Here is a 111,378-nt window from a genome sequence, read left to right on the forward strand (position 1 = left end):
GACATCCAGCCATTCGTCGATTTTCTGCCGGCGCGGTAGCCATTGCGCCTCGGGTAATTGGGCGACGGCTTCCTGTTGCAAGGCCTTGAGCAAGCTGTTGAGCTGCATGGGCGTCTGTTCCTGCCAATTGAGTTGCAGCAGGCCTTCGATCAGATCGTCCTGTTGTTCATCCAACAGGAAACGGTCGGCCAGACCCAGGTCAATGGCGTCCCGGGCATTCATATGGGCGCCCGTCAGGCCCAGGAACAGGCCAAGCTTGCCGGGCAGCCGCGACAGGAACCAACTGGCGCCGACATCCGGGTACAGGCCGATGCTGATTTCCGGCATCGCCAGGCGCGTGCTCGGTGTGACGATCCGAATATTCGCGCCTTGCAACAGCCCCATGCCGCCGCCAAGCACGTAGCCATGGCCCCAGCACACCAAGGGTTTGGGAAAAGTGTGCAGGTTGAAGTCCAGTCGGTACTCCGCGGCAAAAAATTGCGCCGCCAAGGGCGGTACTTCACCTGGTTGAGCGCGGCAGGCCTCTACCAGGCTGCGCACTTCGCCGCCGGCGCAAAACGCCTTGGCGCCGTTGCCGCGCAACAATACACAGACGATTTGCGGTTCTCTGGCCCAGGCGTCGAGACGATCGCGCAGGGCGTTGATCATCGGCAAGGAGAGGGCATTCAAGGATTTTTCAGCATCCAGGGTGGCGATGCCGATACGGGCGCCATTGATGCCAGTGAGTTCTTCGAAGTGCAGATTCATCGTGACCTCGATCAGAAATTTGAATGATCAGTATGACCGCTGCGTAGGAAAGTGCCGGTTCTGCGTCAGATCAATTGACAAGCCATGTAGGCTTTCCTAGGGTGCGCCCATTGTTTTTACCGGGTGCAACCATGACTGCTGACGACCGTATCAAACTCGAACCGAGCTGGAAGCAAGCCCTGCGTGCCGAGTTCGACCAGCCCTATATGGCAGAGTTGCGTGAATTTCTGCGTCGGGAGTACGCCGCCGGCAAGGAAATTTACCCACCGGCATCGTTGATTTTCAATGCCCTCAACTCCACGCCGCTGGACAAGGTCAAGGTCGTGATCCTCGGCCAGGACCCTTATCACGGCCCAGGCCAGGCTCATGGTTTGTGCTTTTCAGTGCAGCCGGGCGTGCCGGCGCCGCCCTCGCTGGTGAACATCTACAAGGAATTGAAACGCGATCTGAATATCGACATCCCGAATCACGGCTACCTGCAAAGTTGGGCCGACCAGGGGGTGTTGTTGCTCAACACCACCATGACCGTGGAGCGTGCCAATGCCAATTCCCACGCGGGCAAAGGATGGCAGCACTTTACTGATCGGGTCATTGAAGTGGTCAGTGAGCACCAGCCGCATTTGGTCTTTCTACTGTGGGGCGCCCATGCCCAGGGCAAGCAGAAGCTGATCGATGCCACCAAACACTTGGTGCTGACGTCCGTCCACCCGTCGCCGTTGTCGGCTTACCGCGGTTTCCTGGGGTGCGGGCATTTCAGTCGGGCCAACAAGTTTCTTGAGCAACAGGGCGAAGCGCCGATTGATTGGCGGTTGCCGCCGGTTTAATGCGCCCAGCTGACGGGCCCCATCGCGAGCAGGCTCGCTCCCACACTGATTTGTGTACGCCGCAATATTCTGTGGGAGCGAGCCTGCTCGCGATGAAGGCGCCGCGGACGATCAGACCGAACCCGGCTTGCGAATCCAATACCTGAACAACGGCTCCGCCAGAAACAGCACAAACAGCAGTCGCATCACCTGCAACGCCGTCACCAGCGGTACCGACAGTTGCAGCGTCTCCGCCGTCAGGCTCATTTCCGCAATACCGCCGGGCATCATGCCTAAGGTCAGTGACCGCAAGTCCAGGTGGGTCAGCGTGCTCAGGCCCAGAGCCGCGAGGGTTGCGATCAGCATCGTCAACACCGTGCCGATCAGCGTACGTCCCATGAACGACGGCGCGCGGCGGAAGAACTGCCGGTTGAAATGACAACCCAATCCGCTGCCGATCAGCCACTGGCCGATCTGGCTGCCGCCGTCGGGCAGGCCGATGTGCAGATCCCAGCCGATGCTCACCGCCGCACTCACCAGCAACGGTCCGAACAGCCACGGGTTGGGTTGGCGCAAACGCTCCCAGCCCCAGGCGAGCAGGGCGCCCGCCGGGAACAGCAGCGCCAGCCACAGCCAGTCCACCGTGGCAGCGTGCTGCACCGGGGCGCCTTCGCCGAGCAAGTATTTGAAAGCGGCCGGTACGCACAGCACCACCACCAGTACCCGCAGGCTCTGGCCGGCAGCGACGCGGCTCAGGTCGGCGCCATTGCGGGCACCGAGGTTGACCATCTCGCCGGAACCGCCCGGCATGCTGGAGAAAAAAGCGGTGGCGCGGTCTTCGCCGGTGCGGCGCATCAGCCACACACTCACCACGCTAGACACGCTGGTGATCAGCGCGCCGAAGAAGATCAGGCCAAAATGGCTCAGCACCTGCTCCATCACCACCGGGGTGAAGTGCAGGCCGATACCGATGCCGACCACCCACTGGCCGCATTTACGGCCGCCAGGGATTTCCATCAGTTGCCACGGTGTGAGGCAGCGCACCAGGATGATCGCCAGCAACGAGCCAACCATCCAGGGCAAAGGCCAGCCGATCAGGCTGGCCAGATAACCGCCGGCCAGACCGACCAGCGGTGTTCCCCACCATTGTCTGAGTGTAGCTTTAGACATTGGCCAGGGCGCGACGTTGAGCCGAGCGACGGCGCCAGATCCGCAACAATGGCATCAGCAGCATGATGACGGTCAATACCCAGCAACCCAGGGTGATCGGGCTCGACCAGAGGATTTCCAGCGCACCGTTGGAAATCGACAGCGCACGACGCAGGTTCTGTTCCATCAGGCCACCGAGGATGAAGCCCAACAGGACCGGCGACAACGGGAAGTCCAGCTTGCGCAGGATGTAACCGAAGATGCCGATACCGATCATCAGGAACAGGTCGAACGTGGTGGCGTGCACCGCGTAGACGCCGATCCCGGTGATGATCGCGATGACCGGTACCAATGCCCAGTTCGGCACGGCCAGGATACGGGTGAAGACGCGGATCATCGGGATGTTGAGGATCACCAGCATGATGTTGGCGACGAACAACGAAGCGATCAGGCCCCAGACGATGTCAGGTTGTTGCTGGAACAGCAGTGGACCTGGAGTGATGTTGTACAGCGACAGCGCGCCGATCATCACCGCCGTGGTGCCGGAACCCGGAACACCCAGGGTCAGCATCGGCACCAACGCACCGCAGGCGGCGCCGCCGATGGCGGTTTCCGGGGCGGCGAGGCCACGCTTGTCACCTTGGCCGAACGTACCGCTTGCACCGGCGATGCGTTTTTCCGTCATGTACGCCACGGCACTGGCCAGCGTCGCACCGGCACCTGGCAACACGCCCATGATGAAGCCAAGCACGCCGCATCGCATGTTCACCCAGAACACCGACGCCGCTTCCTTGACGTTGAACATCATCCGTCCGGTGGCTTTCACCGCTTCCTGGCCGCGATGGGTCTTTTCCAGCAGCAACAGAATTTCACTGATGGAGAACAGGCCCAGCACCAGCACGACGAACTGGATGCCGTCGGTCAAATGGATATTGTCCCCGGTGAAACGGTAGACGCCGCTGTTGGCGTCAATCCCGACGCAGGACAGGAACAGCCCGATCAGCGCCGCGATGAAGGTCTTGAGCGGGCGGTCTCCGGCCATGCCGCCGAGACAGACAATGGCGAACACCATCAGGACGAAGTATTCCGCCGGTCCGAAGGCAATCGCCCATTTGGCCAGCAGCGGGGCGAACAGCACCATCCCGCAAGTGGCAATGAATGCACCGAGGAACGAACTCCACGCCGACAGCGAAAGGGCGACGCCGGCCATGCCTTTGCGGGCCATCGGGTAACCGTCCAGGGTGGTCATGACGGTGGAGGCTTCACCCGGGATGTTGAGCAGGATCGAGCTGATTCGCCCGCCGTATTCGCAACCCAGGTATACGGCCGCCAGCAGGATCAGGGCCGACTCCGGTGGCAGACCGAGGGCGAATGCAATCGGGATCAGCAACGCCACGCCATTGATCGGGCCCAGGCCCGGCAGCAGGCCGACCACGGTGCCGATCAGGGTGCCGCTCAGGGCGGTAACGAGGTTGTAGGGGGTCAGTGCAACGCCAAAACCCTGGCCGAGATAATTCAGGGTATCCATATCAATTCTCCAGGACGTCGAGCAGGCCCAGGGGCAGCGGCACGTCCATCAGCTTGTCGAACAACAGATAGAGACCGATGGCCATCAGGCTGATGATCACCACGCTCGGCACCCAACGACCGCCATACAGGCGCGCCATCGGAACCCCGACCAAAATGCTGGCGAGGATGAAACCCAGGGGTTCGAAGGTCCCGGCGAATATCAGCAGCAGCACTACGCAGATGCCGATTTTCTGCAGGGTCTCGCGATCCAGTTGCGGATCTTCGTCGCTGTGCACGATGGGCGTCGGACGAAACACCATATAAAGCAGGGCCAGGCTCAGCAGCCCGATCATCAGCAAGGGGAAGGCGCGCGGCCCGACCGGTTCATAGGAAAAGGCTGCCTGGTAGGGCCAGGCCATCAGCGCGAGGCCGACGCAAACCAGCAGCAGCACTGAAGCGAAAATACGTTGGATGAGCATGACTAACTCCTGGGCGGCGCCGCAGTGATGCAGGCGCCGCCGCGAGAACAGAGGCGATTACTGGACCAGGCCAAACTCTTTGGCCAGCATCTTGTAGTCGGCCACTTGCTTCTTCACGTAGGTGTCCAGTTCCGGACCGGTCATGGCGAACGGGAACAGTTCGCGCTGGTCACGCAGCTTGGCGAAGTCTTCGGACGCCAGCAGCTTGTCGAATGCATTTTTCCACCAGGCGTAGTCTTCATCGCTGACCTTCGGCCCGAGGTAGAAGCCACGAACCACTGGCCAGACGATCTCGTAGCCTTGTTCACGGGCGGTCGGGATGTCTTTCATTTCCGGCTCATCCAGGCGCTTCTCGGCGAACACCGCCAGCAGGCGCATGTCGCCGCTCTGGATGTGTGGCATGGAGTCGGAGATGTCCGTACTGCCTACCTGAATATGGCCGCCCAGCAGGGCCGTTGCGATCTCGCCACCGCCTTCGAGCGCCACGTAGCGCAGTTTGCGCGGGTCGATACCGGCGGCCTTGGCGATCAGCGCGGTTTGCATCCAGTCCTGGCTGCCCACGGTGCCGCCGGAACCGATGACCACGGAGCCTGGATCTTTCTTCAGCGCCTGTACCAGATCATCGAGGTTCTTGTAGGGCGAATCGCTCTTGACCGCGATGGCGCCATAGCTGGTGCCAACGGCTGCCAACCAGCGAACGGCGTTTTCGTCGAAACGCCCGAATTTGCCTTGGGCCAGGTTCAGCAGCGAGCCACTGGACCAGGCCACCAGCGTGCCGGCGTCGGCCGGGCGCTGAGCGACCACTGCGTTGTAGGCCACTGCACCGACGCCGCCGGGCATGTAGGTCACACGCATCGGTTTGGTCAGCAGTTTTTCGTTCACCAGGGCGCTTTGGGCCAATTTGCACGTCAGGTCAAAACCGCCGCCAGGCGCGGCCGGGGCGATGCATTCCGGACGCTTGGGTTCGGCGAGCAACTGCCCGGCGAACATCAGGCAACCAGCGGCCAGGGCTACTTTACGCAGTGATAGGTTCATTTTTGTCTCCACAGGAGTTGTTGTTGTGTGTTGCACATTTGCCGTTGTCGGACCCTTCGGGAATCGACAGCGGGCCATCAGGAGCGATAGGTCACGTGGCGTAGACGCACAGAGACGACGGTGCAAGACCGGCGAAAGCGGCGGCGCAAGTGAAGGCGATCTGGTTGAGGCGGGAAGGGCGAGCAGGCGTCGGGGCCTGGGGCTGTATGGACAGCATGGTGAATACTCCGCTCTATTGTTCTTATTTGGCGAAAACGCTTCGGGGCGTTTTTCGTTCGCGAGGTGCCTCGCGACCGGCAGTCGAAACTTGCCGTTGGAGGACTGTAACCGGCCAACCTTTCGCTAACCTTTCAAAAGCTTTCACGATGTTTTTGGCTTCACAGAGGTGGATGCGGCTGTAAACTCCGCGCCACAGAATGGTGCCGACCATCCCTGAATCGAGGTGAAATCCAATGCGTGTCCTGCTCGTCGAAGACCATCTCCAGCTGGCCGAAAGTGTAGCCCAGGCGCTCAAGAGCACCGGTTTGACCGTGGATGTGCTGCACGACGGGGTGGCGGCTGACCTGGCTTTGAGCAGCGAGGAGTACGCGGTCGCGATTCTCGATGTGGGGCTGCCACGCATGGACGGTTTCGAGGTGCTGGCCCGGCTGCGGGCCCGCGGCAAGACCTTACCGGTGTTGATGCTGACTGCCCGTAGCGACGTCAAGGACCGGGTTCATGGCCTGAACCTGGGTGCTGACGATTACCTGGCCAAGCCGTTCGAGCTCACGGAGCTGGAGGCTCGGGTCAAGGCACTGTTGCGCCGTAGCGTATTGGGGGGCGAACGCCAGCAGCGCTGTGGTGGGTTGATTTATGACCTGGACACCCGCCGCTTCACCCTCGACGACGAATTGCTGACCCTGACTTCCCGCGAGCAGGCCGTGCTGGAGGCGTTGATCGCCCGGCCAGGGCGGGTGATGAGCAAGGAGCAGCTTGCGGCCCAGGTGTTCGGCCTGGACGAAGAGGCCAGCCCCGATGCCATCGAAATCTACGTCCACCGCCTGCGCAAGAAACTCGACGGCCATGCCGTGGCGATCGTGACATTCCGTGGCCTCGGCTACCTGCTGGAAACCCGCGATGCATAAGCCCGACAGTTTGCGTTGGCGACTGCTCTGGAACCTGGCACTGCTGTTGGTGGTACTGATGCTCGCCAGCGGCCTGAGTGCTTACTGGAACGGTCGCGAAGCCGCGGACACGGCCTACGACCGCACGCTGCTGGCCTCCGCCCGGACCATTGCCGCCGGCCTGTCGCAACGCGACGGCAGCCTCAGCGCGGATGTGCCTTACGTGGCCCTGGATACCTTTGCCTACGACAGCGCCGGGCGTATTTACTACCAGGTCAATGACATCCACCAGAAGCTGATTTCCGGCTACGAAAACCTCCCAGGTCCACCGCCCGGTACGCCGCGTACCGACGATTACCCGGCCCTGGCGCGCTTTTATAACGCCAGCTATCAGGGGCAGGATGTGCGGGTGGTGAGCCTGCTCAAGGCGGTGAGTGAACCGAACATGAACGGCATGGCGGAGATTCGCGTGGCGGAAACCGAAGAGGCGCGGATCAGCATGGCCCGCGGCTTGATGGCCGACACACTGTTGCGCCTGGGTATGCTGGCGGTGGGCGCGCTGCTGATGGTGTGGTTCGCCGTCAGTGCCGCCTTGCGCCCCCTGGAGCGCTTGCGCACGGCGGTGGAGGAGCGTCAGCCGGATGATTTGCGGCCATTGCCCCTGGTGGAGGTCCAGCATGAACTCTGGCCACTGGTGCGGGCCCTCAACCATTTCACCGAGCGTCTTCGCGGGCAATTCGAGCGTCAGGCGCAATTCATCGCCGACGCCGCCCATGAACTGCGCACGCCTTTGGCTGCGCTGAAGGCCCGGCTCGAGCTGGGGCTACGCGCCAGCGAGCCGGCAATCTGGCGTGAAACCCTGGAAACCGCGGCCCAAGGCACGGATCGGTTGACCCATCTGGCGAATCAGTTGCTGTCCCTGGCGCGTGTCGAAAATGGTGCCCGGGCCATCGCCGAGGGCGGCGCGCAGTTGCTTGATCTCAGCCAATTGGCACGGGAGCTGGGTATGGCCATGGCCCCGTTGGCCCATGCCCGTGGCGTGGCGTTGGCTTTGGAAGCCGACGAACCGGTATGGCTGCGAGGTGAGCCGACCTTGTTGAACGAGTTGTTGAGCAACCTGGTGGACAACGCCCTGGCCCATACCCCATCGGGCGGCAATGTGATCTTGCGGGTCACAGCGCCTGCGGTGCTTGAGGTCGAGGACGACGGGCCGGGCATCCCGCCGCATGAGCGAGACCGCGTGTTCGAGCGCTTCTATCGACGCAATCAGCAAGTGGCCGGTTCGGGTCTGGGGTTGGCTATCGTCGGTGAAATCTGCCGTGCGCACCTGGCGCAAATCACGCTGCATGATGGGCAGGAGGGTGGTTTGAAAGTTAGGGTGAGCTTTATCCCCGGTTCAGATTGATCCAGAGCCGAGCTCTATTGTGGCGAGGGGATTTATCCCCGCTGGGCTGCGAAGCAGCCCCAAACTGGCGATTTAGGTGTATCAGACAGAACGCCAAGGGCCGCTTCGCGCCCCAGCGGGGATAAATCCCCTCGGCACAGGTTCAGTGCCTGAGCTCAAGTTCGGGGGCTTGAGCCTGGTTGCTTAATAAAACATCGACCGCGCTTCTTCGATCTCCGCGCACCGGGCTTTGTTTTCCGGGTCGATGCCCAGCTTATTGAAGGCCGGTACCCCGAAGGCATCGATCCTGCCCAGGGGGTGGTCGGAGTCCTTGTAGCAATACAACGCAGCTACCTGCACCAGGTCGACGTAATCGAGTTGCTTCGAATCTCGGGTGAAGTCCAGATACAGCCCCGGCAGCTTCACCAGTCTTTCTGGAAACTCCCAAACACTGAGCAACTTGTCTCCCAGCACCGGGTGAATCGTCTCGATGACGTGATTGAGACTGACCGGGTCAGACAGCAATTCATTGTTGTCTTCGGCGTAGGTGAGAATCGGCAGTACGCCGATCTGATGCACCAGCCCACCCAGCGCGGCCTGATCGGGTTTGAGTTGCGTATAGATCCGGCACAACGCATAGCAGACACCGGCGATTTCCAGGCTTTTACGCCAGACTTCGCGCATCTTCTGTTCCACCACTTCGGAACGGGCATGGAAAATCTGCTCCATGACCAGGCCGATGGCCAGGTTGCTGCTGTAGTTGACTCCCAGCCGGGTGATGGCTGTGTGCAGGTCAGTGACTTCCTGGGTCGCACGCAGCAGTGGGCTGTTGACCACTTTTATCAGGCGCGCCGAAAGCGCCGTGTCACGACCAATCACCTTGCTCAGGTTGCTGACGCTGATTTCCGGGTCTTCGGCGGCCCGGCGAATCTGCAGGGCCACTTCCGGTAATGTTGGCAGAACCAGGTCATCGTTATCGATGGCCTCCACCAAATCCCGTTGGACCTTATCCGCCAAATCGCTCATTTCGTTTCTCTAGGGTATTACGACAAAATGCTGCGATCAGCGCTGGATTTCGCGGTCGCGGTCCAGTTCGTAAGGCAGGTCGAGCAATTGCATGCCCGGGCCTTCCAGCGCGCCGAGGTGCAAATTGTCATCTTCTGCAGCTTCGGTCTGTACCACCGCCAGCAGTTCAATGTTTCGTTCGGCGTGAGCGGCCATCACCACTTCACCGATAGAACTGCCGTGCGTGGGTGAAAATAAGGGGGTGCCAGGCTCGGGCAGTTCACCGGCATCCATTTGCAGCCGATACAGGCGCCGCTTGAGTTTGCCCAGGTACTGCATGCGGGCGACGATTTCCTGGCCGGTGTAGCAACCTTTCTTGAAACTCACGCCGCCAACGGCTTGCAGATTGAGCATCTGCGGAATGAACAGTTCGCGGGTAGCCGGCATGACCTGGCCGAGCCCGGCGCGGATCTGACCCAGCAGCCACTGGTTCAGCTCGCCCTCGGTCAACTGTTCGCGCAGCCGGGCTGACAGCGGGTCGGCCTGTTCGGCGGGCGCCCAAAGTTCGGCGCGGTTCGGAGAGACGCGAATGGCAATCAGGCAATCATGACGAACGACGCTGTCGGTCTCGGCCGGCAGCTCAAGGCCCAAGGCTGCGAGCGCCGTGTCGGCGTTCTCCAGGCCGAAGCGAGCCCAGGCGGTGCTTTCATCGGTCAGTCTGGATTTGGAGAACACGGCATACTTTTTCAGGTCCGCCAGTTGCGGTTCGAGCAATTCGCTGGCCATTGCCATCAGTACACCATCGCCTTCGAGCAGGATGCGGAAACTCGATTGCATCCGGCCCTTCTGGGTGCAGCGGGCACCGAGGCTGGCCCGGCTGTCGCTCAGGTAGTTGAGGTTGCAGGTCAATTGGCCTTGCAGGAATTTGCCAGCGTCCACGCCGCGGACCGCGAGAACGCCTTCGTGGGACAGGGTGCAGAAAAAAGCGGAATCAGCCATGGGTCATCGCAGGGTAAAAAGTCTGGTGGACATCATAAGGGGGCGCCCTTGAAATGGGTAGTTCACAAAGGATCGGTGGTGCCTGACCCGAGCCGTCTGTTCCATCGCGGCGGGGCCTGTATACTTGCGCTCTATTTGAGGAGCGCTCCATGGTCGAAGATGTTGAACTGAATCGCCTTTACTGGCACAGCCGCCGCGGCATGCTTGAGCTTGACGTGTTGCTGGTGCCGTTCGTGAAAGAAGTTTATCCCCACCTTAACGACGTCGACCGTGCGTGCTACGTGCGTCTGCTCGAGTGCGAGGATCAGGACATGTTCGGCTGGTTCATGGAACGCAGCGAATCCGAAGACCCGGAGCTGCAGCGCATGGTTCGGATGATTCTGGACCGTGTCCAGCCCAAGTAATCGCTTTGAATGCCGCTGGCAGGCTTCCGGGCAACTGCTGGCGGCCTATCTCCTGGCCCAGGCCTTTGCCTTGGGTTCGTTGTTGCTGTTGTCCGTCCCGTTCTGGTTAATCAGCCTCGGCGTGCTGCTGTGCCTGGCCCATGGTGCCTGGACGCTACCGCGGCATCTATTGTTGACCCACCGTCAGGCTTTTTGCCGGTTGCGTCGTGACGCCGATGGCTGGCAGCTGTGAAACAGGGCATCTGGCTGGCAGGCGGTGCAATTGCGCCCTGACAGCCTGGCATTGCCGATGATTATCGTGCTGCGTTTTCGCCTGCGGGGGGAGTGGCGGGTCCGCTCGCTGTGTGTGCCCCGCGATGCGCTGGCGCCGGATCTGCATCGGCGCCTGCGGGTTCGGCTCAAGTTCAGCCGGCGTAGGTGGGCGGCACCAGGATAGTGTCCAACGCTTCGGGCAGCAGGCCCGGGTAGTCGAGCGTGTAGTGCAGCCCGCGGCTTTCCTTGCGTTCCATGGCTGAGCGGATCATCAGTTCAGCGACCTGGGCCAGGTTGCGCAACTCGATCAGGTCGCGGCTGACCTTGTAGTTGCTGTAGAACTCATCGATTTCATCCAGCAACAGCCGCACCCGATGCTGCGCCCGTTGCAGGCGTTTGTTGGTGCGCACGATGCCGACGTAGTCCCACATGAAGCGCCGCAGTTCGTCCCAGTTGTGAGCGATGATCACATCTTCGTCCGAGTCGGTGACCTGGCTGGCGTCCCATGAGGGCAGGGCGGATGGGGCGGCGATCTGTGGCAATTGCTCAAGAATGTCCGCTGCCGCCGAGCGGGCGTAGACGAAACATTCCAGCAACGAGTTGCTGGCCATGCGGTTGGCGCCGTGCAGGCCGGTGAAGCTGGTTTCGCCAATGGCATACAGGCCCGGTACGTCAGTGCGCCCCTGTTGGTCGACCATCACCCCGCCGCAGGTGTAATGCGCCGCTGGCACCACCGGAATCGGTTGCTTGGTGATGTCGATGGAAAACTCCAGGCAACGCTCGTACACCGTGGGGAAATGGCTCTTGATGAATGCTTCGGGCTTGTGGCTGATGTCCAGGTAGACGCAGTCGATGCCCAGGCGCTTCATTTCGTGGTCGATGGCCCGGGCGACGATATCCCGGGGCGCCAGTTCGGCGCGGGAATCGAAGCGCTGCATGAAACGCTCGCCGTTAGGAAGTTTCAGGTGAGCACCTTCGCCGCGCAGGGCCTCGGTGATCAGGAAACTCTTGGCCAGCGGGTGGTAGAGGCATGTGGGGTGGAACTGATTGAATTCCAGGTTCGCCACCCGGCAGCCTGAACGCCAGGCCATGGCAATGCCGTCCCCGCATGCGCCGTCGGGGTTGCTGGTGTAAAGGTAGACTTTCGCGGCACCGCCGGAGGCCAGGATCACGAAGCGGGCGCCGTAGGTGTCGACCTCCCCGGTGCCACGGTTGAGCACGTAGGCACCCAGGCACCGATCACCGTCTAGGCCCAAGCGTTTTTCGGTAATCAGATCGACCGCGACGCGTTGCTCCAGAAGCTCGATATTGGGCCGCTGGCGGGCTTGGGCCAGCAACGTCTTGAAAATCGCCGCACCGGTGGCGTCGGCAGCGTGAATGATGCGCCGATGGCTGTGACCGCCCTCGCGGGTCAGGTGAAACTCGAAACCACCGTCTTCGGTACCGGATTGCTCGTCACGCGTGAAGGGGACGCCCTGGTCGATCAGCCACTGTATGGCTTCCCTGCTGTGCTCGACGGTGAAACGCACGGCTTCTGGATTGCACAGGCCACCCCCGGCATTGAGGGTGTCATCGACATGCGATTCAATAGTGTCGGTGTCATCCAGCACGGCCGCGACGCCACCCTGGGCCCAGAATGTCGAACCGTTGGCCAGGTCGCCTTTGCTCAGTACTGCGATGCGCAGATGCTCAGGCAGTGTCAACGCCAGGCTCAATCCGGCGGCGCCGCTGCCGATTACCAGAACATCGTGTTGGAACTGTTGGCTCATTCGAAAGGTTTCCGCTCAAAACGACCCGGGTCGGGGTTGGCGCAAGACATCCGTTTCAATGGGGTCAGGCAGCCATGCAGCCCACTAGTATATAGAGAGGGGGATCGGCACAATAGCGGCGTATTCATGGCAATGTGAAACCAGAATGACACAACCGTGACGCTTCGTCGGATCACGATTTTGGTGGATGGGCGACAAGGCGACCGTTTCGAGGATGAAAGGCTGTTTATCTCGTCAGGGTTGCTCGATGTTCCACACACAAGGCTATAAATAGTTGGAACTTTTGCCGAGCGACTGGGTTCAATAGACGGTTGTCTGCAAAAGGGAACAGCGTCGGGTTGGTGCAAGATTAGGATTTGAATCTTTGCCGACAGGCCCGGCGACAGATTATTCGCGCAGCCGGGGAATCTCGTGCTGCGTTTTTCGTGCGTGCCGGATCAGAGCGCGCCGGAAACTTGCTTGGAGGGGAGAACTTTTGCGAAAAGCCCGAGTCTATGGTTGCAAGCCCGGTCGATTAGTAATGCAAGCCTCCTTCGAGCTTATCGAGGAGTGTTCATGCTAACCCAGGAAGAGGATCAGCAACTGGTCGAGCGCGTTCAACGCGGCGACAAGCGAGCTTTCGATCTGCTAGTGCTGAAATACCAGCACAAAATTCTCGGGTTGATCGTGCGTTTTGTGCACGACACCCATGAAGCCCAGGATGTTGCTCAGGAAGCCTTCATCAAGGCTTACCGTGCGCTTGGTAATTTTCGCGGAGACAGCGCGTTTTACACGTGGCTTTACCGCATCGCCATTAACACGGCGAAAAACTATCTGGTTTCACGCGGCCGCCGGCCGCCGGATAGCGATGTGAGTTCTGAAGATGCAGAGTTCTATGATGGCGATCATGGCCTCAAGGATCTTGAATCACCGGAACGAGCGTTGCTGCGGGATGAGATCGAAGGCACTGTCCATCGGACCATCCAGCAACTGCCCGAAGATTTGCGTACGGCTCTAACTTTACGTGAATTCGACGGTCTGAGTTACGAGGACATTGCCAGCGTCATGCAGTGTCCGGTGGGTACCGTGCGCTCCCGGATTTTCCGCGCTCGGGAGGCCATCGATAAAGCCCTGCAACCTTTGTTGCAGGAAAACTGAGACAGCGGCGACAGCCAAGAGAGGAACGCCATGAGTCGTGAAGCCCTGCAGGAATCGCTGTCCGCAGTGATGGATAACGAAGCGGACGAATTGGAATTGCGTCGGGTACTCAATGCCTTCGACGATGTTGAAACCCGTGAGACCTGGGCTCGTTACCAGATCGCCCGGGCTGTCATGCACAAGGACCTGCTGCTTCCGCGTCTGGACATCGCTGCGGCTGTATCTGCTGCTCTGGCTGATGAAGCTGTTCCGGCCAAAGCCTCCCGCAGCCCTTGGCGCAGCCTGGGTCGTCTTGCGGTTGCCGCTTCGGTTACGGTGGCCGTGCTGGCCGGGGTTCGCCTCTACAACCAGGATGAGATCGCCGGTGTGCAAATGGCCCAGCAGTCCAATCAGCCTGGCTTGGCCGCTCCACAGGTCAAGGGCCCGGCAGTGTTGGCCGGTTATAGCGAAAGCTCGGAAGTCGCCGGTCCAATGGCCAACGGTGTGCTGCAAGGCCAACCAGGCTGGCATGATCAGCGTCTGCCCAACTACCTGCGTCAGCATGCCCAGGAAGCAGCCCTGAAAGGTACTGAAAGCGCGCTGCCTTACGCCCGTGCAGCCAGTCTGGAAAACCGCTAAGGAGGACCATTGCGCGCCATACCTCTATTCTCGCTTCTGTTGGGTGGCTGGTGCGTTATCCCAGCCTATGCCGGTGAGGCTCAGGACTGGCTTAATCGTTTGAGTCAGGCCGAGCAACAGCAAAGCTTCCAGGGCACTTTCGTTTACGAGCGTAATGGTAGTTTTTCTACCCATAGCATCTGGCATCGTGTCCAGGATGGCAAAGTCCGCGAGCGGTTACTCCAGCTCGATGGGTCGGCACAGGAAGTCCTGCGCATTGATGGACGTACTCAATGCGTAAGCGGCTCCTTGATCGCTGGGGTGGGGAATACGCCTGAAGGCACGGCACGTGCGCTCGATCCGCAAAAACTCAAGAATTGGTATGATCTTGCCGTCATTGGCAAGTCGCGCGTGGCCGGGCGCCCTGCGGTGATTGTGGCGCTGACGCCCAAGGACCAGCATCGTTATGGTTTCGAACTGCATCTGGACCGAGAGACCGGCCTGCCGCTCAAGTCTCTGTTGCTCAATGACAAGGGCCAGCTGCTCGAGCGTTTCCAGTTCACACGTTTGAATATCACGGCACCGTCCGACGCTGATCTGCAAGCCACTGCCGAATGCAAGGTAGTAGCGCAGACCCCAGCTAAAAGTGCCATGGCGAAAACTGCATGGCGTTCGGACTGGCTTCCACCGGGCTTCGAACTGACCAGCAGTGCGCTGAGAAAGGATCCGGAAACCAACGTTCAGGTCAATAGCCTGATGTACGATGATGGCTTGGCTCGTTTCTCGGTGTTTCTGGAGCCGTTGAACGGCGCGACCGTCACCGACACGCGTACGCAGCTCGGCCCGACAGCAGCTGTTTCGCGTCGACTCACGACGCCCCAGGGCGAAATGATGGTCACGGTGGTCGGCGAAATTCCCATCGGCACAGCGGAACGGATCGCGCTCTCCATGCGTTCCGATGCCACGGCGACTCAATAGCTGTCAGGGTGGTTCGATTGGGCAAGAGGCTTACAGCGCCGGGACTTGATCGAAATGCCGAAACTTTCTGTCAGCATTTTCATTTGCAAAACTTCAATTTTTTTTCTATAGGTCAGAGCCGCTCGGCTCTGGCCTTGCCTGTTTGCGGAACAAAAATACCGGCGTATCTTCCCCTGGTATTTCTTGCTCCATATCGCTTAACCACGCTCGTCGTAACGGGAGCCGTATGTCGATACCACGCTTGAAAACCTATCTTTCCATCTTTGCCACTGTGCTTGTGCTCGGTCAGGCCGTTCCCGCTATGGCGGTCGAATTGCCTGACTTCACTGAGCTGGTCGAGCAAGCCTCGCCTGCGGTGGTGAACATCAGTACCACCCAGAAACTGCCGGAACGCCGGGTGATGGATCAGCAGATGCCGGACCTGGAAGGTTTGCCGCCGATGTTGCGCGAGTTCTTCGAGCGCGGGATGCCGCAACCGCGTTCGCCCGGCGGTGGCCGTCAGCGTGAAGCGCAGTCCCTGGGCTCGGGTTTCATTATTTCGCCCGACGGTTACATCCTGACCAATAACCACGTGATTGCCGATGCCGACGAGATCCTGGTGCGCCTGGCAGACCGCAGTGAGCTCAAGGCCAAGCTGATCGGCACTGACCCGCGTTCTGACGTGGCGTTGCTGAAGATCGAAGGGAAAGATCTGCCCGTGCTCAAGCTGGGCAAATCCCAGAACCTGAAAGCCGGCCAGTGGGTCGTGGCCATCGGTTCGCCGTTTGGCTTCGACCATACCGTAACCCAGGGCATCGTCAGCGCCATCGGTCGCAGCCTGCCAAACGAAAACTACGTGCCGTTCATCCAGACCGACGTGCCGATCAACCCAGGCAACTCCGGTGGGCCGCTGTTCAACCTCGACGGTGAAGTCGTGGGGATCAACTCCCAGATATATACCCGTTCGGGCGGCTTCATGGGCGTGTCCTTCGCGATTCCGATCGACGTCGCCATGGACGTGTCCAATCAGCTGAAAACCGAAGGCAAGGTCAGCCGCGGCTGGTTGGGCGTGGTCATTCAGGAAGTGAACAAGGACCTGGCCGAGTCGTTCGGCCTGGAGAAACCTGCCGGTGCGCTGGTGGCGCAGATCCAGGAGGGTGGTCCGGCTGCCAAGGGTGGCCTGCAAGTGGGCGACGTGATCCTGAGCATGAATGGCCAGCCGATCGTCATGTCCGCTGACTTGCCACATCTGGTGGGCGCCCTCAAGGCCGGTTCCAAGGCTAATCTGGAAGTGATTCGCGAAGGCAAGCGCACAAACGTCGAATTGACCGTCGGCGCCATCCCTGAGGAAGGCAAGGAGCTGGACTCGCTGGCCAAGTCAGGCGTGGAACGTAGCAGCAATCGTCTGGGCGTGGCTGTGGCGGAGCTTACGCCAGAGCAAAAACGGACCCTGGAGCTGCAAGGTGGTGTAGTGATCAAGGAGGTGCAGGAGGGTCCTGCGGCCATGATCGGCTTGCAACCAGGCGACATCATCACTCACCTGAACAACCAGGCAATCGGTTCGGCCAAGGAGTTCACCGACATCGCCAAGGCGTTGCCGAAGAATCGTTCAGTCTCGATGCGGGTTCTGCGTCAGGGCCGTGCGAGTTTCATTACCTTCAAGCTGGCCGAGTGATCGCTTAGCTGTCCCCAAAAAAAACCGCCTCGAAAGAGGCGGTTTTTTTGTGTCCGAAAAGACTCAGCCCATCATGTCCTTGACCATGCGCTCCTGCTCCATGAGCTCGCGCTGCCTGGCGTCGATGCGTGACGACAGCGGGAAATTGCTGCCGGCGCGCCGTTTGGCGAAGTCCAGTTGCTGGATGGCCTGGCGGTAGTCGCCCACCAGGGCGAAGTATTCGGCGCGGGCCTGGTGCAGGCCGATGATGTTGCCCGACAGTCCGCGGGTCTCTGCCACCATGTACCAGACATCCGGATCGTCCGGACGAGTCTTGAGCAGGTTCTCCAGAGCCTTCTCGGCGTCGGCGGGGCGGTTCTGCTTGAGCAGCAAGTCGACGCGCACCTGATTCAGCGGATAGTTGCCCGGGTACTGGGTCAGCATCCGGTCGACGCGAGCCTGAGCGTCTGGCAGCTTGTTGCTGGTGATATCCAGATCGACCTGGGCCAGGTTATAGATGATCTCGTTGGGCGATTTGGCCAGGAGCTGCTTGAGGTTTTCCCGGGCCTCATTCAGCTGGCCACCCTTGATCTGCGCGATCGCCAAGCCATAGCGGGCCACGTCGTTCTTCGGATTTTCATCCAGCTGCGCCCGGAAGCGCTTGGCGCCCAGCCCCGGAGTTTCTTCGTAGATCAACTTGACCCGTGCGCGAATCAATTGATAACGCATGCTGTCTTCGATGCCACCTGGCCTTGCCTGTTCGGCACGGTTGCGGGTGTCGGCGATTCGGGACTCGGTCACTGGGTGAGTCAGCAGGAATTCAGGGGGCCTGGCGTCGAAACGGTACTGGCGCATCAGCCGTTCGAACATGGTCGGCATGGACCGCGGATCATAGCCGGCCTTTTCCAGGTTCTGGATGCCGATGCGGTCGGCTTCCTGTTCGTTCTGGCGAGAGAAACGTCGTTGTTCCTGGATGGCTGCTGCCTGGGTGCCGGCAATGGCCGCGATCCCGGCGTCACCCCCACCGGCGGCGGCGATCACAATGCCGGCCAGCAGCGCTGCCATCATCGGCACCTGCATGCGTTGTTGAGCTTCGACGCCCCGGGCAAAGTGGCGTTGTGACAAGTGCGCCAGTTCGTGGGCCATGACCGAGGCGTATTCACCTTCGGTCTGCGCATTGAGGAACAGTCCACCGTTGACCCCGACGATTCCGCCGGGTGCGGCGAAAGCGTTGAGCTGCGGGCTGTTGATCAGGATGAACTCCAGGCGTCGGTCGTTGACCTGGCTGGTCTCCACCAGTTTGTAAACGCTGGACTCGACGTAGTCCTTGAGCTGTGGATCGTTGAGCTGTGAAACCTGACTGCGCAGCAAGGCCAGCCAGGCGCGACCCAACTGGTGCTCCTGTTGCGGCGAGACGATGGCAGAACTGGCGTCGCCAAGTGACGGCAGGTCGTCGGCGAAGCCCGGTGAGGCAAGCAGGCAAGCGAGCGTCAGCAGGGTGGGGCGCAGAAATGTCATGCACGAAGCCTTAGTCGACAAAGACCCTACTGTAGCCGGACACCAGGCCCGGGACCAGATATTCTAAGTCGCTCAACGACCTGCTGCGGAGTGAACCGATGACCGATGCTGTAGCCCCCGATGCCGAACTGGACGCCAGCGGCCTGAATTGTCCGTTACCACTGCTCAAGGCCAAGCTGGAACTCAATCGCCTGGCCAGCGGCGCCGTGCTCAAGGTGACCGCAACGGATGCGGGCTCCCAGCGCGATTTCCGCACCTTTGCCCGACTGGCCGGTCATACGCTGCTGCGTGAAGAAGACGACAACGGCGTCTACCGTTATTGGCTGAAGAAAGCCTGAAAATCAACAGCGGCCCTTAAGGATTTTTAATGTTCAAAGTGTTACGCGACTGGATCCAGCGCTACTTCTCCGACGAAGAGGCGGTGGTGCTGGCAGTGTTGCTGTTCCTGGCCTTCACGGCAGTCCTCACGCTGGGCGGCATGCTCGCGCCGGTGCTGGCAGGGATGGTGCTGGCGTACCTGATGCAGGGGCTGGTCATGACGCTGGAACGGATGCGGCTGCCTGGCGCCATGGCGGTAGGGCTGGTGTTCGCCCTGTTCATGGGGGTGTTGGTGGTGTTCGTCGTCGTGATCATGCCGCTGCTCTGGCATCAGTTGGTGACCTTGTTCAACGAATTGCCCGGGATGCTCGTCAAATGGCAGTCGCTGTTGTTGCTGTTGCCGGAGCGCTATCCGCATCTGGTGTCCGATGAACAGGTACTGCAGGCCATAGAGGTGGTGCGCGGCCAGATCGGCAAGTTCGGCCAGTGGGCGCTGACGTTTTCTTTGTCCAGCCTGCCGCTTCTGGTGAACATCATGATCTACCTGGTGCTGGTGCCGATCCTGGTGTTTTTCTTTCTCAAGGATCGGGAAATGATCGGGCGCTGGGTCCGTGGCTATCTGCCTCGCGAGCGGGCGCTGATCACCCGGGTGGCCCAGGAAATGAATCGCCAGATCGCCAACTACATTCGCGGAAAAGTCATCGAGATTTTCATCTGCGGCGGCGTGACCTACATCGGCTTCGTGGCCCTGGGGCTCAATTACGCTGCATTGCTGGCGCTGCTGGTGGGCATTTCGGTGGTGGTGCCGTATGTCGGGACCGTGGTGGTGACCGTGCCCGTGGCGTTGATCGCGCTGTTCCAATGGGGGTGGAGCGATCAGTTCATTTATCTGATGGCCGTCTACGGGATCATCCAGGCGCTTGATGGCAACGTGCTGGTGCCGCTGCTGTTCTCCGAGGCGGTGAACCTGCATCCGGTGGTGATCATCTGCGCGGTATTGCTGTTTGGCGGGCTGTGGGGGTTTTGGGGGGTGTTCTTTGCCATTCCCCTGGCAACACTGTTCAAGGCTGTGCTGGATGCGTGGCCGAGCCGTGAGCCGGTGGTGGCGCCGTTGCTGTAGCTTGATTAATCAGGTGATGCTGATGGCCCCATCGCGAGCAAGCTCGCTCCCACAGGATTGATGAACACCATAAATCCCCTGTGGGAGCGAGCTTGCTCGCGATAGCGTCAGGACAGACAGAAAAAACTTCAGGCCTTGTTCAGAGCCTGCGCCGCCGCCAACACCGCATCCACATGCCCCGGCACCTTCACGCCGCGCCATTCCTGGCGTAGCACGCCATCCTTGTCGATCAGGAACGTGCTGCGATCAACGCCCAGGTATTCCTTGCCGTAGAGCTTTTTCAGCTTGATCACGTCGAACAGCTGGCAGACGGCTTCGTCCTTGTCGCTGATCAGCTCGAACGGAAACTCCTGCTTGCACTTGAAGTTCTCGTGGGACTTGAGGCTATCACGCGATACGCCGAACACTTCGGTGTTGGCAGCCTGGAACTGGGCGTACTGGTCACGAAAACCCTGGCCTTCGGTGGTACACCCCGGGGTGCTGTCCTTGGGATAGAAGTAAATCACCACCTGCTTGCCTTTAAGGGCCGCGAGGCTGACGGTGTGCCCGCTGGTGGCGGGCGCCTGGAAATCGGTAACCGGTTGATCGATGGCAACGGCCATGAACGCTTCCTTACATTGGGTTTTGGGGGCGCCACGGTTCGATCAGGGCATCGAGGTTCATCGCGTCGGCGAAATCCAGGAACTGATCGCGCAGCCAACTGATCTGGGTGCCGGCCGGCAGTGTCACGGTGAACGTGGCATTGAGCATGGTGCCGCCTGTCTGCGGGGCCTGGTAGGTGTCGCAGGTCAGGTTTTCCAGCTCGACATGGTGGTCCATGAAGAACTGGCACAGCTCGTTGATGATGTCCGGGCGATAGGCCGAACTCACATACGCCACGTAGGGCAGGGCCTGGGGGCGGTTCTCCAGGGCGGCGCTGCGCACCACATTGACGGTGAAGGCGTGTTTCTTGGCCAGCACCGGCAGGCTCGCTTCCAGGCGGGCCAGGGCGTCCCAGCTGCCGGAAATCTCAAGCACGAGCGCACTGCATTCGCCATGACGGGTCAGGCGTGAAGTTACGACGGCGCAGCGATTTTCATGGCTGGCGCGGCACAGGACGTTAGTCAGCTCCATGGGGTTGGCGCCAAGGGCACTGATAACAAGGAATTGTTCGCGGACTGTGGGGGTGGACATGCAGCATTCCTAAAGCGATGAGCGGTCGGCACTTTTGCAGCTCGGCACGGCGACAGACCGGGATAAACGAACGACTCAAGCCCTGTGCCTGGGGTTGCGCTGCATTCCGGGACGGCGGGAATGCGGCAGGACAAACGCAGGAATGGGGCTTGTGGCGACGAATAACGGAGGCTGGGAACCGGCGTATGAGCTTATCGGTACCGATCAAAGCCTGAAGGGTAGCGAAAACCATCGCCAAGGGGAATGGTAGTTCGCTTGTACAAGCATCTTGGCGCCAGTACCATTACCGCTCTCTTTTTCCGGCAGGAGCGGTTTCATGATTGCGGGCAGTATGGTGGCACTGGTCACACCCATGGATGCACAAGGGCGTCTTGACTGGGCCAGCCTCAGCAAACTCGTGGACTTCCACCTAGAAAACGGCACCCATGCCATTGTCGCCGTCGGTACCACTGGCGAATCGGCAACCCTCGATGTCAACGAGCACATCGAAGTCATCCGTGCCGTAGTCAAGCAGGTAGCCGGGAAGATTCCGGTGATCGCCGGTACCGGCGCCAATTCGACCCGCGAAGCCGTCGAGCTGACCCGCAACGCCAAGGAAGCCGGTGCCGACGCGTGCCTGCTGGTCGTGCCGTACTACAACAAGCCAACCCAGGAAGGCTTGTACCAGCACTTCAAGCACATTGCCGAAGCGGTCGACATCCCGCAGATCCTCTACAACGTTCCCGGCCGCACCTCCTGCGACATGCAGGCCGAGACCGTGATTCGCCTCTCCACCGTGCCGAACATCATCGGTATCAAGGAAGCCACCGGCGACCTGGACCGCGCCAAGGCCATCCTCGCTGGCGTGAGTGATGACTTCATCGTGCTGTCCGGCGATGATCCGACCGCGGTCGAGCTGATCCTGCTGGGTGGCAAGGGCAATATCTCCGTCACCGCCAACGTCGCTCCGCGCGAAATGGCCGACCTGTGCGAGGCTGCGCTCAAGGGCGACGCCGAGACCGCGCGGGCAATCAACGAAAAACTGATGCCGTTGCACAGGGACCTGTTCATCGAAGCCAACCCGATTCCGGTGAAGTGGGCTTTGGTTGAAATGGGCCTGATGCATCAAGGCATCCGCCTGCCGCTCACCTGGCTGAGCGAAGCCTGTCACGAACCGCTTCGGCAGGCCATGCGCCAGTCGGGCGTCCTGGTTTAATTGAGGAAGTACAACGCATGAAGCGAATGGCCGGACTTTCCGCACTTGCCTTGATTATCTCCAGCACCAGTGGCTGCGGATGGGTCTGGGGCCCGGAAGGTTACTTCCGCGACCGTGGTAGCGATTACCTGGAAGCGCAACAGACTGCACCGATGCAACTGCCTCCCGATGTCAATGTCGCCAAACGTCTGGATCCGCTGTTGCCGATCCCGCGTAATGTGGCCGACGACAGCGTCAAGGGTGAATACATCGTCCCCCGTCCACAGCCGCTCTCGGCCATGGCCGATGCCAGCGACTACACCCTGCAGAAGAGTGGCGATTCAAGCTGGGTCATGGCCCAGCATCCACCGGCCGAAGTCTGGCCCGTGGCGATCCAGTTCTTCCAGGACAACGGTTTTCGCCTGGATGAGCAGCGCCCGCAAACGGGCGAATTCACCACGACCTGGCAACGTGCCGATGAGCTGTCCGCCTCCATGGCCAAGCGCCTGAGCGCCGCCGGTGTCGGTGCCGACAGCGAAAGCCGCGTGCGGGTTCGCATCGAGCCGGGCGTGCAGCGCAACACCAGTGAAATCTACGTGGTCAGCGCTGAACGCCCTGCCGGCAGCACCGCTGATGTGGCCTTCACCAACCGTTCGGTCAACACAGGCCTGGACGCTGCGCTGGTGGACGACATGCTCGCCAGCATGAGCCGTACCGCAGAACAGGGCGGTTCGGTTTCGATGCTTGCATCCCGGGACTTCGACGTCCCGAGCCGCGTCAGCCTGAGCGAAGACGGCAGCGGCAACCCGGTGCTCAACGTCGGCTCCGACCTGGATCGCGCCTGGTCGAGCGTAGGTCGTGCGCTGGAACAAGGTGAGTGGCGGGTTGAAGACATCAACCGCAGCCTGGGCCTGTACTACATCAACCTCGCCGAAAAGGCCGAGAAGAAAGATGAGAAGCCTGGCTTCTTCAGCGGTCTGTTCGGCAGCGCGCCGGACAAGGAAGAAATTGAAGCCCGTGCCGAGCGTTATCAGGTTCGCCTGAGCAAGGTGGGTGACAACGTTCAGGTGACCGTCGAGAAAAACATCAACACCGTGGCGCCGGCCGATGTGGCCCGCAAGGTGTTGAGCGTGATTCAGGACAACCTGGGCTGATCCGATGCGTTTTGCCGTTCTCGGCAGCGGTAGCCAAGGGAACGGCACGCTGATAGCCAGCGCCGGCACGTATGTGCTGGTCGATTGTGGTTTCTCTTTGCGAGAAACCGAGAAACGCCTGTTGCGCCTGGGTGTGCACCCGGCGCAATTGAGCGCGATACTCGTAACCCACGAACATGCCGACCACGTGCATGGCGTGGGTTTGCTGTCTCGGCGCTACAATCTGCCGGTGTACCTGAGCCGTGGAACACTGGAGGGGCTGCGTAAGCCCATCGAACCTGCTGGCTTCGTCGCCGGTGGCGAGCAACTGCGCATTGGTGCTCTGGAAGTCAGTGTGGTCAGCGTGGCGCACGACGCCCGGGAGCCAACGCAGTATGTGTTCAGCGACGGTGAGCGGCGCTTTGGGTTGCTGACCGACCTGGGTTCGTATTGCGACAGGGTGATGGACAGCTACCGGGATCTCGATGCCTTGATGATCGAGTCCAACCATTGCCGTGACATGCTGGCGCGCGGGTACTACCCATACTTTCTCAAGCAGCGGGTAGGTGGGGAACACGGACATTTGAACAACCACCAGGCGGCGTTCCTGGTGGCCGAGTTGGGCTGGCAAGGCCTGCAACACCTGGTCCTGGCCCATCTGAGCAGCAAGAACAACCTGCCGCAGCTGGCCCGGCAATGTTTCGTCGACACCCTAGGGTGCGACCCGGACTGGCTGCAACTGGCCGATCAAGATTCAGGGCTCGACTGGCGACATATCGCCTAGCCCATCTACTTAGCAAGCGGAGCCCATCATGGAAAAACGTGAAGAACTCTACCGCGGCAAAGCCAAATCGGTTTACAAGACCGACGACGCAGACCGCTTGATCCTGCTGTTTCGCAACGACACCTCGGCGTTCGACGGCAAGCGCATCGAACAACTGGACCGCAAGGGCATGGTTAACAACAAGTTCAACGCCTTCATCATGCAGAAGCTCGAAGCCGCTGGCGTGCCGACTCAGTTCGACAAGTTGCTGGGCGACAACGAATGCCTGGTCAAGAAGCTGGACATGATCCCGGTCGAATGCGTCGTGCGTAACTACGCCGCCGGCAGCCTGGTCAAGCGCCTGGGCGTGGAAGAGGGCATGAAGCTCAACCCATATACCTTCGAGCTGTTCCTGAAGGACGACGCCAAGGGCGACCCGTTCATCAATGAATCCCACGTTGTGGCGTTCGGTTGGGGCACCGCCGAGCAACTGGCGCGCATGAAGGAGTTGTCCCTCAAGGTCAACGAGGTGCTGACCAAGCTGTTCGACGACGCCGGTCTGCTGCTGGTGGACTTCAAGCTTGAGTTCGGTGTGTTCAGCGATGGCTCCATCGTCCTGGGTGACGAATTCAGCCCGGACGGCTGCCGCCTCTGGGACAAGGACACCAAGAAAAAGATGGACAAGGACCGCTTCCGTCAGGGTCTGGGTGATGTCATCGAAGCCTACGAAGAAGTTGCCCAGCGTCTGGGCGTACCGCTGTAAACGACGCAAGCATCTGATAGCACGGAAAAAATTTCGCCCGGGGGTTCGCTTCCGGCGAATGTGCTGGTATGATGCGCGCCACTGGAGAGATGCCGGAGTGGCCGAACGGGACGGATTCGAAATCCGTTGTACTGGCGACAGTACCTAGGGTTCAAATCCCTATCTCTCCGCCATTATTGAATACGACTAAGCCCCTGAAATGGTTGAACATTTCAGGGGCTTTTTCGTTTCTGGGGGTAGGGCATTTTTAGGGCCAAAAGGCTCGCTATGATGTCGTCCGATGCTAAAGGTCCGAGGGCTGGTCAAATACTCATGGTGAGCCATTTTTGATTAGAGCTATGCGGCGTCACTCATCTAGGTCGGGAAAAATGATTTTTCCTACGATCCAAGGTTCCACAATGTCGCTATGAACCGTACGTAAAAACGATCCCCATTCCTTCCGATTGTGAGCATCTGGTCCAATGATCGTCAGCATTAGGTACGCATCTTTGAAATCATCATAGGCATAGATAAGCCAGAAGTCGTTGTCAGGGTCTTCTGTTAGGGCTGTGCGGTAGTACTGGCGGCCGATTTGAGTCCAACGAGCTTGTGTTTCTGCAGTGCTCGCCAAATGGATGTGACACATATCGCTCAGATCGAGCTGTTCATCTCTGCCAAAGATAGCCGGAAGCTCGCCGCACACCTTGTAGTTATAAAAGTGTGCGGCAATATTTTTCCAGTTCTGTGTTTGTTCAAAAAGTGCGGAAATTTTAACGGCTGGCATCCACGCCTACTTTGTAATAGGAAGCTTGCCAGTGATTACAAAATTATCGAACACTTTCTGACCATCACGTGCAGCTTGTCGAACGTCAAGAAATGTCAGCTCTTCGTGAGTGACTTTTCTGCGCGCTTTCTCGACTTTTTTTGTGGTAGCCATCGGAGCCTCCGAGGTGTGTGTATTCATGCTGATCAGCTTATGTGATTAATCGAGTCCGGGCAAACCGGAGGGTTTCAGTGTCATCGAACCATGCTCGTTTCGACGAAATGGGCCCCGTCAGGGGCCCTTTGAACTAGGCCGGCTCTGCATCCAATCGTCGGGCTATGACATCGAGCACGTCACAGCCATCTCTCAAGGGGATACAGCACAGCTGTGCAAAGTCCTGAAGGATTACCGAGTCGCTGGGAATGTCCCCGCGCATTGCGAGGTTCTCTAAAAGCTGGGTAACTGCGCGAATTCTATAGCCCGCCGTGTCAAGCAGTATGTGCAAAGGCGCGGAGGTATCGACGAAGAGGGGTTGATCGTCGGCATTACTGGTAAGAGCCATGTATCTATTCATTTTTTAAATTCCATTTGATTGAGGACCTTCTTAATCGTCGCCAAACGAATAAGGTGGTAGCTGTACGCGGGTTGGCGAACCGGACAAATAGAAAAACCGGCAGATCCAAAGATCTCCCACGCACAGCTACCGAAAAGCAGCATATTGCGCACGGTAGCGTTCCGCAATCCGCGAGAGGTTCCTGCATATTTGTCATGGGTCGCCAAACCCAAGCCGCTCCTACGAACGACGCTTGGACTATAGGGCCCTTCTGTAGAAATCATCAATCAGATGATGCGTAAGAAGATTCCCTGAATTATGTGGCCGGGAAATGTCAGAAAAATCCCCGCAGCAATTGCGTCTCCCCACCTTTTTCTATCCCAGCCAACCCCCTCCAAGACCTGCATAACCACAGTGTCTTCCAGGCCGAAAGCTTTGTGTCAATCAGACTAATGGTCTATAGCTCAAGGTATGCCTGCCGATAAGAAAGCTAACCCCCATAGAAGGAGTGCCCCCCATGATGCGGTTCTTTGCCGACCTGGGCTTTCGCTGGAAAATTACCCTGCCGATTGCTTTTCTGGCGCTGTTGTTGGTGTTGATGGGGTGGTCGGGCATGCGAGGCATCGACCAGGTGACGGCGTCCAGCACACAGCTGACCAAGCGTTACTTGCCGGCCATCAGCTTGCTGCTCAATGCCGATCGCGATCTTTACCAGGCTTTTGTTGCCGAGCGTAGTCTGCTCGATGGTCATGCGGACGAGCATCTGACAGCGCTGAGCGCCAGTCATGAGGAGAATGCGAAGCAGGCTTATGATCGCGTGCAGCAATATGCGGCGATGCAGCCCGGTGCCGAGGCGCTGGCGTTGGTCAGTCAGTTCAATGACGCTTTTGTAAAGTGGAAGCAGGTTTCGAGGCGCGTAATGGAGCTGTCCGTGGGGGATATGGAGGCGGCCAGCAAACTGAGTTTTGGTGACGGCGAACGCCTGTTCGAGGCCATGCGTGATCCCATCGACAAGCTTGGCGAGCTGGAAGACCAGGCGTCCCACCGCGAGGGAGATGCGGCGATAGAAAATGGCGAGAAAGTGGGGGTGTATCAGGGCGCCATTCTGTTGATCGGTCTGCTTGGCTGCATTCTGGTCGTTGTTGCCTTGCCAATGGTCGTGCTGCGTCCTATGCGTCGCTTGCTCAGCCGCGTCGAGCAGATTGCGGAGGGTGGCGGTGATTTGAAGGCGCGTCTTGAGGTTCGTTCGGCTGACGAGTTGGGCCAGCTCGGCAGCGCGTTCAACCGCTTTCTCGACAAACTGCAGCCGCTGATTGCCGAGGTGGGCCGGGTGACCGGGGAGGTCGATGCCGCAGCTCGCGCCATGGCCAGCATGGCCGCGACCAATGACCAACTGATCAGCAGCGAGCATGCGGCACTCGATCAGGTCAGCACCGCCGCGACCCAGATGAGCGCCGCCGTGCATGAAGTCGCCCACAACGCGCTGAATGCTTCGGATGCTGCACAACAGGCCACCAGTCAGTCCCGTGACGGTGCCGACGTTGTCAGCAGCACCATCGAATCGATCCGCCAACTGGCCCAGGAAGTGGAAAGCGCGTCGGGAACTATCGAAGCCTTGGCCCAGGAAACCTCCAGTATCGGCGCGGTCCTCGAGGTGATCCGTGGCATCGCTGAACAGACCAACCTGCTTGCACTGAACGCCGCCATTGAGGCTGCACGGGCCGGTGAGCAAGGCCGCGGTTTTGCCGTCGTGGCTGACGAAGTCAGGGCGCTGGCGGCGCGGACCCAGGATTCGACCAAGGATATCCAGGTCCGTATCGAGCGCTTGCAGTCGGGTGTCGCCAAGGCCGTTCAAGCGATGCACGTCGGTAGCACCAAGGCCCGTGACAGCGTCGAGCGGGCAGCGAGTGTCGATCAGGTGCTCAGCGGCACGGGTGGTTCCATACAGCGGATCAACGATATGGCCGCGCAGATCGCCAACGCTTGCGAAGAGCAGAGCAGTGTCACTGAGGAAATCGCCCGCAACATCTCCGACATTCGCGACCTGTCCAACGAAGCGGCGCAGAACTCTGCCCAGAGCATGCATGCCAGCCAGCAGCTTTCCGGGCTGTCGAGGACATTGGCGGATTTGATCGGCCGTTTTCGCACCTGAGTCCAGGCGCGATGGTGGCCACCCTCCCAGCCTTGGCGGCGCTCACCAGCGAGCGCTTGCGAGCCCTGCATCAGGACGGTTTCGTCCTGATGCCTGCAGTGTTGAGCGTCGCGCAAATCACCGACCTGCGCCATGCAATCGATCGCCTCAAACCTCAGCACTGGGACTACAGCGGCGTGATCGATCACTACAAATGCGTGTTCAATCGCGATCCGTTCTGGTTGCCGTTTCTCGATATGGACGGGGTGATCGAGCTGGCCGAGGCGGCCCTGGGGGATGATTGCCACATCATTGGGCAGACTGCCTGGCGGTGCCATCCCGGTTTTGTCGGCGCCCCGTTGCACCTGGATTACCTGGCAATGGCATTGCCACCACAGCTTCTGGCCGATCCAGCTTTCGAGTTGCCGATGCAGATTTGCACCGCGCAATTTTACCTCGACGACATCAATGCCGACCTGAGCCCGACCCGCGTCATTCCCGGCAGTCATCGGGCGGGGCGGGCGCCCGTGGCGGGCGAAACGCAATGGCAAGGGCGCGTCGCGCAACCGGTATTGTGCCGGGCGGGCGACGTGCTGGTGCTGCGCAGCGAGTTGTGGCATGCCGGCAGCGAGAACCGCAGCGTCGACCGTTCACGTTATATGCTGCAGGTTCACTATGGCCGGCGGATGATCGCGCAGAAGTTCTCGCCTTATCTGTACTGGCAATTCAACCCCGCTGTACTGGCTGCCGCGACACCTCGCCAGCGGCGCCTGTTGGGCGATCATCAGGAGGCTGAGTACGATTGACCTCCTGGCATCGGTTACGTCACGGCGCTACGTCAGATCCAGACATCATTCACCGCTGTTCGCTCATTGGTTTCATCGCCCGTGTTAATGACACCGCGAGGTTCGATCAACAGCAATTTCACTTCCAGTGCGGCGCTGGGCTTGTGCTCAACACCTTTTTTCACCACGTACATCTCGCCTGGGCCAATCGTCACCGCGCCGTCGCGAAAGTCAATGCGAAGCTCGCCTTCCAGCACGATGAAGGTTTCATCGGTATCGGCGTGGGTATGCCAGACGAAGTCACCTTCGAGCCGGACGATCTTGAACTGGTAGTCGTTCATTTCGGCCACGACTTTCGGGGCCCACTGTTCCTGGAAGAGTGTGTATTTCTGAGCGAAATTGATGGGGGAGTAGTGAGTGCTCATGGGGAATGCTCGTCTTGTGAAGGGGGTGAGCGCGACCTTACTGCCTGAGCCTGAGCAGGTATTGGATGATTGTGCAGCTTTTGTGGGGCCCGGCACCCGAAGTCAGCGCAGCATCTTCAGCCAGCGTGCTGGTGAAATGCCGAAAGCCTGGCTATGTAACCGGGTCATGTGGCTCTGATCGAAAAAACCGCACGCCAGGGCCGCTTCACTTAATGGCATGCTCTGGATAACCAGACGACGGGCTTTATTCAGGCGTCGCTGGTTGATATACCGATAGGGGCTGGTGCCGTACAGAGCGCGAAAGTCCCGGGACAGGCTCCATCGATCCCGGCCACTGGCCTGGACCAGATCATCCAGACTGATGGGCTGGTCAAGGGCATCATGAATGAACAGTCGTGCGCGCTCTGCCGCCGAGTAGTCGATCAATCGCCGCCCACGCCGGTTACCCGCTGCGCTGTCCAGTGCCTGGGCCACATCGTAGATGCCGTCCTCCTCTTCCAGCGGATCGAGTGGATGATCCATGCAGCGCAATAATCTGCGCGTAGCCACATTGAGGTGAGGATCGTTCGACAACCCCCCTTCGATGAAGGGCAAGGGTTTGCCGCCCAGCACTTGCTGGATCACGGAGGGCTCTACATAGAACATCCGGTAGCGAAAGCCGTCGCTCGTGCCTGCTTCGCCATCGTGAACTTCGTCCGGGTGCAGGACGATGGTTCCGCCGGGCTGGCTATGGCGTTTGCTATGGCGGTAGTTGAAGCTCTGAACACCGCAAAGCGTGACGCCGATGGCGTAGGTGTCATGCCGGTGGGTGGTGTAGCCATGGCCACTGAAATAGGCTTCGATGCGTTCCATTTTCCGCGATTCAGGAGCCCGCACCAGCCAGTCGCGATCACGATTTGATTGAGTCATTTAGACCGGCCTCTCGCTTTTGTCTGCACACGATACCTGTCTGATATGCCTTGGCGCAGGAAAAAGCGAGATCCGGATTCTTCGGAACGCAGAAAGCTGCTCGTTACGCAGGGCGGCTTACTGGTCGTACAGTGCGTCGCTGTTTCAGATTTCTTTCACGGGTGTCTCACCCTGGGCACTCTTGATCAGCCCGATGACGTGAAGGCAGTCAGCCTTGTTCACATAGGATTCGCCGCTGGCGATCGTTTCGTGGTTGCCGGCTCTCAAGCGCCACCGCCATTGGCCTTTTCCAGTGCTCTGGGTGCCTCGGGTCTGCCTGTAGATCTCAAAATACATCGGTTCGCTCCCTGCGATTAATTCATTCAAGACATGCTTTGCACATGTCGCTCCAAGCCTAGCCAAGCTGATAGTTTTGGCTATGGGAAATTCGTTTCCATTCGTTATCAAATATTGCCGATGTGGATGCGAGGGACCCGGGGACTACGAGGGTTTCAATTACCTGGGGTTGGGGGTGCTGATGCTGGCCATCTGCGCCGGCGTGGCACTGCTGCAAGGCAACACCGGTCTGGCGGGGGCCGTGCGTCGCAGACCTCTATTGCTGTTGGCGCTGATCGGGCTGACGCTTTTTTCACTGACCAACAAGCTCGGTATTGGCATGCTGGATGTGCATTACTGGTTGCCGAAAACCATCGAGCAGTTGGCGAACGTCTTTCGCGCAGCCGGTAGGATGTTCTGGCCGGTGTTCTACATTCTCGTGTTTACGCTGATCTTTTTGGTGGTCCGAGGCAATAAGCCACGAGCTGCGGTGTGTCTGCTGGCTGTCGCCCTGGTGGTGCAGGTTCTGGATACCCGCAGCGGGTGGGCAGGCCTGCGCAAGAGCCGGATGATGCCGACCGCCTCGAGCTGGCCGACGCCCCTGGCCGACCCGTTTTGGGCCCGCGCGGCAAATCACTACGCCAAGGTCCGGTCGTTGTTGCCGCAGAATCAGCCGGAAAACTGGCTGTTGATCAGCCAATACGCCCAGAACCATGGTCTGGAAACCGATAGCGTGTACTTGGGGCGGATGGGCACTCGGGAGATCGAACACGCTCAACGGCACGCTGGCCAAATGCTCGCCACCGGTCAGTATGAAGCGGATTCCCTCTACATTCTCGACAGCCGCACCGCGCTCGAAGCGATCAAAACCGTTAATCGTCAGACCGATCTGCTGACCCGTCTTGATGGCCTCGTGGTGCTGGCACCGGGATGGAAGACCTGTACCCAATGCCCACCGATAGCGCAGGAGACGCTGGACGTGCAGGTCAAGCCAGGTGAGCGCCAGGTGTTCAACCGAATAAACGCGATGTTGGTCAGCGGCTGGGGGCGCGTCGAAGATTGGGGCACCTGGTCGGAAGGTGCTCAGGCAGAGCTTGTATTGCGTGTACCCCCTGAGGCCCGCGCCCTCTCGATCGAAGCTGCGGCGTTCGTACAGCCCCTGCATACCAGGCAGAGAATCGAGGTCTCGATCAATGGCGTTGCGGCCCTGTCGACGCAACTGACCCGCATGCAGGAGAACACCCTGGAGCTGTCATTGAGCCCGGCCATCCGCGAAGCGATTGCCGCAGATGGGCAGGTGCGTGTGCAGTTTCATCTACCCGACGCGATCAGTCCCAAGGCGCTGGGGTTGGGGAGCGACGAGCGAGTCATGGCGTTGGGGCTGAAGTCTCTGACGGTGAATTAAGCCGGACGTCTTTATCGTGTGCTTAAAGGTTTTTTGCGCAGCGCTGAATGCACAATTTGAGGCTGTTTTTCGAAACGCTGATACGGCTGGAAGCGTTCATGCGTGAGCGCGCCGGCGCGGTGCAAATTCCGCTGCGCGAAACAAAAACCTGCGTCAGCCAAGTAAAGTCGAGGTATGGTTGCGACGGCTGAAACCACATCGTCATATTTTCGAACAGGAGTCGAACACATGCCTCACCTGCACATGGAGTACACCGCCAACCTGCCCAAGTTTGACGAGGGTGTCGTACTGCTGCGTCTGAATAATACGCTGGTGGCCTCCGGTCAGTTCGCTGCCGAGTCGGACATCAAAAGCCGGGCTGTGAAAATCGAGAATTTCCTGGTGGGCACCCTTTTCGAAAAGCGCGGTTTCGTGCACGTGAAGCTGGCCTTGTTGAGCGGCCGTTCGCCAGAGGTCAAGAAGCAGCTGGCCGAAAAACTGTTGGAGGTGATCCAGGAGGTGGGCGAATGGCCGGCTGACGTTTCCGTGCAACTGTGCGTGGAAATCCTCGACATCGACCGAGGCCCCTATGCCAAGGCTGTCGTCGGCGCCTGAGGGGCAGGTGCTATCAGTGGCCTGGCTGCACGGCGTTTCAAGGTGAATCCCGACAAGCCTTCAGGCGCTTGATGGTTTGCCGGGTGGGATCAACCGTGGCCGCACCGGCATGGCACAGGTTGATACTCTGCAAGATGGCGCGCACATGCTTGTACATGCCCTCGGCTTTATAAGTGGGGCGCATGCCAGTGCGGGTATTGATGAACAACTCGTCGTCGAAACAGGTCCGCAGTTTCTTGAGGCAGTAGCTGACCGTTGACTGGCTGACACACAACGCCTCGGATACACCGGTGACGCTGCTTTGCTCGTACACAGCGTTAAACACCATGAGGTCTTGCATATCGAGTTTTCTGAGGGAGTTACTGTTCAGCATCCGTTCTGTCTCTCTCTGTGCTCCTTGCGCGGATCTTGCGCAAACCAGACCTTGATCCTAACGGAACGATCGTCCCAGGAGAATGCCAGGCGAGCGGTTTCACGGTCGCGAGTGGGACAGATAATGTAATGAACACGACGGATCGTTCAGCATTCGATTCTCTGGCCGATTGTTTAGCTCATTGCGATCCAAGCTCCATCAAATCAAGGTTTAACCGGCTTTGGTGACGTGGGACTCTGCCAGGGTGTGTTTCCTGTGATGTCTTTTATGGACGGTTGGCCCGCAGCAATCCAATACCCTTCATTCGCCGCAATGGGGCCGGTGGGCAGGTTTATGTCCGGGGTCTCTCCCACGCTGTGCGCGCTGCCCTCTGAACTGGCTTTTTGGGCACTCTGGCATTGTCGCCACGCCCGTCCTCCAGATACTTGTATTTCCTGTTGATCCTAAACAGTGTTCGTTGATCGCGAGCACAGGTTGACGGTGCTTTGTCGCCCGTCCGACATGAAAATACGAGCGTTCTCATGAGTTCTGCCCACCTCTCTTTTGCCCCCCTGCATCAAGCCCAGGCGTTCCTGGAGCAAAATCCGGATATTGAGCTGTTCGAGCTGTTTATTCTCGACAGCAACGGTGTGCCTCGGGGCAAACTGCTGCACCGGGATGAGTTGCTGGCGCTTTACGAAAGTGGGCGGCCCTTGCCCAGTACCATTCTCGGGTTGACCATCAATGGCGACGACGTGGAAAACTCCGGGCTGGTGTGGGATGTTGGCGACATCGATTGCCGGGCTTATCCCATCAGCGGCAGCTTGCAGCGAATGCCCTGGCGGCTGATCCCCACTGCTGCAGTGCAGGTCAGCATGCATCCTCAGGAAGGCATGCCCGCGAGCATCGCCGATCCGCGTTACCTGCTCAGCCAAGTGATCGACGCTTTGCAGGCCGATGGCTATTACCCGGTGATGGCGGCGGAGCTGGAGTTTTATCTGTTGGACGCGCAGCGCGACAGCCAGGGCCGGCCGCAACCGGCGCGGGACGCTGATGGCGGCCGACCCGGTGCCACGCAGGTCTATGGCTTGCGCGAGCTGGAACAGATCGAACCGTTCCTGGCGGACCTCTATTCCGCCTGCAAGTCGCAGGGGATCCCGGCCCGAACGGCCATTTCCGAATACGCGCCGGGCCAGGTGGAAATCACCCTCGAACACCGCACCGATGCCTTGCAGGCCATGGATGAGGCGGTGCGCTACAAACGTCTGGTCAAAGGCGTGGCGCATAAACACGGCATGCAGGCGTGTTTCATGGCCAAGCCGTTCGCGGAACTGGCGGGTTCGGGCATGCACATGCACGTCAGCCTGGCGGATCGCGAGGGCCATAACCTGTTTGCCAGCGAAGCCGCCGATGGCACGCCGCTGCTGCGTCATGCGGTGGGCGGGATGCTCGACACGTTGCTCGACTCACTGCTGATGTTCTGTCCGAATGCCAATTCCTACCGGCGCTTCCAGAGCAACAGCTACGCGCCGCTGGCAGCAACCTGGGGCGTGGACAATCGCACCGTGAGCCTGAGGGTACCGGGCGGGCCGGCGTTTTCGCGGCATATCGAACATCGTATTTGTGGTGCCGACGCCAACCCGTACCTGGCCGCCGCAGCGATACTGGCCGGCATCCATCGTGGCATTCGTGAACAGTGCGATCCCGGTGCGCCAGTGGCGGGCAACGGCTATGCCCAGGCGAGCGAATTGCTGCCCACCGACTGGCTCACCACCTTGCGCACGCTTGAAGCCTCGACCTGGGCCAGGCAAGCCTTCGGCGATGAGTTCCTCAGGGTGTACCTGGCGGTCAAACGCGCCGAATACCGTCAGTTCATGGGCGAGGTCGGAGAGCAGGACTGGCGTTGGTATATCCATCAGGCCTGAACCGAGCGACAAGCTGCACGTCGGATCGGACGTGCGGCTTGCTACTTGAAAAATTATTTAATGGCAAGTTTTTCACGAAAAATTGATAGTGACCTGCCTAAAGTTTGTGTTGCCGTAGCACAGTAGTTTTTCAAACTTTCCTGCGGTATTTGCTTTCCATAGCGCAACTTCCAGGAAACTTTAAAACCTCATGCTGACCATTAAACCCGTGCGCCCCGAGTGGGTGACGCTGGTCGCCAGTGTCTTTTTATTAGTGGGCTTCAACGTTGTGCTCTGGCAGCACCTGCATACCATTACGGCAGGTGACGGCGGGGGCATGCTGATCGGCGTGGCGTTTGCGGTGCTGGTGTTGTTCGCCTTCAATCTGGTGCTGACACTGGTAGCGTTCCGTGGGCTGCTCAAGCCTGTGCTGATGTTGCTTTTTCTGATCAGCGCCGGTGTGGCGTACTTCATGGCTCAGTATGGCGTGCTGATCGATGCCGGGATGTTTCGTAACTTTGCTGAAACCAATGCCACAGAGGTGCGTGATTTACTGTCGTTAAAGTTGTTTGCTTACCTCGGTTTATTAGGCGTGTTGCCGTCCTGGTTGTTATTTAAAACGCCGATCAGCTATCGCCGCTGGCCCAAAGAATTGTTAAGCAAGTTAGTGGTGAGTGGGGTGTCGGCGGCGGTGATCGGCATGGTCGCCCTGGCCAATTACCAAGGGTTGTCTTCATTGTTTCGCAATCATCATGAATTGCATTTGATGGTGGTACCGAGCAACTACATCGGTGCGTCGATCGGGTACTTGCGTGAACAGGTCGCGTCGGCCAAACAGCCCTTCATCACCTTGGGTGAGGATGCGAGTCGTAATCCGGTCTGGCAAACCCATGCCCGCAAGTCCCTGACCGTACTGGTGGTGGGGGAGAGCGCCCGTGCCGAGAACTTCGGCATTCTGGGCTATAACCGCGATACCACGCCGCAACTCAATCAAGAAGCCGGCCTGATCGCCTTCACTGATGTGCACTCCTGCGGTACGGAAACCGCGGTATCGGTGCCGTGTATGTTTTCCAACATGGGCCGCAAGAACTACGACGCCAGCAAGGCCAGGAACGAAGAAGGCCTGCTCGATGTGCTCAAGCGCGCCGGGCTGGAGGTGATCTGGCGTGACAATCAGTCGGGCTGCAAAGGCACTTGCGACCGGGTCACTGTGCAGGATGTCAGCAATCTCAAAGACCCGGCCCTGTGCGCCAACAGTGAGTGTCGCGACGAAATTCTGCTTCAGGGCCTGCAGCATTTCATCGACACCCTCGACAAGGACACCGTACTGGTGCTCCACCAAATGGGCAGTCACGGGCCGGAGTATTTCAAGCGCTATCCCAAGCAATACGAACATTTCACCCCAGTGTGCCAAAGCAATGCGCTGAACAATTGCAGCCGCCAGAGCATCGTCAACGGCTACGACAACACGCTGGTGTACACCGACCATGTGTTATCGACCCTGATCGACCTGCTGCGGGCCAATCAGGACAAGGTCGACACAGCGATGCTGTACCTGTCCGACCACGGCGAGTCCCTGGGCGAGTACAACCTGTTTCTCCATGGCACGCCCTACATGCTCGCCCCGGAACAACAGAAACACGTGGCGATGCTGGCCTGGTTTTCCGACAGCTATCAGAAATCCTTCTCCGTCGACACCCATTGCCTGCAACTGAGCCGGGACAAGCCCTTGAGCCAGGACAATCTGTTTCATTCGATGCTCGGGCTGCTGGAAGTCAACAGCAGGGTCTACAACCGGGACCTGGACCTGTTTGCCGGTTGCCGTGGCGCGGTCATTGACGGGGTATTGGCCCGGCAGTGAGCGCCTCGACTTTTTTTTCACGTACGGGTGGTTAGCCTGTTCCTATTCATCTTTCCCAAGAGCGGTTGGTATGTCTGGGCAACCCCCATCCCCCGTAGAGATCGAGTTCGCCAGGCATCATGACCGGGAACACGCGCGCATTTGCCGTCAAGCGGCGCCCAGGCGACTGCGCCTGGCGTTCTGGCGTGACGAGCAATTGGTCCGCAATGCCTTGAAAGCCGCCGGTGAACCGGGGCTGGTGCTGGATGTGACCTGTGGCGCGGGCCGGTTCTGGCCGGTGCTGGCCGAACATGCCAACCGGGTGATCCTGGCGGCGGACCCCTCGCCAGACATGCTCGATCACGCCCGCACCCACCATGGCGGCGCGTTGCTGGAGCGGGTCACGACCTTTCCCAGTTCGGCATTCACCCTCGGCCTGTCGGCTAACGCTGTGGACTGTATTTTGTGTCTGCAACTGTTTCGGCACGTCAAGGCCAGTGAGCATCGGCTGGCGCTGTTGCGCGAATTTCATCGGGTCAGCCGTGACACGGTGATTGTGTCGGTGCAAATTGAAGGTCGCCTCAACATCGGACCTGCGCCGCACCGCGGCCTGGCGGACAAGGCTGAAGTTGAAGCCGAGTTCCGCCAGGCCGGTTTCACCCTGCTGTGGTACCAGGATTTTCTGCCCGGGTTTGCGCTGACGCGGGTTTATGCGTTGTGCAAGGCCGGTTAATTCCCGATGTAGGACTATTCTTGCCTTCGCGCAGGCGATTTCTCTCAGGCTCCCGCTCTATGGATGCTCGCAATCGCTGACGGCGATATATACTGCGCGCCATTCTTCAAGGGAGAGCCGTGTGGCCATCGATATTCACTGGATTCGCGACAACGATAGCCTCGGTCAGTTTTGCGCCCAATGGCAGCAGTTGCCATTCGTCGCCCTCGACACTGAATTCATGCGGGTCGACACGTTTTATCCCATTGCCGGTTTGTTGCAGATCGGCGACGGCGAGCGTGCCTATCTGATCGACCCCTTGACCATCGACAACTGGAAGCCCCTGGCCGCGTTGCTGGAAAACCCGGCAGTGCTCAAGGTGTTGCACGCCTGCAGCGAAGACCTTGAAGTGCTGCTGCGCTTGACCGGCAGCCTGCCTGCGCCGCTGTTCGACACTCAATTGGCCGCCGCCTACCTGAACCTGGGTTTTTCCATGGGTTATTCCCGGCTGGTACAGGACGTGTTGGGCATCGACTTGCCCAAGGGCGAAACCCGCTCTGATTGGTTGCAAAGACCCCTGTCGGAAACGCAGATCAGCTACGCCGCTGAAGATGCAGTGCATCTGGCGGAAGTTTTCGTACAGCTACGCCCGAAGCTTTCTGACGAAAAATACGCCTGGGTCCTGGAGGATGGCGCCGAGCTGGTGGCCAACCTGCGTCGCGAAGTCGACCCCTATGAGGTTTATCGCGAGGCCAAGCTGGCCTGGAAACTTTCCCGTGCCCAACTGGCCGTGCTGCGCGAGCTATGCGCCTGGCGCGAGCGGGAAGCGCGGGCTCGTGACCTGCCGCGTAACCGGGTCATTCGCGAGCATTCGCTGTGGCCCCTGGCCCGCACTCAGCCGGATAACCTCGGTGCGCTGGCGAAAATCGAAGACATGCACCCGCGTACCGTGCGCCAGGACGGCGAGTTCCTGCTGGAGCTGATCAAACGCGCCGCCAGCGTGCCGCCCGAACAATGGCCGCCAGCCGTGGCCGAGCCCTTGCCCATCGAGGCTTCGGCGCTGGTCAAGCGTCTGCGGGCACTGGGGCAGGTTGAGGCCGAGCGCCTGGGAATCGCCCCTGAACTGATGCTGCGCAAGAAAACCCTCGAGGCGCTGATCAAGAGCGGCTTTCCCGAGGGCCCTTACCAATTGCCCGATTCGCTGCGTGGCTGGCGCCGCGAATTGATGGGCCAGGCGCTGCTCGATAGCCTGGCCACCGCCGGAGAACAGCCTTGAAACGTATCTGCTCGATCTACCGAAGCTCGAAGAAAAACGAGATGTACCTGTATGTGCTCAAAAGCGATGCCCTGGAGCGTGTGCCCGAGCCCCTGATGGCTGCCTTTGGCAAGGCGATCCATGCCTTTGACCTGGTGCTGAGCCCCGAGCGCAAGCTGTCGCGGGAAGACATCAACCTGGTGCTGGAAAACCTCGATACCCAGGGTTATCACTTGCAGATGCCACCGGCTGAAGACGAATACATCGAGCATCTGCCGGAAGAGTTGCTGCGACGCAACGACCCGGTCTGACGGTACCCCGAGGCACCTTTCCCGGGCCTCTTGAAACACTGGAATGGTTTATTGGCGATGGCCGCAAGGATGGAGCGACACTCTGTCGGCGGTCGTCTGCATAGTTTTTGAAAGGTTTGATCCATGCGCGTTCTGATTGCCGAACACGATCACGCGGTGTACGCCCAGCTTCTGCGACAGGCTGCACCCGATATCCAAGTCCTGACCAGTGGCGACTCCGCCGAACTGTCGCGACTGGCCGCCGACTGCCCGGTCTGGCTGGGCCAGCCCGATCTGCTGGCCACCCTGTTGCGTCAAGGCCATCAGCCCCAGTGGCTGCAATCGACCTGGGCGGGCATCACGCCGCTGCTGGCCGAGGGCTTGACGCGTGATTATCGCCTGACCCGTGCGGTGGGCATTTTCGGCCAGGTGATGGCCGAGTACGTCCTTACCTATATGCTCGGTCATGAGCGCGAGGTGCTGGCGCGGCTGGTCAGCCAGGTCGAGCGCAAGTGGGACAACCGTCAGGGCCAGAGTCTGGCCGGGCGCAAGGCACTGATCGTCGGGACCGGCGATATCGGCCAGCGGGTAGCGCAGTTCCTGCTGCCGTTTGGTGTGCAGCTGTATGGCATTGCCAGCGAAGCCCGGGAGCTGGCGCCGTTCATCGAGGTCGGGGCGCTGAAGGATCTGCCGCGCATGGTGGGGGAGGTGGATTATGTGATCAACCTGCTGCCCAACACGCCGGACACCCACGATATATACGACGCGACGCTGTTCAGGCAATTCAAACCCACCGGGCTGTTCATCAATGTCGGGCGCGGCGTGGCCGTGGTCGATGCCGATCTGGTGCAAGCCTTGAAGGAAGGGCACCTGGCCGGCGCGGTCATTGACGTTTGCCGCCAAGAGCCGTTGCCACAGCGGCATCCTTTCTGGACGGCCTGGGGCCTGTTGCTGACCGGCCATAGCTCGGCACCGACGTCGCCGGCGATGATGGTGCAGTTGTTCCTGGAAAACCTGCGGGCCTACCAGGCCGGCGAAACCTTGCGCGGGGAAGTGGATTTCGATCGGGGATATTAGACCGAGCCAATCAACTTGTGAGAGCGAGCCTGCTCGCGATAGCGGTTTGCCAGTCGGCATCAATGCTGGCTGATCCGGCGCTATCGCGAGCAGGCTCGCTCCCACAGTGATCTTCAGCGGTCACCCCATCGGTGTTCTCGGCCAATCCATTTACGGACTTCGCCAACACAACGCCCTACCGACAGTCGCCCATGCTTGGCCTGAAGAGGCCCCGGCACTAGACTGACGGCCTTTTCACCATCTGATGCTGATTGCTTGAGCCATGGCCGCCAAAGTCGAACCGTTCTGGATACGTAAAACCCTCGATCAGCTTGATGCGCAGGAATGGGAATCGCTGTGTGACGGCTGTGGCCTGTGCTGCCTGCAAAAACTCGAAGACGAAGACGACAACAGCGTCTACTACACGCGCATCGCTTGCAAATTGCTGGACTTGAAAACCTGCCAGTGCACCGACTATTCCCGGCGCCGCGACTTTGTTCCCGATTGCATCCAGCTCACACCGGGCAAGGCCGATGAGTTCAAATGGTTGCCACCGACCTGCGGTTATCGTCTGGTCAGTGAGGGCAAGGATCTGCCGTTATGGCACCACCTGGTCTGTGGCGATCGCGATGCCGTGCACCACGAACGCATTTCCCAATCCGGGCGCATGCTGGCCGAAGGCAGCGTGCCCGAGGACGATTGGGAAGATCATCTGATTTTTCGCGCCGGCTGAATGCCGGGCATCGCACCATCAGGGAGAACCCATGGCAGCAGGATTGAAAAGGATGCTCGCAGCCGGGCTGTGGGCGGTGTGCGGGCCGCTGTGGGCGGCGCAGAAAGTCGATCTGGATTATCACGTGCACCTGTTGCCGCAAAGCGATCAGGCCGAAGTGCGCCTGACCCTGGCGCGGGGTTCGGCAGTGCGCAGCCTGGACTTCGACCTCGGCGATGGCAGCCGCTACAGCCACTTCAAGGCCGACGGTCAATGGCAGCTCATCCCGGGCAAGGACACACGCGGCGTTTGGCGTCCCAGTGCCGACAAGGCGAGCCTGAGCTATCGCGTGCGCATCAGTAATACTCGCAAGAACGGTACGTTTGAAACCCGTATGACCCCGGGATGGGGGCTTCTGCGCGGCGACGATCTTGTGCCGCCGGCCAAGTTGGATCAGCAGGATGGCACTGAGCTGGTGTCACGTTTGCAATTTGAACTGCCCGACGGCTGGAAAAGCATCGAAACGGCCTGGCCGCGCATCGGCAAGCAACGCTTTCGCATCGACAACCCCGCGCGGCTGTTCGATCGTCCCACCGGCTGGATGCTCGCCGGCAAACTCGGCAGCCGGCGCACACGCCTGGGAGAGACCGAGGTGACGGTGGCCTCACCCCAAGGCCAGGGCATGCGCCGGATGGATGTGCTGACGCTGCTGACGTTCGTCTGGCCGCAAGTGCAGGCGTTGGTGCCGCGTCATCCCGGCAAGCTGCTGATCATCGGCGCGTCAGACCCGATGTGGCGTGGCGCCCAGGCCGGGCATGAATCGATTTATCTGCACAGTCGTCCGCCGCTGGTCAGCGAACGCGGCAATAGCCCGATGTTGCGCGAGTTGGTGCAGATGCTGGCGCGGGTCAACGATCGTGAGCGCAGTGACTGGATCAGCGAAGGGCTGGCCGAGTATTACGCCATCGAATTGCTGCGTCGGGCTGGCGGCATGAGTGATGAGCGCTACCAGAGCCTGAACGACCGGTTGGCTCGGGACAGCAAAGGCGTCAGCACCTTGCGTGGCGAGCAGGTCCGCCCGGCGACGGTGGCCAAGGCGGTGTTGCTGTTGCAGGAGCTGGACCGCGAGATTCGTTTGAAAACCCGCAACAAGCGCTCGCTCGATGACGTGCTGCACGCCGCCATGCGTCTGGAGACGGTTGATACCCAGGAGTTTGTCCAGCTCAGCGAGAGCGTTCTGGGGGAGAGTTCTACTGTGCTGGATACTCGGTTACTTCAGTAATACCGCTATCGCGAGCAGGCTCGCTCCCACATTGACCAGCGTTACACTCAAAATGTGGGAGCAAGGCTTGCCCGCGATGGGGCCATCAGCCAGTAAAATCAAAGCCCAACCTTCGGCGAACTCAACGAGTCATTCCCCGTCACTGTAGCCGTGCTGGTCGCGGCCTCGGCGCTGGCTTTCATGCGGCTCAGCTCATCACCGGCCTGCTCGATGCGGGCACGGGCGTGGTGCAGGTTCTGACGATTCTTTTCCAGCAAGGTCTTGGCCGAGCAGTGCCCGGTGATGCCGCGCGCCAGGGCCATGCCGCCGATCGCCAGTTGGGCCAAACCGATCACGCCGCCACGGCGCAAGCCCTTGCCCATCATCAGGACTCCGCCGGCCAATGAGCCAATGCGTTCCCAGCCATGCACGTTTTGCGGCGGATGAGACTGGAAAGGGGTGGTCTCAATCGGCTCGAACGGGTTGTTATCGCTCATGATCTGTCTCCGGTGTGGGGTTGGTATAAAACTGACTGCCCGAGCGATTCCCTTGTTCAATCCAATTGCGCACCGATCAGCGGAATTGCGGCCCCGAACGGGTGTTATTGCCTTTGGCCATGCGGTCGTACAACACGACGTTGACCGTGGCCGCCAGGTTCATGCAACCGGTGGTGGGGATGTACACCACGTCTTCGCACCAGTCACGGATGTCTTTATCCAGCGAGCCATCTTCCGGGCCGAAGATATACAGCGCCCGGTCCGGGTGAGTGTATTCGGGCAAGGGACGAGCACCGTCCACCAGTTCCACGGCCACTGGCACACAGCCCAGGGGCAGGATTTTTTTCAGGTCATCGATGCCGATCAACGGGATGTCGTAGTGGACTTTCTTGGTGTCAGTGACGAAGTCGGCGGCGCGCTCATAGCGTTTGCCGGTGTAGAACACCGATGCCACGCCGTAGCAGCCGGCGGCGCGCATGACCGAACCGACGTTTTCCGGAGACTTGGGGTTGAACAGACCGATGCAGCTGTAGCGTTTGTTGGCCACGGGCGGGGTGCCTTTGGGGAAAAGGCGCGATTATACGGGGATTGGAAGAGGGGGGGCAGTTTGTAGATTGATGGTGATCGTTTGATTGCCATCGCGAGCAGGCTCGCTCCCACAGTGGATTCGTGTTGTTCGCAAAATCCTGTGGGAGCAAAGCTTGCTCGCGAAACAGCCGGCTCGGTTTCTGAAAGACCGCATCGGCTTCATCGCGGGCAAGCCTTGCTCCCACATAAATCCTCTCGCCACAAATGGCTGGCTACTCGTCCTTTTTCATCAACCCGGCCAGTGCGGCGAACGGGTTGTGGGTCGCCTTGGCGATTTTCGGGGTGCTCAGGGAGCCGTCGCCGAAATATTGCTGGTCGGTGTAACGCGAGTGTTCGTTGTCGTGGCAGTACAGGCACAGCAGTTCCCAGTTGGAACCGTCCTGCGGGTTGTTGTCATGGTTGTGGTCGCGGTGGTGAACGGTCAGTTCACTCAGGCGCTTGCCGGAAAACTCACGGGCGCAGCGGCCACAGACGTGGGGGTACATTTTCAGGGCTTTGTCGCGGTAACCCATTTCCCGGTCACGCTGGGCATCGGCGAGGATGCGATCCAGCTTGGCGGTGTTGGACGGTGGCGTTGACGAACTCATGGGTTCACCTTTGTAAAAAAGACTGATGACGGTTGAACAGAGTTTAGCTCAGCCCTTGAGCTTCTCGGCAATCCAGATGGTGTGGCGAGTGCCTTTGTTGCCGTGGGCGAAGACTTGCACCTCTTCGGCCTTGAAGCCGGCCTTTTTCAGTTTGTCGGAAAACTGCCGGTCGGCGCTGGCCGACCATACTGCCAGCACACCCTTGGACCGCAGGGCCTTGGCGCAGGCGGCCAGGCCGCCAGCTGAATACAGCCAGCTGTTGGCTTTCTGCGTCAGGCCTTCGGGGCCGTTGTCGACGTCCAGCATGATGGCGTCGAAGCCCTGGGGTTCGGCTTGCAGCACCTTGGCCACATCTTCCATGCGGATCACGGTACGCGGGTCCGACAGTGGGCGACCGGCCTTTTCGCCCAAAGGGCCACGGTTCCACTCCACCACGCCGGGCACCAGTTCGGCCACCACCACTTCGGCATTTTTGCCCAGGTGCTTGAGCGCCGAGGCCAGCGTGAACCCCATGCCGAGGCCACCGATCAGTACGCGCGAGCCGGGACGGCCGGCAACCTTGCGGCAAGGAATCTCGGCCAGGGCGTCTTCGGACCCGTGCATGCGCGTATTCATCAACTGCCCGCCGTCACCGCCCTGGATCTTGATGACGAAGTCGTCGCCGTACTCGAACAGGCACAGGGCGCCGCCGTTGTCAGGGATGGGGGTGGTGTCCAGTAGAACGAAACGTTTCATGGATGTCTCATGCAAAGGAAGGGCAAAGCGGCGCGGTAAGGACTAGCCTGAAGACAGACAATCGCCACGGAGCCATTGATGAAGCGCACCATTCTAACGGCCATTGCCCTGGCAGCGCTCTCGATAAGTTGGGTGCAGGCCCAGCAGCCCACGATTCCGGTGAGCCCACCGAGCATTCCCGGTTCGCCCGGCACCCCTACACCGATGCCATACCCGCCGGTCACGCCCAGCGGCGTACCCACGCCCGGCCCCGGAAGCGGACCGCCGTTGCTACCGCCAATCGAAATGCCCAAGCCGCCCAAGGACCAGCCGATACCGGGCATGGAGCCGAAACCACCGAAGGCCAAGTCGCCGGGGGGGTAGGCCCAATGCTTGTTAATGAGATCACTGAATGGCAAAAAACTTGTGGGAGCGAGCCTGCTCGCGATAGCGATAAACCGGTCAACATTGATGTTGGCTGATCCGACGCTATCGCGAGCAGGCTCGCTCCCACAGGTTCTGCATTTCAACTGACAGAGGAGAGCTAAACCTGCTGCGACAACAACTGCCCATCGGCCATGCGCAGGCGCTTGGACAGGGAAACGGCGAGGGCGCGGATGATCTTGGCGGCGATCTTCGGTGCATCGTTGAGCATTTTTTCCAGGGAATCCTTGCCCAGGTTCAGCAATTGGCAATCACTGGCGGCGATGCAACTGGCCGAGCGCCGTTCTCCGTCCAGCACCGCCATTTCCCCGAATGCCCGGCCGCTGCGCAGCGTGGCGATGGTGACGGGTTGACCGTCGGGGCCGGTTTTCTGCACGGCCACTTGCCCTGAATGGATGATGCACATGAAGCTGCCGGCATCGCCCTCGCGGAAAATCGCTTCCCCTTGGGCAATGGCGCTGATGCTGAAGTAGCCCGACGCCGCGGCGAAGTCGACAGGCTGCAACTGGTCGAACAGGCCGCAGTCCATCAGCCAGTCGCGGATTTCGTTGTTCAGTAAGGTCGGTTCTGACATGTCGTCACGGTCTTTTTCTTGTGTCTGGGGCGGTTGCAAGGGTTTGGATGTAAGGCGATTCCTTTGTGGGAGCAAGGCTTGCTCCCACATTGGGTGGTGGTATCAGAGCCCTGCGCATGGAGCTAAGACCCGGCCATCCCACGGAGTTCCTCAGACCAACCCCAAAACCTTCAAAACAAATGCATATTCGAGGGCTACGTCACGTAACCCCTGGTAGCGCCCGCTCATTCCGCCGTGGCCGGCGCCCAGTTCGGTCTTGAGCAGCAAGGGGTTGTCATCGGTCTTGGTGGCGCGCAATTTCGCCACCCATTTGGCTGCTTCCCAATACTGCACGCGGCTGTCGTTGTAACCGGCGATCACCAGCAGCGCCGGATACGCCTGGGCGCTGACGTTTTCGTACGGGGCATAGGCCCTGATCCGATCATAGACGGCGGGCTCCTCGGGATTACCCCACTCGTCGTATTCGGTGACGGTCAGCGGCAAGTCCGGGTCGAGCATGGTGTTAAGCACATCGACGAACGGCACTTCGGCAATCGCCACCTTGAACAGATCCGGGCGTTGATTGAGCACCGCACCGATCAACAAGCCACCGGCACTGCCGCCGCTGATCGCCAGTTGATCGGCGCGGGTGACGCCATTGGCGATCAAATGCTCGGCGCAGGCGATGAAGTCGCTGAAGGTGTTGTGTTTGTGCTCCTGCTTGCCGGCGCGATACCAGGCTTCCCCCAGCTCACCGCCACCACGCACATGGGCAATGGCAAACGCCACGCCGCGATCGAGCAGGCTCAGCCGCCCATGGGAAAACCATGGATCGAGGCTCTCGCCATAGGCGCCGTAGCCATACAGGTACAGCGGCACCGGCTGGCCGAGGGCCTGGCGCTTGACCACCAGGCTGATGGGCACCTGCGTGCCGTCTGGTGCCGTCGCCCACAGCCGCTGGCTCACGTAGTCATCGGCATCGAATGGACCCAGGACCGGGGTTTGCTTGAGTACGACCTGTTCGCCGCTGGCCAGGTCCAGTTGGCGAATCTGTGCCGGACGGTTCAGCGCCTCGTAGCGCAAGCGAATGCGGGGGCTGACGAACTCCAGGCTGTTCTGCACATGCAGGCTGTAGGCCGCGTCCGGCAGTTGCACCCGATACGCCGGCAAACCCTGTGGGTGAACTTCGATGATGGGCAGGCCGCCTTCACGCAGGCTCAGGGTCATGGCGCTGGCGTTCAGGCTCAGGCCGTCGATCATCACCGTGTCGCTGTGGGGGATCAGGTTCTGCCAGTCGGCCTCGGTCGGCGCCAGGCCCGTGTCGGCAGCTTGGTACAGCGCGAAGTTGATCCCGTCGCGGTTACTGCGGATCAACCAGCTCCACTGACCGTCGAGCAAACCATGGTCGACGTCGTATTCATGGTCTTCCACCCGTGGCGCCAGGCAGGTGAAAGGCTGGTCTGGCTGGGTGGCGTCCAGGACCCAGACTTCACTGGTGGTTTTGCTGCCCAGGGACAGGATCAACTGTTTTTCCGAGCTCGAACGGTAGCAATGCAGGAAAAAACGTCCGTCCGGCTCATGAAACACTTCTTCGGCCGCCGTTCCGTCCAGGCGATAGCGCCAAAGTTTGTGCGGGCGATGGGTGTCATCCAGCTCACCAAAGAACAGCGTCAGGCTGTCATTGGCCCAGGTCATGCTGCCGTCGCAATCCTCAAAGGACAGTTCACTGACTTTGTCATTGGCCAGCTCTTTGACGAACAGGGTGTAAATCTCGTCGCCAGTAGTGTCCAGGCTGTAAGCCAGACGCTGGTGGTCGGGGCTGATGCTGAAGGCACCCAGGGAAAAGAAACCGCCGCCAGCCAGCACGTTAGGGTCCAGCAACAATTGCTCGCGGCTTTCATCCACCGTTAGGCTGTCGTCCACCGGACGCGGGCAGCGGTAGTGACGTGGGTATTCGTCCCCGGCCGTGGTGCGGGTGTAGTACAGGTACGGACCCCAAGGCGAAGGCAGGGACAGATCCGTCTCCAGGATCCGGCCCTTGATTTCCTGGAACAGGGTTTCGCGCAGTTCGGCCTGGTCAGCCAGTTGCGCGTCCTGATAGCTGTTTTCAGCCTTGAGGTAGTCGAGCACGGCGTCGGTGTCGCGCTCCTGCAGCCAGGCGTAGGGATCAACACCGGGGTCCCTGCGGGCAATCGGGGCGTTGCAAACGTGGGCAGATAGGGGCATGAAAGGCTCTCGAACGTTGTACGAAATAGGGACTGATGGCCGGTGTGGTTAGTTCGGTCAGCCACCTGCGGCGGCAGAAATTAACCGACAGATACTGCGGCACAGACCACTCGACAGACGCCGGGGCAGCCTGACGAGCGAAAAGCCGTTACTATAAGCGCCTATTTGCCTGCCTTGCCATGGACACCATGACCGAGAACGACTATCTGATCGCCTGGGGCCTCTATGCCTTCGCCGCCCTGGGCTGCCTGCTGGTATGGATGCGCATGACCCGCTGGATCTGGCGCTGGTTGCGCGAGCCCCTGCGCCTGTTGATGGCGGTGTTGCTGTTCAGCCCCACTATCGTCGACCCCGTGAAGGAACAGGTTGCTCCGGCCCTGGCCATCGTTGCCCTGGACGTGCTGTTCAAGGTCGGCAACAACGCCTGGCGTGCGGTATCCGATCTGTTCATGTACGGCATGATCGTCTTTGGTCTTTATTTGATCTTCGTGCTGATCCGCTTCCCCATCGAGCGTGCAGCCAGCGCTCGCAAGGAAAAAGCCGCTGCCGCCAAAGCCGCCGCCGCTGCCGATGAACTACAGGATGAGCAGCCGTTCGGCGTGGCGGGTGATGACCGTTACGGTCGCCCGCCAGTACCGAGCAACCCTCAGCGTTCGCGCATCGAACCGCGGCTGTAGCCAGGCTTGTCCCATTGAAGCGAGGGTCCGAGCATGTGTGAGTTACTGGGCATGAGCGCCAACGTGCCGACCGATATCGTGTTCAGCTTCACCGGGCTGATGCAGCGTGGCGGCAAGACCGGACCGCACCGGGACGGCTGGGGCATTGCCTTCTATGAAGGTCGTGGCCTGCGCCTGTTCCAGGACCCGGCCGCCAGCAGCGAGTCGGAAGTGGCGAACCTGGTGCAGCGCTATCCCATCAAGAGCGAAGTGGTGATCGGGCACATTCGCCAGGCCAATGTCGGCAAGGTCTGCCTGTCCAACACCCACCCGTTCGTACGTGAGTTGTGGGGCCGCAACTGGTGCTTCGCTCACAATGGCCAACTCGCCGATTTCCAGCCGGGCGCAAGCTTCTATCGTCCGGTGGGCGATACCGACAGCGAGGCGGCGTTCTGCGATTTGCTCAATCGCGTGCGCCAGGCGTTCCCGGAACCGGTGGAGGTGGAGCAACTGTTGCCGTCGTTGATCCAGGCCTGCACCGAATACCGCAGCAAGGGCGTGTTCAATTGCATGCTCAGCGATGGTGACTGGCTGTTCTGCTTTTGCTCGACCAAACTGGTCCAGATCACCCGTCGCGCGCCGTTCGGCCCGGCGCGGCTCAAGGATGTGGACGTGATCGTGGATTTCCACGCCGAAACCACGCCCAATGACGTGGTCACGGTAATTGCCACCGAACCCTTGACTGAAAACGAAACCTGGACCCGCTACGAACCGGGCCAATGGAGCCTGTGGCGGCGCGGCGAATGCGTCAGCCATGGCCAGACCGAATAAGGACTTCACGATTATGTTGCTCAGTTATCTACGGCTGGTGTTGTTCGCGGTAGGCCTGTTGGTGGGGGTGCAGGTGCCTGGTTTCATCAGCGATTACGCCAAGCGGGTCGAGGCGCACCTGATCGAAGCGCAGACCGGACTGAAAGGCTTCCAGGGCACCGCCAACCAGTTTTTCAAGGGCGACATGCAAGCGCTGGTGGCTCACTACCGTGCCAGCGAAGACCCGATCTTTCGCAGTGATGCTGACAGCCTGAACACCTTGCTCGTCCGTCAGCAGGCGTTGGACAAGCAATTCCAGGCGATGCAGGGGCCGTGGTACATCCGTTTGCTGCAAGTGGCACTGGCCGCTGACCCGGAAATTCGCAAGGAAACCTGGAACGGCTACAGCTACCAGATTCTCCTGACCCCCGAAGCGATGATCTGGGGCCTCAGTGGCGCCATGTTGCTGTCGTTTGGCCTGGAGTGCCTGTTCCGCCTGATCGACTGGGTGGTACTGGGCGGCAGGCGTCTGCGCCAGAGCCGGCCGATTGAAGAGCGCGATTTGCGCGGGCTGTAACATCGCTCGGAGGCTGAAAGCATCGCGAGCAGGCTCGCTCCCACATTGGACTCGAGACCCTGTGGGAGCGAGCCTGCTCGCGATAAGGCCCTAAAGGGCAGAAAAAATCTTACTTGGAAAGAAACCGCATCCCTTCTTCCAGCCCTCGCAAGGTCAGCGGGAACATGCGGTCCTCCACCAGTTCGCGCACGATGTTGGTCGACGCGGTGTAGCCCCAGGTGTCCTTCGGGTATGGATTGATCCAGATGAGTTTCTTGTACTTCTCCATGAAGCGCTGCATCCAGACATACCCCGGTTCTTCGTTCCAGTGCTCGACGCTGCCGCCGGCCTGGGTGATTTCATACGGGGCCATGGCGGCGTCGCCGATGAAGATCACTTTGTAATCGGCGCCATACTTGTGCAGCAAGTCTTGGGTCGAGGTGCGTTCGGAAGTGCGGCGCAGGTTGTTTTTCCACACTGATTCATAGACGAAGTTGTGGAAGTAGAAATACTCCAGGTGCTTGAACTCGGTCTTGCAGGCCGAGAACAGTTCTTCGCAGATTTTTACGTGGGCATCCATCGAGCCGCCGATGTCGAACAATAACAGCAACTTGACGGTGTTGCGTCGCTCCGGGCGCATCTGGATATTCAGAAGGCCGGCGTCCCGGGCGGTGTGGTCGATAGTGCCATCGATGTCCAGTTCTTCGGCGGCCCCCTGGCGGGCAAACTTGCGCAGGCGGCGCAGGGCGACCTTGATATTACGGGTGCCCAGTTCCACCTGGTCGTCCAGATTCTTGTACTCGCGCTGGTCCCAGACCTTTACGGCTTTGCCCTGGCGCTTGCCGGCGTCACCGACGCGGATGCCTTCGGGGTTGAAACCGCCGGAGCCGAACGGGCTGGTGCCGCCGGTGCCGATCCATTTGTTGCCGCCGGCATGGCGTTCCTTCTGTTCTTCCAGGCGTTTCTTGAATTCCTCGATCAGCTTGTCCAGGCCGCCCAGGGACTGGATCTGCGCCCGCTCTTCGTCGGTCAGCGAGCGCTCGAACTCCTTGCGCAGCCAGTCTTCGGGAATCAGCGCCTGGAGATGATCATCGAGTTTCTCCAGGCCATTGAAGTAGGCGGCGAACGCCCGGTCGAACTTATCGAAATGCCGTTCATCCTTCACCAGGATCGCCCGGGACAGGTAATAGAACTCGTCCATGTCGGCGAAGATCACCCGCTGTTTCAGGGCGTTGATCAGGTCCAGCAGTTCACGCACCGACACCGGCACCTTGGCGGCGCGCATTTCATTGAACAGGTTAAGCAGCATGGCAATCGCCCTCGCTCTTGTTGAAACGAAGAGGGTTCAGCGGGTGCCACGGCGGCTCATGAACGCCAGGCGCTCGAGCAGTTGCACGTCCTGTTCGTTCTTGACCAGGGCACCGGCCAGAGGCGGAATGGCCTTGGTTGGGTCGCGCTCGCGCAGCACCGCTTCGCCGATGTTGTCGGCCATCAGCAGCTTGAGCCAGTCCACCAGTTCGGAGGTGGAAGGTTTTTTCTTCAGGCCCGGCACCTTGCGCACGTCGAAGAACACGTCCAGCGCTTCGCTGACCAGGTCTTTCTTGATATCCGGGTAATGCACGTCGACGATTTTCTGCAGGGTGACGCGGTCGGGGAAGGCGATGTAGTGGAAGAAGCAGCGGCGCAGGAAGGCGTCCGGCAGTTCCTTTTCGTTGTTGGAGGTAATGATGATGATCGGCCGCTGTTTGGCCTTGATGGTTTCATCGGTCTCGTAGACGTAGAACTCCATCTTGTCGAGTTCTTGCAGCAGGTCGTTGGGGAATTCAATGTCGGCCTTGTCGATCTCGTCGATCAGCAGAATCACCCGCTCTTCGGACTCGAACGCTTCCCAGAGCTTGCCCTTCTTCAGGTAGTTGCGCACGTCGTGCACCTTGTCCACGCCCAACTGCGAGTCCCGCAGGCGGCTGACCGCATCGTACTCGTAGAGGCCTTGATGGGCCTTGGTGGTGGACTTGATGTGCCAGGTGATCAGGCGCGCGCCGAAGGATTCAGCCAGTTGTTCGGCCAGCATGGTCTTGCCGGTGCCCGGTTCGCCCTTGACCAGCAAGGGACGTTCCAGGGTGATGGCGGCGTTGACGGCCAGCTTCAGGTCATCGGTGGCCACGTAGGCGCTGGTGCCTTCGAACTTCATCTGTAATTTCCTCGAACGTGACGCCGGCCTGACGAGGCGGGGCGCGCGAAATAAATGTCGTGCCCGACTATAACGCGGTGCCCCGCCGACTGTGAACGCAGACGCTGTATTCAGTCTCTGAATGGAGCGTCACATGTTGACTCAGTCGGCCGACGGCGGCGGCTGCTCATACCGGGCATTGAAGGCCTGGACGAAACCGTTGCGCAGGATCTGGAGGAAGGCTTCGAAGGCGCTGATGTCCTGCTGATGGACATTGCCGCTGAGTTCCACCCGGGTGGCAAACTGGTTCTTGCGCTGGTTCTTCAGGGCCGTTTCTCCCGCGCCCACCAAGGCCTCCCAGACCGAACGGAAGATGTTCTTTTTTTCGTTTTCCACATCCTGCTGCCAGTCGAACACGTCAACGTCGCGCAATAGCGGTTTGATGTAGCCGCTGAGCTGGGCGTTCTCGGCTTCTGCCTCCACCACCAGATCGCCATGGCCGGCATTGAAATCGAATTTGCCATAGGCCGCGGCGAAATCGTTGAGGCGCTTGAGTTCGATGTCCCTGGCGCGCAAGCGGAAGTCGAAATCCTCGAAGTCGCTCAACGGGTCGAAGGTCGCCTGCACTTCCAGCGGCGCATGTTCGGCCACCAGGGCCTTGCCCTCGAAACGGGCGTCGCGCTTGCCTTCGGTGTCGACCACGTTGGTCAGGTTATAGAAGCTGGCATTGACGTCGGTAGCCCGCAGGTTCACGGGCGGCTTGGAGTTGAAGTTGCGAAATGTCACCTTGCCATCCCGGATCCGCACTTCGTTGAAGGTAATGGGCAGCAGCTTGCTCAGTTGCTCGCGCCAGTTGGTGCCCCTACCGGTCTGGGAGTTCTGCCGGTCGGCTCCGCCGTCGACGAAATTCACTTCGGGACGGACGAACTCCGCCTCGGCCACCACCGCATGGTCGTACCACAGCGAATGCCAGCTGACCGACAGGTCTATCAGTGGCGCCTCGACAAATGGCACGGGAACCTTGCCGTCGACCTTGACGATCTCCAGGCCGTTGATCCGGTAGGCCCCGCGCCAGAGCGCCAGGTCCACATCGGTCACCTGGCCGCGGTAGTCACCCATGTCGGCCAGTTTGTCGTTCAGGTAGTCGCGCACCAGGAACGGCAAGGTGAAATGCAGGGCCACCAGCACCGCAACGATGGCGGCGAAAGTCCACAGTGGCCAGCTGTATCGACGCTTCATTTCAGTCAGTCTCCCGCGTTGTTAAAACATTGACTGTTGTAACAACTGGAACGTTCGGTGCAACTGGACGCCCATGGGCAACAGGCATACCTTTAAGCGCTAAATCCCCGCTGCATTAAGGACCCAGTCATGAGCCGCATATTTGCTGACAACGCCCATTCCATCGGCAATACGCCACTGGTGCAGATCAATCGCATTGCCCCGCGTGGCGTGACCATCCTGGCCAAGATCGAAGGGCGCAACCCAGGTTACTCGGTCAAGTGCCGGATCGGCGCCAGCATGATCTGGGACGCCGAAAGCTCGGGCAAGCTCAAGTCCGGCATGACCATCGTCGAGCCGACTTCCGGCAACACCGGGATCGGTCTGGCGTTCGTAGCCGCCGCCCGCGGCTATAAGCTGATGTTGACCATGCCGGCCTCCATGAGCATCGAGCGGCGCAAGGTACTCAAGGCCTTGGGCGCGGAGCTGGTGCTCACCGATCCGGCCAAGGGCATGAAGGGTGCCATCGAGAAAGCGGCCGAAATCCTCGCCAGCGACCCTGCCAAATACTTCATGCCGCAGCAGTTCGATAACCCGGCCAACCCGGCCATTCATGAAAAAACCACCGGCCCGGAAATCTGGAACGACACCGACGGCGCTGTGGATGTGCTGGTGGCGGGCGTCGGCACCGGCGGGACCATTACCGGGGTTTCGCGATACATCAAGAACACCTGCGGCAAACCGATTCTGTCGGTGGCGGTGGAGCCTGTGGTTTCGCCGGTGATCACCCAGGCGATGGCGGGGGACGAGATCAAGCCCAGCCCCCACAAGATCCAGGGGATCGGTGCCGGGTTCGTGCCGAAAAACCTCGATCTGTCGATCGTCGATCAGGTCGAGCGGGTTACGGATGAGGAGTCCAAGACCATGGCCCTGCGCCTGATGCAGGAGGAGGGAATCCTGTGCGGCATTTCCTGTGGCGCGGCGATGGCTGTAGCCGTGCGCCTGGCGGAAAAGCCGGAAATGCAAGGCAAGACCATTGTCGTGATCCTGCCGGATTCGGGTGAGCGCTACCTGTCGAGCATGTTGTTCAGTGATCTGTTCACTGAGCAGGAGACTCAGCAGTAATCGTGCCCCCCAGCGACTGGTGAGCGAAGGTTATTGTGGCGAGGGGATTTATCCCCGTTGGACTGCGCAGTAGTCCCCAGAACAGCTCAGTCACCTCGAGGTGTCAGTTATGGGGGCGCTTCGCAACCCAGCGGGGATAAATCCCCTCGCCACAAGGGTGGGGGGATGTTCAGTTGCGCTGGCCTGGGAGCGGCTCTTTGGTCGCGCTCGCCGCTGGTTTCAATACCAGCCACAGCGCCGCCGCAATCAGCACCCCGCCATACAGGTGCGCCATCCCCAACGGTTCGTCCAGTAGCAATGCCCCCCATAACACGCCGAACGGCGGGATCAGGAAGGTCACGGTCATGGATTTGACCGGGCCAATGGAACTGAGCAGGCGGAAATAAAGAATGTACGCCAGCGCTGTACACACCAGGCCCAACCCCAGCAGCGACAGCCAGACGCTCCAGCCACCCCAACTGGCCGGAGGGTGACTGATGACGCTGTAGCCAAACAATGGCAACAGCAACACCGTGGCGCCGAACATGCTGCCCAGGGCCGCGAGACGGCTGTCCAGCCCGCCTTGATGATCAAGCCAGCGGCGGGCAAGGAACCCGGCGAAACCGTAGCAGGTGGTGGCGAGCAGACAGGAGAGGGCGCCCATCAGCAATTGCAGATCGAAGGCCACCGGCCCCGCGCCGGTCAGGATGCCGACGCCGAACAATCCCAGGAACACACCGCTGACCTTGGTCATGGTGAGTTTTTCGCTGAAGAACAGCGCGCCGATCAACACCCCCATCAAGGGTGTGGTGGCGTTGAAGATTGCCGAGTAACCGGCCGGCAGCACCTGGGCCGCCAGCGAATAAAACGTCGCCGGAATGCCCGAGTTGATCAGGCCCAGCACCATCACGATTTTCAGCTTGCCGCGAAAATTCCAGTCGATACGCATCAACGCCAGGATCACCAGCAAGCCGACAAAAGCGATGGACACGCGAAAAAATGCAGTGGGGATTGTGCCAATGACAGGGGCGATAATGCGCATGAACAGGAAACTGGCTCCCCAGATGGCGGCCAATGACAGCAAACGCAGGATATCAACGGGGTTCACAGCGCATTCCTTCCTTGATCGGGTCGCAAGTGTCGCCTCGCTCAAGACCGATGGCAATGGTTGCGTTGCCGCGCGATTGGCCTCTAAGCTCAGTCGCCAATAACAAGCATGACCCGCCGAGGTTTACCCTATGCCGCAGCCATGGCCCGCCGCCGATATCGCCCGTTCGATCCTCGAAGGCTTTGACGATTACCGTGAGCATTTCCGGCAGATCACCGATGGCGCCCGCGCCCGGTTCGAGCAGGCCCGTTGGCAGGAGGCACAAGAGGCGTCTGCGGCGCGGATCAACTTGTATGAAGAAAAGGTCTTCGAAACCGTCGCCCGCTTGCGCAAGGCTTTCGCAGCCGAGGCGCTGATGGACGTCAGTTGCTGGCCGCTGGTCAAAAGCGCCTACATCAGCCTGATCGACCTGCGTTTCGACGATGAGCTGTCCGAGACCTGGTACAACTCGATCTTCTGCGGGCTGTTCAGCCATGACCTGATCAGCGACGGCACCATGTTCATCCATACCACCCGGCCCAGCCTGCGCCGCGCCCGAGCCGCCCAGACCCGTACCTACAAACCTGAGGGCCAGCTGGACCGGATGCTGGCGGCGATTTTCGCCGATTACCGTTTCAGCGAGGATTACGCCGACTTGCCGGGCGATTTGCAGCGCCTTGAAGCCCAATTGCGGGAGAACCTGCCCGACTGGGTCTGCAAGGACCCGCAACTGACGGTGGAATTGTTTTCGTCGGTGCTCTATCGCAACAAGGGCGCCTACCTGGTGGGCCGGATCTATACGCAGGACGACCAATGGCCGTTGGTGATCCCGCTGCTGCACCGCGAAGGCCGGGGCATCCAGATCGATGCGCTGATTACCGACGAGGCGCAGGTGTCGATCATTTTCTCGTTCACCCGTTCTTACTTCATGGTGGACGTGCCGGTCCCGGCGGAATTCATCGGCTTTCTCAAGCGCATCCTGCCGGGCAAGCACATCGCCGAGCTGTACACCTCCATCGGTTTCTACAAACACGGCAAATCCGAGTTCTACCGGGCGCTGATCAACCATCTGGCGAATACCGACGACCAGTTCATCATGGCCCCTGGTGTACGTGGCATGGTCATGAGCGTATTCACCCTGCCGGGCTTCAACACCGTATTCAAGATCATCAAGGATCGTTTCTCGCCGTCGAAGAACGTCGACCGCGCGACCGTGATCGAAAAGTACCGGCTGGTGAAAAGCGTCGACCGGGTCGGGCGCATGGCCGATACCCAGGAATTCGCCGATTTCCGCTTTCCCCTGAGCAAGTTCGAACCGGCATGCCTGGAGGAACTGCTGGACGTGGCGCCGTCCACGGTGTCGGTGGAAGGCGACACGGTATTGATTCGTCACTGCTGGACCGAACGGCGCATGACGCCACTGAACCTCTACCTGGAAAACGCCAACCAGGACCAGGTGCGCGAGGCGCTGGAAGACTACGGCCTGGCGATCAAACAACTGGCGGCGGCCAACATCTTCCCTGGCGACATGCTGCTCAAGAACTTCGGCGTGACCCGCCACGGCCGCGTGGTGTTCTACGACTACGACGAAATCTGCTTTCTCACCGAAGCCAACTTCCGTCACATTCCCCAGCCGCGGACCCCGGAAGACGAAATGGCCTCCGAGCCGTGGTATTCCATCGGGCCGCTGGACGTTTTTCCCGAAGAGTTCCCACCTTTCCTGTTCGCCGACGCGGGGCAACGCAAACTGTTCGATCAACTGCACGGCGAGTTGTACAACGCCGATTACTGGAAGGGCCTGCAAGAGGCGATTCGGGCGGGCAAGGTGATCGACGTGTTCCCCTATCGGCGTAAAGACCTGGACAGCGAATAACCCCGAAATCTGCGCAAAACCTCTGTGGGAGCGAGCCTGCTCGCGATAGCGATGGATCAGCCAGCATTAATGTCGACTGACACACCGCTATCGCGAGCAGGCTCGCTCCCACAAGGGAACAGCGGGCAGGCTGCCATGGGTCGGCGCAGCCTGCGCAAATCTGCGACAATCGGCCCCCTGCACAAACCGACGACCCTTGCGTACCTGATGACTGACCAAGCCCCCGCTATCGACAAACTGCTGAAAAACCTCGACCACGCCATGCTCGCCGACCGTCACCGGTTGCGGCGTCAGTTGCTCGAGCTGCGCAAGAAACCCGACGAGGCCAAGCTGGCCCAGTGGGTGACGCGCATGCAGGCGTCGTGTGATCAGGTGTTGGCGCGCAAGGCCAGCCTGCCGGTCATTCGTTACGACGACAGCTTGCCGATCGCCGCCAAGCGCGACGAAATCAAGGACGCGCTGCTCAAGCACCAGGTGCTGATCATCGCTGGCGAAACCGGCTCGGGCAAAACCACGCAACTGCCGAAAATCTGCCTGGAAATCGGTCGCGGCCAGCACGGTTTGATCGGCCATACCCAGCCGCGCCGGATCGCCGCGCGCAGCGTCGCCAGCCGGGTCGCCGAGGAGCTGGCCACGCCGCTGGGGGCGCTGGTGGGTTACCAGGTGCGGTTCGAAGACCAGAGCGACGCCAACACTCTGATCAAGTTGATGACCGACGGCATCCTGCTGGCCGAAACCCAGAACGACCGTTACCTGGAACGCTACGACACGATCATCGTCGACGAAGCCCACGAGCGCAGCCTGAACATCGATTTTTTGCTCGGCTACCTCAAGACCCTGCTGCCGCGTCGCCCGGACCTCAAAGTCATCATCACCTCGGCGACCATCGACCTGGAGCGTTTTTCCAAGCACTTCGATGACGCGCCGATCGTGGAAGTCTCGGGTCGCACCTTCCCGGTGGACACCTGGTATCGCCCGTTGACCCTGGAGCAGGACGAGGAAGGCAACCGGGTCGAGGACGACTTGACCGTCGACCAGGCGATCCTCGCCACCCTCGATGAAATCGCCGCCTATGAGCGTAGCGAACGCCGCAGCCCCGGTGACGTGCTGGTGTTCCTGCCGGGCGAGCGGGAGATTCGCGACGCGGCGGAAATGCTGCGCAAGGCCCAGCTCAAACACACCGAAATCCTGCCGTTGTATGCGCGGCTGTCGCCAGCCGAACAGCAGCGGATCTTCCAGTCCCACCCTGGCCGTCGCGTGGTGCTGGCGACCAACGTCGCTGAAACGTCGCTGACCGTGCCGGGCATCCGCTACGTGATCGACAGCGGCACCGCGCGCATCAGTCGCTACAGCTATCGCGCCAAGGTCCAGCGCCTGCCCATCGAAGCCATTTCCCAGGCCAGCGCCAATCAGCGCAAGGGCCGCTGCGGGCGGGTCGAGCCGGGGATCTGCGTGCGGTTGTACAGCGAGGAGGATTTCCTCGGCCGGCCGGAATTCACCGACCCCGAGATCCTGCGCACCAACCTGGCGGCGGTCATCCTGCAGATGTTGCACCTGCGCCTGGGGGAGATTACCGATTTCCCGTTCATCGAACCGCCGGACGGCAAGGCCATCAGCGACGGCTTCAACTTGCTGCAAGAGCTGTCGGCGGTGGACCGCAACAGTCAGTTGACCCCGCTGGGCCGCCAGTTGGCGCGCTTGCCGGTGGACCCGCGCATGGGCCGTATGCTGCTGGAAGCGGCGAAACTGGGCAGCTTGCAGGAAGTGCTGATCGTCGCCAGCGCCATGTCGATCCAGGACCCGCGCGAGCGTCCACCGGAGCGTCAGCAGGCGGCTGACCAGGCCCACGCCCAGTGGAAAGACCCCGACTCGGACTTCGCCGGGCTGGTCAATCTGTGGCGCGGTTTCGAAGAGCAGCGCCAGGCCCTGACCGCCAGCCCGCTGCGCAACTGGTGCCGCAAGAATTTCCTCAACTACCTGCGCCTGCGCGAGTGGCGCGATTCCCATCGCCAGTTGAGCCTGATCTGCCGCGACATGCAGTTGAGCCTCAATAAAGAGCCGGCCGATTTCCCGAAGCTGCACAAGGCGGTACTTTCCGGCCTGCTGAGCCAGATCGGTCAGAAAACCGAAGACGGCGACTACCTCGGTGCCCGTCAACGACGGTTCTGGGTTCACCCCTCGTCAGGCTTGGGCAAGAAGCGTCCGCAATGGCTGATGACCGCCGAACTGGTGGAAACCACCAAGCTGTACGCGCGCATGGTGGCCAAGATCGAACCGGACTGGATCGAACCGCTGGCCGGCCACCTGATCAAGAAAAACCACTTCGAACCCCATTGGGAGAAAAAGCGCGGGCAGGTGGTGGCGTATGAGCAGATCACCCTGTTCGGGCTGATCGTGGTCGGTCGCCGGCCGGTGCATTACGGGCCGGTGGACCCGGTGGTGTCGCGGGAACTGTTCATCCGCGAGGCGCTGGTGCGCGGCGAGATCCAGTCCCGGGCCAAGTGCCTGAGTGCCAATACCCAACTGCTGGAGCAACTCGACGAACTGGAAGCCAAGGCCCGCCGTCGCGACATCCTGGCGGACGAGGAAACCCTGTTCGCCTTCTACGATGCGCGCTTGCCGGCCGAGATCCACCAGACCGCGACCTTCGACAGCTGGTACCGGATCAACAGCCAGAAAGACCCGCAACTGCTGATCATGCGCGAAGAAGACGTGCTGGCCCGCGAGGCCAGTGAAGTCACTGCCGCGTACTACCCCGACACGTTGCGCGTCGGTGAGCTGACCTTGCCGCTGAGCTACCATTTTGAACCCAACCATCCCCGCGACGGCGTGACCTTGCGCGTGCCGGCACCGCTGCTGCCCATGTTGCCGCCGGAGCGTCTGGAATGGCTGGTGCCCGGGATGATCGAAGCCAAGTGCATCGCCCTGGTGCGCAACCTGCCCAAGGCCCTGCGCAAAAACTTCGTGCCCGTGCCGGATTTCGTCAAGGCCGCGCTGCAACGCATCACCTTTGCTGAGGGTTCGTTGCCGCAATCCCTGGGCCGCGAACTGCTGCGCATGACCGGCGCGCGGGTCAGCGACGAAGCCTGGGCGGAAGCTGCGCAGCAGGTGGAAAGCCATCTGCGCATGAATCTGGAAATCGTCGACGGCCAGGGCAAGTTTCTCGGCGAAGGCCGTGACCTGGCCGAGTTGACGGCGCGCTTTGCCGAAGCCAGCCAGGCCGCCTTGGCCGTGCCGCAGACGGCGAAAAGCCAGGCGCCGGTGGAAGCGAAAATCTTCGCCCCGGTGGCCGAGAAAACCCAACAGAAGATTGCCGGGCTGTCGATGACGGTGTACCCGGCGCTGGTGGAAGAGGGCGGTGTGGTCAAGGAAGGCCGCTTCCCGACCCCGGCTGAAGCCGAGTTCCAGCACCGTCGCGCCTTGCAGCGGTTGCTGATGCAGCAATTGGCAGAGTCGGCCAAGTTCCTGCGCGGCAAACTGCCCGGGTTGACGGAACTTGGCCTGCTGTACCGCGAACTGGGACGCATCGACAGCCTGGTGGAAGACATCCTGCTGGTCAGTCTCGACAGTTGCGTGCTGGAAGGCGAGGCGAGCCTGCCCCGTGATGGCGCCGCACTAGCATCCCTGGCCGAGCGCAAACGCGGCGGCTGGACCGAACACGCCGAACGCCTGGCGAAGCTGACCCTGGAGATCCTCAAACTCTGGCACGGCCTGCAAAAACGCTTCAAGGGCAAGATCGACCTGGCCCAGGCCGTGGCCCTGAACGACATCAAACAGCAACTCAGCCATCTGGTGTACCCGGGATTTGTGCGCGAAACCCCGCATCAGTGGCTCAAGGAGCTGCCACGCTACCTCAAGGCCATCGAGCAGCGCTTGGAGAAACTCGGCAGCCAGGTGCAGAAGGACCGGGTCTGGAGCGGTGAACTGTCGAACCTCTGGGCCCAGTACCAGACCCGCGCCAGCAAACACGCCCAGGAAGGCAAGCGCGACCCGCAACTGGAGCTGTACCGCTGGTGGCTGGAGGAGTACCGGGTGTCGCTGTTCGCCCAGCAACTGGGCACCAAGGTGCCGATTTCGGATAAGCGCTTGAGCAAGCAGTGGGGGCAGGTGGAGCCCTGACCCCGGCGCAAGACCTGTGGGAGCGAGCCTGCTCGCGATAGCGGTGGGTCAGTCAACATTGATGCTGGCTGATCCAGCGCTATCGCGAGCAGGCTCGCTCCCACAGGGTTTGGTTTTGTAATTCACTGAGAATGGGCCAAACGCCAGCGTTTATGGCAAACTTCGCGCCTATAAATGCCGGTCCCGTGGTTTTTAGCGTCGATGATCACGGGCGGATCGGAATAAAGCGCTGCCAGGTCTGCTTCCCCTGGATGGGAAAAGACCCCTTGTGTGTTGGTACGTCGGTGCCAACGCTTTCTGCCTGAACAGATCAGAGACACGACCATGCATAACGTCGTCATCAGCGGCACCGGCCTGTACACCCCGGCCAACAGCATCTCCAATGAAGAGCTGGTGCAGTCTTTCAATACCTACGTCGCGCAATTCAACGCCGACAATGCCCAAGCCATCGAGCGGGGAGAAGTCGAGGCGTTGACCGAATCCAGCGCGGCGTTCATCGAAAAAGCCTCCGGCATCAAGAGCCGCTTTGTCATGGACAAGGATGGCATCCTCGACCCGCAACGCATGACCCCGCGCCTGCCCGAGCGCTCCAACGACGAGTGGTCGGTGCTGTGTGAAATGGCTGTCGGCGCGGCGAAACAGGCGCTGGAGCGCGCCGGCCGCACCGCCGCCGACATCGATGGCGTGATCGTCGCCTGTTCCAACCTGCAGCGTCCGTACCCGGCCATCGCCATTGAAGTCCAGGAAGCGCTGGGCATCGAAGGTTTTGGTTACGACATCAACGTGGCCTGTTCCTCGGCGACGTTCGGCATCCAGGCCGCGGCCAACAGCGTACAACTGGGCCAGGCCCGGGCGATCCTGATGGTCAACCCTGAGGTGTGCACCGGCCACCTGAATTTCCGCGACCGCGACAGCCACTTCATCTTCGGCGACGCGGCCACCGCGGTGATCATCGAACGGGCGGACCTGGCGACCTCGCCGTATCAGTTCGACGTGGTCAGCACCAAGCTGCTCACCAAATTCTCCAACAACATCCGCAACAACTTCGGCTTCCTCAACCGCGCCGGGGAAGAGGGGATCGGCAGCCGTGACAAGTTGTTTGTCCAGGAAGGTCGTAAAGTCTTCCGCGATGTCTGCCCGATGGTGGCCGAACTGATTGGCGTGCACCTGGAAGAAAATCAGCTGAGCGTCGGTGAAGTGAAGCGTTTCTGGCTGCACCAGGCCAACCTGAGCATGAACCACCTGATCGTGCGCAAGCTGCTGGGTCGCGAAGCCACCGAAGAAGAAGCGCCGGTGATCCTCGACCGCTACGCCAACACCAGCTCGGCGGGTTCGGTGATTGCGTTCCACTCCTACCAGGATGATTTGCCCAGCGGTTCGGTCGCCGTACTCAGCTCGTTCGGCGCCGGCTATTCGATTGGCAGCGTGATTCTGCGTAAGCATTAATCCTCTGGCGGCGACGAATTTTTTGTGGGAGCAAGGTCATGTGGGAGCAAAGCTTGCTCACGAAACAGGCAGCGCGGTTTATGAAGGACCGCATCGCGGGCAAGCCTTGCTCCCACATCAGCCCCCTCGCCACAGCCGCGATCTATTCAGCAATGGGCGTTGAATGACCGTCACCGACGACACACAACTGCTCCAACGCCTCCTGGCCGGTGAGCAGCAGGCCTTCAAAGAGCTGGTCAGCACCTACCAGAGCCCGATGCGCGCCGTGGCCTACGCCATCGTGGGCAGTCGGCATGCCGATGAAGTGGTGCAGGACGCCTGGTTGTCAGTGGTGCGCAACCTCAATGGCTTCCAGGGCCGCTCCAGTCTCAAGACCTGGCTGCTGACCATCACCGCCAACGCCGCCAAGGGCCGCTACAAGCAGAACCGTCGGGAGGTGTTGCTCGATGATCTGCCGTCGCCCCACGGCACCCTGGGCGATGATCGTTTCGCCGCGGATGGCCATTGGCTGCTAGCACCGTTCGCCTGGCATCAGGACACACCGGAGGCGCTGCTCACGATGAGTGAGCTGCGCGAATGCCTCGAGCACACGCTGCTCAGTCTGTCGCAACTGCAAAGCAGTGTCTTGACCCTGCGCGAACGTCAGGGCCTGGAACTGGAAGACATCTGTAATCTTCTGGACATCTCGCTCTCCAACGTACGTGTGCTGTTGCATCGGGCACGGCTGAAGGTCTTTGCGACCGTAGAACATTTCGAGGAAACCGGCGAATGCTGACCTGCAAGGAACAAGTGGCGCGCTCCAGCGATTTTCTCGACGGCCAACTGAGTTTTCGTGAGCGCCTGATGATGCGCCATCATCTGATGTTCTGTGCCACGTGCCGGCGTTTCATTCGCCAGATGCGCCTGATGCAGGCCACGCTCAGAAAGCTGCCTGAATCGCCGGTTCCCAATCTGGATCAGTTGGCTGAAAAACTCGCGGCCGAGCGCCGTAAAAATATTCGCTGAGTCCCAGACACCCCTACGCCCCTGTGGGAGCGAGCCTGCTGGCGATGGCATTGTTTCATTCGACATCAATGCCGGCTGATTGACCGCTATCGCGAGCAGGCTCGCTCCCACTGGTATTGGTGCATCGGTTATTCCCTTTCGAAGTAAAAAGTTCCCCTGTCATAAAATCTTTATCTGACAGCAACTGCGCTGACACAACCCATCGCCAAGATCCCCTCCAACACCAGCGGGCTCAGTTCCGCGTGTTTTCTAACGGCATAGACTACCAACAGGGGAATTCTTCGATGATCCGTAAGCACTTCGCAGGTGTTGCCGCCAGCGCACTGGCAATGGCAGTAACCGCCCAGGCTTTCGCCGGCACCGTCACCACCGATGGCGCCGATATCGTGGTCAAAACCAAGGGCGGCCTTGAGGTCGCTACCACCGACAAAGAGTTCAGCTTCAAGCTTGGCGGTCGTTTGCAGGCTGACTACAGCCAATTCGACGGTCTCTACACCGATAATGGCAATTCGGCCGACGCCGCTTACTTTCGTCGCGCTTTCCTGGAACTGTCCGGCGTGCTGTACACGGACTGGGCCTACACCATCAGCTACGACTTCTCGCATAACGCCGGCAGTTCAGACGACGGTTACTTTGACGAAGCGTCCATGGCCTACAACGGCTTCAAGCCGGTCTCGATCAAATTCGGTCGTTTCGACCCGGATTTCGGCCTGGAAAAAGCCACCAGTTCCAAGTGGGTGACCGCGCCGGAGCGTAACGCCGCTTACGATCTGATCGACTGGGCCAACGGCCACCAGAACGGTCTGGGTCTGCAAGCGTCCAGCACCTTCGCCGATTCGTTCTATGCCTCCGCTGGCGTATTCGCCAAGGACAACAACGACACCGACGGCGACAGCGTCAAGCAGGTCAACGGTCGCTTCGTATTCGCGCCGATGCACGACTCCGGCAACGTTCTGCACTTCGGTGTGAACGTCGCCTCCCGTGACGTCTCCGACACCGTATTCGATGCACGTTATCGTTCCCGCCTGGGCATGCGTGGCGTCGAAACGCTGGGTGGCAACGATGCCGGCCCTAACGGCAACCGTCCGTTGCTGGGTGGCGCGAACAACTCGCCGGCCGGTTCGTACGACACCGACACGGCGTTCGGCCTGGAAGCCGCTTTCGCCATGGGTCCTGCGTCGATCCAGGGTGAGTACATCTCGCGTAAAACCAAGGCTGACAGCGATGCCTTCGAAGACATCAAAGGCCACGGCTTCTACGTCCAGGGTGCCTACACCCTCACCGGTGAATCCCGCGGCTATAAGATCGGCAAGTTCGACGCGATCAAGCCCGCCAACAAGTCCATCGGCGCCTGGGAAGTGTTCTATCGCTACGACAGCATGACCGTCGAAGACGACAACATCACCACTGCCTCCGCGACCCGTGACGTGGGCGATGCCGAAGCCAAGGTGCACAACCTGGGTGTGAACTGGTACGCCAACGAAGCGGTGAAAATCTCCGCTGCCTACGTCAAGGCCAAGGCCGACAACGTGACCAATGCCAACGGCGACGACGATGGTGACGGTTTTGTCATGCGCGCCCAGTACGTGTTCTAAGTCGTGCTGATTTGATTCAACGCTTCATGTTTCATCCGTTATAGCTCCTTTGAACCCCGCCTCTGGCGGGGTTTTTTTTTACGTCCGTCCGCTCAGGATCGGCGATACTCGCCCCATCCGCATTCTGGATATCGGGGAGCCGCATGCCGCTACACGTTCTGGACAGCCTGTCCGCCATCGCGCCGCAAGAGTGGGACGCGCTGGTGCCCGCCAATCAACCTTTCCTGCGCCACGCTTTCCTCACGGCCCTGCAAGACAGTGGCAGCCTGGGCCCGCAATCAGGCTGGCAGGCCGAGCATCTGCTGCATATTGAAGACGGTCGTGTGCTGGCGGCTCTGCCCAGTTATCGCAAGTGGCATTCCTACGGCGAATACGTGTTCGATCACGCCTGGGCCGACGCCTGCGCCCGGGCCGGGATCGACTATTACCCCAAGCTGTTGACGGCGGTGCCGTTCAGCCCGGTCAGTGGCCCACGACTGCTGGCGGCAAGTGGGGAAGACGGGTTGGAGTTGCTTGCCAGCCTGCCGGGTTATCTGGAAATCGAATCGCTCTCCAGTGCCCACATCAACTTCACCGATGCCTTTACCGACGCAGCGCTGGCCGGGCAGGAGGGCTGGCTGCAGCGGATTGGTTGCCAGTACCACTGGCGCAATCGCGGGTATCGGGACTTTCAGGATTTTCTCGACGCGCTCAGTTCCCGCAAACGCAAGCAGATGCGCAAGGAACGTGAGCAAGTGGCGGGGCAGGGCATCGATTTCCAATGGCTGGAAGGTCATCAACTGGACCAGGCCCAGTGGGATTTTGTCTACGCCTGTTACGCCAATACTTACGCGGTGCGTCGGCAAGCGCCGTACCTGACCCGGACGTTTTTCAGTCTGCTGGCCGAGCGCATGCCCGAGGCCATTCGCGTGGTGTTGGCCAAGCAAGGTTCACGGCCGGTGGCGATGGCGTTCAGCCTGGTGGGCGGTGACAGTTTTTATGGGCGTTACTGGGGGTGCCTGGCGGAATTCGACCGTTTGCACTTCGAGACCTGTTTTTATCAGGGCATGGATTACGCCATTGCCCACGGCTTGCAGCGTTTCGATGCCGGTGCCCAGGGCGAGCACAAACTGATTCGTGGTTTCGAGCCGGTGATCACCCGTTCCTGGCACTACTTGCGCCATCCTGGCCTGAAGGCGGCGGTTGCAGACTTTCTGGTCCGGGAGCAGGAGGGCGTGTTGGCGTATGCCGAAGAGGCGAAGACCGCGCTGCCTTATCGGCAATGCTGATCTTCGCCGGCGTGACTCAGCTGTTTTCCTTGCCCAGCCAGCGGTAAGCAACACCGCCGACGATGGCGCCCAGCAGCGGTGCCACCCAGAACAGCCACAATTGTTCGATGGCCCAACCGCCGACGATCAGTGCCGGACCGGTACTGCGGGCCGGGTTGACGGAGGTGTTGGTGACCGGAATCGAGATCAGGTGGATGAGCGTCAGGGCCAGGCCGATGGCAATCGGTGCCAGGCCGGCTGGCGCACGTTTGTCGGTGGCGCCGAGGATGATCAGGATGAACATTGCCGTCATGACCAGCTCAGTCACAAAGCCGGCCACCATGGAGTACTGACCGGGCGAATGTTCGCCGTAACCGTTCGCTGCCAGGCCGGAAGCGGCCAGGTCGAAGCCTTCCTTGCCGCTGGCGATGAAGTAGATCAATGCGGCGGCGAGCACCCCACCAATGACCTGGGCAATGATGTAGGCAGGCAGTTCCTTGGCCGGAAACCGCCCGCCCACGTACAAGCCCACCGAGACGGCCGGGTTCAGGTGGCAACCTGAGATATGGCCGATGGCGAACGCCATGGTCAACACCGTCAGGCCGAATGCCAGGGCAACCCCCAGCACGCCAATCCCGGAAGCGGCCAATACAGCGCTGCCACAGCCGCCCAACACCAGCCAGAACGTACCCAACAACTCAGTCGTTGATCGTTTGAGTAAAGACATAAGCATCCTTGATAGAACAGTCGTGATAATCGGTTATGCATCCAGCAGAGTTACGACAGGTTCATCTCCAGAACCTGGGCTGAGTACAGCAGAACGTTGCGACAAATCCAGCGGCATTAAAAAACCGCCAGAGTCATGGACTGTGGCGGTTTCAGCCTTGGACGGTGGGGAGTATGTGGTTGCGGTGTGGGCTAAATGGATCCTGGACAGAATTTTTCAGAATGGCGCTCGGGCGCTGGGCTGTGGGAGCAAAGCTTGCTCGCGAGGCAGGCGCCTCGGGCCATCCGGGAGACCGCGTCATCTTCATCGCGGGCAAGCCTTGCTCCCACACGACTCCCACGCCTCCTGTCTGTAGAAGCCAACCCGGTTCAGTCGATGCCCACAAACCCACCCGTCTGATGCTGCCACAGCCGCGCATACAACCCGCCATGGGCCAGCAGTTCGGCATGGCTGCCGGTCTCGGCGATGCGGCCGTTTTCCAGCACCACCAGCCGGTCCATTCGCGCGATGGTGGAGAGGCGGTGGGCGATGGCGATCACGGTCTTGCCTTGCATCAGGGTCTCGAGGCTTTCCTGGATCGCCGCTTCGACTTCCGAGTCCAGTGCTGACGTCGCTTCGTCCATGATCAGGATCGGCGCATCCTTGAGCAGCACCCGTGCGATGGCAATACGTTGACGCTGGCCGCCGGACAGCTTCACCCCGCGTTCACCCACATGGGCATCGAAACCGCTGCGGCCTTCAGCGTCCGAAAGCAGCGGGATGAACTCATCGGCCCGGGCCTTGTGCACCGCCGCCCAGAGTTGCGCATCGGTGGCGTCGGGTTTGCCGTAGAGCAGGTTGTCGCGAATGGAACGGTGCAGCAGCGACGTGTCCTGGGTGATCATGCCGATGCGCTCGCGCAGGCTTTCCTGGCCCACTTCTGCGATGTCCTGCCCGTCGATCAGAATGCGCCCGCCTTGCACGTCATACAGACGCAGCAGCAGGTTCACCAGCGTGGATTTGCCCGCACCGGACGGGCCGATCAGGCCGATCTTTTCCCCCGGCTTGATCACCAGGTTCAAGTCGCCGATCACCCCGCTTTTCTTGCCATAGTGGAAATCCACATGCTCGAAGCGCACTTCGCCACGGGCCACCGCCAAAGGCTTGGCCTGGTCGCGGTCGGTAACGCTGACGGGCTGGGCGATGGTCTGCAAACCGTCCTGGACCATGCCGATGTTTTCGAAGATGCCATTGACCACCCACATGATCCAGCCGGACATGTTGACGATACGGATCACCAACCCGGTCGCCAGGGCAATCGCGCCCACGCTGATCAGCGACTGGGTCCAGAGCCACAGGGCCAGCGCCGTGGTGCCGACAATCAGCAGCCCGTTCATGCTGGTGATGACCACGTCCATGCTGGTGACCACGCGGCCGGCCAACTGGGCTTTCTCGGTCTGCTCCTGGATGGCTTCGCGGGCGTATTGCTGTTCGAAGTTGGTGTGGGCGAACAGCTTCAGCGTGGTGATGTTGGTGTAGCCGTCGACGATCCGGCCCATGAGTTTGGAGCGGGCATCGGACGATACGACGGAGCGCTCCTTGACCCGCGGCACGAAGTAGCAGAGTGCACCGATGTAGGCGGCGATCCAGATCAGCAGCGGGATCATCAGGCGCCAGTCGGCTTCGGCAAACAGCACCAGTGAGCTGATGGCGTAGATCAGCACGTGCCACAGCGCGTCCACGGCCTGCACCGCTGAGTCGCGCAAGGAGTTGCCGGTCTGCATGATGCGCTGGGCGATGCGTCCGGCGAAGTCGTTCTGGAAAAAGTTCAGGCTCTGCTTGAGCACGTAGCTATGGTTTTGCCAGCGGATCAGGCTGGTCATGCCGGGGCTCAAGGTCTGGTGCACCAGCAGGTCATGCAAGGCCACGAAGATCGGCCGGAAAACCAGCGCCACCACCGCCATCCACGCCAGCTCCAGGCCGTGGAGCTTGAAGAAGTCCACGTTCGGCGTGCCCTGGGTCAGGTCGATGATGCGGCTCAGGTAGCTGAACAGCGCCACCTCGATCAGTGCGCCGATCAGGCCCACCACCAGCAGCACGGCGAAGCTGGGCCAGACTTGTTTCAGATAATAGGTGTAGAAGGGCAGGACGCGGTTCGGTGGTGCCGAGGTCGGGGCGTCGCGGAAAATGTCGATCAGTGTTTCGAAACGGCGATAAACCATGGGTACATAGCCCGGGCCGGGCTCTCCTTTTTTCCTGTGAGCGGCGCGGGATCGCCGCCGCCGCTCAGGCTTGCCCTGTGCTGTTTAGTCGATGCGCTTGGCCGACTTGATGATCACAGGATCGATCGGCACGTTTTGCATGCCTTGTTTGGTGGTGGTCTGGGAGTTGACGATGATGTCCACCACGTCCATGCCCTTGACCACTTTGGCGAACACTGCGTAACCGGCGTCACGGCCCGGGTCGAGGAACGCATTGTCGGCCACGTTGATGAAGAACTGGCTGGTGGCCGAGTTCGGGTTGGAAGTACGCGCCATCGACAAGGTGCCACGAACGTTATGCAGGCCATTGCTGGCTTCGTTCTTGATCGGTGCCTTGGTGTCTTTCTGTTGCATCTGTTGGGTGAAACCGCCGCCCTGGGCCATGAAGCCCGGGATCACGCGGTGGAAAATCGTGTTGTTGTAGAAGCCGCTGTCCACGTACTCAAGGAAGTTCTTGGTACTGATCGGCGCCTTGACCGGATCCAGCTCAATTTCGATCTGACCGTTGGTGGTGTCCAGCAATACGTGGGGCGCCGTGGTCGGCTGCGCGGCCATCAGGTTGGCGGCAAACAGGACGGAGCCGGCGGCGAGGGCGATTTTTTTCAGCATGGGTTCAGTGATCCTGAGTAGTTGAGTCGATTGCGGTCAAAAATTCGAGCAGGGTTTGGTTGAAGCGTTCGGGTTGATCCAGCGGGGTCGCGTGCCGTGAGTCGGCAATGACCACCAGCCGGGCATCGGGCAGCAGTTTCACATAGGCCTCTTTCAAGGCCACGGGGGTGTAGTCGTGGTCGGCGCAAATGACGAGGGTTGGACAGGCCACCTGCGACAGTCGTTCCTGAACCCCCCAACCCACAATGGCATCGAAGCTGGCGAGATAAGCACGTTTGTCGTTTTTTGCCCAGCGCCGGGCCATTTCCAGGCGTAACTCGGTCTGTTGCGGTTTGGGGAACAACTTGGCGCCCAGGGCCTTGCCAATGGTTTCAAGGCTCAGAAGGCGCATCAGGCTCCAGCGCTTGAACCATTGCCAGCAGTCATCAGGCGTGCGGACTTTGACTTGCGGGGCGCTGTTGACAATGCACAGGCTCCTGACCCGCCCTGGCTCATCCACGGCCAGTTGAAAACAAATCATGCCGCCCATGGACCAGCCCACCAGATGCACCGGGCCCAGGTTCAGGTGTTCGATCAGGGCGATCAGGTCGGCGCTGAAACCTTCGATGCTGTAAGGCCCGCGAGGTTTGTCGGAGCGTCCATGGCCGCGCACGTCCACCACGATCAAACGGTAGTGGGCGGACAATACCGGGATCTGTTTTTCCCAGTCGCGGGTGCTCGAGCCCAGCCCGTGGACCAGAATCAAGGGCGCGCCGTGGCCGTATTCCTCGTAGTGCAGGTTGCAATCTTCGTGGGCGAAATAGGCCATTGGCAAAATCCTTGTCAGGCTTGTTCGGGGGCGGCGAACGGTGCATCCAGCGGCGCGGTGTCGAAGGTGCGCAGCAGTTCGATGAGGATTTGCGTGGCCGGGCCCAAGGGTTTTTCCTTGTTGGAAAAAAGATAGAAGGTGGAGTTGCGAGTGCCGCCCTGTTCCAAGGGTAGACGCTTGAGCAAGCCCTCCTTGAGTTCCCGCTCGATCATGTGCCGCGGCAGCCAGGCGAAGCCCAGGCCGCTGCCGACGAACGTCGCGGCGGTGGCCAGGCTGCCGACGGTCCAGCGTTGCTCGGCACCCAGCCACCCGACGTCGCGGGGTTGCTGGCGACCGGAGTCGCGGATCACCACCTGCAGTTGGCTTTCCAGGTCCTGGAAGTTCAGTTCGCGGTTGAGGCGATGCAGGGCGTGTTCGGGATGGGCCACCGCGACGAATTCAACATCGCTCAGTTCGGCGCCCAAGTAACCGGGAATGCTGAAGCCGCTGATGGCCAGGTCCGCCACGCCTTCGAGCAGCACTTCCTCGACACCCGATAGCACTTCTTCGCGCAGGCGCACGCGACAGCCACGGCTTTGCGGCATGAACGCGGTCAAGGCACGTACGAGGCGGGCGTTGGGATAGGCGGCATCGACCACCAGCCGCACTTCCGCTTCCCAGCCTTGCTCCATGTGATGGGCCAAGTCTTCCAGTTGGCTGGCCTGTTTCACCAATTGACGGGAACGACGCAGCAATACGCCGCCGGCTTCGGTCAACACGGCCTTGCGCCCATCGATACGCAGCAACGGCACGCCGAGCTGGTCCTGCATGCGGGCCACGGTGTAACTCACCGACGACTGGGAGCGGTGCAGCACCTCGGCGGCCTGGGCGAAGCCGCCGTGGTCGACCACCGCTTGCAAGGTTCGCCATTGATCCAGGGTCACGCGGGGCGCTTTCATATTGAGCTCCTCTTGTCCTAAGCTGGCGGTCCCTTGGTGGAGACTGCCTAATGAAAAAAATCTGTTGTGTGGTGCTGGCCCTGTTGCCGCTGACTGCGTTCGCGTACCCGATCGATGTGGAAAAACACCTCAACGGCCTGAGCATCGACTACACCGCCTATGACACCGACGCCGACATCGGCTCCATTCAGGTCAACAACTACGGCGGCACCGACGCGGCCTGCACTGTGGTGTTTCGCAACGGCCCTGAAGCACCACGTACCCGCAAGATCGAAGTCGCCGCCGGCAAGTTCAAGAACGCCACCGCCAAGTTCAACCGCAACATCATCAAGCTGCGCATCACACTGACCTGCCAGCCGAAATAAGTCGGTGACACAGGAGCGAGCCAATCCTTGCTCCGCTTATAAACGAATTTATCGATGTTTTGCAGCAATTATTTGCGCTTTTTGATCGATGTAACCATGTTTAAGCTTCACTCCATCGACTGACAACATTCTCCGATGGAGGCTACATCCCATGTCCCGCGTTCTGATCATCGAAAGCAGTGCCCGCCAGCAAGACTCGGTTTCCCGTCAACTGACCCAGACCTTCATCAACCAATGGAAAGCTGCGCACCCGGCCGATGAAATCAGTGTTCGTGACCTGGCCATCCATCCGGTACCGCACCTGGACGCCAATCTGCTGGGGGGCTGGATGAAGCCCGTCGAGCAGCGCAACGACATCGAAAACGCTTCCCTGGAACGCTCCAACCAGTTGACCGATGAGTTGCTGGCCGCTGACGTGCTGGTGATGGCCGCGCCGATGTACAACTTCGCCATCCCGAGTACCTTGAAAGCCTGGCTGGACCACGTACTGCGTGCCGGTGTGACCTTCAAGTACACCCCCACCGGTCCCCAGGGCCTGCTGACCGGCAAACGTGCCTTCGTCCTGACCGCTCGCGGCGGCATTCATGCTGGCGCCAGCTCCGACCATCAGGAACCCTACCTGCGTCAGGTCATGGCCTTCATCGGCATCCACGACGTGACCTTCATCCATGCCGAGGGCATGAACCTGGGCGGTGATTTCCAGGAGAAGGGCTTGAATCAGGCCAACGCCAAGCTGTCCCAGGTCGCCTGATCCGTTAATCCTCAGGTAATCGCCAGGTGGTCTAGTGGCCTGGCGCTCCCTTCAAGCTGTTTTGCGCATCGAACCTCCCTTGGCACTTGTTGCTCCTGAGTGCAGTCGCCCGATTGAACGCTTTAGCGAGATCGGGCTTTTTTTTGCCTGCAATTCCAGGCCAGCCACACAACCCTGTGGGAGCGAGCCTGCTCGCGATTGCAGTGTGACTGTGTAAGAGAAATCACCTGACACTCCGCCATCGCGAGCAGGCTCGCTCCCACAGGGTTCAGTGCCTGGGTTGGCTACTGCGGTTAGCGACAACCGGCAAAAACCGCTATCTTCGCCGCCATCCGAAACGAGGGGCGTATGGGCTATCTACTTTTTGTCACGCTGATTCAGGCGTTTTCCTTCAGTCTGATTGGCGAATACCTGGCCGGGCATGTCGACAGTTACTTCGCGGTGCTGGTGCGGGTTGTGCTGGCGGGGCTGGTGTTCATTCCGCTGACCCGCTGGCGTCAGGTGGAACCGTCGTTCATGCGCGGCATGCTGTTGATCGGCGCCTTGCAGTTCGGCGTGACCTACGTGTGCCTGTACTTGAGCTTTCGTGTGCTGACGGTGCCTGAGGTCCTGCTTTTCACCATCCTGACGCCGCTGCACGTGACCCTGATCGAAGACGCGCTCAATCGTCGCTTCAATCCCTGGGCCTTGATCGCGGCGCTGGTGGCGGTGGCTGGCGCGGCGGTGATTCGTTACGACCGGATCAACCCGGATTTCTTCATGGGCTTTTTGCTGCTGCAACTGGCCAACTTCACCTATGCGGCCGGGCAGGTGCTGTACAAACATCTCGTCGCTCGCCATCCCAGCGACCTGCCGCACTACCGGCGTTTCGGCTACTTCTACCTCGGCGCACTGGCGGTGGCGTTGCCGGCCTTCCTGATGTTCGGCAAGGCGGATTTCTGGCCAGAAGCACCGCTGCAATGGGGCGTACTGATATTCCTCGGCCTGGTCTCCACCGCTTTGGGGCTTTACTGGTGGAACAAAGGCGCGTGCATGGTCAACGGCGGCACGCTGGCGGTGATGAACAACCTGCATGTGCCGGTGGGGTTGCTGGTCAACCTGCTGATCTGGAACCAGCACGAGGAACTGGGGCGGTTGCTGCTGGGCGGGTCGGTGATATTAGCGGCGGTGTGGATCAGTCGGTTGGGGGTACGCCAGCCGCTGCCTGCACACTGAACCCCTGTGGGAGCGAGCCTGCTCGCGAAGGCGTCGTATCAGTCGCTGTATCTGTTGTCTGACACTGCGCTTTCGCGAGCAGGCTCGCTCCCACCGGGGATCTCTGCGACTTGAAGGTCAAACCACCTGCTTCTGCGGCTCCGGCAGAGGACTGGCCCCCAATGCCGCCGGCAACAGCCCCGAACGCAGATCCATGCCACTGGGCTGTTGATACAGGTTCAAGCCGAACTCCGGCATTACCGCCAGCAGGTAATCGAAAATATCCCCCTGGATACGCTCATAGTCGGCCCACGCAGTGGTGCGGGTGAAGCAGTAGATTTCCAGCGGGATGCCCTGGGCCGTGGTCTGCATCTGGCGGACCATGCAGGTCATGTTTGGCTGGATGTCCGGGTGGCTTTTCAGATACGCCAAGGCGTAGGCGCGGAAGGTGCCCAGGTTGGTCATGCGCCGGCGGTTGGCCGACATCGCCGCGACGTTGCCCTGGGCTTCGTTCCAGGCCTTGAGTTCGGCCTGTTTGCGGCTGATGTAATCGGTCAGCAGATGAACCTGGGTCAGGCGCTGTTCTTCCTCGTCCTGCAAAAACCGCACGCCGCCGGCGTCGATGAACAGGCTGCGCTTGATCCGCCGCCCGCCGGATTGCTGCATGCCGCGCCAGTTCTTGAACGACTCGGACATCAGGCGCCAGGTGGGGATCGAGACGATGGTCTTGTCGAAGAAGGGTACGTGTGAGCTCCACCCATAAATGGACATGTAAAACCTATACAAATTAGGAGCTTAAAAAATTTCGTCCATTGTCCATTTTTCTCTCAATAGATGGACATCTATGCCAACCCTCCTACTGCATAACGTCCTCAATTCCATTGCCCTCAGCCCTCAAGTGCCCCGCACGACCACCCAGTTAGCCCGCCAAATGCAACCAAGGGTGTTCTCACTGTCCAACTGTCCAGGGAGGGTGATCAACCCAGCCAGAGCAATCTCTGCGGCTCTATTTGTGCGAAGCTACGCGGAGCCAACACATATTCGAGCATGTGGGCAAACAACCGCTGATTGATGAGTTTGCCCGAATTCTTGTCATTGGCGAGCAAACCTTGGTTTGGCGGTACTTGACAAAAGGCACCCACGAACAAGCTAATCGGGTTGAATTCGACGCAGGCGTGGTTGAGGACGTCTTTCAACTGCTGGGGAGCATGAACACTTTACGCCAGCGGGGGTAGTCCAGCTCACTGTCTTGGCGGCCTGTTTCTGAGTTGCTTCTTGAGGGTATGGTTAATCTGAGACCGAATTTTGTGAGTTGGCAAACCACAAAAAATTTCCTGTAGCTATTGAGTAGTCGATTTGAAATTGAGCATTGATGGTCTGACGTTAAGTCGCTATGAGACAAGAATTGTTAGAGCGTGTTCGGGTTGTAGCAAGGAGTACAGCATCCATGATTATATGGGGATGAGCGAGCAGCATTTCTACAGGCCAGTCAACTATAAGAATGGTTGTGAACGGAACTGTCTGGAGTGCTGGCTGGGTGTCTCTGAACTGGAAGATTCACTCTTGTCAAAAAGTGAAAGCTTGGCTATCGAAGTTGAAGCCGCTCGTGACCATAGTCATTGGTACGATGTCTCAATTTATCAAACTATTGATCAGGGTGACCTCTGTGCGACTTATAGCCAATACTTCGATCAGGGCTGTCATTTGGCGATACTTCCGCTGTCGCGACTGGTGACTGATCGCTCAATTTTTCTACCCAACGGAGTCATGATCTACCCACAAGGCCGTTTGAATTTAAGTTCTATAAAATTCAGTAACAAACAATTGGCTAAGTCGGCTTCATCTCAGATTAGTGCTTCTGGAGTAAAACTTCAGGAATTAAATAAATACCCGCTTCTGGTGGTGCCATTAAGGTTTGCTTGGGATTCTCTTCTGCTGGGGGATCACCAAGGTCATATGGAGATGATCGTCACCATATCTGAAATCGTGGATTGCTTGTCCTTCGACTTGATCAATTACATGAGCTGCAAGTTGGAGCACCTGTCCTCAGAAACCAAACCGGCGTCCCCGGGTCAATTATCGTCCAAGTCAATGATGTCTGCGGCGGTGCTAGTTAAGTCTGGTGACTTGGATTCTGTACTCCTGGCAGGGGCGGCTTTCACGCATATCATTACAAAGGGGCTCGGGCTTGACCTGCGGCAACCCGAGTGGGATAGCTTCCCTGCGAGTGGAGGCGTTGGCATTACTGCAGCACATGCGTTGTCGTTGTACTCGCAAATGCTTCAGGTGCAATCAGCAACTTCGAAGTTTGTGCAAGCACTCAGCCTGATCGAATTTTTAGCCTACCCCAAAGAGTATCAGCAGTTCAAAAAGGTAAAAACAGTAGTGTCAAGGTACATGGCTGATGACCTTGGAGAACGTAAGCGAATACTCGACAGATTCGAGGCCTTGACCAGTAAAGTAGATGAGGTTACGAGCGAGCAAATAGGTCTTCGTACAAGGATCGTACACATAGGTTCGCGACTTGAGCAATTGGTTAAAAGTCGTCGTGAGCGAGAGGAGATATTTGCTGAGCTCGATAGTTATATCCGAAAAATGATTGACCACATGATCGAGCATTCTCATATGACCTGGGACGAATATGAGGCCCTTAAGGCGTCCATGTAAGGTTTTTATGTCAGCAGGGCATGGTGCTGTGCAGGAGGAGGGAGGATCGCGATCAAGTTGGCATCCAGCCGCACAGGTTTCCAGATCCGTAGAGATTTGAACCCTATCCAGGGGCAGGCCTGAGCGGCTTTAGATGATGCCAATCTTGTAGCCGCGTATGTCTGCCCAGTCGCTTATGGTAGTAGCGCGCACATCATTTGGAGAAGACGTTCTCGACGGAGTCGAACGCGGCGCGGCGTGATCTCATGATCTCAATTCAGTATCATCGGTACTCGTTAAGCGCCGTATTCGCTGATGACCCCTAAGAGGAGCTGCTCGTGCAGGAAGCTGAGAATCTACCACTGATGCCTAAGTCTGCGCTGGTTTATTACCTCGACGAGAAGCAATCTCCGATCTCTTACCAAAAGGTCGCGAGCATCCGTGTTAGCCGTTCTGGGGGCAGAAAGAGTTGTGTGGTGGCACATTGCAATTTTTGGCAGAGGGCTTAATCTCGGATTTTCTGTGTGCCACGGACAGCCCTTGTGATTGAGAATCTGCTCATACGCGGCGTATCAAGCTATTCGCCTAACGCCCCGACCCTCATCGGCCCTCTCAAGCGTGTGAGCATGCTTTACGGGCAAAATGGCACTGGTAAGAGCACGATTGGCAACTATCTGCAAACGCCAGGCGAGGCGTGCTACCAGAGTTGTAGCATGGCGCCTGCTGACCCAGAACGCGAAATTTTGGTCTACAACCATGCCTTCATGGAGATGAACTTCCACGAAGACGTAGCACAACCTGGGGTGTTTACACTCAACGCCGGCAACATCGAGGCCGAGAATGCTCTGAATGCAGCGCAGGCCGAAATCAAGTCGCTGTCGACCCAGCAAGAGGAGGAGATGGCCAAGGGTAAGGCGAGTAAGGCGGCCCGGGACACTGAAAAGCAGGCATTGAAAGATGGCCTGTGGAAGCTCAAAACACCATTCGATGGCTCACCCTTGGCCTACTGCTTTCAAGGTGCGAACACCAAAGAGCGTCTGCTGGAGAGGATCCAGGCCACCTCTGAAGTGCCGGATACTGTTACCGCTGCCGAATTGATGGCAGAGGCCACTGAGCTTCAGACGGCAACGGACGCGCAGTTGCCCTCTATTTCGCTTGTCGGTTTCCCAAGCTCCGAGCTTGAGCCCAACCCTGTTTTTAGTGAGATCATCACGGGCACAGACAACTCCTACTTGGCAGGTCTCATCCACGCGCTTGGCCATTCGGACTGGGTTCAGCATGCGCTGACATTTCCCCCCATCGATGGCGATTTATGCCCCTTCTGTCAGCAGCCGGTACCGGAAGGTTTTCATGGCGAGATTGCCAAGATCTTCGATAAGACCTACGAGCAGCGCATACGTGACCTAACGAACCTGCAACGCCGTTACGTCGGAGCTGTTGAGCAAACGCTGCAGCGCCTGCGTAGTCCGAGCTATCAGCAACCTTCGTTTCAACTGGCCATCTCAAACCTAACTGCAGCGCTTCAGCGCAACGTTCAGACTATCGAGAAAAAGATAGCCAGCCCGTCGATCGTGGTTGAGCTTGAGTCCAGCGCAGGGTTGGTTGAGTCCTTGAATGAGTGCATTGCAGTCGAACAGGAAAAAATCGACTCCTTCAACCTCAAAGTCAAAAACAAGCAGGTTCATCTGGCCCAGATCAAGGATCGATTCTGGGGCGTGCTCAGGACTTCAGCTGGTGCATTGCTGGATCATTACGCTCAAGTGGATCAAGAGCTGGCCGAGGCTCAGCAAAAAGCCAGGGACACCATTGAGGCGCTTCGGGTCAAGGCCAGGGCTGAACGCGAAATCATCGCCCAGTCCAGGGCAGCCATCACGAATATCGACCAGTCGATTGACAGCATCAACCACTGGTTGCGCATCCTCGGCCTCAAAGGTTTTGAGTTGACCAAGGAGGAAGGAGATGCTCCTCAATACAGGTTGCAGCGCCCCGAGCAGCGCGCGGGTGTGTTCAAAACGCTGAGTGAGGGCGAGAAAACACTCATCTCGTTTTTGTATTTTCTGGAAGTCTGCAATGGAGAACTGAACGCGACTGCAGGAAGGTTGATCAGCGACCGCATCATCGTGATTGATGATCCTATTTCAAGCTTGTCCCACAATTACGTGTATGACATTGCCTCCCTGATCAAGCGCCGTGTAATCAGTCCGAACACCCGCTTCCAGCAGGTGATTATCCTAACCCACAACCTGTTCTTCTTTCACGAGATGGTCAAGCTCATGAATGAGGACGGAGGACGTGGCCGGGGTAACGGGGGGCAGCTGGAAGGCCAGTTGGCCCTATTCCGGATCACCAAGTCCGATTACAGCGCAGTGGTTGCGATGCAGCCCAAGGAGATCCAGAACGACTATCAATCTTTCTGGCAGGCCATCAAGGACGCCTTGAGTGGACGCACCTCGGCCACCGTCATCCCGAACATGATGCGAAATATCCTGGAGTATTACTTCACGTTCGTGCACCGCCAGGACAGGCTCGCCAAGGCGCTCGAAGACCTGAGCGACGAAGACCCCCAGTTCCGCTCGTTGTACCGCTACATCAACCGCGAGTCCCATGCTGATGCTGTGAACATCACCGATTTTGGTGAGATCGACCCGGCGGTGTATGTCGAGCGCTTCCGCCAGGTGTTTGTCAGAACGGACTTTCAGGAGCATTACGACAAGATGATGGGGTAGCGCTCGCTCATCGCTTGAGTCAGGGCATGGGGACGACGTGCGTGGCCGCTTGCAGCGGGCTCCTCAGATCGACGGCTACTCCAAGGACTGATTTGCTGAGAATGCGCCAGAAGTGAATCGTTTTACCCGTTCGCTGGGCTTTCCAGGCTCTGGCTGCGCTGATAGCATTGCGCCTGCAGCTACCACCCAAGGACTCTCCTTCCCGCCTGTCATTCATCTGCTCGCTTTGCACGTGGTGTAAAGGCTATCAGCGGCCCGCTGAGATCAGATGGAGAATACGCCATGAACAATCATGGAAAAGTTGTCCTGGTTCGCCAGTACAACCGATTCCGGTTCGGGCAGTGGGAGACCGTGTGCATGCACATGCGCTCTCTTCCGCGCCGTTAATTTGAACGTACCTAGGTGGTAGCTGCACCTCCCCTCAGTTTTGACTCTCATCTCTTCGTTGCCAGGTTACGTCAGTCCATACCTACCGCTGCAGTAGGTAGGGCGCGCGGGGCGGGTTATGGCAGCTGTTTGCATTCCCGAGCGACCTTAGTTCTGCTGTATTCGGTGATCAGTCGCCGAGCTCCGGCTTCACAATACCGCGGATGTCGTAGAGCTTGAGGCTCACCTCATGAAGCTTGCTGATGAACTCGTCCAACAGTTCATTGGTGACGTCGAAGTCTCGATTTTTCTTGTCCAGTCGACGGTGCAGTATTTGCTGGTTGGCCTCGTCGGTGATCGGGTAGGCATGCACAATATCTGATCGCCTGGTGTTCAGCGCCTGGAACATGTCGGCGGCTACCCTGCCAATGGGCCCCACCGCCGGCAGTGTTTTCTTGGCTTTTTTAAGGCTAGCGCGGAAACCGTCTAATATTTCGCCGCCGGTTTTCGCTTGAAGCTCCGTACGATCTACGCGCGGATCCATATGGTGGGCGACCTCGGCCATAAAGCTGCTCAGCGAAGCAAAGCCATACAGCGCGACGCCTAGTCGGTAAATGTATCCATCGTCAGCAGGCAGTGCGAGACGGGTGAGTCGTCTGATGTCGGGAGTGTTTAGCTCGGTTGTCATGGTCGTATTTAAGCTGCCTGATCAGGTACGGTAGAAACCGGGTTCAGTGCTGCGAACCCGGACTGTGTTTTGCCGGCGGAAGACTTGAGTTATTTGAGCTTGCTGCGCAGCCAGCTCATCACATCGATCAAGATTCTCAGCTTGCGATAGAAGTTTTCCGCGTCGATCAGGAAACCCAGTTCCTTGCGAAGCTGCGCTATCTCGCTCATCACAGCCTTGTGCGTATCGGTGCCAGCCTGGCCTGCGGCAACCATCTCCTGCTCAACCTCGCACAACCGGCGGTGCCAGGCAATATCGACTGCGTGGAGCACGAAATGGCGGCGGTTGAATATTCGGTGCTTGCCGAGCAAAAACAGGTAGGCCCCAAAGCCTGCCAGAAAGATCTGCAGCGAGCTGATCTCAAGCCCCAGAGCGTTCAGGAGCTGGGCGATCTGTGGCGTTTGCCAGCAGCCGACCGCGAAAAGCACCGGCCATATGGCAATGGCGAACAGGGCTTCGTTCGTGTGTGGATAGTGGGCCAGTTCATTGGGCGGGAAAAGCAGACGGGTCATGGCAACTCCTGGTGGAAGGCTGTCCTGGCCGAGGTGCCAGGGCTCACTCAAGCTTCCGGTTTTGCCGAGGTTCGATGCAACTCAAGTGGATGCATTTGGTATCCATCAGCAAGAAAAGCGACGCACTCAACAGCTCGTTAGAACGACACTTCCCCCTTGTGAGGCCAGCCCTCAGGCATCAGTACAGGAGGTTTGCTCCAGGTGGGCTGACCAAGAGCTTTTGAAACGAGTCATCTCGTAGATTTATGTACTCAATGAGAGGCAGTTCTGATCATCCAGCACGGCGGCCATGGCCCTAGCATCAGGAAGTAATCACAGGCAGCAGCGCCTTCAACAAGCACTTTGCCGCCAAAGGCCGGCTACTGCCCTCCAGGCTTACCACAGGAAGGCTCGAACTGGTGGGCTCGCTCACTCGTTAACCCCTTTAGCCGCGCGATCCGAGCCCGATAGAAACGTGACCTAGCGTTTCGGCGGCTACGAGCTGTCAAGAAAGTCGGGATCTGGAGTAAGGTTGCCTGATCTATGGATGCACCCATAGGATTATGGGTAAATCTCATTGAGACTCAGCGCCAAAACGCAATCGCCAAAAATACGCAAGGATGACACTATGATTGACCAAGATGGCTATCTCACCTTCCCTCTCTACCACGGAACGTCGACTCTGTATCGAGACTCGATCGAAAAATACGGGCTCGGGGCGCGACGAGACACCTCATTGTTTGACTTCGGCATTTTGGCGCAACTCGCAGAGCTCTTGGATGTGCCCAAGAATAAGACTGATTGGTGGTTAATGAACGATTTCGTGGTCAAGGCGATGATCGATCAAGGCGCCACTCGTGGGGGGCTCAATTTCAGATACGGCGGACTCTACCTTTCTTCCTCTCGGCAGACCGCTCAAATGTATGCGAGAACTCCAAAAGGATCTGAAATCATCTCGCAAATTTTCTTGGCACACGAAGCACTCAAATCAGTGGATCCTGATGCGGCTAACGAGCTACTCCCCAGCGAACACCCCCTGGCGAGGCTTTTCGAAAAACCGTCAAGGCCAATGCTAATAACCGTAAACAGAGTCCAAGCCCACGCACTCACAACTGAACACGGTAATCCTATCGACATGCAGTTGGCAGAGATGAAGAACCTTCGAGAAACGACAGAGGCACACCTCATCGACGTCAGCTGGCAGCAGCGAAACTTTGCCTACGATGGGACTTTGGAGCCGCAGACATTGATTTTTGAAGAGCTATGACCCGCGACTTGCTATCCAGTTTGATTTCAAACAACGAGTCATTTTTTTAAAAAATACCCGTGTCGGACAACTTCGTGCGAGTCAGTCCGCAGATCAACTGGAGAGAGCAAATGGAAAACGAGATTGAGTTTCAGGCCGTGGCGCACGGCGTAGCAGGCATGTAGCAAGGTGTCGATTGCGCGACTGCTTGAAGAGGCGGTCGCCAGTTTCAAGAGAGTCCCAGGGTTGATCCTGTCGTGAGGCTGCACGCGTCAGTGATCGGTGCTGAGAGCATCAGGGTGCTACGTGATGCTCTGAAACGTCATGATATCGATACGGGCCCATTTTTTTCGACTTGCAGAGAGTAGGGCCGGAGCCGGGGGTTAAGCTCAAAATACTTGGATACTTTCATCTGTTAGGAACTGCGATAATAAAAGGTAAGCTTTGCCAAGGTCATTAAGAGTCAGCTGTAACCTATAGAGTTCCGCCTCACCTGCCTCCTCTCCGTAAGGATAAAAATCGCGTGTTTCATAGTAGTCTGATTCCTCAGTCCACCGGCTTGTGACCCAGTCGCAACGGTCTTCGCTATGCTCCTCATAAAAATCTTCATCAATTTCTGCGTCAGCCCACGGAAATAAAGCTCCAATCAAATTGCTAATTGACCTTAGTCTTCCTGAATAGATGGCTGGGAATTTGGTGATAATTAACTGATCTCCACTCCTACGTATGCGCGATACTGTGAATTCACTTCGTCCGAGAGATTTATTAACCCAGTCTTCGAATTCTATAACGATCTTTTGGCCTTTAGCTAAGCGCTGCATGATCGGCTCATCTAAAGCAAGTCTTCGCAGTCTCTGTTCACGCTCGGAACCTTGGAAAAAACCTCTAATTTTATTTTTTGCACTTTTGTCTAATATGTTTTCTTTGGGTATAAGAATGCTCCACCCTTTTTGGGTTTTCTTGGCTGTTTTCTCTGAGACGTTCATCCAGAAGTTTTTGCCCACTCTCGGTATATGAGCGATCAGCAGTACAGGTAAACTATGGCTGAGCCAGTAGTCATAGTGAGCAAGAGAGCCGTAGTATCTATAGCCAGATTTTGTTTCGGTAAAATTGCCCTCACCTGATTTAATTTGTATTGCTATAAGCTTTCCAGTGACGTTGTCGTCATCAATAAGCTCTACTTGTGCATCTATGCCGATGTCCGAGGTGTGCTGTTCTCGAAATATCCATCCAAAGTCCAGGAAAGCACCTTCAACTGCGTTAACACCTTTGCGCTCAGTAGGTGTGTATCGAGAACTTTTTGGTTTCATATATGCGCTTCCTCAGAAGCATTACCTTGATCAATAAATCGGATTGAAATTTCCCTACAGGATGTCAGTGACACGTTGATTATTCAATGGGTACCTATGGGGCTAGCGTTAATTTTGCATTGGTTAACATAGCCTCCGTAGTGTCCATGTTCTCCCGCACCGGTATCAGCGCAACCGCCTATCCTGCATGTACCTCGTTGCTACTGCTGAGCCACGGGTCGTAAGGAAAACCCTTCCAACCGCTCGTCGCGCGTGTCTTTCCAGTATGCATGCTGCGTTGCCAGAGCTGCTAGCCCGGTCAGACATTTTCCATTACCAGATTACGAATCTAGGTGGGTTACGCAGGAAACCCAAGGTCGTCTCGGATGACCTTAATGCATACTGGGAAATTGAGAGTTTTCGCAACTAAGCTGACTACGCTTTCTCGGAAGAATTTTAGGAGAGATTGAACCAGTTGCTGACGCTTGCCGCGACCAAGCGCTGCGCCAAATCGATAACCAGCTGGCTCTTGGCCGGCGTAAATTTTGGTAGACCCTCCCAATCACCTTCATAAGACTTGTCTTTCTCGGTCTTCGTCCCGTGAGTGGGCGGCGAGCCAGAATGGCCAGGGAAAGTACAGTCGCTGTGTGAATCGCTCGCATGGTTCTTCTTCCTCGTGAACGTGTCGGCGTGTATTTTTTGGTGTGTTGGTTGTACTCGAACTGCTCCGGCCAAACAGCTGCTCAGATGGCAGGGAGCCATCAAAACCTATGTCTACTTTTTCCAGTTGTCCAATGCTGGGGGCGCCCAGGATGCACGTGGGGAAATGACTGATTGGCTTTTTGCGGTAGCCCAACCGCTGGGTTCGTTGCTTTGGCTTTCTTTACGCACTCGTAGGGTCGCTCATCTGTTGCGAAACTTTATGCTTCCACTACTACAATCTGGGCGTGTCGAGACGTAATACCTCTGTTTGATGATGCGTTGAGGTGAAGATGTGAATGCCTCTACCTCGCGGTTTCGAGGCCGGCTGATCGTTGCTTGGCAGTCGGATTGTCGCCAATATGGCCGATTGATTCAGTCGAGAATCGGCATGCGGACAGCACTACACCGTGACACCCTCGAAACCCTGGATGCCCAGGGCTATGAAGACGCATATGGCAAGCCCGTTGATAACAATGGCAAGGAGCGAGAACGACCTCCGGCCCTTTGCGATATCTGCCGACAAGACGTGTTCTTGAGAGCTGAGCACAGCAAGCTGCGCACTCCCAATTTCGTTCACTTCGAGGACAGCGCTCCCTGTCCGGTCAAGGCCTTCAACGCTCAAGCCTACCGCGCACTCAATCCTGGACAGGGCAATGCCGCTGACGCCCAGAGGCTTCGAGAGGGCTTCTTTGCGACCTGGCGGTATCACTGGCGAGAACTCGACCGGATCATCGGTTACGCCTCGGTCTTCGATTTCGTCTCCGTCCTCAAATACGCTGATCGCCACGGGATTTGGCGTTACCGGGACATGGGTGTTCAGGATGTGCTGCCTGTCCTACTGACGCTGATGGACTTCCCTCCGCTCCCAAAGGACAAGCGCCATCTGCGTGACTATGGCTTGCGCTTCCTCTATGTGGGCACCGTTGCCAGTACCAATGACTACTGGAACCTGCCGGCCCACGAGCGGCGTCTTCTCAAAGTGGTTTACGAATTCCCGGGGCAGGCTCGTACATTCCAATCAGAGCGAATTTCAGCGAAGCATCCCGTGGCTTTTGAGCCGGACTACGAGGCAGCTCGCTTCGATTTGGACGTCGACAATCAACCCACAGCCCACCCCTATGTCGTTAACACCATGGCCAGGGAGTTCAAGGTGTAGGTTTCGGCTGACTAGAATGTCGCTTGAGCGCTGCCATACCCGAAAAGCGATATGTGCCAAAATCCAACGAGTAAGGTCGCCAAGCAAAATCACCGATGGTGGGGGGGGGAGACGGGAAGTCCACCCTCCCATAGGAATCACGAACCTTGGAGCAGCAGGAATGAATCTCACGCACCGAAGTGAAGCCGAAGTTTTCAAGGAACTGATAAATCTGACGGCTCGACCAGGCTACGCTCACGCTATAGCCGGGATTTGTCATCGCGACAACTTTGTGTCGTTCCAAGGCGAGCACAAGCCCTCTGACCTTGATCATATATTTGACCGTAAAAGACTCAACCGCAATGAAATAAGCACGGTGTTGGGTCTGATGATGCGTCAGCCTCTCGATCTGTCTGAGGTCGATGAAGCCACACTTAGAGGCTATGCCTTCCGCACTGATCAGCTACTGGGTGAGCTTCACAGTGCTCTGAACGGTCAGGTGATCGGCGAGCTGGCCCCACAAGCCCAGAAGGGCGAAGTCGTGGAGGACTTTTGGCAAGGGCCGATGATGAAGGAGCCCATTTTCTATGCCACCGAATCAGCCTACAGCTTCCAGTATCGAGATTTTTTTGCAGAGAAACACGCTCCGGATGATGCCTGGTTAGAGCGGGTCATGGGGTTCAGCAGCGCCCAAGCTTTACGAGTGGCGAACACGATGTGTTCGTTGATGAACGAGCGAGCTAACAACGGAGCGCGACTGACTGGTGAACCCCAGCTAGGCCAGATGCCGACAGGCTCGGTGCTGGAGCTTTTCGAGTTCAGGGCGCATGAAGTAGCCCATTGTTCGGGCCAGGAACTGGATGTCGTTGAGGCAGTTTTCAAAGCGCTGATGTTCAGTGGTGATAATGGCCTGTTCAGGGAGGTTGGGGACTTCAACCAGGTAGCAGCTACGCCTCTGCTGCCAACAGGTCGGGACTCAGTAATTCTGTTTTCTCATCACATGATTTACGAAGCCCTGTACGAGTCGCCTTTCTTCTGGATGAATCAGGATAAGGATTACAAGCAACAGGCCTCCGACAATCGTGGTGCATTTACTGAACGGTTTTCTCTGCGCCGCTTGGCATCGGTCTTCGGAAGGTCGAACGTCCACACCAACGTCAACTTGTTCGAGGGGAAGCGGATTGTCGCTGAAGCGGACGTGTTGGTCATCTTCGGTGATCGGATCATCATCGTTCAGGCGAAAGCCAAAAAACTGACCTTAGCGGCCCGCAAAGGTAGTGATGGACACATCAAGGCTGATTTTGCTGCCGCCATTCAGAAGGCCTATGACCAAGGGGCTGAATGCGCGACAGCTATTAGATCTGGGAGCTGCCGCCTCGAAGACGATCAAGGCCAAGCGGTCGTGCTTCCGAAGCAAGTCAAAGAGATCTATCCGTTCTGCGTCGTGTCCGATCACTACCCGGCTTTAGCATTCCAAGCCAGCCAATACCTCAAATACTCAGCCGATGAGGTCGTTCGTCCACCTTTGGTGATGGACGTATTCCTGCTGGATGTCCTTGCGGAGATGCTTGATACGCCCCTGCGTTTTCTAAGCTATGTCCGAATGCGCTCAGAGTCATCATCAAAGCTGATGGCAGGGCACGAGCTCACAACCCTGGCCTATCATCTGCGGTGCAATCTCTGGCTCGACGATCAGTTCAATATGGTGATGCTGGAGGACTCGATCGCAGCAGATTTAGATACCGCCATGGTTGTCCGGCGGGAAGGGCTACCGGGCCAGCGAGTCCCTGAAGGCATTCTCACTAGGATGAAAGGGACGTACTACGAGCGCTTGATTGAGCAAATTGAGCGCCGACCTAACCCAGCAATTCTTGAACTGGGTTTCACTCTGCTTTCTATGAGCGGAGAAACGTGTGATGCGGTTCATCAGGCCATTGAACGCTTGACCAACATGACGAAAATCGATGGCAAGCGCCATGATTTTACGATTGGTATGACTGAGCATGGGGCGGGGATTTGTTTTCACTGTAACCCCACTCCTAGCGAGGAAGCCGTTCGAACGCTAGAGGTGCACTGTGCCAAACGCAAGTACACACATCAGACGCCGGAATGGTACGGGGTTTCGGTGGGGGTTAATGGTGAAATTCAGTTTGGCATAACGCTGAATTTCCCGTGGGAGAAGTCTACCCAGCTGGATGATCTAACAAGGGAAATGAAACCATCTTCATCGGTTAGACAGGGCCTGAAGGCCATGGAGAGATTGTTTGCCCCCCAAAAGCACGGCCGTAACGATGCGTGCCCCTGCGGAAGTGGACTCAAGTACAAAAAGTGCTGCCTGTGAGAAAGTTGAATAGACTCGCTAGAACTCTATGAGGGTTGGATGACTGCCAGCTAATTAAATTTACACGTCATCTTTGCGCTGGGTTTGCTGCTCGGGTACAAGTGCGGCCCATCCTGAGCTAGCGTTTCGTAGCCCCAGAGATCCTCTGACGACCTCTGATCCAGCTCTAAGCATCACCACTGCACGACGGCGACTTCCCGATTTGGAAGCGCCGTCGATGCATCTACAGGCAATATTCTAATATTGCTTGCTTTTTGAGGCGTATCCCGCCAGAAATAATCCTAGCAGGAACATTCCACTGAAAGCTTCGAGCGCTGAATAAATTTGGAGGAAATTGGTTTTTTGTGTAATGTCACCGTATCCCAGTGTAACGAATGTGACGATGCTGAAATATAATGACTTCCAAATATCTCCGGCTGTTTGAGATTGAGGTAGGCAGTAATATATCGCAGCCGAAAGAATAATAGTCATTCCGGAGGCAAGCACGCTCCTGGATGGACGTTCTCCGAATCCCCAAGCCAAGAAACTGATAATGTAAGTTATTAGCTTTAGCCAGCACATCGCAAAAATTTTAGCTTTTTCGAGCGCACTTGCGTTGTAGAGTTTTGAGTGGTAGGTTGTCATTGGATGAAGTTGAGCACATAACATATTTTTTTGTTCTTTGTAAAAATAGTTCCCAGCTTCTACGCTATTGCCTTGGCTTGAATAAAGCGATTTTATCTTGCGGAAGAATTCAGCTTTTCTAGAATAGTTGTTATAAATCAATTCTCCGGTGTCGAAGCTGACATCTTCGAAAGTAGAGTATTCCAGAAGGCACTCGAAATCTATGCCATTTATTTCACTCATTAAGAGTTTGCTTCGTACCATTCTTAGGTGCGGATTTGACTCGCTGAAATGGAAATCTTGAAACATTCCGTCTGCCAACACTGTTTCTTTTCTGTAGCCATGGTTCCCAGGAAGCCATAGCTTCACGTGGTGAAAATTCCAAAATGCCGAGCTGCCCACAAAGCTGAGTCCGATCGCACTAGAGTACCAAACGTATGTATGTTCACCATTAAAGCAATTATTCAGTGTGAGTCTGTCAAGGCAGCAGAAGTCAAGGTGCCTTCCAGATATGTCGGCGCGTTGTATTTCAATATGGCCCAGCTGGATTAGTGGCAGCTTCCCCGCGAAGTAAGGAGTATTTCCGCTCCATGTTGAAATGGTGAAGTCACGCTTGGCTGAGAAGTATTTCTCTTCGCCGTAGTTTCTTCGTAGCCAGTAGAAGTATGGTTCGATTGTTCGCTCTGCTGGCTCTGTTTCTATATTTTCTATTTCATTTGAGTTTTCCTGTGGCTCATTGTAGTGAGGTACTACTTGCATTTTTTGAGACAGAGTCAGAGGGCTCTTAGAGTCTAGGCATCGAGCAAGACCATTATCAAATAGTATGTCCGAATTCAGCTCCTCTTCTAGCAGCCATTTTTCAAAGTAAGGAAGCGTTTCAGAAAAATATTGAAAGAAACGTGGGTAGTCATTTTGTTTGCGCCATTCGTTAAACTCAGACGGAGACAGTTGCCATAATTTCGCTGCGTTCATTAAGCTTTTCACTGCTAATGTTGGTTGTGGAAATAATAGCTTATTGCCATATCCTTCGGCTATGGCAATTGTTTGGCTTTTGATCGGAAGTCATTGACTTGGCCAGTTTCCGTTGGTTGAGCGGCCTGATTCATATCAGCTGATTATAATTTACGGATGGCGGTGTGAGCTTGGCAGCTAGAGAGGCATAGCGTCTGTGAAGATTTAATGCCGTGCCGTGCGTGGGCAGGGAGAGGCAATGGTTTGATCGGCTGCTGGGTTGCGAGGGAGATCAGATAGGGGCGTTTGGCGTAGTGTGAGTATGGGGCTTCGGAGTGGCGCTACGTCACGTAGAGGATGTCAGGGTGGGATTGCGGCTGTGGCTGGTGATTATTAAGGCAGATGGGAAGGGGCGTTGTGAGAGGCTCCGACTTTGAATTAGTACAGTGGCACCTAGTACCTATACTAAGCGCTGACCCAATGGGATTGGAGGGCTTGCTCCGAATAGTATGTTTTCTGAGGGCGTCCGCTGAAGTTGCGGAACGACTCGCTCATCAGGCGCCAAGTGGGGATGGAGACGATGGTTTTATCGAGTTCTGTACGTGTGAGCTCATCCCCTAAATGGACATACCAAACCCATACAAATCAGCAGTTTGAGATTTTTTGTCCATTGTCCATTTTTTCCCAGATCGATGGACAGCCCGCCACCCCGCAATGCCCACAGCCCTATGAGTCTCCCTCCTGGCAGAACCTCACACGATCCTTCAGGCAGCCACAACCTGTCTATCGGGTTCCCCATCACAGCGCAATGACGATAGTATTGTGCCATCGCACAAGGACACTTGGTTGCCCTGCCACCCTGGCCTAGAGGGAGGAGGGTGGTAGGAGCTCGGCATGGATCAGCCACGCCACAGGAACGCAGACAGACAACCATCCTATCCCGAGGCTACTACTTGGGAGTCTTCGTCGTGCCTGCGATTTGCCGCGCGTCCGCATAAATGCCGGAAAGCACAACAACGAAGAATCCATACGAACAACATTTCAACAACCAAGGTACTCATGCATGAGTGAGCAGGAACAGGGACAGGAAAACGGACAGGAACAGAAGCAGGAATACGTTTTCCATCCCGCTGATCTAGTCCAATACGCCATGGACAAACCCATTGGCGCAGCCCGCGCTGCGCTGGCAATAGGACTGGAAGGCGCTGATGTTGACCCCGACATAATCATTGCTGAACTGGTGGGGAACATGGAGTTTAATCAGCGTTTCTTGAAGAAGCTTACGAGCGCCTTGCGGAAGAACCCAGGCAAAATTGTCGATGATATGCCGAGGCATATTCGGGCTCTTCAGGTGGAGCGCGTCCTCGGATTATGATTGTTTCCCACGATAGTTCAGCAAGCAAAGCACCTTGTCGCAGAGGTGTAGCCAATGGCCTTTGGTGAAAACACCATCAAGCTCCCTCCGCCACCAGAGTTTGAGCTCACGGCACTCGATGTGGAAAAAGGTGAGCCAGTCCATCCTCTAGATCGTCTGCAGATTATGTCACCAGATGCTTGGGAGGTATTTACGCTGGAGTTTGTTTCTTACCTAGGAAATGATTACGAGTCGGTAACTCGCTGCGCTGGTGCGGGAGACAAAGGCCGTGACGTTATCGCCAAGTTCTCATCAGGGTGGGATAATTATCAGTGTAAACACTACAAGGATAAGCTGAGCATTGCTGACGTAGTTGCGGAGTTGGGTAAGCTGGTTTACTACACGTGGAGGGGCGATTACACCCTGCCGCGTGAGTATCGCTTCGTATCGCCGAAAGGCTGCAGTTCTCATTGCATTGACATGCTGGCCAAGAAGGCTCGCATCAAGGCTGAGATCATCAAGCGCTGGGATAAGGTGTGTAAAGATAAGATCACGAAAACGGAGTCTATTCCTCTCCAGGGTGCTCTGTTGGATTATCTCAATGGTCTCGACTTCTCTTTCGTCGATGAAATGTCCTCCCAAGAGTTGATCGATAAGCATGCACGGACACCTTATCACACGACCCGGTTCGGGAGTTACCACCTGAAGCGACCACCAGCTCTAAAGCCAGAGCCTGGCCTTGCTGATAATGAGAAGGTTTATGTTGATGCTCTCTTGAGTGCGTTCTCTGATGCCGATGGGGCGGAGTATTCATTTAGTAGTGTGATGGATACTGAATACAAGGATGACATGGAGAGAGCTAGAATTAACTTCTACAGTGCCGAGTCGTTAGAGATGTTTTCTCGTGATGCATTTCCTAAGGATTGCTATGAGAAACTCAAGAGTGAGTGCCATGAAGGTGTGCATAGTGTTGTGCGTAAAAAATTCGACGATGGATACCAACGGTTTCTCGAAGTGAGCACGCAGTCCGTTAATATTCCATATGACTCGCATCCCCTCCGTCACTTCTTGCAGACTGCAGATCGTAAAGGGCTGTGCCACCAATTGGTGAATGACCTTAAGTTCGAATGGATCAAGAAATAAATGATGAGCTCAAAGGACTTGTACAACAGCCCTGTGGAAATTGGGGCGCGCATCATTCTGCTGCTTGCAGGGCTGGCTAGGGAGGTTGATCTGGATGAGCTTATCTTCCTTGACTATGCGGCTATTTATAGTAGTGATTTTCAAGGGGAAGCGAGCTTGCACCCAGTTCTGTTGAACCGACTTGCCGAACTGGTTCGAAGGCGGGAGATATTCCCTGGCGCGATCAAACTATTTACCGCGAAAGGGTTGATGACTTCCCGGGTTGATGAGCATGGTGTTCGATATTTTATCACCACGGCAGGCAGTGAATTTGCCGCCAACTTAACTACTGAGTATCACTCAGGTTTCAGGCGGCATGTGTCATGGGTTGAAGAGAATATTGATTATCTCACGATTCAACGTCGCACCATTTATAAAATTGAAAGGGCGATCTGATGTTTATTGAAAGTATTATCGTGAGTGGCCCTGACCTGAGAGATGCGGCTGTTTTTTTTGAAAAGGGCGCGAACGTTGTTCAGGGTGGCTCCAATACCGGTAAGTCATACATTGTACAGTGCTTGAAATTTGCCCTTGGTTCAAATACACCACCGAAGTCCATCAAGGAGTCGGTGGGCTACACCACGCTCAAGGTGAAGTTTGTGCACGATGATGGGCGCTCCTTCACCATCGAGAGGCACCTTTCAGAAAGCTCCAAACCTACATTTTATGATGAAGATGGTAAGGTTTTGATCTTGGGGGTTAAGCACAATCCTAAGAGGATGAACTCGATTTCCAACCAGTTTTTGCACAGGCTGGGGTTGAATGGAAAGCTTTTGTTGAAAGGAACAGAGTCGCTAAATAATGCCTCATTCTCTCTTCGTTATTTTGAGAATGTCTTGTTGATGGATGAGACGCGAATCGTGGCTGAGTACTCTCCTTTAGGTACGGGCCAGAAGGATGAGCGGTTTCTGGAAAAATCCATTCTGAAGCTTCTGTTAACGGGTAATGACGATACCGGGGTTAAACAGGCTAAAAAGGAGTTGGAATCAAAGGGGGCATTGAGACATAAGGCTACTGCTGTAGAAGGAATTATCAAGCAGTTTTATCCAGGAAATGATGCCGCTGAAAGCCTTGAACTCCAGAAGCTCAGCTCGTTTGTCGACGAGGTCGCGCTTCGGCTGACGCTGGCTGAGCAGGAGCTGGAAGGCGCGTTCCATTCGAGTGAAAACCTGTTCACCCAGAAGGCCAACCATATCACCGCACTGAAGTTGGTCGAAGGCAAAATTGCTGAAGACAAGGCTCTGCTTAGCCGATTTGACATGCTTGGCCAGAAGTACGATTCAGATCGCCAGCGCCTTCAGGGCATTGAACAGGCGGCAGTTCTACTTGATGGTGCGGACGCGGTGCTTTGTCCAACCTGTGGGAATCATTTCGACTCCGAGTCGTGTACGACGGACGTAGATGACATCAAGAAAGGTGTCTCCTTCGAGTTGGATCGAATTTCGAAGAATATCCACGAGCTCGCGGAAGCCCAGGGATCTCTGACGGCAGCGATTGAGCGGAACACTTTAAGCGCTGAGAGCACCAAGACGTCCATCGCGGCAGTGGAGAAGGTTATCACCTCGGAGCTCCAGGGGTTGGTTCAGGCAGTGAGTGACCTGAAGGAGCTCGCTGCGTGCCTTAAGCACGATCACTCGGTGCTGGATAGACTCGTGAAGGATAAGGCCAAGCTGAGGGAAGAGTTAAACCGACTGGGTGTTCTGCTGCTTGAGGAGCAAAACACTTATACCCCTGAAAGCTTTGAGGACTCTGCCAAGCCTCTGGTGAAAGAGATTCAGGATATCTTGCAGCGCTGGAGTTTCCCGAATCACTCCCCAGTGGAATTCGATTTCGGTGCGCGTGACATCACCATTGGTGGAAGTAAGAGAGGCAATTTCGGCAAAGGGTATCGGGCGATTGCTTCCTCTGCATTTGCTCTGGGGCTGATGAATCTGCTGAAGCTTTCTGGGCGCCACCCTGGGTTTGTAGTGCTTGATTCGCCACTGACCACATACAAGGAAGGGGATCCAGAGCCTGAGGAAGATGATGAGGAAGTAGCAGCGGACGTGATTTATGCGTTCTATCAGGATATCGCTGATAACTTCAAAGATTCTCAAGTCATTATATTTGAGAACAAGGAGCCTGATATGGCGCTCATCCCTCATATGAATTATCAGCATTTCACGAAAAGCAAAAAGATCGGGAGATATGGCTTCTTCCCACTAAGAGGCTGATTCGATCGTGTGAGTTGTCGGTCACCCGCCTATGGCGTGGTGATCGGCTTTCTCATCCTTTGGCCTGCAGCAGCGTAGTCTCAGGTCGGTTCGAACGGTATCGGTTGATGCCCATGTGCGCCAGGTCGCACGTCATCGCTTTACGTCATTCATAACCGTCAAACAGGACACCCATCGGGGCCCAGTAAGATCAAGCTGTAAACTCAAAAAATGCACTGGAAACCTCCATGCTTCACAGGTCATTTTTTTGGTTTACATCCCTCCCATCATGACTTATGCCTGTGCCTGACTAGCAGTCCAGACAAGCGTCTGATCGCGCCCGCGCTAGTGTGTGGCAAGCCCTGAGTCATGGGGCCGTGTACAACGAGTACCGCTCAAACAGCGAGCGATAGAATCCGATCAGCAACTCCTCGGCATTGGGCTCCAGGAGCTCGGAAGCCCCAAACCGGTAAACCTCATATCCCACCAGCCTCAGAGCCCTGTCAGCGGCCATCATCTCGGCGTAGAGGCGGGGGCTGGAGCGTCCGTCAGGGGCGGAATAATGGTGTTTGCCATCAACCTCTATGACAACGCGCACACCACCCGGAAGCAATAGAAGGAAGTCCATGCGCGACCTCAGCAAGGCCTCCTTGCCGCGTCGTGAGACCGTCAGGGGATCCCAGTGAAACCAGACTTCAGGCAGCAAGACCGGAAGCTCCGGAACCGCTGTCGTGAAGGCTTTGAAGAAGCTGGTGAAGGCAAGCGCTTGAGGGGGCGATGATTGTGGCAGGCAGGCTTTCAGGCGTTGATATAGGCGATTCTTGGCCTGGTCTTGATCGATGCCATAGGTCTGGGCATACCAAGCCTGGAGTTCGCGCCATAGGAGCCCGGAACTCCCGATAGGGCGGTCATAAATCAGGACGTCCTCGATGCCGGTGACGACTTCGATATCATTGTCCAGCGCATTGCCCAGGCGCAGGTCGGGCTTCGTCGTGGAAGCGAAGATGAGGTTCTTGGGGGATGACTGCTTTCCCGACCCCACGTAGGCCAAGCAGGCGGTCAGGAACGCATCCTCTCCCATACCTACGACAAGATGGACTCCACATGCTTTGAGGGTATCGTTGACAATCCCGATAAATTTTCGCTGAGCGGGTTCGCTCGGTAGCACCCGTGACGAAGCCAGCGCTTCGACGAATCGGCCAACCCGGGCGTGGGATGATTGAAATGCACCGAGTTTGTCGAAGAGCGTTACCGCGTCCCAATCGGGATTCTCGATGTAGTGACGGACAATCTCCTGGCGGAGTGTTGGGGTTGGTCGGAGCAAGTCCACGAACGAGATTGTGTCGATTCGCCAGAACTCGCTGAGTACCTGTTCGAACGCAGCCCTGTCCAAATACAGGTCGAGAGTGTTGAGCTTTTCTGCCAGCTCTCGACGGTAGCGACCAGGGATCACAGGTGCTGTGCCATCATCCCACACAAGCTCTTGAAGCTGGTCTCGCTCATGAACGTCAAAGCCCAATAGCTCTAGAGCGCTCTGTGCGGCGGCCACCATTTGAGCATCATCAGCGGCCTCTACTGCTTTCTCAAGGTGCCGCTTCTTGGAGTTGTACTCCGTGCAATCATCCAGGCCCAGCCTGAAGAGCAATTCAGGGATTCGTGAATCCGTGTAGTGGTCTTTTTGATTGCCGAGGATCTGGCTGAAGGTGTCTCTCAGGCTGATGAGGTTTTGCTGAGTACGAGGCATGCGCAAATCGTTCGTGCTGGTGTCGGTGCTCGGATGCTACCACCGCTACATGGGACATTTGAGCCGATTTTCAGTAGCTCAATCCGGTTCAGTAGCTCGTCGCGAAGGTCTCTAAGGCGGTGCCCTTTCGGCTGTCAGAAATGCACATGAGGCGCCTATTCCCAAGCCTGGGAGACGTCAGGTATGGTAATGGCCAGGTCTGACAGCAACCTCGTGTCCGCCTTAGCCAATGCATGTTGATACACCCAAATTGCCTAGCTATCCGCCTGGCACCTTGGGGGTGATCGCGGACAGCACCCCTCTGCCGGGCTTAGGACAATAGCCATGAGCAAAGAAACTCAACCCGCAACAACCCTGCAGGACATCAAGAAAAACGCAAGACATCTCTCCAAGGAACGGGGGGTGAAGTACATGGAATGCCTCAACCTGGCGGCACAGGCAGCTGGGTATCAAAACTGGAATCACGCCTTCAACGCTTCGCAGCTCAAAGAGCGTTCGGAAGCTGTGGTGGACGTGAAGTGCTCCTTCAAGTGGTACGCGGAGCGTAGTCGCTATTTCTGGGAGCGCGTTGGTCACCTCCAGATTCGAGTTACGCCGTTGCTCGGGATCTCTGAGGAGGTGCTTCAGCGCTTTGTGTTTGAGATTCCTGAATTCTGGATTGGCTCGGAAGCCGCTGGTGATCTGAACGAGCATTTCCGAATCGATTCGGCATATTTTCACCGCGTCACCAGTGCTGGCTACTTCCGCGAAAGTCAGAATACAAAACGTGGCGTCATGAGCTTCCACCTTGTGGACAACCAGTGGCACGCGACAATTTTTGACTACGGCACGAAGCTGACCCAGGAAGAGATGGAGGGCGAAATCCGAAATGCCCTTAGTGCTCATATCCAAAAAATCGTCAGAGACCATCACGACAATGCACTGGACGATTTCCGGGTATTGCCCGAAGACCTCCATGAAGAAATGGTAAGCGTCTGTGGCCCTGCGGCGCGGGATTACGCGGCGAGCTTCTCGCTCTAATCAGGGCGGTTTACCGACTGCTTGATAGAGGGGCCCCGATCACTCGGGGCTCTTTTTTCGTGAGCGTATTGCTAACACACCTTGCGCGAAGACTCGGGTTTTTTGGGCTTCGCTCAATGCACGGTGAACGCCTAAGCGAGCTGTGCGCGCCTGAGTCAACATCGCATCTGAGTCAAAAATCAGGCCTCTCCAGCTTGTTGGGGCACAAGGCCACTAGCAGCGACCGGTGATCACCGTTATCCTGAGTTCCATAATTTTCGCGCTACGGGACGGACGAGTTCGCCTCGCGCTAGCAGGGGTGGATTATGGAACTAAGGCTAGTATTCGCCGCTGCAATCTTCCTGGGCTCATACCTCCCACTCAGTATTATCCTGTTGGTTCAGGACTTGAAAACCGACCTCTTCAATAGGCCTTTCTGCTCAACGCTGTGGCGGATGTCGTCGGAGTGCGAGCTCCCATTCAACAATTCTGGCCTTTCGATTGGGTTTGCACTCTGCTGCCTGGTTTGCTTTCTGACCACCATCATTGTGATCTGGTGTAAGCAAGAGACTCAGAACATTACTGTCATTGAGTCAAAGCAAATTCCAACCGATCTGATCAACTACGTAGTTCCCTATATTGTCTCATTCATGAGTCTTGAGTACTCACAGTTGACCAAGGTTTTGGGCTTCGCGCTATTCATGATCTGGATCTTTTGGCTGTCCTATAAAACCGGTCAAGTCGTCCTTAATCCAATTTTGATTATTCTTGGCTGGAAACTGTACGAGATAAAATACAAGTATCAGAACAGCCCAACTGAGCGCGTAGATAAAGCCTTGGCTAAAACTGAGTTCAAGCCCGCCGTCAATGCGATCATCGACGTCGAATTCATTCAAGAAGTCATAGTGAAAAGGGACTAGCCATGGCAGTGCTGCAGGATCTACACGATTTTGATCTCGACCAAGCAACAGTCAATTTCTGGATATTCCGGCGATATACAAGAGGCACGCCACCGGAGCCAAGGTACACAGGTAAATGGGTAAGCCTAGATAATGAGCTCAAAGTGGCACTGAAGTCGACGGCAGCGGCCTTCAGGGCGGCGCTGACGGAAACGCTTGAGTACGGGTTGCTCGCTGAAAACAATCCAGCGAGCGCGCTCACAATTCCGCAGGACGAAACCCATGCAGCCAAGTTTATCGCTGAGTCGCATGACCAGACTCCAGCCAAGCGAATCTCCGAAATGGAAGAGCTGGCCAATGCCGAATTCTATGTGGTGAAACTCTCCAACGCTCAGGGAAATTTGTACTGCGTACGTAAGACTGACTCCACATGGAAGACCAAGAAACGCGCAGGTGCCATTCACACCTTTTTCAAATCCAAAACGCTGAAACTTGATGAGGCGCCCAGCTTTCACATCGCAAAAGATTTCGACATGGCGGTGCTAAACGACACTATATTCATCAAGCACAAACCCAGCTTCGAATCGATTTTGAGCCACAAGGCAGCCCACCAGGAAGATTTCACTCAGCTCCTGGCTCAGGCTGATTTTCAAGCGCTGTTCACCAATACTGACGTGGTGAGCGCCTATGTCGGGACAAATGCCATGCAGCTTCGCAGGGCGTCGGCTATCAAGATGAAAGGCCATTATCTCGACGCAAGATTCATGGGTAACCTGCGCCGCGAGTACGCTAATTTTGGCCTAAACATCCCCTTCCAAGCTGACGGAAAAATCGCGCCGACCCCAGAAAGCTGCCCTGATATTTTCAAGGCACTGCTGGATCACCGACTGAAGTCTCACTTTTCTGAGAGAATCTATGACGTTCAGAACACTGCTGATACAGGTATGTGAAGGTTGGTAAGGGAAACCATCAAGGCCACAGATGTTCGATAAGCTTCGAGAGTTGTCGCTGCATCAATCGTGCGGTTCCTTAAACAAAATTCTAGCGGTTTCACTGGTATGGGTAGGGATGATTGGTGGCCAGAGATGCACGATGATCGCGATCAGATCTATCCACGGAAAGAAATACTAAACGCCAGGCTTTAGCCTGGCGTTTTGGTTTAAATGTTTAGTGAATTCCACGCTGAGCGTTCACCCTAGGATTGCTCATGGAGGCACGTGAGGGCTACAGGCACCCGGTAGGCGCTTTCAGTTTGGCTTCCCTACAGCATCAGCAAATTTGATAACAACCGCTGAATCATCAACTACCCGTTAAGCCTTCTATAAATGTATCGGCATGATCGCTGCGGGCTCACGCCCATCAGTGTCTGCTCTGCCTAAATAGGTCGAAAGCTGCTCAAGGTGGTGGCAGCTTTCTATTTACATTCCTCAGCAGCCAATGTCTGGCGCGTCTTTGTCGGAAGCTGCAATGTTTCCACTGTTAGCTTCGTTTTTTGACTTGTCCCATTCGCGCTTCAGAAGCGCTTGCATGTTGCGCTCGAATTCCTCAAGTCTTGTATTCAGGGTCTCTTTGCTTTCGGTTCTTGTTTGAGTTGCTATGTCTGAAAGCGTGCGCAGTAGTGCTGCATCAAGCTTGTGCTTAGGGTCGGCATTAAGTCGGAGTCGAATTAAGATTCGTGTTCGTTCAAATTCATTTAGGTCTTCACCTTTTGGGCATGTTGTAGAAGTTAAGTATTTGGCCAGTGAAACATATGTCGCTGTAAGTTCTCGCATGTCCTTTCGCCACTGGGCTCGCTCATTTGTTACAACTTTCGTGCGGACATCAAGCTGAGTGTCTTTTGATTTGCCAAAGGTGCTAATAAGATTATTTACAAAACCCAAGATGGATCCGATGAAGGCGCCTATAAATCCAAAAATCGCATTTTCCATCCGCTACTTCCTGCTTCAGAGTACGTAATATAAAGGTGTTGCGCAGACTTTGAGCTTTTCATCTGTAGCGATAAAATTTCCACGTGGTAGCCCTTCGCACAAGCACAAGCACAAGCACAAGCACAAGCACAAGCACAAGCACAAGCACAAGCACAAGCACAAGCACAAGCACAAGGATAAGTCGTCCCGCTTGGCTGAGTGCCGTCAGCTTGAGCAGCAACTAGCAAGCCAGCTCGCAGAGCTGGAAACGCTGACGGGCAGCTCCGATTTGAGTTCTGAATTGAGGCCCATTGGTTAAGTTCAAACATCGGCGAGCGCTGATTTGACGCCTTTTAGGACTGACAGCAAGGTGTGAAGATGTCTTCGGTCACTTTCGACTCCAGTGAGAAACCCTTCAAAGTGATAGCGTTTGATTACGAAAAAATCATTGATAGCTTTAAGGAAGTCCAATATTTCTTTGTCTGTTTGAATTTTTGACGTTTCATTGGCTACTGCGTTTAGAATGCTGTTTTGTGTGTCCTGGCTCAATTTTCCATAGAGTTTCGCTAGCTTATGGGTTTTGCATCCGTCTTTAATCTGGAGGCGGCTGTGAAGAATTTTTATTTCGTTGGTTTGGGTGGTTGGGTTGAGGTGGTCTTCTTTTGCAAGGACTACCTCGCCATCTGGCGTTATTTCAACATGGGCTGGCTCGAATATTCTTTCAATTAGCTGGGACTTGAAGTAGAGCTCCAGTGCTAATGCCCCATTAGTGAAGATTACATTGAGCTTTGGATCGTCGTACGGGCTCAAGTTATTTGCCAGGCTAATCGCTACATCTCCATAGGCTGATGCACTTTCGATAATTTCTTTGTGGTCAATCAAGATTGTGGATTCAACGCCCGGATTTGCTGGCTTTCTGTCTTTGGATCTGGCCATAGAAACGTCCTTGAAAAGGCTGCGCAGGGATAGCCATATTAAATGATATCAATATGATGCTGTCGAGCGAGTAGAGCTATTTCTACGTGTATTAACCGACGTGAAATAGTCGGTTTTTTGAGCCAGAGCGCGCGCCCAGCCGTTCGCTATCATGCTGCATCGGCAGTCTTGCGGCAGTTGCATCCAGTAGGAGCATCCACCCATCGACTCAAGGCCAAAGGGGCGGATGCGAGGCTGCCCATGTGTCGCTGACGAACCGGCTCATCTCATGTCTCAAGCTAGGCACGTGCATTCGCCTTATCATTTGACTCGGTACTGCAGTGACAGACGCGTGCGTACCTATTCGGGTGAAAAAGAAATTCAAATAGGTACCGCCACCCCGAATTTTGACGGGTAGCCTTGGCACACGTTATCCAATAGGACTCACCGAGTGCACGCACCCACTGAAGCCGTACTTAAATGCGAAACCCTCCTGCACACCATGATGGAGGATCTGCAGGCCAGGCGTATCTGGCCGAATGTCTGCAGCATCATCGCCGGCATGCTTAAACGCCGCATCGAGCTCGCCGACGTTTACGATGAGGTTCATGCAGCACTGGCCTCCACCCCCAGGGCTTTTTACCTATTTTGGGATGCTTTCGTCCATGCTGCAGATGGGTGGAATCCGGAGAAAAACCGCGCTGCCAGGCAGGCACGTGATGAACTGGTTGAGATCAACAGCCGAATCAGCGATCTCGCTGATCAGATGGCAGCATTGCTCGATCGGCGTGAATACCTTCATAACCATTCGGGGTTCAGCTCGGATACCCAGTACCACATCATGGACATTGTGCACGAAGCTTCAGAGCACAATTACCACTACGAGAGCTACGTGAAGGAGGAGGTGGAACGTCTCCAATACCAATATGACCCAAAGTATTGGCCAACATTGAGTGAGGTTGTTCAGGCCATTGGTACCGATGCCGAGAGGGCGGAGGTTACTGCCTACGATGAGACCACGGCGGTTGCTACCGAAAGCCGCAAGTCTGGACGCTCGGATTTCGTAAGGGCACTCCTGGCTCGCATTGACGACAACCGGGTGAGCGCGTGTGGCTTCATACCCAACAGTTTTGTGCTTTCTGACAGTGGCTTGGCGTCGCTCGTCAACTGTGGATTGGACTTGAGCGTGGATGAGCTTGTCGACGCTGATTTTATTAAACGATTCCGGCAGCGGCAGCGGCAAGCAAAGAGAGCCTAATTACACTTGGGTTATGCTGAATTTTTAGAGAGAATCGGGTTAACCCAACTGTTTTGTTGCTAAGGAATACCATGTCTAAGCTTGCAGAATTCAGAAAACTTGAGCGCGACCTCGCCGAACAGCTTGCTGCCCTGGAGGCCATGAAGTCCGATAAAGGCCTTGAGCAAGAGATGGAGTTTGAAAACAAGCTGCGCTCGCTGCTTGGCGAGTACAACAAAAGCTTGAAAGACGTGGTAGCCATTCTCCATCCGCAGTCCGTATACACCTCAGTTAAAAGCAATGAGAAGCGCACTCGCAAAGCTCGCGCTGTGAAGGTCTATAAAAACCCCCATACGGGTGAGTTCATCGAGACCAAAGGCGGGAATCACAGAGGGCTGAAGGCCTGGAAAGAGCAGTATGGTGCGGAAACTGTCGATTCCTGGTTGAGCTGAGTCGCTGGCTGATGGAGATCCAGGTTGAAGCGTGAATACTTGATCTCCATGCGCCATGACCAGAAGGGGGAGGGCTGGCCTCCCCTTTGAATTTGCCTTGCACGAGAAGCTGTATCAACGTCGATCAGCATCCGACCTCAAATACACTGGCACCCGTTATCGATCATTGATCGCATTGCATGCCGGTCGACCACCTATCAGCATCGACTCATCTCAAGAGCCTGAATGCCAGTACTGACTCACTGTCGATTTCGAGAGCCCAAGCAGCCGCCGGATCTCGGCCTGAGTCTTTCCCTCAGCCTTTAATCGCAACACAGCGTCTTTGTTCTCCATGTTCGCCGGCTTGCCCTGTGATCGAGCAACGAGCTCGCCGTCCTGCATCTGCTCCTGCAGCAGCGCCAGGCCGCCCGAGGCTTTGAAGCGATCCAGTTCGTTCTGGGCTACGTCGATGGCGTCATCGGGTGTCTGCCCACGCTCTAGAGCTACACACAGAGCCATGAAGGCCAAGACATCGAAGTCCAGCGCCTTTGCCAGGGAGGATAGCTTTTCGACTGTGAGCTTGGATTTTCCGCGCTCGATGCAGCTTACCGAGGTGCGGAAGGTCGCCTCATTGAGCTCTTCGTAGCCCAGTCCGCGCTGCTGACGAACCGCCCTGAGCGCTGCACCTATCTCGTTTTTCAGCGTCATGATCGTCCGAAAAGTCAAGATAGAGCCATACGCTGACGGTTCCGATAAATAGCGTGGGTTGTGCTTATAAGAACTGCTCGGATATGATGGGTTCTTTGACGGCATGCTCCGGCGAAGACCTTCGGACACACGTGTTCCATCCTGGCGTCTCCGTTCGAGAGGAGGAGGACTGTCAATTTACGCTTAAATCGAATTAAGAGGCGGCAAAATGCGGGTGTACATACTCTCTGACCTGCACCTGGAATTCACCGATTTTCAGCCCCCGGTGTTCGCCCCAGGGAGTCTTGATTTGGTGGTGCTCGCCGGTGACATTCACAAGCTGGACAAAGGTGTGCGGTGGGCCAATGAGACATTCAAATGCGATGTCCTGTACGTCCTTGGCAATCACGAGTTTTACACTGGCCATTTTGATCGGACGATTGAGAAAGCACGTTCAGCCGCTCAGAGCCACGTCCATGTGCTCGAAAATGAGTCGTTCGTAGAAGGCGGAATTCGGTTCTTGGGAACAACCGCCTGGACAGATTTCGGCGCGACTGGCGACTTAAGCGCTGCGATGGCGATGGCGCGGTCGATGATGAACGACTACCAAATGATAAGGGCAGATCAGAACTATCGCCGGTTGCGCCCTGTCGACGTCGCTATTAGGAATCAACGAGCCAAGATATGGCTCGATGCTGAGCTACAAAAGCCATTCTCTGGCAAGACTGTTGTTATCACGCATCATGCGCCGATCCTCGAAGTGAGTGACAGCGAGCATGAGGGCCATCTGAACGCGGCTTACTGCAATTCATGGTACGACGTGGTCGACCGAGCTGACGGGTGGATTTTTGGTCATACCCATCATTCGATCGACACTGTGCTCTCGGGCTGCAGATTGATAAGCAATCAGAGAGGTTACCCAGGAGAGAGGTGCGGTTTCGATCCTGGGAAAGTAGTTGAATTTTGAAGATTACGGAGTGCGCTTTGTCTTACTGCTCTATGAATACAACCATGGCATCTGATCTGCCTCCGGAGGTCGAGGCTGCGAATTCGGTGGACTGGGGGGTCATGATCGACGCGTTTCTGATGCACGCTGCACAAGTAGGCTCCCGGTTCACAGGCTCCGTTTACTGCGATCGCTCAGGGGCATCGTTGAACGGGATGACAGTGATAACACCAGGGGTGGTTCGCCTGTCGCAGAAGCATGGCATGACGCTTCTTCGCAGCATTTCAGGTGCCGACCATTACGTGGTCGTCACTCCGTTCTCGGTTATGGCAACGGAAGCCCTGGACGCCTGAATGAGGGGGGCGGCTGGACTCGATTCGACGAATATGGTGTCTATTTGATATCAATGTCTCCTTGGGCTTTTCGTCTGCTCGGTCTAAGAACATCCAGACCAGAACGAGCCTAGGCTGAAAGAGCTCAAGCTCGACAATCCCAAATCACGTCAAATCGGAGCTCCAGGATGGGGGAAGTAAAAGCGAGGTTGGCTGGGCCAGCGCTGCATATGCCAGGTGTTCAGCTCGACGTTGAGGATGCAATTGCGCAGGTGAAGGAGCGTTATCCAGGCCGTAGTCACTGCGTTGTCAGTGATTGGGTTTGGCTCGATCTCGGTGCACCTGAGGAGGTGCTGCAAGGCATTCGGGAGCAGGGGAAGCAGCCAGTGATGATCCTTGCATTCAACGTGCTTTATGACAGCCTTGATCAAGATATCAGCGAGTCCTGGGTGCGCACCCAGCCCATGGTTGAATTCAGTGACTCGAAGTTTTTTGTTACGGCGCACACCGTCTACGTGCTGATTGGGGACGGGCAGCGTCGGCAGATGAAGCTGTCCACGGTGCTAATGGTGTTTTGAAAGATTCTCACCAAAGAGCTCGCTCCGTGTGCATCCATGCAACGCTCAGATGGCCTAGAGGAGGCATGAGGCTCAATCATGAATGATGCAAGGATTGTTGCCCCATGCACGTGCTCACGAATTGGGGGTTGGAGCGCTCAGCATCGGTGCTTTTTGGGTCGATACGAGGAAATTCTTTCGGTCGCGGAGAAAGTGTTTGGGGATCGCCACAAAGCACAACATTGGCTCAGAAAGCCGGTGTTCGGACTGGGGCACCAGGCACCCTGCGCAGTGCTGTCAACATCCTTAGGGTACTCAGATGCCCACGCTGTGCTCATGCGAATTGATCACGGCATAAGTTGTTAACCCGCGTAGCTCTATCGGGTGTGGCCCTTTGGGCTGCGTAGATTCGAGTCGAGTGAGTCCGGCAGTTACCCGGCAATGCCGAGGTATACAGCAATCGCTTTTGCGATGCCACTGGCCGCTGCTTCGATGCCTACCCCTGCAACGCCTGATGCGGCCTTACCGGCGAGCTGCCCAATCCAGCTGCCGGCAGTTTTCCTTTTTTCTTCCTCGCTGCCTGTAGCGAGTGCCCGCTCGATGTCCTCTTGAAGGCCTTGTGTATCTGCAGCAGTCAGCCCTAATTCGGAGAGTCGCGTCTGTAGCGTCTGCCAGTTGCCAGTCTCGATGACAGCGGCTGACGACTGACTGAAATTGGAGCTCGCGTTCGCAACATTGCCCACGTTACCCGTGATGTTTGTATTGAAGATCTGGGTCATTTTCTCAACGCTCAGTGGTGGCTGGCTACCGACTGGAAGCTCTCCAGCGTTCGGCGCCTCTCGCTCAAGGTCAATTACAAAGCCGAGCACTCGGGTTTTGACCGAGTCCATCAGCCGCACAATGGCTCCAATGGGAATCTCCTTCCACGCTTGGACACACTGCATGTCAGGGGTGAGCTGAGATGCGTACTTGAGGGCGAGTGCCAAGGGCCATGGTTCTTGGACACTGCCTGACGTACCGTCCGAAAGCAGCGCTGTGTAGGCACTGATGCTGCTGCCCATGTAGGCATGGCGGTACTGTTCTCGGAACTCCTCCGGCAGAATAGCAACAGAGATTTGTAGCTTGTTCGCTTGGTGGAAAGGCCCGGCGAATGACCCGTACGAATCGACCCGGACTATGCGGTAATCAGGTAGGTCACCAATGCTCGGGTAGCCGTTCAACTCATGGTCGACCCAATCCGCGAATGCTTGATGGGAGATGCGAGCCGCCAGTAGCTTGCACATCCGGAGCAGGGTGGGGACGTCATGATCCTTGGCTATTGAGGCGGCTTGAATGTCATGAATAAGGGACATCGGACGGTCTCGGGTTAAGGTTGCGTTAGATCTTCCGCAGGGCGGTCTTCAGACCGGTATTCGCGCCTGGCACTCGATGGAACAATCTCATTTATCCCACATTTCAGGAAGGGCCTCGGCGTATTCAGCTTCTGATTGCTGTTTCACCTTATGGTTGACGTAGTCGACCAGAAAGAACAAGGGGAACGGCAGGTGAGGCTCTGGGACATTCAGCGCCAAGCGTACCCACTGGGCAACGCCATATAGGTGCGCAATCATCGTGATCGCTACTTGCCCTTCAGGTTGCCTGGTTCTGTTGAGATAGAACACGTGATGATTGGCGGGGGCAGCATTGAGTAATTGTTTGATCCGATTATTCTCGACGAGCCCCCCAGTCACGAGAGGATTGCCCGTCAGTATGCTTGTTTTGATGTGCCGGAATCCGGGGTCGGTCACGTAATCTCGGCCTAGGTAATGGGCCAGCAGATTTATGCCGATCTTCGCAATTACCCGCTCCATTACTCCGATGGTCGCCGTCATCCCCACAGACACGATGGGGCCCTCGGTATCCCTTGTTACTTGGGACTCGTATGAAAATTGCTCGACTGCGCTGGCAAAGAAATCCAGGGCGTCCTCGACTGTCGTGCTTGAGGTCTTGAGCACGATCCCTCCATTCAGTTTCTGGAGGATCGTCGCGGCTGGGGTCACGTCCCCGGCGTCGGTTTCGTCGTAACGCTCCAGCCATAGGCCTGCGCGAGGAGGCTTGGCCTGGAAGCTTGATTCCGCATGGATGAAGGTATTGTCTGAGCGAAGCATGGTGATGGCTTCATATCTGAGTTCATGCTCCGGGCCCCGCTTGCGAATGCAGGTAATTTGATGATCTTGGAACAGGGTTGATAGGGTCGTGACAAAGCTGCGCAGCTCATCCGGGCCTGCGGCGGTAGAAGAAAAAGACTTCTCCCCGGTTATCTTCAACTGGGGGAGGACTATCGGCTTGGCGTGGGGCCCGAAGTCAACTTCATCTGGGTATCCCGACGCGTTGACCATCAGTTTGCGCCGAGCCTGGATGCCCGGCGCAGTGGTGTGCTTCCCACGGTCGCGGCCATGCGGTTGAAGAAAGGCGCGACTGATGGCAAGCGGCGAGCTCCGCAGCGCCGCCAGCTCCAACTTTCCAAAGACATCCGTGTTGCACCGCTTGCACACCATATCCACCAGCATGAAGCGTTTATCATCTCCGCCCAGCCCCGCACTGATGACATGCTCCTTAGAGAAAGGGCCTGGCTCTTCGCAATAGATGCACAATGATGATGAGGCTGTCGACTGGGTGGTCAAGGGGAGCTCCTGGTTGCCGCCAAAGGAAGGACGCTCTATGCACAGGGCTCAGAGCTAGTGCCATTGCTATTCAGTCGCGGTGTGCCCGCCAGTACTCGACCACCTGGTTGAACGCGTCCATGTAGAACGCCTCTTCGTTATGGACTTCCGCGCCGCATCGGCGGGCCATAGTGAAGAAGCCGGCACCTGGCATCCAGTCATCCTGGTGCACGACGAGTGCGGTTAAAAAGCCTCGACCCTCGGTGTACTCCTCGGTCGATATCTCATCGAACAGATCGCAGAGCCGATGATCGTCGTGTGAGATGGCTAGTGGAAGCTGGGCGACGAGCTCGCCATAAGTCACGAGCTCTCGGTTCTTAAGGCGTGCTCGTCTAACCAGCAGGTTTCGCGCAGCGGTTTTGGCTTGAGCCCAGTCGGAGTCTGCAAAGCCATGGGTATGACCAATCATGGATGCTTGCTCGGGTCGAGATCCAGGTACACGTCCTTTGCGTCCATTACCATGACCTGCGGGTTGAGGTCGCGCAGATGTTGGAGCCTGGCATGCTCTTCAAGCGTATGGACTACGGTTGCGTACACTGCTTTGTTAGTGATCTCCCGCGCAGTGCGTAGGTAAAACATCGCATGGGGTAGATCACGTCGAACGTTGTCTTGAGTCGTGATCGTCCGAGCAAACCCGGCCTCTTCCATCAGCGCGTGGATCTGGTTGTAGTGGTGCTCATGGCTGAGCTGTACCCGAACAAGGAACTCTTTCGAGTCCGGGCTTGGGAGGAGGGTGTGCGGGTTGCCATTACCCCTTTCAAGGGCGGCAAGCAGCCGTTGCGTGATGGTCTTTTGAACGATGTTATCAACCGACATCAGAAACATTCCTTGGAGGTGACGTGCGGCTACTCACGAGCCGGGTTGGGGCACACAAAACACCTGCTGGAATGTACCAACTTCCTTGGCGTTGTCTATCTCAGGGGCGCCGGGAACTGGGCTAGCCGTCGTTGTCCATTCCGAGGCCAGCAGGTCGATCAAGGGAAGCTGTTATGGCGCTTCCTTCACCCCGGCGAGTTTAGCGAGGTACCACGTTGGCAGTGGATGGCGGTGCAGCCTAGCCGAAATGGCCATCAGCACTTCCCAGGGTGCGTTGTGCCAATGGAAATCTTCAGGTGTAGCGGCGTGACTCGGCACTTTCAGCGAAGCTTCGACTTCCTCTGCCGGCGTCTGCCGGAAGCCGGTCAGGCTGCGTGACACACCAATGGCATTCCATAGACCCCGGAACTCGTCAGCGTCTGCAGTGCTTGCTGCGGGAGCCACCGCTCCGTGGTCACCCGCTCTGCTGTGTCAACCCCGAGCCTCATCGTGATGCGTTAGCCTCCCGCAGGGCTTCCTCCAAAGCCTCTAGCGCGTCTGCCAAGCGCTGATCCTCCCGAGGGTCGCCGCTGTCAGGCCTGAACGCTTCACAGTGCCGTAGAAGGGCTTCTAGATCGTTTTGGTTGAGATTGAGTTCCACGTGCATGATTGATCGTCCTTGGACTGGGAAAATGGCTGGGCTGTGGTTGAAAGCAGCATGGTGCGGTGACGAAGTGGTTGTGGGGTTTTGATTTGAACAGTGATGTCGAGAGGCGGATATGGGAAATGGCCTGGCAGGTCTACGGGGATTCTCTGGGCGAGATTCTGAGCCTGGCGTTGGCGGGCTACAAGGGCAGCTCTGGGTTGGACGATTTGACTCCCCTATATCCCAACACTGCTGGGCATCAGGTGCTGCCGATTTTGCGGCAAGCGCTGTTGGTGCGCTGGCCTGAGGTTGACTTTGGACAGTCGGAACTGTGCGTCGAACTGTGTCCTCGACTTCTATTACACTTGAATCATTACCTCTTGCGCCGTCTCGTCTTTGAGCATTCAGCGCCCCTGGTGCTGTGTGATGCGCTCTTCGGCGCGGATGTGGGCTGGTGAGTGGGGCAGTAAGTGAATCCGGCACGACCTACACCGGTCTCCATGGAGGTACCATGACAGAAGACCGCATAGACCTAGCTCTCGGTGATGATGAGTTCGCAGCGATGATGAAAGAGTTCGAATCATCAGGTGAATGGATGCGTGAGCAGCTGGCATTGAAGCGTGCAGCTTCGAGCTCCGACGCTTTGACGCAGTCCAGCGTGAATGCGGCAGGGCAGAGGGCAGCTCAGAATTGAAACGCCATCGATGACTACGGCAGTCATGTTCAAGCAGATGCGGCGCAGAAAAACGCACCGGAGGCCCCGGAACCCTCTTCCTCACCACGGAATTTAACCGTTATCTGCTCAACTACATGTTCGCCAGCTACGACCCGGACAACCTCACTGAAGGCACTGTCTCCAGGCACCTAGTGGGCCATGGTGATGCAGGCAGTGAGAGCTACACGCTCGTCAAGGCGCTCCAGGTCATCCTTACCTTGGATCAGCTGGCGTTCTACACGTGATGCAGGAAGCCTGGATCTTCAGTGCCAGTGCCGCTGAACCGTAGTTTTTGGAATTCCCAATTCTTTAGCGACATCGACTTGCCTCAGACCCTGACTCTTCAGTGCTTGGACTTGAGCGCGAGTCGCCGCAGCTCGAACGCTGGTCGGATGTTGCGTATCCATCGCCTGTGCAGAGGCAGACGGAATCTGATCAGCCAGCCCAAGGATTTCGAGTTCGCTGATTGCCCTAAGCAACACGTCCTTGGGGGTGGCATCCGAGTCAGCGGCCACGGCAACAGCCAATAAGGCAGAGGATGAGAGGCCGAGCGCCTGGGCCAGCTCTCCCGCTGCTTTGACTGTCGGACTGGTTTTGCCACTTTCCAGCTGACTGACGTGCGACCCAGTCACCGGGCCCGCCAGATCCTTTTGGGTCAGACCCTTAGTGGCACGAATCAGACGCAGCGCTGTGGCGAAGCCATCTTGAATCGACATTGCAGCATCTCAAAATGAGACGGTATGCCGTGTTTGCTTGAGTCCAAACAAATCTATATATTTAATCGTATGGGCTTTTTGCCATTATTGGTGCAGGAGAGCTCACCCCTCCGCGGAAGGTTCTGCATGGGTTGCCAGTGAAGCCTGGCGTCGGCGAGGCCTCATGAACGCCCCCTGCGGACGACCAGGTCGAGAAACATTGTGGCTGTACAGGATAGGTACTAAGGGAAGTCAGGATGTCAGAGATGAAGAAAGTCACTGTCACTGTTAAGAATTTTGAGTCCAGCTCAGGTGACGAATATGCACGCCTCTACAAAAAAGTTCGTATGGTAGATGAGGCTGGTAAGATTATTTATTATAAGAACCTAATCATTCCCAAATACCTTGAACGTCACGGTGCGTTTGCCCGAGACATTCCAAGAACTTGGTTTGTGAAAAGCGTTCATAGGTCGGCAGTGGTAGTTGTAGCGTTTGAAACCCCAAACGGTACAGTTGAGTATGATTTTGATGAAATTCGCAATGTATCGCGAGGGGGCTTTTGGGGTGGGGTTCTCATCGGTATTGCCGCAATTCCTGCCGGAGTCATTGTGGCAATTGCAACGTATGGGCTCGGATTGGCCTTGATTCCCTTTATGTTGTATCAAGCGTATTCGCAAGTATTCAGGATTCCGGCTCGGTTGAGCCGGAAGCAACTGCTGCAAGACTTTTCCCACCACGGGATCAGCGTCGGAGAGGGCTGGTCACGATAGCTGTGAAGCTCCATTATCTGCATCGGCATACATTGCCTGGGCAGGGCTACCCTAGCGATCTTTACGTGGCCTATGTGCTCGAAGAAAAGGGTTCGAACAGGAGTTTCGTCGCATGCCGATCGTAGCCACGATTTTCG

The 111,378-nt window shown here is 57.6% G+C and carries 109 protein-coding genes, 1 tRNA gene and 5 pseudogenes (2 of these 115 only partly in view); 67 read left to right on the forward strand and 48 right to left on the reverse strand.

What is annotated here, in order from left to right; translation table 11 throughout:
• A protein-coding gene (locus T3A99_RS23155) for an enoyl-CoA hydratase/isomerase family protein (RefSeq protein ID WP_047227984.1) crosses the window boundary here: on the reverse strand, window positions 1–747 show its 5' portion. 366 nt of this gene lie to the left of the window's left edge; 747 of the gene's 1,113 nt are visible here — the first part of the coding sequence; its start codon is at window positions 745–747; its stop codon lies beyond the left edge, outside the window.
• Between the two features lie 131 nt (window positions 748–878).
• On the opposite strand from T3A99_RS23155, the gene ung reads away from it, so the two are divergent.
• Complete coding sequence (gene ung / locus T3A99_RS23160) at window positions 879–1,571, forward strand: uracil-DNA glycosylase (protein WP_047227983.1); 693 nt, start codon at window positions 879–881, stop codon at window positions 1,569–1,571.
• A gap of 111 nt (window positions 1,572–1,682) precedes the next feature.
• Here the strand turns inward: ung and T3A99_RS23165 are convergent, their stop codons facing one another.
• The 5 genes from T3A99_RS23165 to T3A99_RS23185 all read right to left on the reverse strand — a co-directional run bounded on the left by T3A99_RS23165 (window position 1,683) and on the right by T3A99_RS23185 (window position 5,939).
• Window positions 1,683–2,720, reverse strand: a complete 1,038-nt coding sequence (locus T3A99_RS23165) for an AbrB family transcriptional regulator (RefSeq protein WP_047227982.1) — start codon at window positions 2,718–2,720, stop codon at window positions 1,683–1,685.
• Window positions 2,713–4,227, reverse strand: a complete 1,515-nt coding sequence (locus T3A99_RS23170) for a tripartite tricarboxylate transporter permease (RefSeq protein WP_047227981.1) — start codon at window positions 4,225–4,227, stop codon at window positions 2,713–2,715. The genes T3A99_RS23165 and T3A99_RS23170 overlap by 8 nt, the downstream gene beginning before the upstream one ends.
• Before the next feature lies 1 nt (window position 4,228).
• The gene (locus tag T3A99_RS23175; protein ID WP_047227980.1) at window positions 4,229–4,687 is read right to left on the reverse strand and encodes a tripartite tricarboxylate transporter TctB family protein; all 459 of its coding nucleotides are present in this window, start codon (window positions 4,685–4,687) and stop codon (window positions 4,229–4,231) included.
• A gap of 57 nt (window positions 4,688–4,744) precedes the next feature.
• Window positions 4,745–5,722 carry a Bug family tripartite tricarboxylate transporter substrate binding protein gene (locus T3A99_RS23180; RefSeq protein ID WP_047227979.1) on the reverse strand — a complete coding sequence of 326 codons (978 nt, stop codon included), beginning with the start codon at window positions 5,720–5,722 and terminating at the stop codon, window positions 4,745–4,747.
• Window positions 5,723–5,813: 91 nt separating this feature from the next.
• Window positions 5,814–5,939 (reverse strand): hypothetical protein, encoded by a 126-nt coding sequence (locus T3A99_RS23185; protein ID WP_256676726.1) that lies wholly within the window; start codon window positions 5,937–5,939, stop codon window positions 5,814–5,816.
• A 235-nt stretch (window positions 5,940–6,174) separates the two neighbouring features.
• On the opposite strand from T3A99_RS23185, the gene T3A99_RS23190 reads away from it, so the two are divergent.
• A complete protein-coding gene (locus T3A99_RS23190) occupies window positions 6,175–6,846 on the forward strand; it encodes a response regulator (protein WP_047227978.1) in 672 nt (223 codons plus the stop codon).
• Complete coding sequence (locus T3A99_RS23195; protein WP_047227977.1) at window positions 6,839–8,230, forward strand: sensor histidine kinase; 1,392 nt, start codon at window positions 6,839–6,841, stop codon at window positions 8,228–8,230. Before T3A99_RS23190 ends, T3A99_RS23195 begins: the two co-directional genes overlap by 8 nt.
• A 183-nt stretch (window positions 8,231–8,413) precedes the next feature.
• Here T3A99_RS23195 and T3A99_RS23200 read toward each other — a convergent pair whose 3' ends face one another.
• Together T3A99_RS23200 and T3A99_RS23205 are read right to left on the reverse strand one after the other, a co-directional pair.
• Window positions 8,414–9,235, reverse strand: a complete 822-nt coding sequence (locus T3A99_RS23200; RefSeq protein ID WP_047227976.1) for an HDOD domain-containing protein — start codon at window positions 9,233–9,235, stop codon at window positions 8,414–8,416.
• Window positions 9,236–9,271: 36 nt separating this feature from the next.
• Window positions 9,272–10,213 (reverse strand): folate-binding protein YgfZ, encoded by a 942-nt coding sequence (locus T3A99_RS23205; RefSeq protein ID WP_322834833.1) that lies wholly within the window; start codon window positions 10,211–10,213, stop codon window positions 9,272–9,274.
• A 149-nt stretch (window positions 10,214–10,362) separates the two neighbouring features.
• Here T3A99_RS23205 and T3A99_RS23210 point away from each other — a divergent pair, with 149 nt between their 5' ends.
• The gene (locus T3A99_RS23210) at window positions 10,363–10,617 is read left to right on the forward strand and encodes a succinate dehydrogenase assembly factor 2 (protein ID WP_007930227.1); all 255 of its coding nucleotides are present in this window, start codon (window positions 10,363–10,365) and stop codon (window positions 10,615–10,617) included.
• Window positions 10,601–11,053: pseudogene (locus T3A99_RS23215) on the forward strand (protein YgfX). Before T3A99_RS23210 ends, T3A99_RS23215 begins: the two are co-directional and overlap by 17 nt.
• Here the strand turns inward: T3A99_RS23215 and nadB are convergent.
• Window positions 11,022–12,638 carry an L-aspartate oxidase gene (nadB, locus tag T3A99_RS23220; protein WP_047227973.1) on the reverse strand — a complete coding sequence of 539 codons (1,617 nt, stop codon included), beginning with the start codon at window positions 12,636–12,638 and terminating at the stop codon, window positions 11,022–11,024. The pseudogene T3A99_RS23215 and the gene nadB overlap by 32 nt on opposite strands.
• Window positions 12,639–13,193: 555 nt before the next feature.
• Between nadB and rpoE the strand changes: the two genes are divergently transcribed.
• From rpoE to T3A99_RS23240, 4 genes are all read left to right on the forward strand, one after another.
• The gene (rpoE, locus tag T3A99_RS23225; RefSeq protein ID WP_003172477.1) at window positions 13,194–13,775 is read left to right on the forward strand and encodes an RNA polymerase sigma factor RpoE; all 582 of its coding nucleotides are present in this window, start codon (window positions 13,194–13,196) and stop codon (window positions 13,773–13,775) included.
• Window positions 13,776–13,805: 30 nt separating this feature from the next.
• Window positions 13,806–14,393 carry a sigma-E factor negative regulatory protein gene (locus tag T3A99_RS23230; RefSeq protein WP_047227972.1) on the forward strand — a complete coding sequence of 196 codons (588 nt, stop codon included), beginning with the start codon at window positions 13,806–13,808 and terminating at the stop codon, window positions 14,391–14,393.
• Between the two features lie 9 nt (window positions 14,394–14,402).
• Complete coding sequence (locus T3A99_RS23235) at window positions 14,403–15,350, forward strand: MucB/RseB C-terminal domain-containing protein (protein ID WP_274090343.1); 948 nt, start codon at window positions 14,403–14,405, stop codon at window positions 15,348–15,350.
• A 226-nt stretch (window positions 15,351–15,576) separates the two neighbouring features.
• Window positions 15,577–17,004, forward strand: coding sequence for a DegQ family serine endoprotease (locus tag T3A99_RS23240; RefSeq protein WP_047227970.1), 1,428 nt, complete (start codon window positions 15,577–15,579; stop codon window positions 17,002–17,004).
• A gap of 63 nt (window positions 17,005–17,067) precedes the next feature.
• On the opposite strand, the gene T3A99_RS23245 is transcribed toward T3A99_RS23240, so the two are convergent.
• On the reverse strand, window positions 17,068–18,501 hold the full coding sequence (locus tag T3A99_RS23245; RefSeq protein WP_076385958.1) for a M48 family metalloprotease: 1,434 nt from the start codon (window positions 18,499–18,501) through the stop codon (window positions 17,068–17,070).
• A 98-nt stretch (window positions 18,502–18,599) separates the two neighbouring features.
• Between T3A99_RS23245 and T3A99_RS23250 the strand changes: the two genes are divergently transcribed.
• Window positions 18,600–18,839, forward strand: a complete 240-nt coding sequence (locus T3A99_RS23250; protein WP_047227968.1) for a sulfurtransferase TusA family protein — start codon at window positions 18,600–18,602, stop codon at window positions 18,837–18,839.
• A 29-nt stretch (window positions 18,840–18,868) separates the two neighbouring features.
• The gene (locus tag T3A99_RS23255; RefSeq protein ID WP_274090342.1) at window positions 18,869–19,939 is read left to right on the forward strand and encodes an AI-2E family transporter; all 1,071 of its coding nucleotides are present in this window, start codon (window positions 18,869–18,871) and stop codon (window positions 19,937–19,939) included.
• 128 nt (window positions 19,940–20,067) lie between these two features.
• Here the strand turns inward: T3A99_RS23255 and T3A99_RS23260 are convergent, their stop codons facing one another.
• Both T3A99_RS23260 and T3A99_RS23265 read right to left on the reverse strand, forming a co-directional pair.
• Window positions 20,068–20,541: a peroxiredoxin gene (locus T3A99_RS23260; protein WP_047227966.1), complete on the reverse strand. Its 474-nt coding sequence runs from the start codon at window positions 20,539–20,541 to the stop codon at window positions 20,068–20,070.
• A 10-nt stretch (window positions 20,542–20,551) separates the two neighbouring features.
• Window positions 20,552–21,112 (reverse strand): glycine cleavage system protein R, encoded by a 561-nt coding sequence (locus tag T3A99_RS23265; protein WP_047227965.1) that lies wholly within the window; start codon window positions 21,110–21,112, stop codon window positions 20,552–20,554.
• 316 nt (window positions 21,113–21,428) lie between these two features.
• Here T3A99_RS23265 and dapA point away from each other — a divergent pair, with 316 nt between their 5' ends.
• From dapA to T3A99_RS23290, 5 genes are all read left to right on the forward strand, one after another.
• Complete coding sequence (gene dapA, locus T3A99_RS23270; RefSeq protein ID WP_322834834.1) at window positions 21,429–22,307, forward strand: 4-hydroxy-tetrahydrodipicolinate synthase; 879 nt, start codon at window positions 21,429–21,431, stop codon at window positions 22,305–22,307.
• A 17-nt stretch (window positions 22,308–22,324) separates the two neighbouring features.
• Window positions 22,325–23,440 (forward strand): outer membrane protein assembly factor BamC, encoded by a 1,116-nt coding sequence (bamC, locus tag T3A99_RS23275; RefSeq protein WP_305467700.1) that lies wholly within the window; start codon window positions 22,325–22,327, stop codon window positions 23,438–23,440.
• A 4-nt stretch (window positions 23,441–23,444) separates the two neighbouring features.
• A complete protein-coding gene (locus T3A99_RS23280) occupies window positions 23,445–24,203 on the forward strand; it encodes an MBL fold metallo-hydrolase (protein ID WP_047227962.1) in 759 nt (252 codons plus the stop codon).
• Window positions 24,204–24,231: 28 nt separating this feature from the next.
• Complete coding sequence (gene purC / locus T3A99_RS23285; RefSeq protein ID WP_025212375.1) at window positions 24,232–24,945, forward strand: phosphoribosylaminoimidazolesuccinocarboxamide synthase; 714 nt, start codon at window positions 24,232–24,234, stop codon at window positions 24,943–24,945.
• Window positions 24,946–25,028: 83 nt separating this feature from the next.
• Window positions 25,029–25,118 (forward strand) — tRNA-Ser (locus T3A99_RS23290).
• Between the two features lie 173 nt (window positions 25,119–25,291).
• Here the strand turns inward: T3A99_RS23290 and T3A99_RS23295 are convergent.
• Window positions 25,292–25,708 (reverse strand): type II toxin-antitoxin system YafO family toxin, encoded by a 417-nt coding sequence (locus T3A99_RS23295; RefSeq protein WP_047227961.1) that lies wholly within the window; start codon window positions 25,706–25,708, stop codon window positions 25,292–25,294.
• Window positions 25,709–25,994: 286 nt separating this feature from the next.
• The gene (locus T3A99_RS23300) at window positions 25,995–26,261 is read right to left on the reverse strand and encodes a hypothetical protein (protein ID WP_047227960.1); all 267 of its coding nucleotides are present in this window, start codon (window positions 26,259–26,261) and stop codon (window positions 25,995–25,997) included.
• A 499-nt stretch (window positions 26,262–26,760) separates the two neighbouring features.
• On the opposite strand from T3A99_RS23300, the pseudogene T3A99_RS27985 reads away from it, so the two are divergent.
• The 3 genes and pseudogenes from T3A99_RS27985 to T3A99_RS23310 form a co-directional block, all read left to right on the forward strand.
• Window positions 26,761–27,534, forward strand: a pseudogene (locus T3A99_RS27985) (MCP four helix bundle domain-containing protein); the annotation flags it as partial.
• Window positions 27,535–27,612: 78 nt separating this feature from the next.
• Window positions 27,613–28,392: a methyl-accepting chemotaxis protein gene (locus T3A99_RS27990; RefSeq protein ID WP_409078014.1), complete on the forward strand. Its 780-nt coding sequence runs from the start codon at window positions 27,613–27,615 to the stop codon at window positions 28,390–28,392.
• An 11-nt stretch (window positions 28,393–28,403) separates the two neighbouring features.
• Window positions 28,404–29,177, forward strand: coding sequence for a phytanoyl-CoA dioxygenase family protein (locus T3A99_RS23310; RefSeq protein WP_322834836.1), 774 nt, complete (start codon window positions 28,404–28,406; stop codon window positions 29,175–29,177).
• Between the two features lie 32 nt (window positions 29,178–29,209).
• On the opposite strand, the gene T3A99_RS23315 is transcribed toward T3A99_RS23310, so the two are convergent.
• The 3 genes from T3A99_RS23315 to T3A99_RS23325 form a co-directional block, all read right to left on the reverse strand.
• The gene (locus T3A99_RS23315) at window positions 29,210–29,581 is read right to left on the reverse strand and encodes a cupin domain-containing protein (protein ID WP_076385948.1); all 372 of its coding nucleotides are present in this window, start codon (window positions 29,579–29,581) and stop codon (window positions 29,210–29,212) included.
• 102 nt (window positions 29,582–29,683) lie between these two features.
• Window positions 29,684–30,490, reverse strand: coding sequence for an AraC family transcriptional regulator (locus tag T3A99_RS23320; RefSeq protein ID WP_322834837.1), 807 nt, complete (start codon window positions 30,488–30,490; stop codon window positions 29,684–29,686).
• A gap of 144 nt (window positions 30,491–30,634) precedes the next feature.
• The gene (locus T3A99_RS23325) at window positions 30,635–30,826 is read right to left on the reverse strand and encodes a YegP family protein (protein ID WP_047227955.1); all 192 of its coding nucleotides are present in this window, start codon (window positions 30,824–30,826) and stop codon (window positions 30,635–30,637) included.
• Between the two features lie 181 nt (window positions 30,827–31,007).
• On the opposite strand from T3A99_RS23325, the gene T3A99_RS23330 reads away from it, so the two are divergent.
• The gene (locus T3A99_RS23330; RefSeq protein ID WP_322834838.1) at window positions 31,008–32,210 is read left to right on the forward strand and encodes a hypothetical protein; all 1,203 of its coding nucleotides are present in this window, start codon (window positions 31,008–31,010) and stop codon (window positions 32,208–32,210) included.
• Between the two features lie 228 nt (window positions 32,211–32,438).
• Complete coding sequence (locus T3A99_RS23335; protein WP_047227950.1) at window positions 32,439–32,804, forward strand: 5-carboxymethyl-2-hydroxymuconate Delta-isomerase; 366 nt, start codon at window positions 32,439–32,441, stop codon at window positions 32,802–32,804.
• A gap of 70 nt (window positions 32,805–32,874) precedes the next feature.
• Here the strand turns inward: T3A99_RS23335 and T3A99_RS23340 are convergent.
• A pseudogene (locus T3A99_RS23340) lies at window positions 32,875–33,177 on the reverse strand (LysR family transcriptional regulator); the annotation flags it as partial.
• Between the two features lie 521 nt (window positions 33,178–33,698).
• Here T3A99_RS23340 and T3A99_RS23345 point away from each other — a divergent pair.
• The 8 genes from T3A99_RS23345 (at window position 33,699) to T3A99_RS23380 (ending at window position 42,207) form a co-directional block, all read left to right on the forward strand.
• Window positions 33,699–35,081 carry a glutamine synthetase family protein gene (locus tag T3A99_RS23345; RefSeq protein ID WP_274090338.1) on the forward strand — a complete coding sequence of 461 codons (1,383 nt, stop codon included), beginning with the start codon at window positions 33,699–33,701 and terminating at the stop codon, window positions 35,079–35,081.
• 190 nt (window positions 35,082–35,271) lie between these two features.
• A complete protein-coding gene (locus T3A99_RS23350) occupies window positions 35,272–36,921 on the forward strand; it encodes a phosphoethanolamine--lipid A transferase (RefSeq protein WP_322834839.1) in 1,650 nt (549 codons plus the stop codon).
• Between the two features lie 70 nt (window positions 36,922–36,991).
• Window positions 36,992–37,633: a class I SAM-dependent methyltransferase gene (locus T3A99_RS23355; RefSeq protein WP_047227946.1), complete on the forward strand. Its 642-nt coding sequence runs from the start codon at window positions 36,992–36,994 to the stop codon at window positions 37,631–37,633.
• A 121-nt stretch (window positions 37,634–37,754) separates the two neighbouring features.
• On the forward strand, window positions 37,755–38,888 hold the full coding sequence (gene rnd, locus T3A99_RS23360; protein WP_139050906.1) for a ribonuclease D: 1,134 nt from the start codon (window positions 37,755–37,757) through the stop codon (window positions 38,886–38,888).
• Window positions 38,885–39,178 carry a YcgL domain-containing protein gene (locus T3A99_RS23365; protein ID WP_047227944.1) on the forward strand — a complete coding sequence of 98 codons (294 nt, stop codon included), beginning with the start codon at window positions 38,885–38,887 and terminating at the stop codon, window positions 39,176–39,178. Before rnd ends, T3A99_RS23365 begins: the two co-directional genes overlap by 4 nt.
• Window positions 39,179–39,301: 123 nt before the next feature.
• The gene (locus tag T3A99_RS23370) at window positions 39,302–40,234 is read left to right on the forward strand and encodes a D-2-hydroxyacid dehydrogenase (protein WP_047227943.1); all 933 of its coding nucleotides are present in this window, start codon (window positions 39,302–39,304) and stop codon (window positions 40,232–40,234) included.
• A gap of 262 nt (window positions 40,235–40,496) precedes the next feature.
• A complete protein-coding gene (locus T3A99_RS23375) occupies window positions 40,497–40,946 on the forward strand; it encodes a YcgN family cysteine cluster protein (RefSeq protein WP_047227942.1) in 450 nt (149 codons plus the stop codon).
• A 31-nt stretch (window positions 40,947–40,977) separates the two neighbouring features.
• The gene (locus T3A99_RS23380; RefSeq protein ID WP_274090336.1) at window positions 40,978–42,207 is read left to right on the forward strand and encodes a hypothetical protein; all 1,230 of its coding nucleotides are present in this window, start codon (window positions 40,978–40,980) and stop codon (window positions 42,205–42,207) included.
• A 98-nt stretch (window positions 42,208–42,305) separates the two neighbouring features.
• Here T3A99_RS23380 and T3A99_RS23385 read toward each other — a convergent pair whose 3' ends face one another.
• The 4 genes from T3A99_RS23385 to T3A99_RS23400 all read right to left on the reverse strand — a co-directional run bounded on the left by T3A99_RS23385 (window position 42,306) and on the right by T3A99_RS23400 (window position 44,593).
• On the reverse strand, window positions 42,306–42,683 hold the full coding sequence (locus T3A99_RS23385; protein ID WP_047227940.1) for a DUF2892 domain-containing protein: 378 nt from the start codon (window positions 42,681–42,683) through the stop codon (window positions 42,306–42,308).
• A gap of 76 nt (window positions 42,684–42,759) precedes the next feature.
• Entirely contained in the window at window positions 42,760–43,230 is a 471-nt protein-coding gene (locus T3A99_RS23390; protein ID WP_003184248.1) for an RNA methyltransferase, read from the reverse strand.
• Between the two features lie 253 nt (window positions 43,231–43,483).
• Window positions 43,484–43,858 carry a YajD family HNH nuclease gene (locus T3A99_RS23395; protein WP_003184246.1) on the reverse strand — a complete coding sequence of 125 codons (375 nt, stop codon included), beginning with the start codon at window positions 43,856–43,858 and terminating at the stop codon, window positions 43,484–43,486.
• A 48-nt stretch (window positions 43,859–43,906) separates the two neighbouring features.
• Window positions 43,907–44,593 carry a spermidine synthase gene (locus tag T3A99_RS23400; protein WP_047227938.1) on the reverse strand — a complete coding sequence of 229 codons (687 nt, stop codon included), beginning with the start codon at window positions 44,591–44,593 and terminating at the stop codon, window positions 43,907–43,909.
• A 78-nt stretch (window positions 44,594–44,671) separates the two neighbouring features.
• Between T3A99_RS23400 and T3A99_RS23405 the strand changes: the two genes are divergently transcribed.
• Window positions 44,672–44,956 carry a hypothetical protein gene (locus tag T3A99_RS23405; RefSeq protein ID WP_092458208.1) on the forward strand — a complete coding sequence of 95 codons (285 nt, stop codon included), beginning with the start codon at window positions 44,672–44,674 and terminating at the stop codon, window positions 44,954–44,956.
• A 160-nt stretch (window positions 44,957–45,116) separates the two neighbouring features.
• Here the strand turns inward: T3A99_RS23405 and T3A99_RS23410 are convergent, their stop codons facing one another.
• Window positions 45,117–45,590, reverse strand: coding sequence for a cyclic nucleotide-binding domain-containing protein (locus T3A99_RS23410; RefSeq protein WP_047228036.1), 474 nt, complete (start codon window positions 45,588–45,590; stop codon window positions 45,117–45,119).
• A 150-nt stretch (window positions 45,591–45,740) separates the two neighbouring features.
• Window positions 45,741–47,795, reverse strand: coding sequence for a S9 family peptidase (locus T3A99_RS23415; RefSeq protein ID WP_047227936.1), 2,055 nt, complete (start codon window positions 47,793–47,795; stop codon window positions 45,741–45,743).
• 179 nt (window positions 47,796–47,974) lie between these two features.
• On the opposite strand from T3A99_RS23415, the gene T3A99_RS23420 reads away from it, so the two are divergent.
• Genes T3A99_RS23420 through T3A99_RS23430 form a run of 3 tightly spaced genes read left to right on the forward strand, consistent with a single transcriptional unit; the run spans window position 47,975 to window position 49,838 of the window.
• Window positions 47,975–48,472, forward strand: coding sequence for a hypothetical protein (locus T3A99_RS23420; RefSeq protein WP_047227934.1), 498 nt, complete (start codon window positions 47,975–47,977; stop codon window positions 48,470–48,472).
• A gap of 33 nt (window positions 48,473–48,505) precedes the next feature.
• Window positions 48,506–49,282 carry a class II glutamine amidotransferase gene (locus T3A99_RS23425; RefSeq protein WP_047227933.1) on the forward strand — a complete coding sequence of 259 codons (777 nt, stop codon included), beginning with the start codon at window positions 48,506–48,508 and terminating at the stop codon, window positions 49,280–49,282.
• A gap of 13 nt (window positions 49,283–49,295) precedes the next feature.
• Complete coding sequence (locus tag T3A99_RS23430; RefSeq protein WP_047227932.1) at window positions 49,296–49,838, forward strand: DUF2937 family protein; 543 nt, start codon at window positions 49,296–49,298, stop codon at window positions 49,836–49,838.
• A 109-nt stretch (window positions 49,839–49,947) separates the two neighbouring features.
• On the opposite strand, the gene T3A99_RS23435 is transcribed toward T3A99_RS23430, so the two are convergent.
• The 3 genes from T3A99_RS23435 to T3A99_RS23445 all read right to left on the reverse strand — a co-directional run bounded on the left by T3A99_RS23435 (window position 49,948) and on the right by T3A99_RS23445 (window position 53,226).
• Window positions 49,948–51,126, reverse strand: coding sequence for a vWA domain-containing protein (locus T3A99_RS23435; protein WP_076385924.1), 1,179 nt, complete (start codon window positions 51,124–51,126; stop codon window positions 49,948–49,950).
• Window positions 51,127–51,162: 36 nt separating this feature from the next.
• Window positions 51,163–52,008, reverse strand: a complete 846-nt coding sequence (locus T3A99_RS23440) for an AAA family ATPase (protein WP_003184225.1) — start codon at window positions 52,006–52,008, stop codon at window positions 51,163–51,165.
• A gap of 141 nt (window positions 52,009–52,149) precedes the next feature.
• The gene (locus T3A99_RS23445; protein WP_047227930.1) at window positions 52,150–53,226 is read right to left on the reverse strand and encodes a DUF748 domain-containing protein; all 1,077 of its coding nucleotides are present in this window, start codon (window positions 53,224–53,226) and stop codon (window positions 52,150–52,152) included.
• Between the two features lie 129 nt (window positions 53,227–53,355).
• On the opposite strand from T3A99_RS23445, the gene cysK reads away from it, so the two are divergent.
• Complete coding sequence (gene cysK / locus T3A99_RS23450) at window positions 53,356–54,330, forward strand: cysteine synthase A (protein ID WP_107322095.1); 975 nt, start codon at window positions 53,356–53,358, stop codon at window positions 54,328–54,330.
• A gap of 169 nt (window positions 54,331–54,499) precedes the next feature.
• On the opposite strand, the gene T3A99_RS23455 is transcribed toward cysK, so the two are convergent.
• The gene (locus T3A99_RS23455) at window positions 54,500–55,417 is read right to left on the reverse strand and encodes a DMT family transporter (protein ID WP_047227928.1); all 918 of its coding nucleotides are present in this window, start codon (window positions 55,415–55,417) and stop codon (window positions 54,500–54,502) included.
• Window positions 55,418–55,547: 130 nt separating this feature from the next.
• Here T3A99_RS23455 and aceK point away from each other — a divergent pair, with 130 nt between their 5' ends.
• From aceK to T3A99_RS23490, 7 genes are all read left to right on the forward strand, one after another.
• The gene (aceK, locus tag T3A99_RS23460) at window positions 55,548–57,269 is read left to right on the forward strand and encodes a bifunctional isocitrate dehydrogenase kinase/phosphatase (protein ID WP_047227927.1); all 1,722 of its coding nucleotides are present in this window, start codon (window positions 55,548–55,550) and stop codon (window positions 57,267–57,269) included.
• 207 nt (window positions 57,270–57,476) lie between these two features.
• Window positions 57,477–61,388, forward strand: coding sequence for an ATP-dependent RNA helicase HrpA (gene hrpA / locus T3A99_RS23465; protein ID WP_047228035.1), 3,912 nt, complete (start codon window positions 57,477–57,479; stop codon window positions 61,386–61,388).
• Between the two features lie 324 nt (window positions 61,389–61,712).
• Window positions 61,713–62,834 carry a beta-ketoacyl-ACP synthase III gene (locus T3A99_RS23470; RefSeq protein ID WP_047227926.1) on the forward strand — a complete coding sequence of 374 codons (1,122 nt, stop codon included), beginning with the start codon at window positions 61,713–61,715 and terminating at the stop codon, window positions 62,832–62,834.
• 163 nt (window positions 62,835–62,997) lie between these two features.
• Window positions 62,998–63,609: an RNA polymerase sigma factor gene (locus tag T3A99_RS23475; RefSeq protein ID WP_047227925.1), complete on the forward strand. Its 612-nt coding sequence runs from the start codon at window positions 62,998–63,000 to the stop codon at window positions 63,607–63,609.
• Window positions 63,603–63,839 carry an anti-sigma factor family protein gene (locus tag T3A99_RS23480; protein ID WP_047227924.1) on the forward strand — a complete coding sequence of 79 codons (237 nt, stop codon included), beginning with the start codon at window positions 63,603–63,605 and terminating at the stop codon, window positions 63,837–63,839. The genes T3A99_RS23475 and T3A99_RS23480 overlap by 7 nt, the downstream gene beginning before the upstream one ends.
• A 284-nt stretch (window positions 63,840–64,123) precedes the next feature.
• On the forward strand, window positions 64,124–65,434 hold the full coding sequence (locus tag T3A99_RS23485) for an OprO/OprP family phosphate-selective porin (RefSeq protein ID WP_139050900.1): 1,311 nt from the start codon (window positions 64,124–64,126) through the stop codon (window positions 65,432–65,434).
• Between the two features lie 143 nt (window positions 65,435–65,577).
• On the forward strand, window positions 65,578–66,702 hold the full coding sequence (locus tag T3A99_RS23490) for a GNAT family N-acetyltransferase (RefSeq protein WP_107322096.1): 1,125 nt from the start codon (window positions 65,578–65,580) through the stop codon (window positions 66,700–66,702).
• Between the two features lie 16 nt (window positions 66,703–66,718).
• On the opposite strand, the gene aqpZ is transcribed toward T3A99_RS23490, so the two are convergent.
• The 5 genes from aqpZ to T3A99_RS23515 form a co-directional block, all read right to left on the reverse strand.
• Window positions 66,719–67,408 (reverse strand): aquaporin Z, encoded by a 690-nt coding sequence (aqpZ, locus tag T3A99_RS23495; protein ID WP_173407238.1) that lies wholly within the window; start codon window positions 67,406–67,408, stop codon window positions 66,719–66,721.
• Window positions 67,409–67,776: 368 nt separating this feature from the next.
• The gene (locus T3A99_RS23500; RefSeq protein ID WP_076385916.1) at window positions 67,777–69,609 is read right to left on the reverse strand and encodes an ABC transporter ATP-binding protein; all 1,833 of its coding nucleotides are present in this window, start codon (window positions 69,607–69,609) and stop codon (window positions 67,777–67,779) included.
• Between the two features lie 84 nt (window positions 69,610–69,693).
• Window positions 69,694–70,257 carry a peptidylprolyl isomerase gene (locus T3A99_RS23505; protein WP_047227919.1) on the reverse strand — a complete coding sequence of 188 codons (564 nt, stop codon included), beginning with the start codon at window positions 70,255–70,257 and terminating at the stop codon, window positions 69,694–69,696.
• A 4-nt stretch (window positions 70,258–70,261) separates the two neighbouring features.
• Window positions 70,262–71,065, reverse strand: a complete 804-nt coding sequence (locus T3A99_RS23510) for an alpha/beta hydrolase (protein ID WP_322834840.1) — start codon at window positions 71,063–71,065, stop codon at window positions 70,262–70,264.
• Between the two features lie 14 nt (window positions 71,066–71,079).
• The gene (locus tag T3A99_RS23515) at window positions 71,080–72,003 is read right to left on the reverse strand and encodes a LysR family transcriptional regulator (RefSeq protein ID WP_107322098.1); all 924 of its coding nucleotides are present in this window, start codon (window positions 72,001–72,003) and stop codon (window positions 71,080–71,082) included.
• Window positions 72,004–72,053: 50 nt separating this feature from the next.
• Here T3A99_RS23515 and T3A99_RS23520 point away from each other — a divergent pair, with 50 nt between their 5' ends.
• The 3 genes from T3A99_RS23520 (at window position 72,054) to T3A99_RS23530 (ending at window position 74,334) form a co-directional block, all read left to right on the forward strand.
• Window positions 72,054–72,368 (forward strand): hypothetical protein, encoded by a 315-nt coding sequence (locus T3A99_RS23520; protein WP_047227916.1) that lies wholly within the window; start codon window positions 72,054–72,056, stop codon window positions 72,366–72,368.
• A 151-nt stretch (window positions 72,369–72,519) separates the two neighbouring features.
• The gene (locus T3A99_RS23525) at window positions 72,520–73,119 is read left to right on the forward strand and encodes an FMN-dependent NADH-azoreductase (protein ID WP_047227915.1); all 600 of its coding nucleotides are present in this window, start codon (window positions 72,520–72,522) and stop codon (window positions 73,117–73,119) included.
• 348 nt (window positions 73,120–73,467) lie between these two features.
• Entirely contained in the window at window positions 73,468–74,334 is an 867-nt protein-coding gene (locus tag T3A99_RS23530) for a carboxylate/amino acid/amine transporter (protein ID WP_047227914.1), read from the forward strand.
• A gap of 117 nt (window positions 74,335–74,451) precedes the next feature.
• On the opposite strand, the pseudogene T3A99_RS23535 reads toward T3A99_RS23530, so the two are convergent.
• Window positions 74,452–75,048, reverse strand: a pseudogene (locus T3A99_RS23535) (mechanosensitive ion channel family protein); the annotation flags it as partial.
• A gap of 621 nt (window positions 75,049–75,669) precedes the next feature.
• Between T3A99_RS23535 and T3A99_RS23540 the strand changes: the two are divergent.
• Both T3A99_RS23540 and T3A99_RS23545 read left to right on the forward strand, forming a co-directional pair.
• Window positions 75,670–76,980: a hypothetical protein gene (locus T3A99_RS23540; RefSeq protein ID WP_305379019.1), complete on the forward strand. Its 1,311-nt coding sequence runs from the start codon at window positions 75,670–75,672 to the stop codon at window positions 76,978–76,980.
• Between the two features lie 521 nt (window positions 76,981–77,501).
• Window positions 77,502–79,685 carry an AAA family ATPase gene (locus tag T3A99_RS23545; RefSeq protein ID WP_322834841.1) on the forward strand — a complete coding sequence of 728 codons (2,184 nt, stop codon included), beginning with the start codon at window positions 77,502–77,504 and terminating at the stop codon, window positions 79,683–79,685.
• A gap of 556 nt (window positions 79,686–80,241) precedes the next feature.
• Here T3A99_RS23545 and T3A99_RS23550 read toward each other — a convergent pair.
• Both T3A99_RS23550 and T3A99_RS23555 read right to left on the reverse strand, forming a co-directional pair.
• Window positions 80,242–80,616 (reverse strand): hypothetical protein, encoded by a 375-nt coding sequence (locus T3A99_RS23550; protein ID WP_305379017.1) that lies wholly within the window; start codon window positions 80,614–80,616, stop codon window positions 80,242–80,244.
• 212 nt (window positions 80,617–80,828) lie between these two features.
• Window positions 80,829–81,290: a hypothetical protein gene (locus T3A99_RS23555; RefSeq protein WP_305379016.1), complete on the reverse strand. Its 462-nt coding sequence runs from the start codon at window positions 81,288–81,290 to the stop codon at window positions 80,829–80,831.
• Between the two features lie 607 nt (window positions 81,291–81,897).
• Between T3A99_RS23555 and T3A99_RS23560 the strand changes: the two genes are divergently transcribed.
• Window positions 81,898–82,536: a hypothetical protein gene (locus T3A99_RS23560; RefSeq protein WP_305379015.1), complete on the forward strand. Its 639-nt coding sequence runs from the start codon at window positions 81,898–81,900 to the stop codon at window positions 82,534–82,536.
• A gap of 368 nt (window positions 82,537–82,904) precedes the next feature.
• Here T3A99_RS23560 and T3A99_RS23565 read toward each other — a convergent pair whose 3' ends face one another.
• Complete coding sequence (locus T3A99_RS23565; protein ID WP_305379014.1) at window positions 82,905–83,825, reverse strand: DUF4365 domain-containing protein; 921 nt, start codon at window positions 83,823–83,825, stop codon at window positions 82,905–82,907.
• 973 nt (window positions 83,826–84,798) lie between these two features.
• On the opposite strand from T3A99_RS23565, the gene T3A99_RS23570 reads away from it, so the two are divergent.
• Both T3A99_RS23570 and T3A99_RS23575 read left to right on the forward strand, forming a co-directional pair.
• The gene (locus tag T3A99_RS23570; RefSeq protein WP_305379013.1) at window positions 84,799–85,662 is read left to right on the forward strand and encodes a hypothetical protein; all 864 of its coding nucleotides are present in this window, start codon (window positions 84,799–84,801) and stop codon (window positions 85,660–85,662) included.
• 160 nt (window positions 85,663–85,822) lie between these two features.
• Entirely contained in the window at window positions 85,823–87,982 is a 2,160-nt protein-coding gene (locus T3A99_RS23575) for an SEC-C domain-containing protein (RefSeq protein WP_322834842.1), read from the forward strand.
• A gap of 237 nt (window positions 87,983–88,219) precedes the next feature.
• Here the strand turns inward: T3A99_RS23575 and T3A99_RS23580 are convergent, their stop codons facing one another.
• Window positions 88,220–89,557, reverse strand: a complete 1,338-nt coding sequence (locus tag T3A99_RS23580) for a potassium channel family protein (protein WP_322834843.1) — start codon at window positions 89,555–89,557, stop codon at window positions 88,220–88,222.
• Between the two features lie 1,042 nt (window positions 89,558–90,599).
• Here T3A99_RS23580 and T3A99_RS23585 point away from each other — a divergent pair.
• Genes T3A99_RS23585 through T3A99_RS23600 form a run of 4 tightly spaced genes read left to right on the forward strand, consistent with a single transcriptional unit; the run spans window position 90,600 to window position 94,285 of the window.
• Entirely contained in the window at window positions 90,600–90,911 is a 312-nt protein-coding gene (locus T3A99_RS23585; protein ID WP_016980530.1) for a hypothetical protein, read from the forward strand.
• A gap of 54 nt (window positions 90,912–90,965) precedes the next feature.
• Window positions 90,966–92,033 (forward strand): ABC-three component system protein, encoded by a 1,068-nt coding sequence (locus tag T3A99_RS23590; RefSeq protein WP_305379010.1) that lies wholly within the window; start codon window positions 90,966–90,968, stop codon window positions 92,031–92,033.
• A 3-nt stretch (window positions 92,034–92,036) separates the two neighbouring features.
• Entirely contained in the window at window positions 92,037–92,468 is a 432-nt protein-coding gene (locus tag T3A99_RS23595) for an ABC-three component system middle component 2 (protein ID WP_235593804.1), read from the forward strand.
• Window positions 92,468–94,285, forward strand: a complete 1,818-nt coding sequence (locus tag T3A99_RS23600) for a hypothetical protein (RefSeq protein ID WP_322834844.1) — start codon at window positions 92,468–92,470, stop codon at window positions 94,283–94,285. The genes T3A99_RS23595 and T3A99_RS23600 overlap by 1 nt, the downstream gene beginning before the upstream one ends.
• Window positions 94,286–94,631: 346 nt before the next feature.
• Here T3A99_RS23600 and T3A99_RS23605 read toward each other — a convergent pair whose 3' ends face one another.
• Window positions 94,632–96,008 (reverse strand): hypothetical protein, encoded by a 1,377-nt coding sequence (locus tag T3A99_RS23605; protein WP_322834845.1) that lies wholly within the window; start codon window positions 96,006–96,008, stop codon window positions 94,632–94,634.
• A 324-nt stretch (window positions 96,009–96,332) separates the two neighbouring features.
• Here T3A99_RS23605 and T3A99_RS23610 point away from each other — a divergent pair, with 324 nt between their 5' ends.
• The 3 genes from T3A99_RS23610 to T3A99_RS23620 all read left to right on the forward strand — a co-directional run bounded on the left by T3A99_RS23610 (window position 96,333) and on the right by T3A99_RS23620 (window position 98,856).
• The gene (locus T3A99_RS23610; RefSeq protein WP_305379007.1) at window positions 96,333–97,028 is read left to right on the forward strand and encodes a hypothetical protein; all 696 of its coding nucleotides are present in this window, start codon (window positions 96,333–96,335) and stop codon (window positions 97,026–97,028) included.
• Between the two features lie 386 nt (window positions 97,029–97,414).
• The gene (locus tag T3A99_RS23615) at window positions 97,415–97,927 is read left to right on the forward strand and encodes a hypothetical protein (protein ID WP_305379006.1); all 513 of its coding nucleotides are present in this window, start codon (window positions 97,415–97,417) and stop codon (window positions 97,925–97,927) included.
• A gap of 2 nt (window positions 97,928–97,929) precedes the next feature.
• Window positions 97,930–98,856 carry a Kiwa anti-phage protein KwaB-like domain-containing protein gene (locus tag T3A99_RS23620; protein WP_305379005.1) on the forward strand — a complete coding sequence of 309 codons (927 nt, stop codon included), beginning with the start codon at window positions 97,930–97,932 and terminating at the stop codon, window positions 98,854–98,856.
• 477 nt (window positions 98,857–99,333) lie between these two features.
• Here the strand turns inward: T3A99_RS23620 and T3A99_RS23625 are convergent, their stop codons facing one another.
• A complete protein-coding gene (locus T3A99_RS23625; RefSeq protein ID WP_305379002.1) occupies window positions 99,334–99,834 on the reverse strand; it encodes a hypothetical protein in 501 nt (166 codons plus the stop codon).
• Between the two features lie 190 nt (window positions 99,835–100,024).
• Here T3A99_RS23625 and T3A99_RS23630 point away from each other — a divergent pair.
• A pseudogene (locus tag T3A99_RS23630) lies at window positions 100,025–100,117 on the forward strand (transcriptional regulator); the annotation flags it as partial.
• A gap of 17 nt (window positions 100,118–100,134) precedes the next feature.
• Here the strand turns inward: T3A99_RS23630 and T3A99_RS23635 are convergent.
• Window positions 100,135–100,749: a hypothetical protein gene (locus tag T3A99_RS23635; protein ID WP_305379001.1), complete on the reverse strand. Its 615-nt coding sequence runs from the start codon at window positions 100,747–100,749 to the stop codon at window positions 100,135–100,137.
• Between the two features lie 430 nt (window positions 100,750–101,179).
• Between T3A99_RS23635 and T3A99_RS23640 the strand changes: the two genes are divergently transcribed.
• Together T3A99_RS23640 and T3A99_RS23645 are read left to right on the forward strand one after the other, a co-directional pair.
• Window positions 101,180–101,986 carry a hypothetical protein gene (locus T3A99_RS23640; protein WP_305379000.1) on the forward strand — a complete coding sequence of 269 codons (807 nt, stop codon included), beginning with the start codon at window positions 101,180–101,182 and terminating at the stop codon, window positions 101,984–101,986.
• 71 nt (window positions 101,987–102,057) lie between these two features.
• Window positions 102,058–102,417, forward strand: coding sequence for a histone-like nucleoid-structuring protein, MvaT/MvaU family (locus T3A99_RS23645; protein ID WP_322834846.1), 360 nt, complete (start codon window positions 102,058–102,060; stop codon window positions 102,415–102,417).
• A gap of 213 nt (window positions 102,418–102,630) precedes the next feature.
• Here T3A99_RS23645 and T3A99_RS23650 read toward each other — a convergent pair whose 3' ends face one another.
• Complete coding sequence (locus T3A99_RS23650; protein WP_305378998.1) at window positions 102,631–103,104, reverse strand: helix-turn-helix domain-containing protein; 474 nt, start codon at window positions 103,102–103,104, stop codon at window positions 102,631–102,633.
• 208 nt (window positions 103,105–103,312) lie between these two features.
• On the opposite strand from T3A99_RS23650, the gene T3A99_RS23655 reads away from it, so the two are divergent.
• From T3A99_RS23655 to T3A99_RS23670, 4 genes are all read left to right on the forward strand, one after another.
• The gene (locus T3A99_RS23655; RefSeq protein WP_305378997.1) at window positions 103,313–104,050 is read left to right on the forward strand and encodes a metallophosphoesterase; all 738 of its coding nucleotides are present in this window, start codon (window positions 103,313–103,315) and stop codon (window positions 104,048–104,050) included.
• A gap of 44 nt (window positions 104,051–104,094) precedes the next feature.
• Window positions 104,095–104,382, forward strand: a complete 288-nt coding sequence (locus tag T3A99_RS23660) for a hypothetical protein (RefSeq protein WP_305378996.1) — start codon at window positions 104,095–104,097, stop codon at window positions 104,380–104,382.
• A gap of 167 nt (window positions 104,383–104,549) precedes the next feature.
• A complete protein-coding gene (locus T3A99_RS23665; protein WP_305378995.1) occupies window positions 104,550–104,939 on the forward strand; it encodes a DUF6957 family protein in 390 nt (129 codons plus the stop codon).
• Between the two features lie 78 nt (window positions 104,940–105,017).
• Window positions 105,018–105,284, forward strand: coding sequence for an MbcA/ParS/Xre antitoxin family protein (locus tag T3A99_RS23670; protein ID WP_305378994.1), 267 nt, complete (start codon window positions 105,018–105,020; stop codon window positions 105,282–105,284).
• Between the two features lie 65 nt (window positions 105,285–105,349).
• Here the strand turns inward: T3A99_RS23670 and T3A99_RS23675 are convergent, their stop codons facing one another.
• The 5 genes from T3A99_RS23675 to T3A99_RS23695 all read right to left on the reverse strand — a co-directional run bounded on the left by T3A99_RS23675 (window position 105,350) and on the right by T3A99_RS23695 (window position 108,817).
• On the reverse strand, window positions 105,350–106,270 hold the full coding sequence (locus T3A99_RS23675) for a hypothetical protein (protein ID WP_305378993.1): 921 nt from the start codon (window positions 106,268–106,270) through the stop codon (window positions 105,350–105,352).
• An 87-nt stretch (window positions 106,271–106,357) separates the two neighbouring features.
• A complete protein-coding gene (locus T3A99_RS23680) occupies window positions 106,358–107,581 on the reverse strand; it encodes a hypothetical protein (protein WP_322834847.1) in 1,224 nt (407 codons plus the stop codon).
• A gap of 70 nt (window positions 107,582–107,651) precedes the next feature.
• Window positions 107,652–108,029, reverse strand: coding sequence for a hypothetical protein (locus T3A99_RS23685; RefSeq protein WP_305378991.1), 378 nt, complete (start codon window positions 108,027–108,029; stop codon window positions 107,652–107,654).
• On the reverse strand, window positions 108,026–108,436 hold the full coding sequence (locus tag T3A99_RS23690; protein WP_305378990.1) for a hypothetical protein: 411 nt from the start codon (window positions 108,434–108,436) through the stop codon (window positions 108,026–108,028). The genes T3A99_RS23685 and T3A99_RS23690 overlap by 4 nt, the downstream gene beginning before the upstream one ends.
• Window positions 108,437–108,607: 171 nt before the next feature.
• Window positions 108,608–108,817 carry a hypothetical protein gene (locus T3A99_RS23695; RefSeq protein WP_322834848.1) on the reverse strand — a complete coding sequence of 70 codons (210 nt, stop codon included), beginning with the start codon at window positions 108,815–108,817 and terminating at the stop codon, window positions 108,608–108,610.
• A 384-nt stretch (window positions 108,818–109,201) separates the two neighbouring features.
• On the opposite strand from T3A99_RS23695, the gene T3A99_RS23700 reads away from it, so the two are divergent.
• Window positions 109,202–109,519, forward strand: a complete 318-nt coding sequence (locus tag T3A99_RS23700) for a hypothetical protein (protein ID WP_322834849.1) — start codon at window positions 109,202–109,204, stop codon at window positions 109,517–109,519.
• A 53-nt stretch (window positions 109,520–109,572) separates the two neighbouring features.
• Window positions 109,573–109,755: a hypothetical protein gene (locus tag T3A99_RS23705; RefSeq protein WP_322834850.1), complete on the forward strand. Its 183-nt coding sequence runs from the start codon at window positions 109,573–109,575 to the stop codon at window positions 109,753–109,755.
• Window positions 109,756–110,039: 284 nt separating this feature from the next.
• On the opposite strand, the gene T3A99_RS23710 is transcribed toward T3A99_RS23705, so the two are convergent.
• The gene (locus T3A99_RS23710) at window positions 110,040–110,492 is read right to left on the reverse strand and encodes a helix-turn-helix transcriptional regulator (RefSeq protein WP_305378987.1); all 453 of its coding nucleotides are present in this window, start codon (window positions 110,490–110,492) and stop codon (window positions 110,040–110,042) included.
• Window positions 110,493–110,737: 245 nt separating this feature from the next.
• Here T3A99_RS23710 and T3A99_RS23715 point away from each other — a divergent pair, with 245 nt between their 5' ends.
• Both T3A99_RS23715 and T3A99_RS23720 read left to right on the forward strand, forming a co-directional pair.
• Complete coding sequence (locus tag T3A99_RS23715; protein ID WP_305378986.1) at window positions 110,738–111,241, forward strand: hypothetical protein; 504 nt, start codon at window positions 110,738–110,740, stop codon at window positions 111,239–111,241.
• A gap of 112 nt (window positions 111,242–111,353) precedes the next feature.
• Window positions 111,354–111,378: the 5' portion of an HAD family hydrolase gene (locus tag T3A99_RS23720; RefSeq protein ID WP_305378985.1), read on the forward strand. It continues 611 nt past the right edge of the window; the window shows 25 of its 636 coding nt (coding positions 1–25); its start codon is at window positions 111,354–111,356; the stop codon falls past the right edge of the window.

Origin of the sequence: Pseudomonas sp. N-137 (assembly GCF_034555295.1) — a bacterium.
GTDB lineage: Bacteria > Pseudomonadota > Gammaproteobacteria > Pseudomonadales > Pseudomonadaceae > Aquipseudomonas > Aquipseudomonas rhizophila.

Bases quoted from the DNA above. Each gene is read 5' to 3' on its own strand.
- ung (WP_047227983.1), top strand. From the start codon at position 879: ATGACTGCTGACGACCGTATCAAACTCGAACCGAGCTGGAAGCAAGCC.
- T3A99_RS23165 (WP_047227982.1), bottom strand. From the start codon at position 2,720: ATGTCTAAAGCTACACTCAGACAATGGTGGGGAACACCGCTGGTCGGT.
- T3A99_RS23170 (WP_047227981.1), bottom strand. From the start codon at position 4,227: ATGGATACCCTGAATTATCTCGGCCAGGGTTTTGGCGTTGCACTGACC.
- T3A99_RS23175 (WP_047227980.1), bottom strand. From the start codon at position 4,687: ATGCTCATCCAACGTATTTTCGCTTCAGTGCTGCTGCTGGTTTGCGTC.
- T3A99_RS23180 (WP_047227979.1), bottom strand. From the start codon at position 5,722: ATGAACCTATCACTGCGTAAAGTAGCCCTGGCCGCTGGTTGCCTGATG.
- T3A99_RS23185 (WP_256676726.1), bottom strand. From the start codon at position 5,939: ATGCTGTCCATACAGCCCCAGGCCCCGACGCCTGCTCGCCCTTCCCGC.
- T3A99_RS23190 (WP_047227978.1), top strand. From the start codon at position 6,175: ATGCGTGTCCTGCTCGTCGAAGACCATCTCCAGCTGGCCGAAAGTGTA.
- T3A99_RS23195 (WP_047227977.1), top strand. From the start codon at position 6,839: ATGCATAAGCCCGACAGTTTGCGTTGGCGACTGCTCTGGAACCTGGCA.
- T3A99_RS23200 (WP_047227976.1), bottom strand. From the start codon at position 9,235: ATGAGCGATTTGGCGGATAAGGTCCAACGGGATTTGGTGGAGGCCATC.
- T3A99_RS23205 (WP_322834833.1), bottom strand. From the start codon at position 10,213: ATGGCTGATTCCGCTTTTTTCTGCACCCTGTCCCACGAAGGCGTTCTC.
- T3A99_RS23210 (WP_007930227.1), top strand. From the start codon at position 10,363: ATGGTCGAAGATGTTGAACTGAATCGCCTTTACTGGCACAGCCGCCGC.
- nadB (WP_047227973.1), bottom strand. From the start codon at position 12,638: ATGAGCCAACAGTTCCAACACGATGTTCTGGTAATCGGCAGCGGCGCC.
- rpoE (WP_003172477.1), top strand. From the start codon at position 13,194: ATGCTAACCCAGGAAGAGGATCAGCAACTGGTCGAGCGCGTTCAACGC.
- T3A99_RS23230 (WP_047227972.1), top strand. From the start codon at position 13,806: ATGAGTCGTGAAGCCCTGCAGGAATCGCTGTCCGCAGTGATGGATAAC.
- T3A99_RS23240 (WP_047227970.1), top strand. From the start codon at position 15,577: ATGTCGATACCACGCTTGAAAACCTATCTTTCCATCTTTGCCACTGTG.
- T3A99_RS23245 (WP_076385958.1), bottom strand. From the start codon at position 18,501: ATGACATTTCTGCGCCCCACCCTGCTGACGCTCGCTTGCCTGCTTGCC.
- T3A99_RS23250 (WP_047227968.1), top strand. From the start codon at position 18,600: ATGACCGATGCTGTAGCCCCCGATGCCGAACTGGACGCCAGCGGCCTG.
- T3A99_RS23255 (WP_274090342.1), top strand. From the start codon at position 18,869: ATGTTCAAAGTGTTACGCGACTGGATCCAGCGCTACTTCTCCGACGAA.
- T3A99_RS23260 (WP_047227966.1), bottom strand. From the start codon at position 20,541: ATGGCCGTTGCCATCGATCAACCGGTTACCGATTTCCAGGCGCCCGCC.
- T3A99_RS23265 (WP_047227965.1), bottom strand. From the start codon at position 21,112: ATGTCCACCCCCACAGTCCGCGAACAATTCCTTGTTATCAGTGCCCTT.
- dapA (WP_322834834.1), top strand. From the start codon at position 21,429: ATGATTGCGGGCAGTATGGTGGCACTGGTCACACCCATGGATGCACAA.
- bamC (WP_305467700.1), top strand. From the start codon at position 22,325: ATGAAGCGAATGGCCGGACTTTCCGCACTTGCCTTGATTATCTCCAGC.
- T3A99_RS23280 (WP_047227962.1), top strand. From the start codon at position 23,445: ATGCGTTTTGCCGTTCTCGGCAGCGGTAGCCAAGGGAACGGCACGCTG.
- purC (WP_025212375.1), top strand. From the start codon at position 24,232: ATGGAAAAACGTGAAGAACTCTACCGCGGCAAAGCCAAATCGGTTTAC.
- T3A99_RS23295 (WP_047227961.1), bottom strand. From the start codon at position 25,708: ATGCCAGCCGTTAAAATTTCCGCACTTTTTGAACAAACACAGAACTGG.
- T3A99_RS23300 (WP_047227960.1), bottom strand. From the start codon at position 26,261: ATGAATAGATACATGGCTCTTACCAGTAATGCCGACGATCAACCCCTC.
- T3A99_RS27990 (WP_409078014.1), top strand. From the start codon at position 27,613: ATGGCCGCGACCAATGACCAACTGATCAGCAGCGAGCATGCGGCACTC.
- T3A99_RS23310 (WP_322834836.1), top strand. From the start codon at position 28,404: ATGGTGGCCACCCTCCCAGCCTTGGCGGCGCTCACCAGCGAGCGCTTG.
- T3A99_RS23315 (WP_076385948.1), bottom strand. From the start codon at position 29,581: ATGAGCACTCACTACTCCCCCATCAATTTCGCTCAGAAATACACACTC.
- T3A99_RS23320 (WP_322834837.1), bottom strand. From the start codon at position 30,490: ATGACTCAATCAAATCGTGATCGCGACTGGCTGGTGCGGGCTCCTGAA.
- T3A99_RS23325 (WP_047227955.1), bottom strand. From the start codon at position 30,826: ATGTATTTTGAGATCTACAGGCAGACCCGAGGCACCCAGAGCACTGGA.
- T3A99_RS23330 (WP_322834838.1), top strand. From the start codon at position 31,008: ATGCTGGCCATCTGCGCCGGCGTGGCACTGCTGCAAGGCAACACCGGT.
- T3A99_RS23335 (WP_047227950.1), top strand. From the start codon at position 32,439: ATGCCTCACCTGCACATGGAGTACACCGCCAACCTGCCCAAGTTTGAC.
- T3A99_RS23345 (WP_274090338.1), top strand. From the start codon at position 33,699: ATGAGTTCTGCCCACCTCTCTTTTGCCCCCCTGCATCAAGCCCAGGCG.
- T3A99_RS23350 (WP_322834839.1), top strand. From the start codon at position 35,272: ATGCTGACCATTAAACCCGTGCGCCCCGAGTGGGTGACGCTGGTCGCC.
- T3A99_RS23355 (WP_047227946.1), top strand. From the start codon at position 36,992: ATGTCTGGGCAACCCCCATCCCCCGTAGAGATCGAGTTCGCCAGGCAT.
- T3A99_RS23370 (WP_047227943.1), top strand. From the start codon at position 39,302: ATGCGCGTTCTGATTGCCGAACACGATCACGCGGTGTACGCCCAGCTT.
- T3A99_RS23375 (WP_047227942.1), top strand. From the start codon at position 40,497: ATGGCCGCCAAAGTCGAACCGTTCTGGATACGTAAAACCCTCGATCAG.
- T3A99_RS23380 (WP_274090336.1), top strand. From the start codon at position 40,978: ATGGCAGCAGGATTGAAAAGGATGCTCGCAGCCGGGCTGTGGGCGGTG.
- T3A99_RS23385 (WP_047227940.1), bottom strand. From the start codon at position 42,683: ATGAGCGATAACAACCCGTTCGAGCCGATTGAGACCACCCCTTTCCAG.
- T3A99_RS23395 (WP_003184246.1), bottom strand. From the start codon at position 43,858: ATGAGTTCGTCAACGCCACCGTCCAACACCGCCAAGCTGGATCGCATC.
- T3A99_RS23400 (WP_047227938.1), bottom strand. From the start codon at position 44,593: ATGAAACGTTTCGTTCTACTGGACACCACCCCCATCCCTGACAACGGC.
- T3A99_RS23405 (WP_092458208.1), top strand. From the start codon at position 44,672: ATGAAGCGCACCATTCTAACGGCCATTGCCCTGGCAGCGCTCTCGATA.
- T3A99_RS23410 (WP_047228036.1), bottom strand. From the start codon at position 45,590: ATGTCAGAACCGACCTTACTGAACAACGAAATCCGCGACTGGCTGATG.
- T3A99_RS23415 (WP_047227936.1), bottom strand. From the start codon at position 47,795: ATGCCCCTATCTGCCCACGTTTGCAACGCCCCGATTGCCCGCAGGGAC.
- T3A99_RS23420 (WP_047227934.1), top strand. From the start codon at position 47,975: ATGGACACCATGACCGAGAACGACTATCTGATCGCCTGGGGCCTCTAT.
- T3A99_RS23425 (WP_047227933.1), top strand. From the start codon at position 48,506: ATGTGTGAGTTACTGGGCATGAGCGCCAACGTGCCGACCGATATCGTG.
- T3A99_RS23430 (WP_047227932.1), top strand. From the start codon at position 49,296: ATGTTGCTCAGTTATCTACGGCTGGTGTTGTTCGCGGTAGGCCTGTTG.
- T3A99_RS23435 (WP_076385924.1), bottom strand. From the start codon at position 51,126: ATGCTGCTTAACCTGTTCAATGAAATGCGCGCCGCCAAGGTGCCGGTG.
- T3A99_RS23440 (WP_003184225.1), bottom strand. From the start codon at position 52,008: ATGAAGTTCGAAGGCACCAGCGCCTACGTGGCCACCGATGACCTGAAG.
- T3A99_RS23445 (WP_047227930.1), bottom strand. From the start codon at position 53,226: ATGAAGCGTCGATACAGCTGGCCACTGTGGACTTTCGCCGCCATCGTT.
- cysK (WP_107322095.1), top strand. From the start codon at position 53,356: ATGAGCCGCATATTTGCTGACAACGCCCATTCCATCGGCAATACGCCA.
- aceK (WP_047227927.1), top strand. From the start codon at position 55,548: ATGCCGCAGCCATGGCCCGCCGCCGATATCGCCCGTTCGATCCTCGAA.
- hrpA (WP_047228035.1), top strand. From the start codon at position 57,477: ATGACTGACCAAGCCCCCGCTATCGACAAACTGCTGAAAAACCTCGAC.
- T3A99_RS23470 (WP_047227926.1), top strand. From the start codon at position 61,713: ATGCATAACGTCGTCATCAGCGGCACCGGCCTGTACACCCCGGCCAAC.
- T3A99_RS23475 (WP_047227925.1), top strand. From the start codon at position 62,998: ATGACCGTCACCGACGACACACAACTGCTCCAACGCCTCCTGGCCGGT.
- T3A99_RS23480 (WP_047227924.1), top strand. From the start codon at position 63,603: ATGCTGACCTGCAAGGAACAAGTGGCGCGCTCCAGCGATTTTCTCGAC.
- T3A99_RS23485 (WP_139050900.1), top strand. From the start codon at position 64,124: ATGATCCGTAAGCACTTCGCAGGTGTTGCCGCCAGCGCACTGGCAATG.
- T3A99_RS23490 (WP_107322096.1), top strand. From the start codon at position 65,578: ATGCCGCTACACGTTCTGGACAGCCTGTCCGCCATCGCGCCGCAAGAG.
- aqpZ (WP_173407238.1), bottom strand. From the start codon at position 67,408: ATGTCTTTACTCAAACGATCAACGACTGAGTTGTTGGGTACGTTCTGG.
- T3A99_RS23500 (WP_076385916.1), bottom strand. From the start codon at position 69,609: ATGGTTTATCGCCGTTTCGAAACACTGATCGACATTTTCCGCGACGCC.
- T3A99_RS23505 (WP_047227919.1), bottom strand. From the start codon at position 70,257: ATGCTGAAAAAAATCGCCCTCGCCGCCGGCTCCGTCCTGTTTGCCGCC.
- T3A99_RS23510 (WP_322834840.1), bottom strand. From the start codon at position 71,065: ATGGCCTATTTCGCCCACGAAGATTGCAACCTGCACTACGAGGAATAC.
- T3A99_RS23515 (WP_107322098.1), bottom strand. From the start codon at position 72,003: ATGAAAGCGCCCCGCGTGACCCTGGATCAATGGCGAACCTTGCAAGCG.
- T3A99_RS23520 (WP_047227916.1), top strand. From the start codon at position 72,054: ATGAAAAAAATCTGTTGTGTGGTGCTGGCCCTGTTGCCGCTGACTGCG.
- T3A99_RS23525 (WP_047227915.1), top strand. From the start codon at position 72,520: ATGTCCCGCGTTCTGATCATCGAAAGCAGTGCCCGCCAGCAAGACTCG.
- T3A99_RS23530 (WP_047227914.1), top strand. From the start codon at position 73,468: ATGGGCTATCTACTTTTTGTCACGCTGATTCAGGCGTTTTCCTTCAGT.
- T3A99_RS23550 (WP_305379017.1), bottom strand. From the start codon at position 80,616: ATGGCCGAGGTCGCCCACCATATGGATCCGCGCGTAGATCGTACGGAG.
- T3A99_RS23555 (WP_305379016.1), bottom strand. From the start codon at position 81,290: ATGACCCGTCTGCTTTTCCCGCCCAATGAACTGGCCCACTATCCACAC.
- T3A99_RS23560 (WP_305379015.1), top strand. From the start codon at position 81,898: ATGATTGACCAAGATGGCTATCTCACCTTCCCTCTCTACCACGGAACG.
- T3A99_RS23565 (WP_305379014.1), bottom strand. From the start codon at position 83,825: ATGAAACCAAAAAGTTCTCGATACACACCTACTGAGCGCAAAGGTGTT.
- T3A99_RS23575 (WP_322834842.1), top strand. From the start codon at position 85,823: ATGAATCTCACGCACCGAAGTGAAGCCGAAGTTTTCAAGGAACTGATA.
- T3A99_RS23580 (WP_322834843.1), bottom strand. From the start codon at position 89,557: ATGAACGCAGCGAAATTATGGCAACTGTCTCCGTCTGAGTTTAACGAA.
- T3A99_RS23585 (WP_016980530.1), top strand. From the start codon at position 90,600: ATGAGTGAGCAGGAACAGGGACAGGAAAACGGACAGGAACAGAAGCAG.
- T3A99_RS23590 (WP_305379010.1), top strand. From the start codon at position 90,966: ATGGCCTTTGGTGAAAACACCATCAAGCTCCCTCCGCCACCAGAGTTT.
- T3A99_RS23595 (WP_235593804.1), top strand. From the start codon at position 92,037: ATGAGCTCAAAGGACTTGTACAACAGCCCTGTGGAAATTGGGGCGCGC.
- T3A99_RS23600 (WP_322834844.1), top strand. From the start codon at position 92,468: ATGTTTATTGAAAGTATTATCGTGAGTGGCCCTGACCTGAGAGATGCG.
- T3A99_RS23605 (WP_322834845.1), bottom strand. From the start codon at position 96,008: ATGCCTCGTACTCAGCAAAACCTCATCAGCCTGAGAGACACCTTCAGC.
- T3A99_RS23610 (WP_305379007.1), top strand. From the start codon at position 96,333: ATGAGCAAAGAAACTCAACCCGCAACAACCCTGCAGGACATCAAGAAA.
- T3A99_RS23620 (WP_305379005.1), top strand. From the start codon at position 97,930: ATGGCAGTGCTGCAGGATCTACACGATTTTGATCTCGACCAAGCAACA.
- T3A99_RS23625 (WP_305379002.1), bottom strand. From the start codon at position 99,834: ATGGAAAATGCGATTTTTGGATTTATAGGCGCCTTCATCGGATCCATC.
- T3A99_RS23635 (WP_305379001.1), bottom strand. From the start codon at position 100,749: ATGGCCAGATCCAAAGACAGAAAGCCAGCAAATCCGGGCGTTGAATCC.
- T3A99_RS23645 (WP_322834846.1), top strand. From the start codon at position 102,058: ATGTCTAAGCTTGCAGAATTCAGAAAACTTGAGCGCGACCTCGCCGAA.
- T3A99_RS23650 (WP_305378998.1), bottom strand. From the start codon at position 103,104: ATGACGCTGAAAAACGAGATAGGTGCAGCGCTCAGGGCGGTTCGTCAG.
- T3A99_RS23655 (WP_305378997.1), top strand. From the start codon at position 103,313: ATGCGGGTGTACATACTCTCTGACCTGCACCTGGAATTCACCGATTTT.
- T3A99_RS23660 (WP_305378996.1), top strand. From the start codon at position 104,095: ATGGCATCTGATCTGCCTCCGGAGGTCGAGGCTGCGAATTCGGTGGAC.
- T3A99_RS23665 (WP_305378995.1), top strand. From the start codon at position 104,550: ATGGGGGAAGTAAAAGCGAGGTTGGCTGGGCCAGCGCTGCATATGCCA.
- T3A99_RS23670 (WP_305378994.1), top strand. From the start codon at position 105,018: ATGAATGATGCAAGGATTGTTGCCCCATGCACGTGCTCACGAATTGGG.
- T3A99_RS23675 (WP_305378993.1), bottom strand. From the start codon at position 106,270: ATGTCCCTTATTCATGACATTCAAGCCGCCTCAATAGCCAAGGATCAT.
- T3A99_RS23685 (WP_305378991.1), bottom strand. From the start codon at position 108,029: ATGATTGGTCATACCCATGGCTTTGCAGACTCCGACTGGGCTCAAGCC.
- T3A99_RS23690 (WP_305378990.1), bottom strand. From the start codon at position 108,436: ATGTCGGTTGATAACATCGTTCAAAAGACCATCACGCAACGGCTGCTT.
- T3A99_RS23700 (WP_322834849.1), top strand. From the start codon at position 109,202: ATGGCCTGGCAGGTCTACGGGGATTCTCTGGGCGAGATTCTGAGCCTG.
- T3A99_RS23705 (WP_322834850.1), top strand. From the start codon at position 109,573: ATGACAGAAGACCGCATAGACCTAGCTCTCGGTGATGATGAGTTCGCA.
- T3A99_RS23710 (WP_305378987.1), bottom strand. From the start codon at position 110,492: ATGTCGATTCAAGATGGCTTCGCCACAGCGCTGCGTCTGATTCGTGCC.
- T3A99_RS23715 (WP_305378986.1), top strand. From the start codon at position 110,738: ATGAAGAAAGTCACTGTCACTGTTAAGAATTTTGAGTCCAGCTCAGGT.